Raw genomic sequence first — 111063 nt, forward strand, 5'->3', positions numbered from 1 at the left:
ATCGCCGACATCGACCGCGACCTCACCCTGACCTCCGCCGACCTGGTGGTGGAATTCGCCCCCGGCACGGTCGCCGACATCCAGATGTCCGACTTTGTGAACGATCCGTTCCGCCGCATTGTCGGGACGCCGCAGGACAATGTCTTCGTCGATACCGACGACAGCCACATTTATTACGGCGTCGACGGCAACGACACGATCAGCGGCAACGGTGGCAACGATCAACTGTTCGGCGGCGCAGGAAACGACCTGATCACCGGCGGGCAGGGCAACGACTATCTGAACGGGGGCGAAGGCGACGACGACCTGTCGGGCGGCGCGGGAACCGATACGCTGTACGGCGAAGGCGGCAATGACATCATCCGCGGCGGCGACGACGCCGACTCCATCTACGGCGGCCTGGGCAATGACGAATTGCGCGGCGAATTCGGCGCGGACTGGATCAACGGAGAAGCCGGCGACGACCGCATCTATGGCGGCGCAGACAATGACACGCTGAACGGCGACGCGGGCAACGACTATATCGACGGCGGCGACGGCAACGACACCGTTTACGGCGGCGGCGACGATGACGAGATCGTCGGTGGCGCGGGCGACGATAATCTGAACGGCGATGCCGGCGATGACATATTGCAGGGTGGTGAGGGCAACGACACGCTTACCGGCTCGGACGGGTATGACGTCGCCAGTTACGTCGGCGGCAACACTGCGATCAGCATCGATCTGAATGCAGCGTCCAACGTCTACACGCTGGGCGGCAATATGGGCACTGATACGCTGTTGACTATCGAAGGCGTTATAGGCACGGCCTATAATGACACGCTGCTGGGCACATCCGGCACCAACATCTTCGAAGGCGGTGCCGGCAACGACGTGATGGACGGTCGCGGCGGCGTCGACACATTGAGCTATGCGCGTGCGACAGCCGGGATCACCGTGTCGCTGGCGGTAACGGCGGCGCAGAATACCGGCGGAGCGGGTGTCGATACGATCAGCAATTTCGAAAATGTGACCGGGTCTGCTTATAATGACGCCATAACCGGATCGTCGGCGAACAACCTGCTGGTCGGCGGCCTGGGCAATGACAGCCTGTCCGGCGGCAATGGCGAGGATATATTGCGGGGCGGCGAGGGCGCTGACACGCTGAACGGCGATGGCGGCGACGACACGCTGTACGGCGACGCTGGTAATGACACGCTGAACGGCGGAGCGGGCATCGACATCCTCTATGGCGGCGCCGGCGCGGACAGCATCAGCGGCGGATCCGAAGACGATCGCGTCTATGGCGAGGCGGGCGACGACATTATCGATGGCGGCGACGGCAACGACATCATCCTGGGCGGCGAGGGCAACGATTATATCGACGGCGGCATCGGCGCGGACGACATGGCCGGCGGCCTGGGCGACGATGTCTACATTGTCACCAGCGTTAACGACATCGTCAGCGAAGCCGCTGATGAGGGCACTGACGAGGTGCGCACCAACCTGGTCACCTATGCGCTGGGCGTATATGTCGAAAAGCTGACCGGTATGCGGATTGCAGGGCAGACGCTGACCGGAAATGGCCTGGATAACGTCATTACCGGTGAGGCGGGCAATGATGTCATCAACGGCGGCGGCGGTGCCGACAGGATGATAGGTGGTGGGGGCGACGATCTCTACTATGTCAATGATGCCGGGGACCTGGTGGTCGAGCTTGGAAACGGCGGCACCGATACCGTCAACGCCTCCATCAGCTATGCAATTCTGGGCACCTATGTCGAGAATCTCACGCTGACGGGCACGGCCAACATCGACGGAACCGGCAACAGCCTGGCCAACATCGTTAAGGGTAACAACGGCAACAATGTGCTGACCGGCGGGGCAGGGGACGACACGCTGATCGGTGGTTTGGGCAACGACACGCTGGACGGCGGCGCAGGCGTCGACACCATGAACGGCGGCGCGGGCCATGACATCTATATCGTCGATAACATCAATGACGTGGTCGTCGAAGGCGCCAACCAGGGCACGGACGAGGTACGCACGTCGCTGAGCACCTATACACTGGGCAATAATCTGGAGAAGTTGACCGCGATCACCAACGCAGGGCAGGTGCTGATCGGCAACGGCGTCGCCAACCGCATGACCGGCGGCGACGGCAATGACACGCTGGACGGCAAGGCCGGTGCCGACGTCATGATTGGCGGTAAGGGCAACGATACCTACGTCGTAGATCATGTCAGCGAAACAGTGACGGAACTGGCCGGCGAAGGTATCGATACGGTTCAGACCGCACTCGCCAGCTATGTGCTCGCGGATAATGTCGAAAATCTGGTGGGAACCGGCAATGCAGGACAAGGCCTGACAGGTAACGGGCTGGCCAACGACATTAGCGGCGGCTCTGGCAATGACACGATCGACGGGGGTGCCGGCATCGACACGATGCGTGGTGGATTGGGCGATGATATTTACGTCATTGACGATAGCGCTGACATTATCATCGAAACCAATATCGGTGGCATCGATCTGGCACAGGCGTCCGTCAGTTATAGTCTTGCCGGTGTCTATGTCGAAAACCTTACGCTGACGGGTAGCGCGAACATCAACGGCACCGGCAACGGCCTGGCCAATATCCTGACCGGCAACAGCGGTAACAATGTTCTAAACGGGGGAAGCGGTGCGGACAATATGAGCGGCGGCGCCGGCGATGACCTCTACATCGTCGACAATGGCGGCGATGTGATCATTGAAACGGCCGGTAACGGCAACGATACCATCAACGCGTCGGTGACATATTCGTTGGGCGGCATCTATGTCGAAAACCTGACGCTGACCGGATCCGCGAATATCAACGGGACGGGCAACAGCCTCGACAATATCCTGATCGGCAATAACGGCGCCAACATGCTGAATGGCGGCACCGGCAACGACATCATCAGCGGCGGCGGCGGCAACGATACGTTGACCGGCGCCGCGGGGCAGGACATCTTCCGCTTCGACACGGCGACTGGCGCTGGCAATGTCGACACGATCACCGATTTCAAAGTGATCGACGACACGATCGAACTGGCTTCGTCGATCTTCACCGCGGCTGGTCCGGCAGGAACGCTGGCAGCCGGTGCGTTCCGGATCGGATCGGCGGCGTTGGATGCGGATGACCGGATCCTCTACAACAGCGCGACAGGCGACTTGTTTTATGATGCCAACGGCAACGCGGCGGGCGGATCGGTGCTGATCGCGCACATGGCCACCGGCCTTGCGCTGACCAACGCGGATTTCGTGATCGGGTGATCGCACAAAGGCCGGCGGATCACCATCCTCCGGACCATGACGCTGAGCCGGCCTGTCCCTTGTCAGGCCGGCTCTTTGTCGTTGTGACTCTTGCGCGGCGTCGACTTTCGGGGGGCCGGGGCGGAAAGGGGTGCGGATTGGCAGCGCTCGTTCGTCTAGCTGACCGGGAGCCCGTGACAACATGGCTCTTCTGACAGGATCCGCCGAAGAGAGGCATGGTTTAACGACATGGTCGACATCACTTCATCCACCGCCTTGACCATTCAGGGCGAAAGCAACAGCATGGCCGCCGGTCCGGCGCTGGAACGGGAGGCGCGCTAATGCACGGCGATGTCATGACCTGGCTTGTTCCACTCGTAGGGATGCTCTGCGCGGGCCTGTTCGCCGGCTTCGCCGCCGGCATCTTCGGCATCGGCGGCGGCTTTGTCGTCGTGCCGGCGCTGTTCGTCGTGCTGCCATTGCTGGGCGGCACGCATGAAGCCGTAGCGCATGTGGCCATCGGCACGTCGGCGGCAACCATCATCGTCACCTCCATCCGGTCGCTGCTGGCCCACGCCAAGCGCGGGGCGGTGGAGTTCGAGGTGCTCAAGGCCTGGGCGCCATGGATCATCCTGGGCGACGGGCTGGGCGTGCTGCTCGCCGGCCATGTCGACGGCCATATCCTCACCATGATCTTCGCCGTCGGCGTGTTCCTGATGTCGCTCAACTTCCTGCTGCCCAAGGTCGGCGGCAAGGTGATCAGCGACACCATGCCTTCGGGTATCGCCCGCGTCGGCATCGCCGGCGGGCTGGGCACCTTTTCCGCGTTGCTGGGTATCGGCGGCGGGACCATCGCCATCATGGTCATGACCCTGTGCGGCCGTTCGATCCACCGGGCGATCGCCACGGCGTCGGGCATCGGCACGCTGATCGCCATCCCGAGCGCCATCGGCTTCGCGATCATCGGCATCGGCGAAGCCGGCCTGCCATGGGGCTCGCTCGGCTATGTCAACGTGCCCGCCACGCTGGCGATCGCGTCCATGTCGATCCTGACCGCCCCGCTCGGCGTCGCAGTGGCCCACGCCATGCCGGCCGCGCCGCTCAAGAAGGTCTTCGGCGTTTATCTGGTCGTCATCGCCTTCGTGATGTTCCGCAACGCGATGAAGGTGTAACCGGCGCGGCCACCCCCCGTTCCATGACGGGCCGCCAGTGCGAGGCTTAACAGGCTTTGTCACTGGCGGCCTTTGCCATTATCGCTATGTCGGGGGGCAAGATGGCGCAGACTGACCGGATTTCCGTATTGCTCGTGGAAGACGATGTCGCAGCGCGCGCGACCATTCTGGAAATATTGGCCGGCGCCGGAATGGCGGTGGAGGATGTGGGCGACGGCGCGGCGGGTCTGCATCGCGCGGGCAGCGGGGACCACGACGTCATCATCCTGGACAGGATGCTGCCCCAATTGTCGGGCATTGAGATCGTCACCAAGATGCGCATGGCGGGCGTGGGTGCGCCGGTGCTGATGCTGTCGGCGCTGGGCCGTAGCGAACATCGGGTCGAGGGTCTGGAAAGCGGCGTCGACGATTATCTGGCCAAGCCGTTCGAACCTGAGGAACTGGTCGCGCGCGTTCGCGCGCTGTGGCGGCGCGCCAGCAGCCGCAGCCATGAGCCTGTCCTGTTGTTCGGCGACCTGGAATGCCATGTGAAGGCGCGCACCGCGTTTCGGCAGGGCCGGCATCTGGCGCTGTCGCCCAAGGAATTCGACCTGTTCCGCTATCTGATGGACCATGCCGGTGAAGTGGTCACGCGCGAGATGCTGCTGCGTCACGTGTGGAAGCTCAGCTTCGATCCGCAAACCAATGTGGTCGACGTCAATGTCGGCCGCCTGCGGCGCAAGCTGGAGGAAGGGTTCGACACGCCAGTCCTGGAAACCGTGTGGGGCACCGGTTACCGGCTGATCGCCCGGAATGCGCGGGGCGGTGGTTAAACCCGGCCTTTTACGGTCCGTCTTCGGTCGGGTAACGCTGTCGGCACTGCTGGTCAGCCTGCTGTCCACCCTGGCCCTGTTCCTGGTGGTGCGGCAGATCGTTGCCGAGGACGGGCGCGCCCGCCTCGCGCGGGAGGTCGACACCGACCTTGCCGGGTTGGCGGATATCTATGTAAGCGGCGGCGACCACGAGTTGCGTGCCCGCATAGCCGACCGCCTTGGCGTCGAGCGGGAGGATGGCGAGCGAAGCTGGTATATGCTTGTCGATGGGCAGGGACATGTCCTGGCGGGCAATCTGAAGCGGTGGCCCGCCGTATCGCCGCAACGGTCGGAAACCGGTTTCGTCGTCCTGCCGGGCGGTGAACGGATGTTCGCGCGGGCGACGCGGCTCGGTCCCGGCGCAAGACTGGTCGTGGGACGCAGCGACGATCGGGGACAGGCTTTGCTGGAACGGCTGGCCGCCGCATTCGCCGTGGCGGGCGCCGTCATCGCGCTGTTCAGCCTTGCCGCCGGTCATTTTGCCGCGCGGCGCCTGCGCGAACGGGTGGAGGCGGTCAACGCCACCTTCGCGACGGTGCGGGCCGGACAGATAGGCGCGCGCGCCGCCGGGGCGGGCCAGGGCGATGAACTGGCTGAACTGGCGGCCAATACCAACAGCATGCTCGATCAGGTCGAACGCCTGATCGAGGCGCAGCGGGCGATATCGGATCAGACGGCCCATGAAATCCGGACGCCGCTGATGCATCTGGACACGCGGTTGCTCAAGGCGATGGAAACGACCGGCGACGGCATGTTGCTGGCGATGCTCGGCCAGTCGCGCGCGGAACTGCGCGGCGTGGTGCGTCTGCTCGATTCGCTGCTCGACATCGCGGGTACGCAGGCCTTGCGCGGCGATCGCCGGGGGCTGGGCGAGATCGACCTGAGCGACATCGCCGAGAGGATGGCCGACCTTTACGGTGCCAGCGCCGAGGAACTGGGTATCGGCTTTCACGCCCGGATCGCCCCCCGCGTGATGTTGCGCGCCGATCCCATGCAGATGACCCGGCTGCTGACCAACCTGCTCGACAATGCCTTCAAATATGTGCCCAGCGGCGGGTCGGTGCTGCTGGAACTGTCGGCGGGTCCGCAGATCGTGGTGCAGGATGACGGAGCGGGCATTCCCCCGACCGACCGGAAGCGGGTTTTCGAGCGCTATGTGCGACTGGACAATGGCGCGGGAACGGGGCATGGACTGGGCCTTGCTCTTGCCATGGCCATCGCGCAGCGGCATGAGCTGTCGCTTCATGTCGAGGATGCCGCGCCCGGCGCGCGCTTCGTTATCCGGCCCGAGAGGGGATCATGATCGGTTCGATGCTGTCCGCTCTCATGCTCGCCGCGTCGCCGCCCGTTCCGGCCCGGAACGCCGTGCCGGCCGACCCGGTTTTGCGTACCCTGCTTCACGGGGACGTCGCGCAGGCCAGCGGCGATCATGCGGCCCTGCTCGACACCGCGCAACTGCTCGCTACATTGGGCGCGACACCGCTGGAGGGTCAGCCGGACCTGGCTGCGGTCTGGACGCAGGAGGCGAATGTCCATGGCGTGAAGCGGGCCGCGCTCGCATTCAGGGGGCGTGCCCTGGGGCCGGCCTACCGGCGCGGATCGCTCGTTCCGGGCGGAACCCTGTCCATGTTTCAACTCTTCCTGGGCGGCCAGCGCGCGCGCATCTCGATTGCGCCGGCGGGCGACAACAGCAAGCTGTCGATAAGGGTGCAGGGGCAAAGCGGTGAAACGCTGTGTGACAAGCCGGTCGAAACCGCGCAGGCGGATTGCGCCTGGATGCCGACATTTACGGATCGCTACACGATCACCATCGAAAATGGCGGCGAAGCGGCGGCAAGCTTCTTCCTTGTCCTTAGATGATCACAAGATACTGATTCTAAATAATAATATATAAAAATTGAGCGCAATCGCTGCTCGGTCCGTCGCTCTGCGCGCTCGTCCCATCCATTCTGCACATCCGTTCAGGCGAAAAAGCCATGGGTCGGTGCGTTGATGCGCCATGGTTCAGATCAGCAAAGAGGAGAAGAACCCATGTTTCATTCGAAGCTTTGTGTCGCCGCCCTTGTCGCCGGACTCACGCCTGTCGCGGCGTTCGCGCAAACTGATGCCGGGCCGGAAAGCTATGAAGAGCAACTGGCCCATGTCGAGGACCAGCTCGTCTATCAGGCTCCCATCGCCGGGGTCGAGAATGACTATTGGTTCAATTATCAGACCGACCTTGCCGAGGCCCGCAAGGAACTGACCAAGGACTTGCGCCGGTCGACCGACGCGGAGGATAATCGCGACGCGTGGGAGGAATATCGGTCCGAACTGGCCGATGCGCGGGGCGATTATGCCAAGGAGATGGCCGAAAAGGGCTATCCCATCGGCGAGGTTCGCGTGGTTGGTACCGGTCGCTGACATAATGCGGTGCGGGGACGACGTTCGCGACGTCCCCGTCAGTCGCTGTCGGGATCGCGGAAGTTGAGGCGCCGGGTCACAGTATAGTCCAGCACCCCGACCAGCAGGTAGCTGATCCATCGTTTCAGCAGGACCAGCGGTGTCCGTTCGGCATTATGGGCCTCCGGCGTCACGCGCCGGCTTTCCCGCGCCTCCCCGTCGATGAACTGCCGAACAGTGCGGGCCAGAGCGGCATCCTCGATACGCAGCATGACTTCCAGATTCAGAAACAGGCTGCGCATATCGAAATTGGCCGATCCGATGAAGACCGCATCGTCGATCACGAACAGCTTCATGTGCAGCTTGCAGGGCTGATATTCGTAAATTTCGACGCCGCGCCGCAGCAGCGGTCCATAAAGCAGGCGGGCGGCCGCGACGGTCGCGCCATTGTCCGACCTGACCGGCAGGATGATCCGCGCGCCATCGCGTCGAGCGGCCCGCGCGATGCGGCGAAGCATGCCGGCACCCGGAGAGAAATAGGCCGCGATCATGTCCAGCCGCTGCGCCCTTTCCAGATCATGCTTGACCACCTGCGCCCAGGGGCTCAGCCGCCTTGTCGGCCCGCCGATAAGCCAGCGAAACGGCCCGGCCGGTTCGTGGTGAAGCGAAGGGTTCCAGCTTCGCACCATGCGGCGCAGGGTCCGGAACCGCTGCCTTCTGGTCGACACCCAGCGCCATAGCTGCCCATACCAGCGGGTCATCGCCTCCACCTGATCGCCTTCGATCCACAGGCCGATGTCGCGCCAGCAATCTTCGGGTGGCACCCCGAAATAGCCGTCCTCCACATTGAACCCGCCCATCAGCATCCGATGGTCGTCGGCGATTGCCATCTTCTGGTGATTGCGGATCAGGTACCGGGTGGACCGCCGCGCGCCGAACCGGCCGAACTGGCCGCCGGCATCCACCAGGGGAGAGAAGAAATCGTCGGGCGTCCGGCTCGATCCGAAAGCGTCGATCATCAGCGTGACCGCGACGCCCCGCCGGCGTGCCGCGATCAGGGCGTCGCGCACCAACCGTCCGCTTTCGTCGGCGGCGAAGATATAATAATAGAGTTTCAGGCTGTTCCGCGCCTGTTCGATCAGGTCGATCAGCGCATTGCGCAGATCCACCCCCCGGGTGATCAGGCGCAGGCGATTGCCCGCCAGCGTCGTGCTGGCGCCATCGCTCCGTTCGATCGCCGCTGTTGTCGGCTCGCTGTCCGCCATCGGTCCTTCATGCCCGTTCCCGACCTGCCTGGCCACGACTTTGTGGCCTTTTCATTGACTCCGGGGGGCATCGCTGCTAGGCGGCCGGTTCACGATTATCCATTCGTACAGTCAGGAGGCCCTGTTGGCCCGCGTTACCGTCGAAGATTGCGTCGACAAGGTTACCAACCGCTTTGATCTCGTCCTTCTCGCCGCCCAGCGCGCGCGGGAGATTTCCGGCGGCGCCGAGCTGACCGTCGATCGCGACCGTGACAAGAATCCGGTCGTGGCGCTGCGCGAGATCGCCGACGAGACCGTTCTGCCTGACGAACTCCACGATTCGCTTGTCGGGTCGTTGCAGAAGGTGCAGGTTGACGACGACGATACGCCTGACGAAATCGGCTCGATCGCCCAGTCGGCGGAGGCGCTGCGCCTGACCGCCGCGGCACCGCCGCGTAACCAGAATATCGGCGGCGACTACGACGGCTGATTGCCGGATCAGTTTGGAGAGGGAATGAGGCCCGGCCTGCTCACGCAGGACCGGGCCTCGATATATTCGGCCGCTGCCTTCATTCGAGGGGCGGCAGCGCCCAGTCTATCGTGCCGCGCCCATTTTCCTCCAGAAAGGCGTTGGCGCGCGAGAAATGACGGCAGCCCAGAAAGCCGTTATGCGCCGACAGCGGCGAGGGATGAGCCGCCTTGAGCACCAGATGCCGGCCCTGTTCGACGAAACCCGCCTTTCGCCGCGCATGGGCGCCCCATAGCAGGAACACGACCGGATCCGTCTTTTGCGCGACCAGCCTGACGACGGCGTCGGTGAACGGTTCCCATCCCTTGCCCTGATGCGAAGCGGCGCGACCCATTTCCACCGTCAGGACGCTGTTGAGCAGCAGCACGCCCTGTCGTGCCCAATGGTCCAGAAAGCCGTGGCGCGGCCGCGCTATGCCCAGGTCGGCGTTCAGTTCCTTGAAGATATTGACGAGCGACGGCGGGGTGCGGACGCCGGGCTGCACCGAAAAGCACAGGCCATGCGCCTGCCCTTCGCCATGATAGGGGTCCTGCCCCAGAATCACGGCCCTGACCTGGTCCAGCGGCGTCAGGTCGAGCGCGCGGAAATATTCGCTGCCTTTGGGAAAGACGCGCTTGCCGGCCGCTTTCTCCGCCGCGAGAAAGGTCTTGAGCGCGCGCATGTGCGGCGCGGTAAACTGGTCGGCCAGGGGCCCGCGCCAGCTTTCGTGCAATGTGACGGTTCCGCTCATCCGGGCAGATGGCGCGTGTCGCCGCATGCTGTCAACGACGCTTGCCCGATGGGGGCAAACGGACTTGCCTCCGGCTGCGCGATCCGCGAAGACAGGTCATGCTCCTGATGCGTATTGTTCATGCCCTCGCCGCCGTCGGCCTGTTCCTCGCGCCCCTGCCCAGCGCCGATGCCTTCGGGCCGCCGCCCAGGAGCATGGTGCAGCAACATGCCGAAGACCGGTTGCTGGGCGAGTTCGCGCGTTTCGCGGCCTTGTCGGACGGCACCGTAGGCATTGCGGTGCGCGATCTTCAGACCGGAGAAACGCAATCGCTGAACGGCGACATGCTGTTCCCCATGGCGAGCGCCTACAAGGTCGCCGTTGCGGGCCGCATATTGTCTCTGGTCGACAAGGGGGAGTTGCGGCTGGACGAGGAACTGGTGCTGGACCCCGCGCTGGCGAGCGAGGGCGGCATCGCATGGATGTTCGCGCGACCGGGCGCCACCCTGCCGGTCGAACGACTGCTCGTCCTGATGCTGACGCGCAGCGACAATAACGCCACGGACGTGCTCGTGGCGCGGGCCGGCGGGCCGCAGGCGGTCAGCGCGTTCGTGGCGGGGCTGGGCGTCACCGGGATGCGGGTGGACAGCGATACCGCCCATCTTCTGTATCGCGCCATGGGGATCAGCCCGCTGTCGGGCAGTTTCCGCCAGAATGCCGAAGCGGCACGTCGCGCCGACCCGTCCATCCGTCTGCGCGACATGCGCGACCTGCCCAATGAAGACTTCGCGCTCGACCCGCGCGACACGTCGACGCCGGTAGCGATGCTGGATCTGCTGACGGCCTATGAGTCGGGCCGCGCGCTATCGGCGTCGAGCACCGAAAAGCTGTTCAGCATCATGATCGCGTGCGAGACCGGCAAGGCGCGACTGGCCGGCATGTTGCCGCCCGGCACGATCCTGGCGCACAAGACGGGGTCGCTCAACGGCATCGGCAACGATGTGGGCGTCGTGCGGCTTCCCGACGGCCGGATGTTCGCGATCAGCGTTTTCGTGATGAAAGACAGCAAGGGTCATGTGCAGCGCGATCGTATCATCGCCGAAGCCGCGCGTGCGGCCTATGATTATTTCCAGTTCGCGCCGCGCCGCGCGACGTCCTGACATAAGACGCTTAACTTATGTCAATTGTCGCGCTATTAAGCGCGACTGTGAGGTAGCCTGTGAAAGTCGTGACCCGATTTCGTGATTTCTGGCCCTATTATTTGCAGGAACATGCGCGCCCCGGCACGCGTGCGCTGCATTATGCGGGAACCAGCCTGGTCGTCGGCCTGCTGGCGCTCCTGCCGGCGGCGGGCCACTGGTGGCTGGCGATCGCGCTGCCGCTGGCCGGATATGGCTTCGCCTGGGCCGGACATGGGCTGATCGAACGGAACCGGCCGGCGACCTTTCGCTATCCCCTCTGGTCGCTGAGGGCCGATTTCGTGATGTGGCAGCGGTTTATGACAGGCCATATCGGGCGAGATCTGGCGCGTGCCGGCGTGCGCGGCGACGGCACCGTCGATCCCGCCAGACGCATTTCCATCTGACGCGATCGCTTGACCGCGCCCGGCGCTCTGCCACAAGGGGGCGCGATGGCCCTGACCGCGACCTTTTCCCTGCTGCCCGACCGCGCGTCGCTGGCACGCCGCTGGAAGGCGGTCGAATCGGCGGCGTATGCATCCTTTTTCCTGGGCTGGACCTGGACCGGTGCCTGGCTCGACAGCTACGGCGTTGCGCCCGAATTGCTGGCGGTCGTCGACGGGGAGGGCAGGGACGTCGCGCTTGCGCTGTTCGGCCGGGCGATGAAGCCGCGCCTGCTGGGCCGGGTCGCGACGCTCAGCCTGAACCAGTCGGGCGATCCGGTCGCCGACCGGCCCTATGTCGAATATAACGGCCTTTTGGCCGTCACCGGGCGGGAAGCGGAATGCGAAGCCGCGATGATCGCCGCGCTGGACCGTCGTCGCGACTGGCGCGCGCTGCGGCTGAGCGGTGTCCGTCCCGGCACGTCGATGACAGGCCTGCCGGCGCGCCGCCGCATACGCACCGACATCTCGCCCGTCTACCAGGCCGATCTGGATGCCGTCCGCGCGGCCAGGGGCGACTATCTGTCGCTGCTGAGCGCCAATACGCGCAGCCAGATCCGCCGTGCGATGAAGGATCATGGCGGCGCGTTGCCGGCCGTGGCGGTCGCCGGCCTGGACGATATCGACCCGTGGCTTGCCGAAATGGCGGCGCTCAATCAGGGGCGCCACGCCGACAATGCCTGGGATGACGAGGGGTTTCGCCGTTTCGTTGCGACGATCGCGGCGCGCGGCCTGCCCACGGGCGAGGTCGAACTGCTGCGCTTTGCCGACGAGGGCGGCGTGGCGGGTTTGCTCGTCAACTTCATCCATCGCGACGTGGCGATGAACTACCAGTCCGCCTTCGCCGATCCGCGCGGCGGCAAGGACAAGCCGGGCTTGCTGTGCCATGCGGCGGCGGTCGGTCATTATGCCGGACGGGGCCTGTCCCGCTATTCGCTGCTTGCGGGCAAGGACCGCTACAAGCAGAGCCTCGCCACCTGCGAGGAGGCGCTGGAATGGTGGCTGGTCGAACGGTTCGCGCCCCGGCTGGAACTGGAGGCGCTGGCCCGGCGCCTGCTCAGGCGCCCAGCTTCCGCATGACGCGATAGACGAAGCGGCGAACCCCCTGCGCTTCGGGCCGCTGTCCGACCGTGCCCACCGGCAGCCCACGCCGTCGCAGCAGCGCGTTGAAGCTGTGGAGTTCGCCTTCCGCCACGGATCGTTCCGATCGCCAGGTTACGGAAAGGCTGACCGAAACGGCCGGGCCGTTCTCCACGAAATGCGGCGCCTTGACCGGGACGTGGATGGCATCGCCCGGCGCCAGCGGCCAGGCTGTCCCGCGCGACTTGAACCCGTCCTGCCATGTCAGGTTGCGATGCCCGCCATTGTGGAAATCCTCGCTTTTGCGGGCGGGAACCAGATTCTCGTCGCGGGCAGGAAAGACGGTCATCGTCTTCGTTCCCATGATCTGGAGCAGGATATTATGCTCCGGGTCCATGTGGAACGGCGTCACGCTGCCGGGCGACGTCAGAAATATGAAGGCCTCGCGGTGCAGCATCGGGCCCGTCGCCTTCGCGACGATCGGTTCCAGCTCCGCGAGTGCCGCATCCAGCAGCGCGCCATAGGCGGCATCCCGCTCGACATTCTTCAGGACAGCCCAACTGCCGTTGATTTCGATCGTGCGGATGGTTTCGCCCAGCGTCAGCCCGTTGGAGGGCGTATCCTCCGGCCGCACTCCCAGCGGCAGCTTGCCCAGATTATATTCGACCGAGGATGACGGCATCCGTTCGGCCAGCGCGGCGAGCGCGTCCAGGCCCAGCAGCGGATGGCCGACAAGTTCGTGGGTCAGCCGCACCGGCTGGTCGGGATAGGCCGCGGCGAAAGTCGCGCGCGCGCTGTCCGGGAAAGTGGACGCCCCGGCGGGCGCTATGGGGCTATGGGCAGTCATCCCTGTCCTTTCAGCAGGCTGGCAAGCGCCTCGATTCCGTTGGCGGCGTGGAAGGCGGCGGCGCGGCGAAGTCGGACCATGCCCGATCCGCGCAGCGCGATACGATATTGGACGATGCTGCGCCGCTCGGCCCACAGGCTGTCGATCATCGGATGATCGGGGGCGGCGCAACTGTCCATCCAGCCGATCGCGGGATCGGATTGCACGGCGTGAAGATTGGCGATCTCTATCAGGACGCCAGGGGAAAATCGGCCCAGTTCCTCATCGATCGCGATCTTGAAGGAAAAGGCACCGTTGCCATGGCGGAAATTGACCAGCATGGCGATTGCCCGGCCGTCAAGATCGAGCCGCAGGAAGTGCAGCCGCCCATGGTCGAGCGCGGATGCGCAGGCGGCGCGGAAGAAGGCGGCGTCGGACGGCTTGCACGACAGGGCGGTGCCCTGCCGGCCTTTCCAGCCGGACGCTTCCAGCGCCAGGAAATCGCCGCACCAGCGCGCCAGTTCCGTCCGGTCGGCCAGCAATCGGGTTTCGACCGTCCCCATGTCGGCAAGCCGTTTCTGCAAGCGCCGCAATTCCTTGCGTTTCTTGGCGCGGACATGGGTTTCCCAATATTGGTCGGCGTCGAGGTCGGATCGCAGCATGGCGCGGTCGTAGCGATGGATTTCGCGCCAGCCGCGCCGCTGTTCCACGCACAGCGCCTCGATCGCGGCGGCATTGGCGCCGGCCGCGTCGATGCTTTCGAGGTGAAGAAAGCCCCGTGCCCACGGCGCTGCGTCCAGTTGCGCCAGGAAATCCCGCCAGGCTGCGATCTCCGAGCCCCGCTGCACGATCGGAGCGCCGAAAAAACAATGATCGTGCATCCAGTTTGCGGTGCAGGCCAGCGGCAGGCGTCCGTGACGCGGCTGAAGAATGATGGGCAGAACGCCGATCAGCGATCCGCCCGCGTGCGCCTCCACCATCCGGATGGTCGTGCCGTTCGCCAGATGATCGAGCGCCGCGCCCAGCATGTCGGGCGCGTAGAAGGCGTTGGCTTCGGCGGCATCCCGGGCCAGTTGCGCCCAGCGCGAACGGGCGGGCGCGCCGGGGGCCGGCGACGTCGGATGGGATGCCATGTCCATGCCGCCGATCTAACCGGTAAAGATTAGGGAAAGCCTAAGCATTGCCCGTCATGGGGACCGGGTCTTTACATCGGCCATGCTATCGTCACACAGGTGGGGCAGGGCAGCGCCGGCGCGGGAGAAGATGCGATGACGATTTTGGTTACCGGCGCAGCGGGATTTATCGGCATGCATGTTGCCGACCGACTGATGGCGCAGGGGCGCGCGGTGGTCGGGATCGACAATCTGAACGATTATTACCCCGTTTCGCTCAAGCAGGCGCGGCTCGACCGGCTGGCGCAGACGCATGGCCGGCTCTTCACCTTCCATCATCTCGATTTCGCCGACATGGACGCGCTTGGCGCCGCGCTCGACGATCAGGTGATCGAGGCGATCGTGCATCTGGGCGCGCAGGCAGGCGTGCGCTATTCGCTGATCAATCCGCACGCCTATGTCCGGTCCAATCTGGCAGGTCATGTCAACATGCTGGAACTGGCACGCGACCGCCGGGTCCGCCATCTGGTCTACGCCTCTTCTTCGTCGGTCTATGGCGGCAATGACAGCCTGCCCTTCCGTGTCGAGGACCGCGCCGACCATCCGGTGTCGCTCTATGCCGCGACCAAGCGCGCCGATGAACTGATGAGCGAGACCTACGCCCATCTGTTTCGCATACCGATGACCGGCCTGCGCTTCTTCACCGTATATGGCCCGTGGGGCAGGCCCGACATGGCGATGTGGATATTCACATCCAAGATCCTTGCCGGTCAGCCCATTCCCGTATTCAACCACGGCCGGATGCAGCGCGATTTCACCTATATCGACGACATCGTGACCGGCATAGTGGGCTGCCTCGACCATCCCCCTGCCGATGACGGCGCGCCCAAGGCCGGTGGCAGCCGTGCGCCGCACCGGCTCTACAATATCGGGAATAATCAGCCCGAGGAACTGATGCATCTCATCGCCGTTCTGGAAGAGGCGATCGGCATCAAGGCACAGGTGGATTTTCAGCCGATGCAGCCAGGCGACGTCCACGCGACCTATGCCGACATAAGCGCCATTGCGCATGATATCGGCTTTGCGCCCACGACGGGCATCGAGTCGGGCGTGCCGCGATTCGTGCAATGGTATCGCGATTACCACCGCAGCCGCTAACAGGCGCACGCACGAGAAGGAAAAAGGCTGCGCAGATCGTCGTGATTTATATGCGTTCTGTCGCGCGATTATCCTGATTTAATGACATGCGTCTCTGTGAAATCTCTTTCGCACCTGCAAAATAGATTGCCATAAGTGGCTGAAAGGGCGTAGACAGTTCATCCATACCGGATGCAAGGCCGGTCGGGGGTCGCTGAACGAGGAAGACTTTGCGTCGTTAAACGGCGATCGGTCGACGCTTGCGCGCACGGATCAAGGGCCGGCGCAAAAGCGTAGAAAAGGGTAAGCGCGTGTCGACAATTGCATCCAAGATCGTCCCCTTCGGTTCGGGCGGGCGCATCATCGATACCGCATGCCGCAGCCTGTCGGTTGCCGCCAGCGGTCTTGCTGCGCTGGAAGCCCGCTTCGCAGAACGGGATTTCTCCGCAAACTTCCTGCGTCTGGTGGGCGTGATGATGGGCGTTCGCGGACGCGTCATCGTGACCGGCATCGGCAAGAGCGGTATCGTCGCCCGCAAGATGACGGCGACACTGACATCGACCGGAACTCCGGCCATCTTTCTGCATCCCGCCGACGCCGGGCATGGCGACCTTGGCATGGTCACGCCCGACGACGTCGTGCTGATGCTGTCCCATTCGGGCGAATCCACCGAACTCGGCCCGATCATCCAATATTGCAAACGCTTCGCCATTCCCCTGCTTGCAATGACGGCGCGCGCGCACAGCACCGTGGCGCAGGCGGCCGACATCTGCATCCTGATGCCCGACGTGCAGGAAGCCTGCCCCAATGCGCTGGCGCCCACGACGTCGACGACCGTGCAAATGGCGTTCGGCGATTCGCTGGCCATCGCGCTGATGGAAATGCGGGGATTTTCGGCGGACGATTTTCACAAATTCCATCCCAACGGCCGGCTGGGCGCGCAACTGGTCAAGGTGCGCGAACTGATGGCGACCGGGCAGGACGTGCCCATGGTGCGCGAGGATGCGTCCTTGCTGGACGCCACTATCGAAATGACGCGCGCGCGGCTGGGCGGGACCGCCATCATCGACCATCATGGCCACCTGATCGGTGCGTTCACCGACGGTGACCTGCGCCGCACGGTGACGGGCAAGCAAAACCTGACAGAGTCCGTCGGCCGTTTCATGACGACGACGCCGCAGGCGGTCAGCCCGGACGAACTTGCATCCGAAGCGCTGCATCTGATGCATGAGCGTAACATCATGCTGCTGTTCGTATGCGACAAGCAGCGGCTGGTCGGGGCGCTGCACATGCATGACCTGCTGCACGCCGGCGTCGCCTGACCCTTCTCGTCGTCATTCCCGCACGGGCCGGGTCGACCCGGTTGCCGCGCAAGCCTCTTCGCCTTATCGCCGGGCGCAGCCTGCTCCATCGCACCATCGCCATGGCCCGCGCTGCCATCGGCACCCGTCCGGCAGTCGCCCTGACGGTCGCGACGGACGACGGCGAAATTGCAGACCATGCCCGCTCTGCCGGTTGCGACGCGGTGATGACCGACAGCGCGATCGGGACCGGGTCCGGCCGCGCGCTCGCCGCCGCCTTGGCGCAGGCCGAACCGCCGCGCCTGGTCGTCAATCTACAGGGCGATTCCCCATTCCAGCCCGAAGGCGCGCTTGCCGCGGTGATCGGCGCGCTGGAGCAGGGCGCCCAGGTCGCCACGCCGGTCATCGCCCTGGATTGGACGGCGCTGGACGCGCTGCGCGACCACAAGACACGGTCCCCCTTCAGCGGGACGAGCTGCGTGCGCGGACCGGACGGGCGGGCATATTGGTTTTCAAAGGCGATCATCCCCGCGATCCGCGATGAGGAGCTGTTGCGCGCCGCCGGTCCGATTTCGCCGATATGGCGCCATGTCGGCCTGTACGGCTATGCATTGGACGCGCTGCGCCGGTTCGAGGCCAGCGCGCCGACCGATCTGGAACGGCTGGAGGGGCTGGAGCAGCTTCGCCTGATCGAACTGGGCATTCCGATCGACACCGTCGCGGTGCCGTCGCCGCTGTTCGACAGTTCGGGCATCGACACCGAAGCCGACATTGCGCGCGTCGAACGCCTGATCGCCGCGCATGGCGATCCGACGCCGCCATTATAGCGCCGATGCGTCGCGCCTTCGTCATTCGCCACGGCAACACGTTCGCCAGCAGCGCGGAGGCACGCCGCGTCGGGGCACGCACCGACATCCCGCTGGTCGAAAGCGGCCATGCGCAGGCGCGGGCGCTGGCCGACTGGTTCGCCGTCCAGGCCCTGCCGGTGCGACGGCTGCTGGTCAGCCCGCTGTTGCGTGCGCGCCAGACGGCGGCGCCGGTCGCGGCGGCACTTGGCCTGCCGTCGCCGCGGGAGGCCGGGTGGCTGGCGGAGATTGATCATGGTCCGGACGAAAACCGCCCCGAGGCCGAAGTGCTGGCCCGGATCGGTGCGTTGGCGCTTGCGGACTGGGAGGAACGCGGGATCGCGCCCGACGGCTGGACCGTCGATGGCGACGCGCGGCTGGCGGCCTGGCGCGCCTTTTTCGCCGAGCCGGGGGAGGGGGTCGACCTGCTGTTCACAAGCAACGGCGCGGCGCGCTATGCGCTGATGGCGCTGGAGCGGCCGCCCGCCAAGCTGCGCACCGGCGCATTCGGTGAACTGACCATCGCCGACGGCAATGCCCGGGTCGAGCGCTGGGACGTGCGCCCTGAAAAACCCTAGCTGACAGCCGGTTCAAGCAGCCTGAGCGTGCCGGCCTGCGCGTCCATTTCCGCGCGGATGCCGATGGGCAGGCTGAACTGGCTGGCAACATGGCCGAACTGGGCGCCCTGAAATGCAGGGATGCCCAGCGGTTCGAGATGCTGTTGCAGCACTTCCGACAGGGTGAAGCCGCCATAGCTTTCCCCACCCGGCGCGCAGTCGGTACACTGGCCGAAAACCACGCCCGCCAACCGCGGCAATATACCGGCCTGGCCCAATTGGGTCAGCATCCGGTCGATCCGGTATGGCTGTTCTCCGATATCCTCGATGAACAGGATCGCGCCCGTGAAATCGGGCAGCCACGGTGTTCCCGCCAGGGCCGACAGCACGGTCAGGTTGCCGCCCAGCAGCCGTCCCGTCGCCTTGCCGGGATGGAAGCAGATGGTCCGTCCGATGCGCTGGACCAGCCGATCCTGCGTGCCCACGGGATTATGATATTCGGCCGCCTGCGCATCGAACGCGACGGCGCGGAAACTGTCCCGGGAAAAGCTGTCCCATCCACTCGACGCCACGGGACCGTGAATGGTGGTGAAGCCGGCCCGGGCGGCAAAGGCCATGTGGAGCGCGGTGATGTCGGAATAGCCGACCAGCAGCTTGGGGTTCGCGCGAATGATGCGGAAATCGAGATGCGGCAGGATGCGGGCGCATCCCCATCCGCCGCGCACGGCGAAAACGGCCTTCACTACGGGATCGGCGTACATCGCGGTTACATCGGCGGCGCGGTCGGCATCCTTGCCCGCCAGATATCCGTAACGGTCCAGCAGATGCGGCGCGCGCCGGGGCGTCAGGCCCATGGCGCGGACGGTATCTTCCACCAGCGCGATGTCGAACGCGTCGTCCGCGAATCCGGCCGGCTGGATCAGCCCGACCGTATCCCCGGCGCGCAGTCGCTGGGGCTTGATCCATGCAGGCGCGACGGCCTGCGCCGCCCGCGTCCTGCTTGCCGCCAGCATCGCACCGGCACCCGCGATCAGGGCGCGCCGATCGATCCGCATGTCAGAAATCGCTTCCATCCGTGCGTCGGTAGCTTCCCCCCGTCCAGACCATGTCGATGTCCGCATAATGGCAATCGCCCAACGGCGGCCGGCCGAACGCCAGGAACAGGCAGTCGGCGTCGCTTTCGTTGACCAGGTGGTGACCGTTGGGCTCTCCCTTGGGAAAGGCGGCCATGTCTCCCGGTCGCATGGCTGTGCGGCTCCCATCCTCCACCAGCACTGCCTCCCCCGCCAGCATCACGACGAATTCGTCCTCATCCTCGTGCCAGTGGCGCTGGGAGGATGCCGCGCCGGGTTTCAGCATCACCTGGCTGACGCCGAAGTCGCTCAGGCCGGCGGCCTGCCCCAGCCGCCGGACCCATCGCCCGCCGACCAGGGCGGCGTGGGCGGGCGGATAGCCTGTACTGTTGGTCTGGGCGATGGTGTTCGCTTCGATTCGGGGCATGGCCTTCTCCTGCTGTCGCTGGCCAACGGGCATGGCTTTCGCTAACGCGACGCGATGAGCAATGCCAGCCCCAATGACGATGTTGTGGACCTGACCCGGCGCCTGCTGGCCTGTCCATCCGTAACACCCGCTATTGGCGACGTTTTTACGGCGCTGGAAGCCATGCTAACCCCATTGGGCTTCACCGTCGACCGTTTCGTGGCGGGCGGGCCGCCCGACGGTCCGGTCGAAAATCTGCTGGCCTGGCGCACGACCGGCGCGGGTCCGCATTTCGCCTTCGCAGGCCATCTGGACGTGGTGCCTCCGGGACCGGGGTGGACCAGCGATCCTTTCGTGCCCGATGTGCGCGGCGACCTGCTCTACGGTCGCGGCGCGGTCGATATGAAGGGGGCCATCGCCGCGTTCGTTGCCGCGCTCGCCGATGTGCCGGCCGACCTGCCGGGCACGATAAGCCTGATCATCACCGGCGACGAGGAAGGACCGGCGGTGCACGGGACGCTGGCGCTGATGGAGCGGATGGCGGCGCGCGGTCTGCGTCCGGACCTGTGCCTGGTCGGCGAACCCACATCTGCGGCGCGACTGGGCGACGTCGTCAAGATCGGGCGTCGGGGGTCGGTCAATATGTGGATCCGCGTCGCGGGCGTGCAGGGCCACGTCGCCTACCCTCATCTGGCCGACAACCCGATTCCCCGGCTGGTGCGCATTCTTTCGGCGATCGAGGCGGAGGTGCTGGACGAGGGGACCGACTGGTTTCAGCCCAGCAACATCGAGATCACCGACCTGGATGTCGGCAATGCGGCCCATAATGTCATTCCCGGCGCGGCCACGGCGCGCATTTCCATCCGTTTCAACGACCGGCATAGCGGTGCGTCCCTGATCGATCGGATCGCGGCCATCGCGGCGCGGGATGGGGGCACGGTCGAAGCGAAGATCAGCGGCGAATCCTTCCTGACCCAGCCGGGTCCGCTGTCGGGCATGGTGCAGCAGGCAATCCATGAGGTGACGGGGCTCGACGCCGAATTGTCGACGACCGGCGGGACATCCGATGCCCGCTTCCTGTCGCGACTGTGCCCGGTGGTCGAATTCGGCCTCAACAATGCGACCATGCACAAGCTGGACGAGGCGGTGGCGCTGGCCGACCTGCACGATCTGCGGCGGATCTACCGCCTGATCGTGGAAAGGGCGCTGGCGGATTGATTTTGCCATGTGCATTCTCCGGCGGCTTGGATGGGTCCGCCAACGTCAAAATCGCAAAATCCACCGGAATCAGATATTTTCAGTGGTCCGAAGAGGCTCTGACATTCGGGGAGACTTGGCGTCGAACCGTATCGAATGTCAGCATCGGACCGTCCGTGCGCTGAACGCCGACCAGGTTCAGACGCTGCGCCGCTCGCGCTGGCCGGGTGCGGCAAAGCGGGCCAGATACTCCGCCTCGCGGGATGGCATGGCAAGATGATAGCCCTGGAACATCGTGCAACCGATCACGCGCAGCACATCGATCTGGGCGCCGCTTTCGATACCCTCGATCACCACCTCCATCCCCAGTCCCTGGATCAGGCCCACGACCGCGCTGCAAATGGTGCGCGCTTCCGCCGACGTCGCAATGTCGCGGACGAGGCTGCGGTCGATCTTGACCCGGTCTACCGGCAGTTCCTTCAGCCGGGCGAGGTTGGAATAGCCCGTGCCGAAATCGTCGATGGCGACGCTGACGCCGTCCCGGCGCAGCGCGCGCAATTGATCCAGAACGCGCGCGTCCATGTCCATGGCGAGCGATTCGGTGATTTCCAGCTCCAGCATCGTGGCGGGCGCATGATGGATGGCCATGGTGTGACGCAGGCGCAGGAAGAAATCCGGTTGCCCCAGTTCCCGCATCGAAATGTTCATGGCGATGCGCTGGTCGATACCCTCGCGCGTCCAACGCGCGGCGGTTTCGCAAACCTTGCCCATCACCCAGTCGCCCAGCGCCACGATCGCGCCGCTTTCCTCCGCGATCGGCACGAACGCGCCGGGCATGATCAGGTCGCGTCGGGGATGGGCCCATCGGACCAGCGCTTCCGCCGTGACGGAGCGGCCGGTTGCAATGTCGATCTGCGGCTGGAATTCCAGCAGAAATTCGTCCCGCTCCAGCGCCCGTGCCAGATCCTCTTCCAGTTCGGCGCGGTCGGACGCTTCCAGGGCCAGTTGCGCGGAATAGATTTCCGACCGTCCGCGTCCCTGGTGCTTAGCGTGATACATGGCGACGTCGGCGGCCCGCAACAGGGCGGGAAGCGTATCGCCATGGTCGGGATAGCAGGCGATGCCGATCGACGCGCCCAGTTCGATATGCTGGCTGCCAAGGTCAAATCGCTCGCCCAGCGCGAACTGGATCGCGCGGGCGATACGCGCGGCGGCATTTTCGCCGGACAATATCGGGAAGAACAGGGTGAATTCGTCGCCGGCCAGACGCCCGATGACCGCGTCGCCAACGCCGCCGCTCACCTGGGCCATCACCACTTCGCATAGGCGCCCGGCGACACGCGCCAGCAACTGGTCGCCGGCCGCGTGACCCAGCGTGTCGTTGACATGCTTGAACCCGTCGAGGTCGATGAAGAACAGCGCCGCCGATCCGCCTTCGATCCGCTGGTCCAGGTGGCGTTCCACCTGCCGGCAAAAGCTGGTGCGGTTGGCGAGACCCGTCACCTGATCGATCAGGGCCAGCGCCTGCACATGGTCCAGATTGGTGCGCACCTGGCTGAACAGGCTTTCCATCGCGACCGACAGGTCGGGCAGTTCGGCGGCGATTTCCCCCGGGACGGGCGATTGCAAATCGCCATGCGCGGCGCCCAGCAGCCGCTCCGTCGTCGCGTCGATCGCGCTGGCGGTGGCGGCCATCGATCGGCTGGCCGATGCCCAACTCATCGTGCCGCACAATATGGCGATGATGAGCGATCGGCCGATCTGGGTCAGGTCGTCGCCCTGGCCCTCCGAATAGCCCAGAACGAGGGACAGGGTGAATACCATTGCCCCGGCCGCGCAGGCGAACGCAGTGGCGCGGCTTTTCAACGTCACCCCCTGCATTGCTTCTCCACCCGATCAAACCGCCCCCGTCAGCGGAGCCCGATCAGCCGGATATGAAGGACGGTGGTTAAGAAAGGGTCAGCGAAGGCGTCCCGCGCCAGCTATTTTTTGCGTCGCAGGATCAGGTAGAGCGCCCCGTCTCCGCCATGTCGGGGATGGGCGACGCGCACGCTCGCAATCCGGTCGGCATGGGGGCTTGTTTCCAGCCAGTGGCCGATTTCGCGGCGAATGGCGCCGCGCCGGGCATCCGCGCCCATGCCACCCGTTTTCCGCGGTTTGCCAGTCACGACGAGCAGGACACGGGCGTCCCGCGACAGCGCCGCGCCCAAGACCTGGTTCAATCGCACATGGGCCGCCGAAAGCGTGTGGCCGTGCAGATCGACGCTCATGTCGGGAATGATATTGCCGCCGCGGATGTGCTTTTCCCAGCTGTTGTCGAGAACCGGCGTCGGCATGCGCGGGGCGGCCTCGACGGGGCGGGCAGGCTGCGCGGTCGTTAACCCTTTTTCCCGCGGAGCCTGCATCGGCGGCGACGCCAACGGAGGGGCGGATATGGGCTGCGCGCGCAATGGCCGGACCGACCGGGTCAGAGCGTTCCAGAGCGCCCGTTCCTCGTTCGACAGCAGCCTCCGGACCATCGCCCGCGTGCCGTCAGGGTCGGGTCAGGCGCGCCGCCGATCCGATCGGCAGCAGGATGAGGGCGCTGCCGCGCGCCGACATGCCGCCAGCTATGCCGCGCGCGCGGGCACCCGCGCCCCAGAAGCTGTCGAAGCGGTTGGCGCCCTTGATCGCGCCGCCGGTGTCCTGCGCGATCCATATGCCATTGGGCTCGGCGCGATCGAGCGACAGCAGCACCGGCGCACCGAGCGGGACGAATTTGGGGTCGGCCGCCACCGTCGCTTCGGGGGTCACGGCCACGCCCATGGCGCCGATCGGCCCCGCGCCGGTGAGTTCGCGGAAAAAGACGAAGCTCCTGTTCTCGTTCATGATCGCCGCGCCTTCGGCGGGATGGGACCGCAGATAGCCCATGATATCCTGCATTGATCCGGCCTTGATCAGCCCGCGATCCTTCATCAGCTTGCCGATGCCGGTATAGTCGCGGCCGTTCTGGCCGTCATAGCCGATACGCATGATGCCGCCGTCGGGCAGCGTCAGTCGGCCCGAACCCTGTACCTGAAGGAAGAAGAATTCGACCGGGTCCGCCGCCCAGGCCAGTTCAAGCCCGCGCCCGGCGAGCGAGCCGCCGACGATCTGGCCGCGGTCGTCGAAGGGCACCAGTTTCGTTCCGTCCACCTTGCCCCGGATCGTGCGGCCCTTCAGGCTGTCGCTGAACTGGCCCAGATCGACGTCGACCAGGTTGGGCGGGCGGCGATAGACAGGCACGTCATAGCCCGGCTGACGCACGCGGGAACCGGCGATTTCCGGTTCATAATAACCGGTGACGAAGGCAGCACCGTCGCCCACCTGAACCGCTTCGAAATAACGGGAGAAGAATTCGCTGGCGCTCGCTTCGGGCCAGCTCGACGCGGCGGCGCAGGCATTGTTCCAGTCCGACCCGCGCGTCAGGCCGCTCGGATCGGGTCGACGCATCAGGCTGGGGCAGGACAGGCGGAACGCCTGGAGCGCCAGCCGAGACCGCTCGCCCGACGGGATCAGGGCGCCAATGTCGGGGCCGGGTCGCACGCCCAGACCGGCGGCGGTGGTCACGTCCAGGGTCAGGTCGTCAGGATTGAGCACCGGCAAGGCGGGGCGCGGCGTCGCCGGGACGGGGCGGGTCGCGATCTCGCCGGACTGCGACGGCCCGCCCGATGCGGGTCTTGCGGGGGCAGGACCGCCCGCCGACGGCGGAATGACGCCCCCGGCGCAAGCCGACAGCAGCGCCAGCGCCGCCAGCAGCGCGCTGCCCGATGTCCAGCGGATCATGCCTCGTCGGTTTCGCTGAGCTTCCAGTTGGGGTCCGCGCTGCGGATGTCGCGGGTGAAAGTCCAGATGTCGCGCGTGCCGATCGCGTCGGTCATCGATCCGGCGACCACCGTGCCGTCCTTGTCGCGGGTGATGGCGGCGATGTCGGCTTCAAAGCGCAACGACAACTCGGCGATACGGCCGTTCAGCGCGGCTGAGACAATCTGCGCCTTCTCGATCCGCACCAGACGATTGTCCAGCACATGGCCCTCCGCCTCGCGCGCGGCGATCGCGTCTTCGAACGATGCAAGCACGTCGGTGTCGCACAACCATGCCAGTTCGTCCCGGTCGCCGCGCCAGAAGGCTTCGAGCACCATCTTGTAGGCGCTCTTGGCGCCTTCTACGAACTGCGGAACGTCGAAATTCCGATCCGCGCCGATCAGCGCCCTTACGCCCGCTTCGGCACCGGGGCCGACCAGGCCTTCGGACAGCCGCACCGAATCGCCGGCCGTTTCGACCGAGGTGCGGGGTTGCAGCACGGTCACCTTCGCGCGCTCCTCGGCCGGGCGCGGCGCGGGTTCCTGCTCGTGGCCGGTGCGCTTGCCGAGCACCGAATAGAGCCGCAGGGCCAGAAAGCCGGCGATCATGGCGAGGATCACGATAACGTACACGGGGGATAATACCCTTTGCTCAAACTCAGGTTCCATGGGCAACATAGGCATGTTTCCACACAACTTCAAATAGCGGCTTTGTCCCGGTGCCATTGCCCTGTGCGCCCGCCCCTGCTAAGCGCGCGGGTCATTGGTCGCGGGGGCGTGCCGCCGCCGGACAAAAGGGGTTTAAGGACAGAATATGGCCGAAGAAGGCGATCATATCACCACCATCAACACCGGCGCCAACGGTGTCGACACGTCGCCGCAGATCGCGTTGATCAGTCAGTATGTGAAGGATTTGTCGTTCGAGAACCCGAACGCCCCGGCCGTCTACCAGTGGCAGGACCAGCCGCAGATCGACGTGCAGTTCAACATCGGCGCGGACAAGGTGAGCGACGATGTGGTCGAGGTCGCGCTGAAGATAGAGGTCAAGGCGGTCGCGCCGCAGGGCACCGCCTTTGCCGTGGAACTGCTTTACGCGGCGCTGTTCGGCATGCGCAACGTTCCTGAGGATCAGGTCCAACCCTTCATGCTGGCCGAAGCGCCGCGCCTCATCTTTCCCTTCGCCCGCCGCGTGCTGGCCGATGCGATCCGCGACGGCGGCTTTCCGCCGCTGCTGCTGGACCCGATCGATTTCGGCACGCTGTACATGCAGCAGGCCGAAGCGATGCAGACCACGGCTGGCGAACCGGCAGGCCACGCCTGACGGCCATATGCGCCTGATCGCGGGTCGCCCGGGGGCAGCGATCGGCCCGGCCCGAACGGAACAGGGGGGCGTGCCATGAACCTTGCCAAGGCGCTGGGTTCCGTCGGCGGGCTGACGCTGGCCAGCCGCGTGCTGGCGCTGGTGCGCGATTCGCTGGCGGCGCGCTATGTCGGCGCGGGCTTCGCGTCGGACGCCTTCAACGGTGTCGCCTTCCGCCTGCCCAACATGTTTCGCGCGCTGTTCGCGGAAGGGGCCTTTTCCGCTGCCTTCATCCCGCTGTTCAACCGCAAGGCGGCGGGCGAGGGCGGATTGGCTGCGGCGCATGATTTCGCCGAGCGGGCGCTTGCGGTGCTGTTTCCCGTCCTTGTCCTCTTCACCCTGGCGCTCATCGTCGCGGCGTGGCCGGTGACATGGGCGCTGTCCGGGGGTTTCTCGCGACAGAATCCGACCGACGACCAGTTCGCCTTCGCCGTCACCCTGTCGCGCATCACCATCCCCTATCTGGCGCTCATTTCGCTGGCTTCGCTGCTGGGCGGCATCCTGAATTCGCTCGACCGCTTCTGGGTCAACGCGGCCGCGCCGATTCTGCTCAACCTGGCGATGATCCTGGGCCTGTGGCTGTTCCATGGCGCCGACGAATATGAAACCGCGCGGGTGCAGGCGATGTCGGTGACGGTCGGCGGCGCGCTGCAATTGCTGTGGCTGGTGCTGGCTTGCCGCGGAGCGGGGGTCAAGTTGCGCCTGCGCCGGCCGCGCTTCGACGGGGATGTGCGCGAACTGCTGCGGCTGATCATCCCGGCCGCCGCCGGAGCCGGCGCGCAGCAGGTCAACCTGCTGGTATCGACTGCCCTGTCGGGATGGTTGCTGACGTCGGGTTCCATCACCTACATCTATTATGCCGACCGGCTGAACCAGTTGCCGCTGGGCCTGATCGGCATCGGTCTTGGCACCATATTGCTGCCTACCATTTCACGCATGCTGTCCAGGGGCGAGGAACAGGCGGCGATGGAAACGCAGAACCGGGGTATCGAACTGGCGCTGTTCCTGACGCTGCCGGCAACGGTCGCCTTCCTGACGGTGGCCGAACCGATCGTGCGCGGCCTGTTCCAATATGGTCGTTTCACCGCGGAGGATGCGCAGCGGTGCGGCTGGGCGCTGTCCGCCTTCTCGATCGGGCTGCCCGCCTATGTGCTCGTGAAGGTGCTGACGCCCGGCTATTACGCCCGGGGCGATACGAAGACGCCGGTGCGCTATGCGATGCTGTCGATCCTGATCAACATTGCCGGCAACATCGCGCTGATCCCGACGCTGGGCCATGTCGGCCCGCCGCTGGCGACGGCCCTGTCCTCGACGGTCAATGTCGGCCTCTTGTACCTGACGCTGGTTCGGCGAGGCCATTTCGCCGCCGACGCGGGGCTGCGCGGGCGCCTGCCGCGCCTGGCCGTCGCCGCCCTGCTGATGGGCGCGGCGCTGTGGGCGGGGGAGGGGCTGCTGGACCCTTGGCTGTCGGGCGCGATGATCCAGCGTTATGTCGCGCTCGCGGTGCTTGTCGGCGCGGGTGTCGCGCTGTACGGGCTGGCCTGTTTCGTGACCGGCGCCTACCGGCTTTCCGACCTGCGGGCGCTGATGCGCCGGCGCGGCGCCCCCGCAACTGACAAGAATGGATAGAAGAATGCGCGTCCTTTCCGGCATCCAGCCTACCGGCAATCTGCACCTTGGCAACTACCTCGGTGCGATCCGCAACTGGGTGCGGATGCAGGACGACATGAGCGGCGATTCGCGCTGCTTCTTCTTTCTGGCCGACCTGCATTCGATCAGCGTGCACGAAGGGCGGGAACAGCGTCTGGCCAATGTCCGCGACATGACTGCCGCGCTGATCGCCTGCGGGATCGATCCGGACCGGTCGGTCCTGTTCAACCAGGCGCGCGTGCCCGCCCATGCCGAACTGTGCTGGCTGCTGAACGGCACCGCGCGGATCGGCTGGCTGAACCGCATGACCCAGTTCAAGGACAAGGCTGGCAAGAATCGCGAGAGCGCGAGCGTGGGCCTCTATGTCTATCCGGTGCTTCAGGCCGCCGACGTGCTGCTCTATCAGGCGACCCATGTGCCGGTGGGGGAGGACCAGAAGCAGCATCTGGAACTGACCCGCGATGTCGCGCTCAAGTTCAACACCGATTTCGGCGTCGACCTGTTCACCCTGCCCGAACCCTATATTCCCAAGGAATCGGCGCGGATCATGTCGTTGCGCGACGGATCGGCGAAAATGTCCAAGTCCGACCCCAGCGACATGAGCCGGATCAACCTGTCCGACGACGACGACATGCTGGCGCAAAAGATCCGCAAGGCCAAGACCGATCCCGAACCGCTGCCGGGCGAGGCGGCCGGCCTGGAAGGTCGGCCCGAGGCGCAGAATCTGATCGGCATCTACGCGACCCTGGCCGACATGACGCCCGATGCGGTCTGCGCGCAGTTCGGCGGGCAGGGTTTCGGCGCGTTCAAGCCCGCCATGGCCGATCTGGTGGTGGCGAAGATCGGGCCGATCCGCGACCGCTATGTGGCGTTGCGCGACGACCATGCCGCGCTCGACGCGATCCTGGAAAAGGGCGCGGCCAAGGCGGCGGAAGCGGCGGCACCAACCTTGCGCGGGGCCTATGATGCGATGGGCCTGATGCGCTGACCCCCAGCGTGCGTTGAACGTCATGACGGTTTGACGCGTCCGGCGGCGTCCTAGCGCTGACGGAACATGGTTTTTGCGCCCGTTCGGGCAGTTCGCGCGTTCAAACGATGTTCAGTTGCCATTTGCTATTGCAAGCGGCAAGATGAACCTAGGCGCAATGCCTGTCACAGGACGCAAAAAATGACCCGTTTCAACAAGATCGGCCTGATCGCGGCGCCAGCGCTGGCGTTGATGGCGCTGTCCGGCTGTGCCACGCCGTTCAAGGCCGATGTCGCCCGTTTCCAGCAATTGCCCGCCCCCGCCGGGCAGAGTTTCGCCGTCGTCGCCGACGATCCGAAGCTGGCAGGCGGGCTGGAGTTCTCCCATTATGCCGATCTTGTCGGCCAGCGCTTGTCGCAGACCGGCTACGTCGCCGCCACCGACCCGGCCAGCGCCGACCTGATCGTGCGCGTCGCCTATGATGTCGACAATGGCCGGGAAAAGGTGCGCTCGACCGGTTACGGCGGACCCGACCCCTTCTATAGCGGCTTTTACGGCGGCTGGGGCTGGCGCGGCCGCTGGGCGCGCCCCTGGGGCTATGGCTTCTACGATCCGTGGCTGTTCGGGCCGGGCGGCTACAGCGACGTGACCAGCTATACGGTCTACACCAGCGATCTCAGCATGAAGATTGACCGCGCGGCCGACAATCGCCGCCTGTTCGAGGGCAAGGCGAGCGCCCAGTCGCTGTCGAACAAGCTGACCTATCTGGTCCCGAATCTGATTGACGCGATGTTCACGAATTTTCCCGGCCAGAACGGGGAAAGCGTGAAGATCACCTTGCCGCCCGAAAAGAAGGGCTGATCAGGACAGGCTTCGGGTCGGCTTCCGGCACGACCCCGCCAGGCCCGGCCGTCCGCAGGGATGCGCCGGGCTTTCCTGTATGGACGCGGTGCATTTCGGCCCGTCCCGGCCCCGGTCAGTTGTTCCGTTGCGGCACGGTGAAGGTGCCCGACACGCGGCCGCTGGGGCTGGTGCCCGCGCCCGTTCCGCCGGAAGACCGTCCGTCGACCGTCGTGCGACCGCTGTTGAGATCCATGACCAGTCGCCCGCCGGTCAGCCGGTTCGAACCCTGGGTCAGCGCGACATTGCCGAGCATGGTGATAAGCTTGGCATTGAGGTCGTAGATGGCGACATTGCCGCGCGCGGTCTGGTCGGCCTTGGTGACGACGACGTTGCCCGACGCATCGATCCGGTCGATCTGGATACCGCTGGTGTCCGACCCGCCAGGCTGGTTGCGGTATGCGACCGTCATGCGGGCGGCGTTCAGTGTCATGCCCGCCTGCGTTACCACGACATTGCCGGACACGACGACTCGGTCGGCGCGGTCCTGCACCTCGATCCGGTCGGCGGTGAAGTTCACCGGGGCGTTGCTGTCATGATTGCGGAATACCTGGGCGTCCGCGCCGGCGATCATCACGCCGGCGGCGCCGGCGATTCCGGTGGTCAGCAGGATGAGGGTGCGTTTCATCAGTTCCGCCCTTTGAGGCCATTTTGTTCGATGCGCAAGCGGGCGCGACCATTGAGCGTCACCGTCCGCGCATTCATGTCCGCTTCCAGATGGTCGGCGCTGAACGTGCCGATCGGGATGCGCCCGTCGACACGGCCCGCGCTTCGCATTCGCCGGCTGGTGAGGTCAACGCCCACGTCGCGGGTCGTCAGGCGATAGCCGCCCGCCGCCTGGAACTGGACCGGTCCGTCGATCGCCACCTTCTCGCTGTCCATGTCATAGCGGCCCTTCTGCGCGGTCAGCACGGCTGGGCCGTCCGACATCAGGATGCGGGCGGACATGTCGTTAAGGTCGACGATCGGCTCACGCGAGCTTTTCTGCACCGCCGAACCCGCGCGCAGCGAAAAGGGCTGTCCCTTGCTGTCCTCGCCGCGATACAGCGCCTCGCTCACGCGCATCCGTTCCTTCGCCACCTCGACCTTGTTCTTGTCCAGCACGAAGCTGACCTTGTCGCCGTTAGTGAAGGGCGCCATCGCCAGCAACGCGCTGAGCACGCCGACCGCCACGGGCAGCCAGTTCTTGAGCAGCGCGACCAGCCGGTCATGGCTGCCCCCCGGCCGCGCCCAGTGGCGGCGCGCATGGCGTTGCTGATCGGCCTGGACGGACATGGCTGCTCGGTCGGTCCTCTACCTGCTCACATATGCGCGAAGATGTCGATCTCCGGCCATCCCGCCAGATCCAGTTCGGCGCGGTGCGGCAGGAAATCGAAACAGGCCTGTGCCAGTTCCATGCGACCTTCGCGCAGAAGGCGCTTGTCCAGTTCGGCCTTCAGCTGGTGCAGGAAGCGCACGTCCGACGCGGCGTAATCCTTCTGCGCGTCCGACAGGACAGGGCTGCCCCAGTCGCTCGATTGCTGCTGCTTGCTGATGTCCTGTCCCAACAATTCGCGCACCAGTTCCTTCAGGCCATGCCGGTCGGTATAGGTGCGCACCAGCCGGGAGGCGATCTTGGTGCAATATACGGGCGCGGCGACGACGCCCAGATAATGTTTGATAGCGGCAATGTCGAAACGGCCGAAATGATAGAGCTTCAGCCGTTCGGGATCGGCGAGCACGGCTTTCAGGTTCGGCGCGGCATAATCGCTGCCCGGACTGAAACGGACCAGATGCTCGTCGCCCTTGCCGTCGCTGATCTGGACGACGCACAGGCGGTCGCGGGGCGTGATCAACCCCATGGTTTCGGTATCGACGGCGATCGGACCTGGCGCAAGCACGCCGGCGGGCAGATCTTCTTCATGAAAATGGACGGTCATGATCCTCCCTCTATGGCCAAACGGCGTGCGCCGCAATCTGGCCTTTGCAGGCGCGCAAATAAGCGACGAACATCGCTGGAAATGCGTCGATCGGGGAAAAGGAACGGAACATGACCGTTGCCATGAAAATCATTCGCGCTGCCTTGAAAAGTTGTTATAGTGAGTCCCAAACCGCGGCTTTGGCGGTGGATTCTGCATGTCATTCGCCCGACATGTTTGTCCGACTCAAATTGGGGCGAAGCGAAAGTGACTAACAGGGCATGAGTTTTGACAGAGGGCGCCGCGGCGGGCGCGGCAAGGACAAGCGCGACAGTTTCGGCGACGAAGGTTTCTACGATCAGGGCGGCCGTGGTGGCTTTGGCGGTGGCTTCGAAGGCGGTGGCTTTGGAGGCGGTGATCGCGGCGGCTTCGGCGGTGGCGGCGGTGACCGCGGCGGCTTTGGCGGCGGCAACCGGGGCGGTGGCTTCGGCGGCGGCGGTGGTGGCGGCGGCTTTGGCGGCGGCAACCGGGGCGGCGGCTTTGGCGGCGGCGGTGGTGGCGGCGGCTTCGGCGGCGGTCGCGGCATGCCTGCGCAGGTCGTCGGCGAAGGCCAGGGCGTCGTCAAATTCTTCAATGGCCAGAAGGGTTTTGGCTTTATCGTCCGTGACGATGGCGGCGAAGACGTGTTCGTACACATCAGCGCGGTCGAGCAGGCCGGCCTGACCGGTCTTGCCGAAGGGCAGCCGCTCGGCTTCACCCTCGTGGATCGCGGCGGCAAGGTGTCGGCGACCGACCTCAAGATCGAGGGCGAACCGCTCCCCGTCACCGATCGCGCGCCCCCGCGCGAACCGCGCGGCGGCGGCTTCGGTGCTCCGGGCGGCGATCGCGGCCCGCAGCGCCAGCTGACCGGCGAGCGCGCCAGCGGCACGGTCAAGTTCTTCAACGCCATGAAGGGCTTCGGCTTCATTCAGCGCGATGACGGCCAGCCTGACGCGTTCGTGCACATCAGCGCGGTCGAGCGGGCGGGCATGGCGGCCCTGAACGAAGGCGACCGCCTTGACTTCGAACTGGAAGTCGATCGCCGCGGTAAATATGCGGCGGTCAATCTCCAGTCGAAAGCCGACTGACGCAAAGCCGGAATCATCCCTGTTCAGGGGAGAGGATGAAAAGGGTCGCCCCCACGGGGCGGCCCTTTTTGCTGGCCGCGATTCATGACCGGCTTTGTAAGTACACCCTCTCGCGACCGTACATTAGCCTGGGAAGCGTTCAGTTTTTTCCTTGGGGGGGCGAGCGTGAAATATGGGAAATTATTTTGCCTGATTATTTTTCTTCTCAACGCGGGCTGCGGACCTGTGCTGCGGGAAGTCAGATATAGCGGCGGGTATCCAGGCTATATTCTCGACAAGCGGACGTTCAACGCGTCCCGGTCCAAGAGCCTGACACTTCTTCGTGCGACGATCATCCTGGCCATGGCCGCCGACATGGGCCGATCCACCGTCAGCGGTCAGGATGGTGACGGTTTTGCCCGGCTGCTCGCCAGTGCAACGAAGGAAATCAATTATGCGGCCGCCGATATTTACGGGCCGGTGACGGAGGCTTGCCCGGTCGGCAATCCTGCGGCGCCGTATCCGGGCGACGCGGGTTGCAAGGGTTTCAAGGAGAATTTCGAAGCGAATATTCCCCTCATCGAAGCCCGGATCGTCAAGGTCATGCTCGCGGCCTTGCCCACCGACAAAGCGCGGAAATTTCTGGACGACGCGCTCAAGGGCGATGTCATGGGCGCCGCCTGGAATGCTCTGGGCGCGGTAGCGACGACCGTTGGCGGTCTCCATGTGGCGTTTGCGCGCTATCGGTCGGGGCTGGAGACGGTGGCGGGAAGTCTGCCGGCCTGTGCGGACGGAAAGACACAATATGATCCTGCCAAACATACCGTCCATCATGCGGCGAAATGCCTGGGTCTTTCGGAAAACGACCTGTTCTTAAATCCCGACGAAGCCAGGCCGGACCTGCTTGCATCGGCTACGGTAAGTCCGCGCGCCTTCTTCATGCTGATGCGGGGGATCGCCGCCGATTGCGTCAGCCTGGATTATGGCGGGAAGGGTGAAGATCTTGATGCGAGCAAAATCCTCAGGAAAAAGGCCTGCAACTCCATCGGATTCCAACCCGAGGTGCGGCCGTTCCGATTAGATAGCGGGCACGGCGAAACCGCGCCGATCGCAACGGATTCGGCGCCGGCCGATTGACGCGTAGTTGAACGGTCGCACGTCTGACAAGGCTATCAAACCCGCCTGAACGGAAAGGGCGCGGCGGTCCGTTCATAGCTGTGCATGTCCAGCGCCCGCGTGACGGGGGGCAGGGCGCGGTCGGCGCAGTCGCGGCGGTCGCACAGGGGGCAGGTCGGCCCCACGGCCGTTGCCTGCCCCTTGTCCGGGTCCAGGCCGTCGGCATGGACGATGCGCGGCGCGTGCTTCGCCTCGCACCCGATCGCGATCACCTGCCGCCCCCGCGCTCCGGGCACGCGCGGCAGGGCAAGGGCAAAGGTGACGAAGCGCCGTCCGTCCGGTGTCTCGATCAACTGGCTCGATACGGTATCGCCTTCGCGCGCGTCGCACGCGTCCCAGCGCGGGCACAGGCCGCCATAGCGGGCAAAGGGCCAGGCCTCGCCGTCGAACCGCTTGGACAGGATCCCCGCCCGGTCGATCTTCGCCATGAAAAAGGGGATGCCGCGCGCGCCCGTCCGTCCCAGGCTGGTGAGCCGGTGCGCCAGTTGTTCCGCCGACACGCCGAAGCGGCGCATCAGCAGCGGCAGGTCGTGGCGGCTCTGCTCGGTGGACCGGCGGAAGCGGTCATAGGGCATGATCAGCGCGGCGGCGGCATGGTTGGTCAGGGCGATGGTGGCCAGGCGCCGGCTGTCCTCGTCCGGCGGGGTAGCGCGGGCAACCTGCGCGGCGATGGCTTCGGCCAGTTCCTGCGTGCAGAGTTGATAGGCGGCGGCGAACAATCGTCCGGGCTCCGGCAGGCCCTCACTCAGCATCAGGCGGCGGCGATGCATGTCATAATGGCGCAGCGTCCCTGCCAGTATCTCCGCGCGCACCACCTGCACCGTCATGCCGTGCCGATCCTTCAGCCGCGTCCGCAGCGCTGTCTGGAGCAGGGCCGGGTCCTCGGGCAATTGTGCGGCAATCGCCTCGGCGCCCGCGTCGATCTCGGCGAAATGATTGCCCGCCCGCGCGACCGTCTCGCGCAGCCAGTCGAGGGGCGCGACCAGCGTCGTGCCGCTGCCCGCGCCGCCACGGCCAGTGGCCGCCATGTCGCCCGGCAACTGGCGCAGGTCGGTGAGCGCACGATAGAATCGCGCGACCGCTTCGCTGACACCGGGATAATTTTCCGCGACTTCCAATATCTCGTCGCGGGCGATGCCGATGTCGCGCACCAGCGCGTCGGACAGGATTTCCGCCAGCTGGCCGGGGCCGCCCTCGGCCGGCGTTGCGGTGAAATCGCGTATGTCGATGTCGTAGGTATTGGCCAGCCGCAGCAGCATCTGGGCGGTCAGCGGCCGCTGGTTGCGTTCCAGATGGTTGAGATAGCTTGGCGATACGCCAAGTTCTTCCGCCATCTGCGTCTGGTTCAATCCCAGTTCGCGCCGAAGCACCCGCAATTTGGGGCCGAGATAGAGTTTGCGGTCGGTCAATTCCGGCATAAGGTCATTATGTCATAAAATGACATAATGACAAATAGAAATCATGACTGGGCGTCATTCACCGTCCTTTCGCCGCGCGCACTTTCGCCCGATAAAGCCGTCATCGGCCGCCAGGCGGCCCCTCGAAAGGATCGACACATGACCACCGACACGATCGAACAGCCCCAGCCCGCCCGTTCGCGCGCGGTCTTCAGCCAGGAGGATTTCAGCCTCATCCGTACCGCCATCGCACATTATCTGCGGGAGGTTCAGGACCAGCCGGAATCGGTCAAATATGCCAATCTCTATCATCGCCTGGGCCGCGTGGCCTGAACGATCCGCGCATGGAGAGGGGGCGGGCGTGGCGGGAGCGATCCGGCCGCGCCCGTCCTGCGTTCAGAACAGCTGCGTCAGCCCGTAGAATAACGCACCGATGGCCGCGGCCGCAGGCAGGGTTACGACCCAGGCGACGATGATGCTCGACGCCACGTTCCAGCGCACGGCCGAAAGCCGCCGCGATGCCCCGACGCCGACGATGGAGCCGGTGATGGTGTGGGTGGTCGACACCGGCACGCCCAGATGGGTCGCCATGAACAAGGTGATGGCGCCGCCCGTTTCCGCGCAGAAACCCTGCGCCGGAGTCAGCCGGGTGATTTTCGATCCCATGGTGTGCACGATCTTCCACCCGCCCAGCAAAGTGCCCAGCCCCATTGCCGCCTGACAGGAAATGACCACCCAGAAAGGCACGTGAAAATCCCCTTCCAGCATATTTTGCGAATAGAGCAGGACGGCAATGATCCCCATTGTCTTCTGCGCGTCATTGCCGCCATGGCCAAGGGAGTAGAGCGATGCGGACACCAGCTGGAGCTTGCGAAAGACCCGGTCGGCGCCCTGCGGCGTGAACCGGCGGAATATCCAGCTGATGAGGAGGACCAGCAACAGCGCGAGGAGCAGCCCGACGGCGGGCGATATGACGATCGCCGCGCTGGTCTTGAACACGCCGCTCCATACCACCGCGCTCAGCCCCGCCTTGGATATGCCCGCGCCCAGCAGGCCGCCGATCAGCGCATGGCTGGATGAGGAAGGGATGCCGAGTCCCCAGGTGATCAGGTTCCAGGCGATCGCGCCCATCAGGGCGCCGAAGATGACCTGCGGGTCGATGATCCCCGCATCGACGATGCCCTTGCCCACCGTTGTCGCGACATGCAGACCGAAGAACAGGAAGGCGATGAAGTTGAAGAAAGCGGCCCAGGCTACCGCATATTGCGGTTTCAGCACGCGGGTCGACACGATGGTTGCGATGGAGTTGGCGGCGTCGTGCAGCCCGTTGAGAAAGTCGAAGGCCAGGGCGACGGCGATCAGCGCGATCAGCAGCGGAAGGGCGATGGGGTCCATGTGCGGTGACGATCAGGCGTGATCGATGACCAGGCCGGAAATCTCGTTGGCCACGTCCTCGAAACGGTCGGTCACCTTTTCGAGATGGCCGTAAATTTCCTTGCCGACGATGAAATCGATGGGGTTGCCGTGGCGCGATGCCTCGAACAACGCCTTCAGCCCCGCCTCGTGCAACAGGTCGGCATGTCCTTCCAGCGTGACCAGCCGCTCGGTAAGGTCGTGCAGGCGTGTGGCATTGAGGTTCAGTGAGCGCAACAACGGCATCGCTTCGGCCGTGATCCGGGCGCATTCGACGATCAGCGCGCTCATGTCCTGCATCTGCGGGGCGAACTGTCGGACTTCGTAAAGGGCGACGGCCTTGGCTGTCTGGTTCATCTGGTCGATCGCGTCGTCCATCACGCCGATCAGCCCGGTGATGGCGCTGCGATCGAACGGTGTCACGAAGATGCGGCGAACGTCGCGCAGCACGTCGCGGATGATGTCGTCGGCCTCATGTTCCTGGTCGGAAATGATCCGGATCTGCTCCGCCATGTCCGGCCCGCCCTTCAGCAGCCGCGCGAGCGCGTCGGCGCCGGCCACCAATGTCGTCGCGTGATCTTCGAACTGTTCGAAGAAACGCCCCTGCTTGGGCATCAAGGCGTGAAACCAGCGCAACATTCCAGTCCTTTCGCTTTGCCTGTCGCGGATCGCGAGCAACAGGCGGAAAAACCAGCCGGGATCGGCCGGCGGTTCCCGGAAGGCGGCGATCATCGACCGCAATTCGGGCTCGTCGACCGCGCGCGCGGCCTCTGCGACGGCGAACCAGCGCAGGTCGCGCTGGCCCTGTTCGGGCCATTGTGTCAGGTGGCCGGTAACGGCAAGAGGAAAGACCTCGACCGTGGCCTCGCGCGATCCGCCCTTGCGGCGGCGCTTGTCATAGCGGTAGCGGCCGATCGGCGCCGGGCAGGCAATGCCGTGAATGCCCGCTTCCTCATAGGCTTCCAGTTCGGCCGCACGGTGGCTGGCCAACCCCTTTATGCGATTGCCCTTGGGAATGACCCACCGACCTGTGTCGCGTGACGTGATCAGCAGAATCTGCATCGACCCGTCTGCGGCGGTGGAATAGGGAAGGGCGGCGATCTGGCGCATGGCGGCGGCGCCTTGTAACGAAATTGTCACAAAGCGCAATCGCCTGCTCTGCCTGCGACCGTCAGGCCCGGACCGGACCCGACGGCCGCCGCAGCCGCATCAGAGCGAGAATCGTGCCGTCAGGCGGATGTCGCGCCCGGCCAGCGGAGCGTAATCCTTTAGGAAGCTGGCATGGCGCCGCGCTTCCACGTCGAAGATATTGTTTGCCGACAGCATCAGCGTGGTACGGTCGTTGCCCGGCAGCGGCTTGAACGACAGGGATGCGTTGACCATCGTAAAGCCGTCGGTCGGCGTTTCGAAATCGCTCACCCGGTCCTGGTCGAACACATGCTCCACCTCGGCACGGGCGGTCAGCCGGTCGCCCTGCGCCTCGATGCCGCCCAGCAGGCGCAGCGGCGGGATGCGGGGCGCCGGCCCGTCGCCCTTGATCGTCGCGCGGACATAATCGGCCAGCCCGTCGAGGTTGACCTTGTACCCGCCCAGCTTTCCCAGCGTGACCGTGCCTTCCGCTTCGAAGCCATAATAGCGCGCGTCCGCCTGGGAAAAGGCATAGCAGGGAAATTCCAGGTCCACGCCGCCATTGGCCGCCTGGCACACGCTGTCGTCGACGATGCTTTCGTAGATATAGCCGCTGAACCAGTTGTGATAACCGGCCAGGCTGAAGCTGTATCCTTCGCCCGAACCGCGTAGCGTGGCTTCCACGCCCCAGCTTTTTTCCAGGCCGAAATCGGCATTGCCCAGTTCGAAGGCCTGCGTGCCCGCATGGTTGCCACGCGCGAACAGTTCCTCGGCTGACGGCGCGCGCTCGCTGCGGGACAGGTTGAGCCCGACGCGCCATCCCGGCAGGACCGCCTGGCTGATGCCCAGCGATCCCGATATCGCGTCGAAGCTGCGGCTGCGGCCCGCGAAATAGAGGCTGTCATCCGCATCCGCCTTCAGGTCGCTATGCTCGAAGCGCGCGCCGGCCTCGATCCGCGTGGCGCCCAGGTCGAGCGACTGGAGCGTGAAGATCCCGATCTGGTCGGTGATGTTCTTGGGCAGGAATTTCTCCTCGCCATCGACGGAAAAGCGGCGCGTGAAGAATTGCGCGCCGACCGCGCCGTCCCATCCGCCGCGCTTGGCCTGGACCAGTTCCAGCCGGCTTTCCATCGACTGATTGTAGAACGTCGTGCCGACCTCGCCCGTGTCCTCGATTTCCTGATGCTGGTAGTCGGCATAGCCGGCGCGCAGCCGGATGCTGTCGATCCAGCTTCCGTTGACGGCGATTTCGCCACGCAGGTCGGCGCGGTCCTGTTTCATGTGCAGCCGCACATCTTCGGCCGGGGCGTCGGGGTCGAGCGAATAGCGTACCGGCACGCCGTAGAAATTGTCGGTGTGGGCAACCGATATGCCCAGATTGCCGCCGTCGTCGATGAACGCGGCGCCGCCCGCGACCTCCCACATACGCCCGGCGCTGTTGGGCAACGTGCCCCGCAGCGTCGCCAGGTCCCGTATCTCGGCATCGCCGCTCGCGGCCGCCTGACGGCGCAGTGCCGGGGTCAGGATATAGCTGCCGGTGTCGAGATCGCCGGTCTTGGAATAGGTCCCGTCCAGATGGACGACGAACCGGTCGGACAGCGGCACTTCGACCTCGCCCGATCCGCTGCGCTCGTTCGCTGCGCTTCCATAAGTGGCGAGCGCATCGATATGCACCGGCTCATCGGGCACGCGGCGCGGGATCCGACTGTCGATCACGTTCACCACCCCGCCGATGGCCGACGATCCGTAGATCAGCGCGGACGGCCCGCGCAATATCTCGATCCGGTCGGCGGTCAGCGGATTGATGGCCACCGCATGATCGACCGATGTGTTGGATACGTCGAAACTGCCGATGCCGTCGGTCAGGATGCGCACGCGTTCGCCCTGGAAGCCACGCAGGATCGGCCGGGACGCATTGGGGCCGAAGGATGTCGACGAAACACCCGGCTGTCGCGCAAGCGTCTCGCCGATGCTGGGTCGCAATTCCCGCGTCAGCTGCTCTCCGGTGACGACCGACGTGCCGGCCAATATGTCGCCCTGCCGGCGCGGGATCAGCGCGGTGACGACGATATTGGCCTGGTTGTCGTGATAATCCGGCTTTGTCGGGGGTGTCTGCGGGCTTGTCTGGGCCAGCGCGGCGATGGGCGAAAGACACAGGACGGACAGGGCGGTGCCGGCCAGGAGCGGCGCGTGTCGAAGCATGGAAAATCCTTTTTGGGGCGACGATGAGACCCTGTATCTGTGGTGATACAACATATCAATAGCGGTTCATCGCGTTTCTGCTGCGATGCGTCATTTTGTCGCGCAAAGGTCAGAGGAACAGGAATTCCGACAAGGCGTCCACACCGGGCTTGCGGCTGGCTTGCGCGCTGACCGCCTGCCGGATCTCGATGGCCGGTAACGGCATGTCCAGCGCCAGCCGCCTGATGTCGGGCATGCGGCCCAGGTCGCGCGCCAGCGGACCGAAGGCGGCGAAGATGCCCTTACCGTTTCTCAGCGCCCCGATGATGGCGGTCATGTCGTCGGTTTCGACCGTCGGCGCACCCAGCGTCGCGCGGCCGCGCTCCAGTGCGCTTTCCAGCAAGGCGCGCATCGGATTGTCCCGGTCCAGCATCAGGGCGGGCGTGCGCGCCAGTGCCTCGCGCGACACGGATGCCTCCGTCGCCAGTGGATGATCGGTCCCGGCGTAAAGGTTGAGCTGTTCCGACCAGCCGTAACGCGACGGCAGGCCGGGCGATTCCCCCAGCGCGTAGAAATAGGCGATGTCGGCACGCCCGTCGCGTAGCGCGGCGGCGGCGTCCGCCGCAGACTGGACATGCAGGTCAAGCGCGATGGCGACATCGTCGTTCGCCGCTTCGAAGGTCGATAGCGCCTCCTGCAAATGGCCGAACACCGGTGCCGGGGCTGCCAGCAGGATGGTCGGACGGGGCGGCGCGGCGGGGGGTGGCGCGACGATGTCCGGGGCAGGGCGCGGCGCGGGGGCATCATGGGCCAGCAGCGCCATGGCCTGCGCCGTCTTGTGCCCGGCGGGCGTCAGCCGGGCGGCGCCCTCCAGATCCTCGAACAGGGGATAGCCCAGCCGCAATTCCAGTGCCGCAAGTTCGGCGGCGATGTCCGCAGCCGCCAGCCCCAGTTCGTTCGCGCAACGATCCAGGCTGCCTGCGGCGACCATCTGCGCGAAGAGATCAAGCTGGCGCAGGGAGGGGCGGTGCATCGCCGGACGATAGAGGAATTGACCGCGTGGGGTAAGGGTCATCTTGACGTATCCGGATCGAAATGGCAGGGCGCTCGTCTGCCGGGCGGGTATAGCTCAATGGTAGAGCACTAGCCTTCCAAGCTTGTGATGCGGGTTCGATCCCCGCTACCCGCTCCAGCATTCCCGTCGATCTTCGCCTTTGGACGCGCCGGGTTTGCCGCGGCCGGTTCGGCGCAGGAAACGCTGCGAAAATCCGGAGGCGCTTAGACCCGGTCCGCCTGCACCACGATGTCGAGCGCGCGGAGCGCCGACAATATGCGCATCAGATGCTGGGCGTCGGCGACTTCCAGGTCGATGACGTCGGTATGGAACGGGCCTTCGCGATTCACCAGTTGCAGGTTGAGGATGTTCGCCTTGGTCGCGCCGAAGACATTGGCGACGGCGGCGAGCGCGCCGGGCTGGTTTTTCACGATCACCTGAAGCCGGGCGGTGCCGCCCTTCGACCTGCTGTCCCAGTTGAGGTCGACCCAGTCCGCATCCTGGCCGGCTTCCAGCGTGCGGCAATCGATGGTGTGGACCTCGATCGGTTCGCCGGTGCGGCGCAGGCCGACGATGCGATCGCCGGGAACGGGGTGGCAGCATTCGCCCAGATTATAGGCGATGCCGGGGGTAAGACCGCGAATGGACACCGGCGCGTGTTGGCGCGGATGCGCTTCCTCCATGCCTTCGGCGCTGGTCGACCCGGGCACCAGCGCCTCCATCACCTCTGAATCGAGCACGCGATGGGTGGCGATGGCGGCCATCAGCGCGGCCCGGTCGTCCAGCTTCAGCCGCTTGAGCGCGGCGTTGAGCGCCTTGTCGCCCAGTTCGCTGGCGAGATCGGGCGGAAAGCGGCCGACGATTTCCTCGTACAGTTTCTCGCCCAGCTTCACTTCCTCGCCGCGCTGCTTCTGGCGAATGAAACGGCGGATGGCGGCGCGCGCCTTGCCGGTGATGGCGAAGGTCAGCCAGCCCGGTTGCGGTTCCTGTCCCTCGGACTTCAGGATTTCGACCTGGTCGCCATTGTCCAGGCTGGTGCGCAACGGCACGACGCGGCCGTTGACCTTTGCCCCCACGGTCTGGTTGCCGAGCGAGGTGTGCACCGCATAGGCGAAATCCACCGGTGTCGATCCCTTGGGCAACTGATGCAACTCGCCCTTGGGGCTGAAGGCGAAGATGCGGTCCTGATACATCGCCATGCGGGTATGTTCGAGCAGCTCGTCCGCGTCCTGACTCTGTTCCAGTATCTCCACCAGGTCGCGCAGCCATGGCGCCTTTTCCTCGCCGGCCGCGACGCTGCGTTGCTTGTAGGCCCAATGCGCGGCGACGCCCAGTTCGGCGTCATGATGCATTTCACGGCTGCGGATCTGGACTTCGATCCGGGCATTGTCCTGATGCACCACCGTCGTGTGGATGGACCGATAGCCGTTGCGCTTGGGGGTGGATATGTAATCCTTGAAACGGCCCGGCACCATCTTGAAGGTGCCGTGGATGACGCCCAGCGCGCGATAGCAATCCTCGACGCTGTCGGTGATGACGCGGAATGCCATGACGTCGGTCAGCTGCTCGAAGCTGATGTGCCGTTCCTGCATCTTCTTCCAGATGGAATAGGGATGTTTTTCACGGCCCGAAACGGTGACGGGCAGGTTGTTGCTTCCCAGCAACAGTTGCAGTTCCGCGCCGATCCGGTCGACCTTGTCATGGCCGCCTTCCTTCAATTGCTCCAGCCGCCGGGTGATGCTGCCATAGGCTTCCGGCTCGATCTCGCGAAAGGCGAGCAGCTGCATTTCGCGCATGAAATCATACATGCCGATCCGCTCCGCCAGCGGGGCATAGATGTCCATCGTCTCGCGGGCGATTCGCCGCCGCTTGCCCTCATTCTTGATGAAGTGCAGCGTGCGCATATTGTGCAGCCGGTCCGCCAGCTTCACCAGCAGCACCCGAATGTCGTCCGACATGGCGAGCAGGAATTTGCGCAGATTCTCTGCCGCCCGCTCATTTTCGGACATGGCCTCGATCTTGCTGAGTTTGGTCACGCCGTCGACCATGCGCGCGACATCGGGGCCGAATGCGCTCTCGATCTCGTCGTAGGTGACCAGCGTATCTTCGATCGTGTCATGCAGCAGGGCCGTCACGATGGTCTGGTCGTCCAGGTTGAAATCGGTCAAAATACCTGCGACTTCAATTGGATGACTGAAATAGGGGTCGCCACTGGCGCGCTTTTGCGACCCGTGCTTCTGGACCGAAAAGACATAGGCGCGGTTGATCATCGCTTCGTCCGCGTCCGGGTCGTAGCGTTTGACCCTTTCAACAAGTTCATACTGGCGTAGCATCGTTGCCCGATTGTGTTGGAACACCCTTGTCGTGCAACAAAAAAATCCCATCTGCGAAGATATGACGGCAATTTTGCAACAGCCGCTGCTTTAGGCTATGCATTCAGGCGATGACACATAATCTTGCCCAGGATCTGGAAAACTGCGCGCTGCCCAGCGCTCTGGAGATGATGGGCGAACGCTGGTCCTTCCTGCTTCTGCGGGGCGCCCTGTCGGGCATCCGCCATTTCGAGGAATTCCAGTCCACCCTCGGCATCGCCCGGAATATCCTGGCCAACCGCCTGGCCCGGCTGGTGGAAAACGGCATCATGGTGCGACAGCCGATGCAATGCGACCGGCGCAAGGTCGAATATCGCCTGACGGACAAGGGACTGGAACTGGCGCCGGCGATGATCGCGCTGCGGCAGTGGGGCGAAAAATGGGGCTGCGGCACGCCCCGGTGCCAGGTGCTTGCCGACAAGCGGGATCGCCAGCCGATCCGCCGGATCGCCATTCAGGCGCATGACGGGCGAACGTTGGACCTGGCCGATCTCATCTGGTTGTGCGTGGATGAAGTCACGCCCATGGCCCAGGAGCCCTCTCAGGCTGCCTGACCCGGCTTCACGGCCGACGCGAAACCCTCTACGCTGTGCCTAATGTCCCCGCATCGCATCCAGCCTGAACCCTTTTTCGCGGACAAGAACCGTGCCTTCTGGAACCTGCAGTCGCTGGGCTGGGCTGGCGCCTTCCTGCTGCGCGGGTCCTCGACCATCGCGAACGGTCAGCCCTTCTCCAGCCTGGTCCCGGTGCTGATTTCCACCGTCACCGGCTATTCCGTCACCTTGCTGATCGCGGTGATGTTCCGTTTCCTGCTGAAGCAGAGGCCGATCGTGACGTGGGGCGCGTCGATCGTGACGGTGGTCACGGCCGCCGCGCTGGTGGCGTTCATCGACGCCTGGGTCTTTTCCACGCAGAACCGGGCCAGCGAGACGGCAGGTCTGCAACTGTTCCTGGGGGCTTTCTACCTGTCGGTGACGCTGATCGGCGCCTGGTCGGCGCTCTATTACGCGATCAACTTCTACCTGACGGTGGAGGAGCAGGCCGACCAGTTGCTGCGGCTGGAAAATCAGGCGGCCAATGCCCAGCTCGCGATGCTGCGCTACCAGCTCAATCCGCATTTCCTGTTCAACACGCTCAACAGCATATCGACGCTGGTCCTGCTCAAGCAGACGGACCGGGCGAACGCGATGCTGTCGCGCCTGTCGTCCTTCCTGCGCTACACCTTGATCAACGAGCCGACCGCGCAGGTCACGATAGAACAGGAGGTCGAGACGCTGAAGCTCTATCTGGAAATCGAGAAGATGCGTTTCGAGGACCGGCTGCGTCCCGCCTTTTCGATCGATCCGGCGGTGGGGAAGGCGCGGCTGCCCTCGCTGCTGCTCCAGCCGCTGGTGGAAAATGCGATCAAATATGCCGTGACTCCCAAGGAGGAAGGGGCCGACATATCCGTCAGCGCGCAGCCTGCCGGTCAAAATGTCCGGATCATCGTATCGGACACCGGCCCGGGATTGAATGATGGCGCTATCAAGCCGCACATTCCGATGAGCGAGGGAACGGGCGTGGGCCTGCCGAATATCCGGGACCGATTGATTCAGGCCTTCGGGGAACGACAGAGCTTCGAAACGCGTTCCACGCCAGGCGGATTTTCGGTCGTCATCGAAATTCCGCTTAACCTGGATGAACCATCGAAAGTGGCCGCATGACCATCAGAACGATCCTCGTCGACGACGAAAGCCTGGCTATTCAAGGCCTTGCGCTCCGTCTCCAAGCGCATGAGGATGTCGAAATCGTCGAAACCTGTACCAATGGCCGCGAAGCGATCCGTGCCATCAAGACGCACAAACCCGATCTGGTGTTCCTTGATATCCAGATGCCCGGCTTCGACGGTTTTTCCGTCGTGCAGGGCATGATGGAAGTCGAACCGCCGCTGTTCATCTTTGTCACCGCCTATAGCGACCATGCCATCCGCGCGTTCGAGACTCAGGCGGTCGACTATCTGATGAAGCCGGTGGAGGAAGGGCGGCTGGCCGATGCGCTGGACCGCGTGCGCCAGCGGTTGAACGAGAAGCGGCAGGTGCAGGAAGCCGAAAAGCTGCGCGAGGTGCTGGCCGAAGTCGCGCCCGAGGCGATGAGCGGCCTGTCTTCGGACGAGGATGCGCCGGCATCCAATCGCTTCGAAAAGCTCATCAACATCAAGGATCGCGGGCAGATATTCCGCGTCGACGTCGACACGATCGAACGGATCGACGCGGCGGGCGACTATATGTGCATCTATACCGCCGACAACAGCCTGATCCTGCGCGAGACGATGAAGGATCTGGAAAAGCGCCTGGATCCGCGCAATTTCCAGCGTGTGCACCGCTCTACCATCGTTAATCTCAGCCAGGTGCGGCAGGTGAAGCCCCATACCAATGGCGAATGCTTCCTGGTGCTGGAAAGCGGCGCGCAGGTGAAGGTCAGCCGTTCCTATCGCGATGTGGTGGCCCGCTTCGTGCACTGACGTGCGGCGAACGGCGATGTGACGCAAGGACGGGATGCCGGCGGTCGCTGGCGTCCCGCTTTGCCGGGTCGTTCAATGCGCCGCGCCCCAGCTTGGCCCCGTGCCGATCTCCACGCCCAGCGGGACCGACAATTTCACGATCGGTTCTGCGGCGCTTTCCATTACCCGGCGGATAACCGCCCCGGCCGCGTCCGCATCGCCCTCGGGCACTTCGAACACCAGTTCGTCATGCACCTGGAGCAGCATCCGGACACCGGGCAATCCCGCCTCCGCCAGCGCCGGCTCCATGCGCGCCATCGCGCGCTTGATGATGTCGGCGCTGGTGCCCTGGATCGGGGCGTTGATCGCGGCGCGTTCGGCGCCTTGCCGTTCATGCTGGATCGCCGCCTTGATGCGCGGGAACCAGGTCTTGCGGCCGAACAGCGTCTCGGTATAGCCCCGCTCGCGCGCCTTCTCGATCGTCTCGTTGATGTAGATGCTGATGCCGGGGAAGCGCTCATAATAGCGGCTGATCATGTCCTGCGCCTCGTCGGCGCCGATCTCCAGCCGCCCGGCCAGCCCCCAGCGGGAAATGCCGTAGAGGATCGCGAAATTGATCGTCTTGGCCCGGCCGCGCGTGTCGCGATTGACCTCGCCGAACAATTGCATCGCGGTGGCGGCGTGAATATCCTCGCCGTTCGCGAACGCCTCCTTCAGCGCGGGGACGTCGGCCATGTGCGCGGCGAGGCGCAGTTCGATCTGGCTATAGTCCGCCGCCAGGATGACATGGCCCGGTTCGGCGACGAAGGCGTGGCGGATCTGGCGGCCGACTTCAGTGCGGATGGGGATATTCTGAAGGTTCGGATCGGTCGAGGACAGGCGGCCGGTCTGCGCGCCGGTCAGCGAATAGCTGGTATGGACGCGGCCCGTATCCTTGTTGATCTGTGCCTGGAGCGCGTCGGTATAGGTGGATTTGAGCTTCGAGAGCTGGCGCCAGTCCAGTATCTTTCCCGCAATCGGCGCACCCTGCGCCTTGAGCTGTTCCAAAATGGTGACGTCGGTGGAATAGGCGCCCGACTTGCCCTTCTTGCCGCCCTTATATCCCAATTTGTCGAACAGGATCGCGCCCAGTTGCTGGGTCGATCCGATGGCGAAGGGCTGACCGGCGATCTCGTGGATTTCGGTTTCCAGAGCGGCGATGCCGGCGGTGAATTCGGCCGACAGGCGGGACAGTGCCTCGCGGTCGACCTTGATGCCCTGATGCTCCATGCGGGCGATCACGCCGACCAGCGGGCGGTCGACCAGTTCATAGACGCGGTTGGCGCCTTCATTGGCGACGCGCGTCTTGAACCGCCTCCACAGGCGCAGCGTGACGTCGGCATCCTCGGCCGCATATTCCGTGGCGCGATCGAGCGGGACTTCGGCGAAGCTGATCTGGCTCTTGCCGGTGCCGACCACCTCCTTGAAGCTGATGCATTCATGGCCAAGATGGACCCGCGCAGCCTCATCCATGCCGTGACCCGCCAGGCTCTGGCCGGCGTCGAGGTCGAAACTCATGACGATCGTGTCGTCATAGGGCGCGATTTCGATCCCGTGGCGGCGCAGCACGGTCAGGTCATATTTGAGGTTCTGGCCAATCTTGAGGACGGAGTCGTCCTCCAGCAGAGGCTTCAGCTTCGCGAGCACCAGCGCCTTGTCGAGCTGCTGCGGGCGCTCGGCGAACATGTCGGTGCCGCCATGGCCGACCGGTATGTAGCAGGCCTTGTTCGGGCCGGTGGCCAGGCTGATGCCGACCAGCGCGCAGGACACGCAGTCGAGCATGTCGGTTTCGGTGTCGACCGCGACCAGCCCTTCTGCCTGCGCGGCGGCGATCCAGCGATCCAGCGCCTCTTGCGTCACCACCGTTTCATAAAGGCTGCGGTCGATCGCGGGCTCTTCCGCCGGGGCGGGCGGCGGGGGCGGGGCATTGTCCGTCGCGACCGCGGCGCCGGCGGCCACCGCCACGGCGACGGCGGGCGCGCCCAGGCGGTTGAGCAGCGTCTTGAAGCCGTGGTGCGACAGGAATTCTTGCAACGGATCCTTGGGAATGCCTTTCAGCGTCAGTTCGTCGAGCGGTTCAGGCAGGTCCATGCTGTCGTGGAGCGCCACCAGACGCCGAGAGAGCCGCGCCATGTCGGCATGGGCGATCAGATTTTCCTGCATCTTCGACTTCTTCATCGCGGGCGCAGCCTCCAGTGCCGCCTCCAGCCCGCCATATTCGGTGATGAGTTTCGCCGCCGTCTTGGGGCCGATGCCCGGCACGCCGGGGACGTTATCCACGCTGTCGCCCATCAGCGCCAGCACATCGCCCAGCTGTTCGGGCTGCACGCCGAACTTGCCGACCACATAATCTGCGCCGCGCCGCTCATTCTTCATCGTGTCGTACATGTCGACGCCGGGCTGTATCAGTTGCATCAGATCCTTGTCGGAACTGACGATGGTGACGTGCCAGCCCGCTGCGACCGCCGCCTTCGTGTAACTGGCGATGATGTCGTCCGCCTCGAATCCCTCCTCCTCGATGCAGGGCAGCGAAAAGGCGCGGGTCGCGTCGCGGATCATCGGAAACTGGGGCACCAGGTCCTCGGGCGCGGGCGGCCGGTTCGCCTTATACTGATCGTACATGTCGTTGCGGAAGGTGTGCGACCCCTTGTCCAGAATCACGGCCAGATGCGTCGGCCCTTCCGCCTTGCCCAGCTCCTCGGCCAGTTTCCACAGCATCGTCGTATAGCCATAGACCGCGCCGACCGGTTGCCCATGCTGGTTGGTAAGCGGCGGAAGCTGGTGATAGGCGCGGAAAATATAGCCCGAGCCGTCGACGAGATAGAGGTGATTCTGGGTCATGGCGCATGGGATAGCCGCTAACCGCCCGGCTTGGAAACAGCGTCCGACCTGCGATAGGGGGGAAACAGTTTCCGCCCGGTTCGTTCCGTTTCCGTTTACCCGATCAGGCAGACCGACATTTGCTGATAACCAGCTGGATCATGGTCGTGGGCGCTATCGTCGTCGCGGCCATCACCCTATCGCCCCGCCTGCTGCGCAACCGGTCGTGGCGGGCGACCGTCACGCCGCTGGCGTCCATCATCGGATCGGGCTTTCTGGTCGCGGCGCCGGTCCTGGGGCAATCGGCCGGGCGCTTCGCGCTGTTCGCGATGCTGGGGCTGTGCGCCATCGCCTGGCTGTTCGGATCGGCCATCCGCCACAATATCCGCGTCGCGGAACCGCTGATCGAACCGGACGGGTCGCCGCTCTGGCTGGAACGCATCGACAAGGCGTCCGACCTCAGCCTCGCGGTCGCCTACTTCATTTCCGTCGCCTATTATCTCAATCTGTTCGCGGCCTTCGCGCTGCGCAATTTCGGCATCACCGACCTCGCGTCGGTCCAGTGGCTTTCGGTGTCCGTCATCGCACTGATCGGCCTGATCGGCACGCTTCGGGGGCTGCGCTGGCTGGAAAATATCGAACTGCCCGCCGTCGGCCTGAAGCTGGCGCTGATCGCCGGCCTGATCCTGGCCCTGGGCTGGGCTGTGGGTGACATGACGCTGGGCGGCGACCTGGCCTTGCCGGTGATAGATCATCCTGCCGGCATGCGCGAACTGGGCATATTGCTGGGCCTGGTCATCATGGTGCAGGGGTTCGAAACGTCCCGTTATCTGGGACATGCCTATGATGCCGCCCTGCGCATCCGCACCATGCGCCGGGCGCAGATCATCGCCACGATCATCTATGGGGCGTTCATCGCGCTGATGACGCCGTTCTTCGGCGCGGGGGTCGGTGACGGGCCGATCGAGGAAACGGCGATCATCGACATGCTCAGGCCGCTGGGCTGGGCAGTGGTGCCGCTGGTCACGATCACGGCGCTGGCGTCGCAGCTGTCGGCGGCGGTCGCCGACATGAACGGCGCGGGCGGGCTCGTGCGGTCGGCCAGCAGCAACCGCGTTTCGGTCAAATGGGGCTATGCCGCGACCGCGGGCGTCGCGATCGCCATCACGCTGGCCGCCGACCTGTTCCAGATCATCGTCTACGCGTCCAAGGCGTTCGTGCTCTATTATGGCCTGCAAAGCGCGACGGCGGCGATCCTGTGCTTTACGCAGGATCGCCGGCAACCCGTGCGGGGGCTGGTCTACGGCGTGGGCGTCGCCATCGCGCTGGCCGTCATGCTGCTGGGCATCCCGGCCGAAGGCGCGGGCTGACGTTCAGCGCGGCAGGTGGTTCGCCGCCACGGTCCTCGCCACGCCCTGCATCAGCTCCCACCGCTGCGGGATCGGCACGGTGGTCGACCCGATCATGACCGCCACCGCATAGCTGGTGCCGTCCGGGGCCGTCATGATGCCGATATCGTTATAGCCGGTGGACCGCGGCGCCAGATCCTGCCCGGTCCCGGTCTTGTGCAGATAGGACCATCCCGGCGGCACGCCGCCCTTGATCCGCTGCGGCCCGGTCTTGGCTTCTTCCATGATCGACAGCAGCAGGCGGGACGATGTGGCCGACAGCATGGTGCCTTCCTTCAGCTTCGCGAGCGCCGCGACGATGGATGAAGGGGCCGCACCGTCCGGCGGGTTGGCCAGATAATTGTCCAGCGCCTTTTCCCGGACCGCCATGGGCAGCTTCGCGCGGGCGGCATAGAAATTCCGGCCGACCGAATAATCCTGTCGCCAGTCCAGCCCCGCCGTAGCCGATTGCAGCAGCCGCTCGCCCGGACCGAAGCGTATGTCCCGGATCATCCGCCGCGCCAGGAAGCCGCGCACCGCGTCCGGTCCGCCCACGGCGCGCAACAGCGTGTCGTTGGCAGTATTGTCGCTCTGGGTCATGGCCCGCCGCATCAGGTCGGAATAGCTGGTCGTCCATGCCCCGTTCTTCGCCACCATCGCCGCGCTGGGCTGGTGAAACAGGGTCAGGTCGTTGCGGGTGATGGTGGTCGTGTCGGTCAGGCGCAGCTTGCCGCGATCGACCGCATCGAGGAAGGTCATCGACACCCACAGCTTCGACACGCTCTGCTGGGGAAAGAGCGCGGTGCCGTTCCAGGCAACGGTCCAGTCTGCATCGATACGCCGCACCGCAATGCCGACCTTGCCCCGGAAATTCTGGCCCAGTGTCGCGATAGCGCTGACCAGCGCGGGCGGCGGCGCATCGTCGCGATCGACGGCGCGATAGGGCAGGGACGGCGTGGTGGCGTTGCGGATCGGCCAGGTGGGATTGGCGGACCGGGCGGGCGGCAGCGGTTGTACCTTGGCCCGGGCCGGCGGCGCACTGGCCGCCGCATGGGCTGCGCCCGGCGGTTCCGGTGCGCTGACGCAGGCCGACAATGCCGCCATCAGCAGGACGAAGCGTGCAGGCACGCTCCGGCGTTCTTTCAGATTCATTCATGACCCCGCATATTCTTCGCCCATAAGGCAGGGCGGGGGTGCCCATGGGCAAGGCGGATGCGACGAATGATTCAACAAATGCGATATAAGGATGGGGCGGACCGGAACTGTTTGATCCTGCGCAGAAAGGATCAGTTGAGGTTCATCGGCGGCGGGCGATAAGAACGGCCATGACGACCAGATTGATCGACAGGCGCGCGCTGCTCGGCGGCGCTGCCGCTGCCGCCGGCCTGTGCCGATGGCCGGGGGCCGCATTCGCCGCCACCCCGTTCGCGTCGCGGCGCATTGCCGTCACCGTGCGTGGGGAGGGGCGCGACCTGCTGCTCATTCCCGGTCTCGCCAGTGGTCCTGCCATCTGGAACGATGTGGTGACTGGCCTGCCGGGTTATCGCGTCCATCTGATCCATGTGCGCGGCTTTGCCGGACTGGCGGCGCAGGCCAATGCCGACGGACCGCTGCTGCGTCCGCTCGCCGATGAGATCGCGCGCTATGTTTCGGAGGCGCGGCTGGGCCGTCCGGCGGTGGTCGGGCATTCGATGGGCGGCATGCTGGCCATGATGCTGGGGCTGCGCGGCGTGCCCGGACGGGTCATGGTCGTGGACATGCTGCCCGCGGGCGCGGCCATGGTGGGCGGCACCGCCAGCGGTCTGGGCTTTCTGGCCGATCAGCTGAGCGGCTATCTGACCGGGACGGTGGCGGGGCGGCGCTATCTGGCGACCATGGTGGCGCAGGCACCGGGCGCGCGCGACAGCGACCCGGACGTCATCGCGCTGGCGCTGCGCGATCTTGCCAACATGGACCTCGGGCCGGACCTGCGGCGGCTGTCCGTGCCGCTGGAGGTCGTCTACGCGATCGGCCGGGATGCGGAACAGGCCAAGGCCATCGGGCAGCGGTTCCGTGCGGCCTATGCGGGCAAGGCCGATGCGCAGCTCGTTGCGATAGGGCCATCGGGCCATATGGTGATGCAGGATCAGCCGGCACGCTTTCGGGCGGCGCTCGCGACATTCCTGCGGCAGATTTGACCATGGTCAAAGGCGGGGCGGGGCAGGCGCGGTAAACCGTCTGTACGGACGCGCTTTCAGCGCCCCTCCTCCAACTGCAAGGCGCGGCGCCGACTGGCTGCCGCGCCATTTTTTACGGCGTCAGCACCGTGTCGACCGCCTGCGGCAGCGTGTCGGGATAGTCGAGCGTGTAGTGCAACCCCCGGCTTTCCTTGCGATGCAGCGCCGAACGGACCACCAGCCGCGCGACCTCCAGCAGGTTGCGCAGTTCGATCAGGTCGGGCGTCACCCGGAAATTGCCGTAATAATCGTCCACTTCCCGGGCCAGCAGGTCGATGCGGTGCTGCGCGCGCTCCAGCCGCTTGGTGGTGCGCACGATGCCGACATAGTCCCACATGAAGCGGCGGATTTCCTTCCAGTTGTGCTGGACGATGACTTCCTCGTCGCTGTTGGTGACGCGGCTTTCGTCCCACGGCCGGATCGGTGGCGGGGCGGGCAGTTCGTCCCAATGGGCGCGGATGTGCCGGGCGGCCGCCTCGCCGAACACGAAGCATTCCAGCAGCGAATTGGACGCCAGCCGATTGGCGCCGTGCAGGCCGCTCTCGGTGACTTCGCCCGCCGCATAGAGGCCGGGCAGGTCGGTGCGCCCGTCAAGGTCGATGATGACGCCGCCGCAGGTGTAATGCTGCGCCGGGACGACCGGGATCGGTTCCTTCGTGATGTCGATGTCCAGGTCCAGCAGGCGCGCATGGATGGTCGGGAAGTGATGTTTCACGAACTCGGGCGGCTTGTGGCTGATGTCGAGATGGACATAGTCGAGCCCCAGCCGCTTGATCTCGTGGTCGATGGCGCGTGCCACCACATCGCGCGGGGCCAGTTCCTCGCGCGGGTCGAAACGGGGCATGAAGCGCTCGCCGCCGCCCGGCACGCCGGGGGGCAGCTTCAGATGGCCGCCCTCGCCGCGCACGGCCTCGGTGATCAGGAAATTCTTGACCTCCAGATTATAGAGGCAGGTCGGGTGAAACTGGTTCATCTCCATGTTGGAGACGCGGCACCCCGCGCGCCAGGCCATGGCGATGCCGTCCCCGGTCGCGCCGCGCGGGGCGGTGGAAAAAAGGTAAGTGCGTCCCGCGCCGCCCGTACACAGGATCGTTGCCTTGGCCAGCAGCGCATCGACATGCTTCGTCTGCTTGTTGAAGGCGTAGACGCCCCAGACATGGCCGTCGCCCGAATAGCGCTCGCCATGGCGGGATGTGATGAGGTCGAGGGCGACCATATCCTCCATCAGGGTGATGTTGGGGTTGGCGCGCGCGGCCTTGAGCAGGGCGACCTGCACGGCGTGGCCGGTAGCGTCGTCGACATGCACGATGCGCCGGTGGCTATGCCCGCCCTCGCGGGTGAGGTGCCAGCGTTCCCCGAATTCCTCGCCCCCGTTGAACGGCACGCCCAGCGCGGCCAGCCGCTCGATCGCGGCGGGCGCTTCGGACACGACGAACTCGACCGTCTCCAGATTGTTGAGGCCCGCGCCCGCCACCATCGTGTCGTGGACATGCGCCTCGAAACTGTCACCCGCGTCGAGTACGGCGGCGATGCCGCCCTGCGCCCAGTTGGTCGACCCGCCATCGAGCGCGCCCTTGGCCAGCACCAGCACCTTGCGATCCTGCGCCAGGTTGATGGCGGCCGTCAGCCCCGCCGCGCCGGAGCCGATGATGATGACGTCATGGGTGGTGGGCATAATCGGGCCTTCTATATCCGCGCGTCCCGAGCGCAGCCGAAGCACGGGCGCGAACGAAGTGAGGTTTTGCCTTCGCTACGCTCTGGCATGGGCTTCGACAAGCTCTCCTGCGCGTGCCGAAGGGCCAGACGGGGTCGGATATTACGCCGCCGCCGTCAGGTTCAGGAACACATCCTCCAGGTCCGGGTCGCGGGTCACCACGTCGACGATGGCCAGGCCGCTGGCCTGCACCGCGCTCAACACCTGGCCGGCATTGGCGCGGTCCTTGCTGTAGGTGATGGTCAGCGTGCGCTCGCCCGACAGTTCGACCTTTTCGAAACAGGGGGCGTCAGGCGCCACGGTCAGGTCGCGGTCGACCGTCACCTGCACCACCTTTTCCTGCGCCATCGCGATCAGTTCGCGGGTCGGCTTGTCGGTGATCAGCTTGCCATGGTTGATGATGCCGATCCGGTCGCACAATTCCTCGGCTTCTTCCAGATAATGGGTGGTCAGCACGATGGTCACGCCCATGGCGTTGAGTTCCCGCACATATTCCCAGAGCTGCTGGCGCAATTGCACGTCGACCCCCGCCGTCGGTTCGTCCAGCACCAGGATCGGCGGGCTGTGCACCATCGCCTTGGCCACCAGCAGGCGGCGCTTCATCCCGCCCGACAGGGTTCGGGCATAGGCATGGGCCTTGTCGTCCAGATGGACGGCGCGCAGCAATTCCATCGACCGCCGCCGGTCGGTCGGCACGCCGTAGAAGCCGGCCTGGTTCTCCAGCGTTTCGAACGGCGTGAAAAAGGGATCGAACACGATTTCCTGCGGGACGATGCCGATCGAATTCTTGGCGTTGCGCGGATTTGCGTCGATGTCGAAGCCCCATATGCGCACGTCGCCTTCGGTCTTGTTCACCATCCCGGCCAGGATGTTGATGGTGGTCGACTTGCCCGCGCCGTTCGGCCCCAGCAGGCCGTATATCTGGCCACGCGGGATCGACAGGTCGATCCCGTCGAGCGCGCGCTTGCCGCCCTTGTAGACCTTGGTGAGGTTGCGGATCTCGATGGCGGGGGTAGGACTGTCGGTCATGCTTCCACTCTATGGGGATCGAAACGACGGAAAGAAAGGGCCTGTTGGCCGGCGACATGCCGCCAGCGAAAGCGGCGCCGGTCGGACGATCCGGCACGTTGGTGGAATATGGCCAGCACGGCGCTTGTGGCGGGGTGGCCCGGTCGGCTAGAGCGACGTTTACGCATCAACGGAGACCCCTGTGGCCTACGCGCTCTATCAGATCATCATCATCCTGCTCGACGTCCTGTGGTGGATCATCATCATCCAGGCGGTGATGAGCTGGCTGATCGCCTTCAACGTCGTCAACATGGGCAATGATTTCGTCCGCACCGTGATGGTTGCGCTCGACCGGATGACGGCGCCGATCTACAATCCGATCCGGCGGATCATGCCGGATCTGGGTGCGCTCGACCTGTCGCCGATGGTGGTGCTGCTCGCCATCCTCATCATCCGGCAGGCGATCCTGCCGCCGCTGTTCGGGCTGGTTTGACCGGCCTTGGCCGTGCCGGCGACGACCTGCTGCTTGCCGTCCGGCTGACGCCGGGCGCCGCCAGGGACGACATCGGCGGCGGCTGGACCGATGAAAAGGGCGCGCGCTGGCTGTCGGCGCGGGTCCGCGCCGTGCCGGAAAGGGGCAGGGCCAACGCCGCGCTGATCGCCCTGCTGGCGCAGCGTATCGGCTGGAGCAAAAGCGCGATTTTGCTGGAATCGGGTGACAGCAACCGGCTAAAGCGGCTGCGCATCCGCGGCGGCGCGCAGGATGAGGCGCGGATCGTCGCGCTTATCGAAACATGGATGGACGGAACATGACGATCGGCAAGATCATCGACGGTAAGGCTTTCGCGACGGGCCTGCGCGACCGGGTGGGCGATGGCGTGGCGGACTTCGTGGCCGCCGCCGGGCGCAAGCCGGGTCTGGCCGTCGTGCTGGTGGGTGAGGATCCGGCCAGCGCCGTCTATGTCCGCAACAAGGGCAGGATGACGGTCGCCGCCGGCATGGAAAGCTTCGAATTCAAGCGTCCCGCCTCGATCGAGGAGGACGACCTGCTCGACCTGATCGAGGAACTGAACCATGACGACCGGGTCGACGGCATTCTGGTCCAGTTGCCCCTGCCTGCCCATATCGACGAGACGGCGGTGATTGCCGCGATCGACCCGGCCAAGGATGTGGACGGGTTTCATGTCGTCAATTCCGGGCGGCTGGCGACCGGGCAGGATGCGCTGGTGCCATGCACGCCGCTGGGCTGCATCATGCTGCTGAAGGACGAACTGGGCGACCTGTCCGGTATGGAGGCGGTGGTGGTCGGCCGCTCGAACATCGTCGGCAAGCCGATGGCGCAATTGCTGCTCGCCGAAAACTGCACCGTCACCATCGCCCACAGCCGCACCCGCGATCTCGCCAGCGTCGTCCATCGCGCCGACATCGTGGTGGCGGCCGTGGGCCGGCCGGAAATGGTGAAGGGCGAATGGATCAGGCCCGGCGCCACGGTCATCGACGTCGGCATAAACCGAGTCGCCGACGACGATGACGACGGGCGGACCCGGCTGGTCGGCGATGTCGCCACGGCAGAGGCACTGGCCCATGCGCGCGCCATCACCCCCGTGCCCGGCGGCGTCGGCCCGATGACCATCGCCGTCCTGCTCCGCAACACGCTGGTGGCGGCCCATGCGCGTGCCGGGCTGGCGGCGCCGGAGGGGTTGTGACGCCGACGCGCGGCATCTCGCTGGCGCTCGCCGCGCTGGCGCTGGTCGCCGCGCGGCCGCCCATGCGGTTCCAGCCCGATCCCAGTTCGGTGATCGCGGCGGAAATCGCCTTCAACCGGCTGGCGCAGGACAAGGGCCAATGGACGGCATTTCGCGCCACCGCCGCCGATGACGCGGTGATGTTCGTGCCGCGCAAGGTGCTGGCGAAGGACTGGCTGAAAAAGCAGGCGGATCCGCCCGCCTCGGTCAGCTGGACGCCCTCCGTCGTCTATGTGTCCTGCGACGGGCGGCTCGCCGCGAGCACGGGCAACTGGACCCGCCCTGACGGGTCGGTCGGCTATTTCACCACCATCTGGCGCCGCGACAAGAAAGGCACCTGGCGGTGGGTGCTGGACCATGGCGACCGGCTCGCGACGCCCCGTCCGGCGCCCGATTATCTGACCGGAAAGGTCGCGACCTGCAAACGTGGCGCCACCTCGGCAGGCGGCCCGCCGCCGCCGGCCGCTCCCGATAAGGACGGCCCGCCTCCCGCCGACCGGAGCCTGCTCTGGACCGCCGATGTCGCGCCGGACGGCGCCCGCCGCGTGACGGTGCGGATGTGGACGGGCGAGGGCTATGAAACGGTGATCGACGACCAGGTCGGGGCGGCGGTGCCATGATCGAACTGTTCCTGTCCGCTTTCGTCACCCTGTTCGTGGTGATCGATCCGCCCGGCTGCGCGCCCATCTATGCCAGCCTGACTACCGGCGCGAGCACGGCCCAGCGCCGGGCGATGGCCATTCGCGCGGTCGGCATCGCCGCGGCGATCCTGCTTGTCTTCGCCCTGTGGGGCAAGCAGCTGCTGCACGTGCTGGGGATCGAACTGGACAGCTTCCGGATCGCCGGCGGCATCATGCTGTTCATGATCGCGATGGACATGGTGTTCGAAAAGCGCACCCAGCGGCGCGAGGACCGGGCGCAAAAGATCGCCGACACCCCGGAAATAGAGGATGTGTCCGTCTTTCCCATGGCGATGCCGATGATCGCCGGGCCGGGATCGATCGCCACCGTCATGCTGCTGATGTCGCGGGCCAGCGGCCTGCCCGAACGCATGGTGGTGCTGGGCGCGGTCGTCGCGACGCTGGCGCTGATGCTGGCGTCCCTGATGGCGGCCGGGCCGTTGATGGCACTGCTCGGGCGCAAGATAGAGGCGGTCATCACCCGCCTGCTCGGCGTGCTGCTCGCCGCGCTCGCCGCGCAGTTCGTGATCGACGGGCTGAAGGCCAGCTTCTAGCCCGCTTCCGATCCCCGCCTCAGCTCTGCGGCATCGTGCCTGGACGCAGGAAAGGGAACATGTGGGCGACATAATCCGCCTTGCCCAGTTCCACGCCCTCCCGCCGCAGGATGGCGTAGGCGGTCATGATGTGGAAGTAGAATTGCGGCATCGCCCAGTCGCGCGCGAACTGTTCCGCCGTCAGGTCGAAGACCAGCCCCATGGGCAGGTCATGGGCGATCATCCTGTCGGGGTCGCCGTCGGCGATCTGTGCGGCCAGCGCTTCCACCAGCGCCAGCGTCTGGGCGATCCGGGCCTGCGCGTCGGCGATGGTGCCGGGCCGTTCGCCGGCATCGCGGCCCTCGTCCAGCAATTGCGTCAGCGCGGGCGGGAAAGCCTCGCCCTTCAGCCGATAGAGACCCTCCTGCGCCTGGACGCAGGCGAAGCGGACCTGCGTGGACAGAGGGAACATGTCGGGCGCCAGCCGGGCGGACATCAGCGCATCCGCCGTGTCGCCGGGCATCTGTGCCTGCGCCTTGGTCAGCCAGGCGGACAGGGCCTTGAGCATCTGCACATAGGTCGGGGCCAGAAGGTCGGTGAGCGTCATGCCAGTCCTTTCGCGCGTGGGGCCGCACCGCCATCGGGCCGGCATGGGCGGGATAGGCCCGGTCGTGCCGGGATGCCAGCTTCGAACGCTCCGACCGTCGACAAAAAAGCGGCGCTCCCCGCAGGGAGCGCCGCCTTCATGCCGGACAGGAGAATCAGCGGGCGACGTCGCTTTCGGTCACCGGCGCGATCTTGATTTCGACGCGGCGATTTGCCGCCTTGCCTTCCTCGGTCGCGTTGGATGCGATGGGCTGGGTCTCGCCATAGCCGCGCGTGCCGATGCGCGCCGACTGTACCCCGCGGCTCACCAGATAATTGGCGACCGCCTGCGCCCGGCGTTCGGACAGGCCCTGGTTATAGGCGTCCGACCCGTCGCTGTCGGTGTGGCCGAGCACGTCGATATAGGTCTTGGGATATTGTGCCAGCACCGACGCCACGTCGTTCAGCGTGGGCTGGAACTGCGGTTGCACCGTCGCGCTGTCATAACCGAAGGTGATGCCGGAGGGCATGCGAAGCAGCAGGTTGTCGCCGTCGCGGATGACGTCAACCCCGCTGCCGGCCGTTTCCTCGCGCAGCTTGCGCTCCTGCGCGTCCATATAGGCGCCGATGCCCGCGCCCGCGATGGCACCGATGCCCGCGCCCACGATCTTTTCGGTGCGGTCGCGCTTGCCGCCGACCAGGTCGCCCAGCAGATAGCCGCCCAGCGCGCCGCCGATACCGCCGATCGCGGCCTTCGACACGCGACGTTCGCCGGTCGCAGGATCGGTCGTGCAAGCGGTGGTGGCGAGCATCGCGGCCAGTCCGGCAGCGCCGATGATGCGGTGGGAAATCCTCATGATCCTGTTTCCTTTTGTTGTTCAACCCGGAACGATGCCCCCCAAAAGCGTCGATGTAGCCGTTTGTTCCACAGCCGAACTGAACGGGACGTGATGGCGCGGTTGTGAAAGGGAAAGAATACAGGTTATAGGGCGTAGCTGACCGCCATGGCCACGACCCTTCCTTCCAGCCCGACGCCCTTTCCCTGGGTCGACCTCGTCATCATTCTGGCGCTGGTGGCGCTCAACGGCCTATTCGCCATGTCGGAACTGGCCATTGTGTCGGCCCGCCGTCCCCGATTGCAGGCGATGGAAAAGGCCGGGCGATCGGGCGCCCGCGTCGCGCTGGCGCTCGCCGCGGATCCGGGCAAGTTCCTGTCCACGGTCCAGATCGGCATCACGCTGATCGGAATCGTCGCGGGCGCTTATTCTGGCGCCAGCCTGGGCGGGCCGGTGGGCGAACGCCTGCAAGGCCTGGGCCTGTCGCCCAACATTTCGGGAAATGCGGGTTTCGCGCTGGTGATCGGCCTGACCACCTATGCCTCGCTGATCGTCGGGGAACTGGTGCCCAAGCAGTTTGCCCTTCGCGCGCCCGAATCGATTGCGCTGCTCGTCGCGATCCCGATGCTGTGGCTGGCGAAGCTGACGGCGCCGGTCGTCTGGCTGCTCGACGGGTCGAGTGCGCTGATCTTCCGCCTGCTCGGGCTGACGCGCGAATCGGAAAGCCAGGTGACGGCGGAGGAACTGCATCTGATCGTTGCCGAAGCCAGCCGGTCCGGCGTGATCGAGGAAAGCGAGCGGGCGATCATTTCCGGCGTGGTGCGGCTGGCGGACCGACCCGTGCGCGAGGTGATGACGCAGCGCATGGACGTTGACTGGATCGATATCGACGCCGACGAAGCGACGGTGCGCGCGCGCTTGCTGCAAACGCCGCATACCCGCCTGCCGGTTGGGCGCGGATCGGTAGAGGACATTATCGGCATTGTGCAGGCGCGCGACATCATGACCGCCCTGTTCCGCGGCGAGGCGCTGAGGATCGATTCGCTGCTGCGCAAGGCGGAGGTGGTGCCCGATCAGGTCGACGCGATGGATGCGCTGGAAGTGCTGCGCCGCGCCGACGTGCCGATGGTGATGGTGCATGACGAATATGGTCATTTCGAAGGGATCGTGACCCCGGCCGACCTGCTGTCGGCGATCGCCGGCCATTTCGCGTCCGACCGCGACGTCTATGACGAACCCGACCTGGTCGAACGCGAGGATGGCAGCCTGCTCGTGTCGGGGCAGATGCCGATCGACCAGCTGGCCGACCGGATCGGCCTGACGCTGCCGGAGGATCGCGATTATGCGACCGTCGCGGGCCATGCGCTGTGGCTGATGAAGCGTCTGCCCGAAGTGGGCGACCATGCCGACGACCAGGGTTGGCGGTTCGAGGTCGTCGATATGGACGGGCGCAAGATCGACAAGCTGCTGGTGCAGAAACGCTGAGCGACGCCCCCGGGCGCAACGCTGCGGCTGGCGCGCTCGGCGACGGGGAAGGCCGGTTGCGCGTGCCGGGCATCGCCGGGGCGCAGGGCAGCGGCAATTCCACGCTGGCGGCCGGGTGTGCCAGCCTGTTCGCGCGGATCGATCGGCAGCTTTTCCTTCAGGCGCCATCGTCGCAACAGCAGCATGCGCTGCGTGCGTGGCGGCCCCGGGCGCCATATCCCCGGCGCAGGTCGCGCGCTTCGTGCAATATTACGAACGGATCGCCCGCCTTAGGCTGGCCGACCTGCTGCTGTCGCCGGACGCGGCGCGCCGCATCGGTGCGGTGACGGAGCGATGATGGCCCGCCCGGATCGGCGCGCTCAAAATGCCTTCACCCAAAATTGCATCCGGTGGTCGACTGCCGCGCCGCCGTCCGTTTCGGCCCAGGCGAATTGTGCGACCAGCCCGTCGACGGGCGCGTAACCGCGTCGACGCCAGAAAAGGTCGAGCGGGCTGTAATCGGCCGGGCGTGCGGGGTGGTCGGCCGGCCGGATGACGGCGCAGAAGCACGTCATGGCATAGCCCAGCTCCCGCGCCCGGGCCTCGCGCCGGTCGAAAAAGGCGTGGCCGATGCCCTGGCCGCGCCATTCCGGCAGCAGCACCGATTCGCCGAAATAGAAAATGCGGCCTATGTCCATGCCTTGCGCCGCGAAAGGGGCGGCGAACGCGGCCGCGTGATCGGCCATCGGCGCGGCGGTGGCTGCGCCTACCAGCCGCGTGCCCGCAAACGCGCCTGTGACCAGTGCGCCGGGACTGCGTGCATAAGTGGCCAGATAGTCGCGCTCATAGGCGCGGCTGCCGGCGTAGAGATAGGGAAAGTCGCGAAAGACCGCGATGCGCAGCCCGGCCAGTGCGTCGAGCGATGCGATCAGCGCCGCGCCCGTCAGGTCCGCGATGCGGACGGGCGCGGCATCGGACATTTATTCGCTGGCGTTTGCGGCATTCTCCGCCGGCGCGGCAGCATTCGCCGCATTGCCGGCTTCAGCCTGATTGTCGCCTTCGGCCGCCGGTGCCGCATCGGCGGCGGGCAGGGGCAGGTTCGAACCCTGGGTGTTCATCCAGGCGATCAGGTTGGCGCGGTCGGCCGGATTGCCCAGGCCCGCGAACGTCATCTTGGTGCCGGGGGCGAATTCGCGCGGGCTGGTCAGCCAGTGGTCGAGATTCTCGAAGCTCCACGCGCCGCCCTTGCTCTTGAGCGCGTCGGAGAAGGCGAAGCCGCCCTTGCCCTGGCCGATCGGCTCGCCGACCGTCGCCCACAGATTGGGCCCGATGCCGTTGGCGCCGCCCTGATTTACGGTGTGGCATGCGGCGCACTTGGCAAACACCTTCTCGCCGGCCGCGACGTCGGCGCTGGCAAGCAGGGTGTTCAGGCTGGGGCCGCTCGCGGCGCCCTCGCCCTCGGCCTCGACGCCCTCGATCGCATAGCCCATGGTTTCGGGCCGCTCGGAATCGAAATATTTGGAACTGACGATCGCGCCACCCAGCGCAATGATCCCGCCAAACAGCGCCCAGCCCGCCACGGTATTGAAACGATCGCCCATTTCGCTCGACTTCCCTTGCGTTTCTGTTCTGGCGGCCGTCCTGCGCGCCCCCTCTTGTGCGCTGCCATAATGGCGGACACGCGAACGCGCAAGCCGGGTTGAAGCCGGATTTTGCCGCCATACCGGCCCCGGCGTCCGGGAGTGCTTGCGCAACTGCGGTCGAAACCCTAACGCGCACGCGCCCATGGAAAATTATCCCGCCCCCGCCCGCGCACTCGTTGCCGACCTGGCCGCCAAGGCTGCCGCAGACCCCACGCGCGCCGTCGCCTATCAGGGCGCGCCTGGTGCCAATTCGCATCTCGCGGCGCTCGGATACGCGCCCGATTGCGTGCCCTTGCCCTGTTTTTCGTTCGAGGACGCGATCGATGCCGTGCGCGGCGGCCAGGCCGCGCGCGCCGTCATCCCGATTGAAAACAGCCTGCACGGCCGCGTCGCGGACATGCATTTCCTGCTGCCCGAATCGGGGCTCGCGATCATCGACGAATATTTCCTGCGCATTCGCCACTGCCTGATGGCGCCGGACACGACGCCGGTCACCAGCGCGATCAGCCATGTGCAGGCGCTGGGCCAGTGCCGCCATTATCTGCGCGAACGGGGCATCCGGCCGGTGACCTATGCCGACACCGCCGGCGCGGCCGCCCTGGTCGCGGAACGGCGTACGGCGGGCGAAGGCGCGATCGCACCCTATCTCGCGGCCGAACTTTACGGGCTGCGCCTGATCGCCGAGAATATCGAGGACAGCGACGACAATATGACGCGCTTCCTGGTGCTCGCGCGGGAAGGGCAGGCGCCGGTGGCGGGCGTGGGACCGGTGATGACGACCTTCCTGTTCGAGGTGAAGAACGTGCCGGCCGCCCTCTACAAGGCGATGGGGGGCTTTGCCACGAACGGCGTCAACATGACCAAGCTGGAAAGCTATCAGCGCGGCGCCAGCTTCGCCGCGACGGAATTTTATTGCGATATCGAAGGGATGCCGGGCGACCCCGCCGTGGATCGGGCGCTTGCCGAGCTGGAATTCCATACCAAATGGGTTCGTGTGCTGGGCAGCTACCGGCAGGCGCGGCCGCGGACCTGAAAGGTGACGGCACGCCGCCGCTGGGCTATGGGCATCGGCTGATGATCGCCGCTGTCCTCCTGTCCGCGCTTGCCATGACGCTGATCGTCGCCGTCCGCTACCTGCTGACGAGCGGCGGCTTCGCGCTGGCGACCCGAATCAGGCAGCCGGGCCTCTATCGCGGGCTGGAGCGGCAGGTGCGCCGTGAGATCGGCTGGTCGCTGCTGTCGGCGCTGATCTACGGCATTCCGGCCGGCGTGGTTGCCTGGGGGTGGCAGGCCCATGGGTGGACGCGCATCTATACCGATCCGCACGCGCTGCCGCTCTGGTATCTGCCGGTGTCCGTCCTGCTCTATCTCGCGGCGCACGATAGCTGGTTCTACTGGACGCATCGCTGGATGCACCGTCCGCGCCTGTTCCGGATCGCCCACGCCGTCCATCACGCCAGCCGCCCGCCCACCGCCTGGGCCGCCATGAGCTTTCACCCTTGGGAGGCGCTGACCGGCGCGGTGGTGATTCCGGCGCTTGTCTTCCTGATCCCGATCCATGTCGGCGCGCTGGGCGCGGTGCTGACGATCATGACGGTCATGGGCGTCAGCAATCATATGGGGTGGGAGATGTTTCCACGCTGGATCGTGCGCGGCCCGGCCGGACGCTGGCTGATCACGGCCAGCCATCATCAGCGGCACCATGACCTCTATGCCTGCAATTACGGCCTCTATTTCCGGTTCTGGGATCGCATGTGCGCGACCGACGGCGGGCTGGGGGAATTTCGGAAGGATCGCGCATGAAGTGCGCCCTTGCCCTGCTGGCCCTTGCCGGGCTGACGGCGGCGGCATCCCCCGACGCGTCGCAGCACGTCGCCCTGGGGCTGACGGGCCTGCGCTCGACCAAGGGCCAGATCCTGATCTGCGTCACGCGTTCACCGGCCTATTTCCCCGATTGCAGCAAGGACCCGGACAAGCGGCACATGGCGGTTGCGACGACCGACGGGCCGCTGGACCTGGGGCGGCTGGCGCCGGGCGCCTACGCCATCGCGATCATTCATGACGAAAACGGCAACGGCAAGCTGGATACGTTCATGGGCATACCGCGCGAAGGCGTCGGCTTTTCCCGCAATCCGGTGCTGCGCTTCGGCGCGCCCAGCTTCCGCGCGGCCAGCTTCCCCGTCGCCGGTGCCCCGGTCGAACAGGACATCCGCGTCAAATATTTCCTCTGAAGGCGCGAAGGGGAACCTGTAACCCCTTCGAAACATTCTAGTCCGGTCAACAGGGATCAGGACCGAAAACCACCATGCATCATCCGCGCCACGCCCTGGCCGCGACCGTCGTCGCGACCTTGTCCCTCGCCACTCCCGCCCTGGCGCAGGAAGTGGACGAAAGCAGCCTCACCATCGGCGCGGGGATCGCGGCGGTTCCCAGCTACGAAGGATCGGACGATTATCGCGTCGTACCCGTCCCGCAGATGCGCGGGCGGGTGAAAGGGCACAGCTTCTGGACGCGCGGCACGTCGCTCTATGTCGACGCGATCGCCGATCCGCAGGGCGAAGGATGGAATTTCGAACTCGGCCCGATGGCGACCGTGCGGCTCGACCGCACCAGCATCAAGGCGATCAAGGACAATGCCGTCCGCGCGCTGGGCAAGCGGGACGTGGCCGTGGAACTGGGTGCGTTCGTCGGCGTCGGCAAGACCGGCGTGATCACCAGCGCCTACGACATGCTGTCGGCGCGGGTCGCGGTCGCAAAGGACGTGGCGGGCGCGCATGACAGCTATGTCATCACCCCGCAGATCGAATATTTCACCCCGCTTTCGCGCACTGCCTTCGTGGGCTTGGGCGTATCGGCCGATTATGTCGGCAAGAAATATGGCCGCACCTATTTCGACGTCACCCCGCAGGAATCGGTGGCCAGCGGGCTTCCGGCCTATGCCGGCGCGGGCGACGGTTCGGGCTTCAAGCGCGTGTCGTTCAGCCTGGCGGGCGGCAAGTCGCTGTCGGGCGACCTGCGCAAGGGCTGGGCGATTTTCGCGGCGGGCAGCTATGCGCGGATGCTCGGCGACTATGCCGACTCGCCGGTGGTGTCCATCGCCGGGTCCAGGAACCAGTGGCTCGGCGCCATCGGGATAGGCTATACCTTCTGACCAGTGTCCGTTCCGACTTGTCCCATGGGGGTGACGCCCTACATGAGGCGCGGTATGACGGTAGCGGCAAGGACCGCATTGGCAGGAGAATAGAGCGTGGCGACCCTGGGACTGAGCGACACCGAAAAGGCGGCGGTGGAGGCATTTCGCCGCGATGTGGTGGAGCCGTCGCGCGACAGTCTGGTGATCGTCGACTTCTGGGCCGAATGGTGCGGCCCGTGCAAGCAACTCGCCCCCGTGATCGAGAAGGTCTGCGCGGAATATGAAAGCAAGGGCGTCAAGCTGGTCAAGGTCAATGTCGACGAAAACGGCTTTATCGCCAGCCAGTTTCGGGTCCAGTCGATCCCGACCGTCTATGCGGTGTTCCAGGGGCAGCCGGTCGCGGACCTGAGCCAGGCCCGCACCGAGGGCCAGCTCAAGCAGTATCTCGACCAGTTATTGGGCCAGTTGCCGATCGAATCCGATGAAAAGGCGCAGTTGCAGGAAATTGCGCCGTTGATCGCCATGGGCGAGGAACTGCTGGCCGGCGGGGAGGCGGATCGGGCGCTGTCGGTCTTTGCCCAGATCGCTGAAATGGCGCCCGACAATGCGGAGGTTGCCGCCGGGCAGGCGCGGGCGCTCGTCGCGCTGGGCCGGCTGGAGGATGCGGACGCCGTGCTGGCCGCCCTGCCGGAAGAGGCCGCGCGCAACAGCCATGTCGATCAGGCGCGCGCCGCGATCGCGCTGGCCCGCGACGCGCGGCCGGTATCGGACCTGTCGGGCGTGGAAGCGCGCGTTGCTGCCGATCCAGACGATCATGAAGCCCGGTTCGAACTGGCCGGCGGCCTGATGGCCAATGGCGATCGCGATGCCGCCGCCGACGCGCTGCTGGAAATCGTGCGCCGCGACAGGCAGTGGAACGACGGCGCGGCGCGCGCGCAATTGCTCAAGATTTTCGAGGCAGTAGGGCTGGAAGACCCGTGGGTCGCCGGCCAGCGTCGGAAATTGTCACAGATTCTCTTCTCCTGACGCCATGCCGGCGACGCGCGTCTCGATCTTTCCGCTGGCAGGCGCGCTGCTGCTGCCGGGCATGCAATTGCCGCTCCATATCTTCGAGCCGCGCTACCGGGCGCTGATCCACGACGCCATGGCGCGCGACCGGCGCATCGGCATGATCCAGCCGCGCGACGCGGGCCCTGTGCCGACCCTGTATGACGTCGGTTGCCTGGGCCATGTCAGCGACATAGAGGCGCTGGAGGACGGGCGGTTCAACATCATCCTGACCGGGCTGGCCCGGTTCCGGGTCGTGCGCGAACTGCCGGTGTCGACGCAGTTCCGGCAGGTGGAGGCCGATGTCGAGCAGGTGCCGCAGGAGGATGAGGTGCTTGCCGCCGTCGAACGGGCCGGGCTGGAGAAGGAATCGCGACGCTTTGCCGAGATATTGGGCTATGTCGTCGACTGGACGGCGGTGTCGCGGCTGGACGACACGGCGCTGGTGAACGGCATCGCCCAGATCGCCCCCTTCGACCCGGCGGCCAAGCAGACGCTGCTGGAGGCTGAAACCCTGTCCGACCGCGCGGAATGCCTGATCCAGCTGATGCAGATCGTCGGCCGGATCGAGCGCGACGGCGGGGCGACCATGCAATGACCGGGGCCGCGGGCGGGGCAATGGACGACGCGGCGCCGATCGATCGCTGGCTGCTCGAAAAGCTGGTCTGCCCGGTAACGCGCACGCCGCTGCGCTGGGACGCGGCCCGGCAGGCGCTGGTGTCGGATGCGGCAGGCCTGGCCTTCCCGGTACGCGACGGCGTGCCGGTGCTGGTCGTGCGCGAGGCCTTGCCGCTCTGAGCTTCGGGTCCGGAAACGACCCTTTCCGACATTGCTGCCCGTCAGCCCGGGCTTGACCCGGCTACCCGCTCACTTGAACGCGGCGATGCATTCCACTTCCAGGGGTGCGCCGAGCGCCAGGCCGGCGGCGCCGAAGGCGCTGCGGGCGGGCAGGCGGCCGCCGTCGAAATAGGGCACATAGGCAGCGTTGAAACGCGGCCAGTCGGCCATGTCGCCTAGCATCACCGTGCATTTGACCACGTCGTGATAGGTCAGGCCATTGTCCTTCAATATCTTGCCGATCGAATCCATTGCGCCCTTGACCGCCGCGTCGAACCCTTCCTTGTGGGGGTCCATGCCTTCGGGCACCTGGCCGATCTGGCCCGACATGTAGAGCGTGTCGCCGACCCGCACCGAAGGCGAGAAGGGCAGTTTCGCAGGCAGCGGCTGGGGCGCGGGCGCGCCCTGGGCCTGGGCGGGCGCGGCGGCCGCCGTCAGCATCAGCGCGGTCAAGGATGCGGCAAGGGTCTTCATCATCGTCTCCATCGGACAGGTCTGGGGCGGGTCAGGCGCGGGGCAGGGCGCCCAGCAGGCGGTCGACATCGGCCATGTCGTTGAACACGGATGGCGCGATGCGGAAATGATGGTCGTGCAGCGACAGGCGCACGCCGGCTTTCGCGAAGGGTTCGGCCAGATGTGCCTTTGCCTGCGGATGCAAGGCGCTTAGCAGCGAAGACCGCGTGCCTTCGGGCGTGATGATGCGATAGCCTTTGGCCTTCAGCCCGTCGCGCAGCGCCCCGATCAACTGCTGCGCGTGGGCCTGGATCGCCGGCACGGTCAGGCCGCCGATATAGTCCAGGCTGTGGTCAAGCGCCGCGATAACCGATTGCGCATAGGTGCCGGTGCCGAAATGGCCGACAGCGCCCGGCCGCAGGACGTAGCTGGTCGGCGCGTCGCCGGGCGGGTCCATCGGATAGACATGGGTTTCCGGCGGCGACAGGCCGATGCCGGGCGCCGCGTCCGGCGCGGCATAGCCATAATAGCCGTAATCCGCCTGCGGCACGCCATCCAGCACGCCCTTGCGCGCATAGAGGAAGCCGAGGCCGAAATCCCCCATCAGCCATTTGTAGGTGGCGCAGGCGGCAAAATCGACGCCGCTGCCGTGCAGGTCCACCGGAATGGCGCCGGCGGCGTGGATGATGTCGGCATAGACCAGTGCGCCCGCTGCATGGGCCATGTCGCACACGGCCTTCAGGTCATGCGCGAAACCATTATAGGTGGACACCAGCGACAGGCTGACCAGTTTCGTGCCGGGCGTGATCGCCCGTGCCATGTCTTCCATGTCGATGCGCCCGTCGCGTGCCTGCACCCAGGCGACGTCGACGCCCTGCCCGGCCATCTGCTGATACATGGGAAAGGCGGCGTAGAAATGCAGCGTGTCGGTGACGATGCGGCCGCCGCCATGGGGAAAGCCCAGCGCGCGCAGCACGGCCATCTCGCCCATGGTGGTGGACTGGACCCAGGTGATCTCCTGCGGATCGGCCCGCACCAGCGCGGCGAAGCGGGCGATGACGCTCGCGCGGTCGACCGGCGCGGGCGCGGCGGGATCGAAGCTGCGCGTGCCGACATAGGCGTCCATCGCGCGGCGTGCGCCCAGGCTGATCGGATGGGTCGACGCATTGTCGAAATAGGCGACCGGCATCTGCGCGAAACTGCCCTTGTCGGGCAGCATCGACGGACCCGACGCCGCGCCGCGTGCCGCCTGCGCGGCGATTGGCAGCGCCAGTGCCGCGCCCAGCGCCTGCCGCCGCGAAAGCGTCACGCCAGGACCTTGAGGAACGCCGCCTTGAACGCCTGCATTTCCTGCGGCGTGCCGAAGGACACGCGCACCCAGTCGTCCATATGCTTGCGCGGCCCGCCGATGAGGATGTTTTCCTTGGCCAGCGCGGCGGTCACGTCCGCGCCGGGACGGCCGACATGGATCATCGCGAAACTGCCCTGGGACGGAAGATAGCGCATGTCGCGGGCATCGAGCCACGCGAACAGGTCGTCGCGCACCGCCTTGTTATAGGCCTTGCGGTCGGAGAGCAGCGTGGGGTCCAGCAGGCTGGCCTCGGCCGCTATGATGGCGGGCATCGGGGTGATGTTGATACCGTAATTGGCCATGCCGTCCAGCAGGTCCTTGCGCGCCGCGATCAGCCCGCAGCGCAGGCCGGCCAGGCCATAGGCCTTCGAAAAGGTCTGCGTAACCAGCACGTCCGCGCCCTTCGCCACCAGGTCCAGGCAGCTTTGCGCGTCGGAAAAATGGATATAGGCCTCGTCGATCAGCAGCACCGACCCGGCAGGCTTGTTGGCCAGCAGCCATTCGATGTCGGCGCGCGCGGTAACGAGGCCGGTCGGATTGTTGGGATTGCAAAGATAATAGACGCCCGCGTCCGGGGCGGCGGCCAGCAGCTTTCTGACATCGACCGTGAAGTCTCCCGCCAGCGGCACCGCGACCGCGCGGGTCACCGTCTGGTCGGCCTTCCCCATGAAGCCGCTGTCGAACGTCGGCTCGAAATAGGCGATCGGCCGCTCCCTGGACGAATAGGTCAGCGCGACCGAACGCAGCGGCATGTAGGATCCGGGATGCACCTGCACCTGTTCGGGCAGCAGGCCGTTCTGCCGCGCGAACAGGCTTTCCAGCTTGGTAGCGAAGGCCATGCCGTAGCGGCCCGACAGCGGCTCCAGCCCGTCGAGCGCCTTGACCGCAGCCGCGCAGGGGCCAAGCGGATTTTCGTTGCTGTTGATATATACCGCGTCCGTCAGCGTCGCGATCATGCCCTGCGGGTCGTCGGGCAGCACCACCTTGCGCCCGCGCTGGGCCATGGCCGGCGCCGCCCCGATCGCGGCGGACGCGGCGACGACGCCGCGCATCAGCGCGCGGCGGGAAAGGGGGCCAGGCTCCTGGCTGTCTGTCATGACCTGCTCCGTCATTTGGCCGCCTTCACATCCGCCTCGGTAACGGGTTTGGGATAATTGTTGCCGAAACTGGTCCGCACGAACGTCAGCACGGCTGCGATCTGCGCCGGCTTCAATATCTCGCTCATCGCCGGCATCGCGCCCTTGCCCTTCGTCAGCACGCCGATGGGATAGGCCGGGTTGGCCAGCTTCTTGTTCTTCGCCAGCGCGGGAATGACCCCGCCGCCGCTGCCCATGGCATTGGGCATGTGGCAGGCGGCGCAGATCTGCTTGTACACCTTGGCGCCGTCGGCCGTGTTGTTCCGCGCCTGCACGCTGCCGGGCGTGTCCGCGCTGGCGGGTGCGGCGGCGAGCGCCAGGACTGTCAGGACAAACCGGACGCGCATGGTCATGCCTCCAGCGACCGTTTGTGGATGCGGCTGATGGCGTCCAGCCCCGACAGCATCGAGCCTTCCATCCAGCCACCATAATAGCTGGCATGTTCGCCCGCCATCGCGATCCGGCCGTCGATGGCGACCAGATCCTGGTAATGTTCGGCGCGGCCTTCCTCGCTCCAGTGCGACACGCAGCCCAGTATCCACGGCACGCGGGTCCAGGGGACGGACACGCCGTTCAGGAATTCCTTGCGATATTGGGGATGGAATATCTCGCCCTGCGTCAGTGCGGCCTCGATCCGCTCCTGCGGCGTCATCCCCGCCAGTTCGAACGCGCCCGCGCCGCTGGTGAAGGCGCCCAGCAGGACCGCCGGGCCTTGCGAGAACATCCGGTCGTTGGGATAGGAAAGCTGGCCGATCGCCTGATCGGTGAAGCTGTGCCCGCCATAGATATTGTCGTCCTCTTCCCAGAAGCGGCGCTTGAATTCCATGCCCATCTTGATGTGGCCGCTATAGGGCACCGCTTTCAATGCTGCCGCCATCTTCGGGCTCACCTGCATCTCGACCTGGCTGATGATCGACAGCGGGATCGTGCACACGCACCAGTCGGCGCTGACGCTGCTCGTCTTGCCGCTGGGCACGTCCTTGTAGCTGACGGTGACGCCCTTGCCGTTCTGTGCGACCTTGGTGACCTTGGCATTGTAGGTGATCGACTTGCCCACGCGGCTGGCGAACGCCTTGCCGATCATGTCCATGCCGCCGACCGGCTGGAACATGGTCGTCTGCATGACATAGTTGAAATAGAAGCTCATCGCGGTCCAAACCTGCGGTGCCAGCACGTCGGACAGGCTGGCGATCTGCGACGGGGTGGGCGCCCCGTCCACGCCGCCGCCGGGCGCGCGGTCATATCCGCGCTGGGACGAGACACGGACGCTGCTGGTATAGGCCATCTTGTCGTCCAGCACGCCCCAACCGCGCAGCGCCTCCAGCAACCTTTCCTTGTCCTCGCCGGTGACGCTCTGGTCCAGCGATCCGCTGTTCAGCGCCTTGGCCAGCAATTCGGACGTATGGCCCTTGAAATCGACCGCCGCCTCCTTGTAGCGGACCGGCTTGCCGCCGAACGCGTCCGACGCATGGATGAAGCCATTGTGATTGAGCTGGATGAAGGGTTCCAGCGCCACGCCGAACTGGCGGCAATAATGCAGCACGCATTTATGGTGGTGCGGGATGCGCCACGGGCCGGGGTTGATGTAATTGCCCGGCGCGAACTGCACCTTCTGCACCGTGCCGTCGCTTTCGGTGAATGTGTCGCCGCCGCGCAGCGAATAGTTGCGGCCGCCCGGACGATCCTGAAATTCCAGGATCTTGACCGCATAGCCGGCCTTTTCCAGCTCATAGGCGGCGACCATCCCGGCCAGCCCCGCGCCCAGCACGACGACCGACGCGCCGGGCTTCGCCCCCGACAGGACCGGCGGGCCGTCAAACTGGGTCTCGGCCGCGTGCCCCAGCGCGGTCATCGCCTGATACATGGCGGCGGCACCCCCCATCCTGCCTATCAGGGTCAGGAGCTGGCGGCGACTGGGCGTAGCGATCTCGGACATGCATGTTCCCGTCATCACGAACGGGCGATCGGATCGCGCGCCGGAGCATCGCCCCCCTTGGGCTCCGGCGCGGAAGAAACCGGGTCAGGGCGCCTTGGCGGCGATTACCTCGATCTCGACCAGTTGTTGCGGCCGTGCCAGCGCGGCGATCTGGAATGCCGACCGGGTCGGCTTGTTGGGCTGATCGGCGGTGCCGAAGAATTTGAGATAGGCGCGCATCATGCCGTCGCGGTCCATCTTGCCGCCCAGCTTCGGGTCGCCCACCAGAAAGACGGTCATCTTGACGACATCGCCCATGGTCAGGCCCAGGTCGGCGAGCTGCGCCTTCATCTTGGTGAGGACGGACATGGTCTGCGCCTCGGTGTCGCCATAGGCATCGGGCGTGTCGGTGACCTTGGGGTCGATCGGCGATCCGGTCGATCCGGACAGAAAATAGAGGGTGGCGCCGGGCGGCACCGTCGCGCTGCCGGCGATGGGCGAGGCGTCAGACTGCTTGCGCGTCACCTGGGCCTGTGCGGGGATGGACAGGCCGGCCAGGGCCAGCGCGGCGAGCATGGCAATCGAATATCTCATCGGGCAGTTCTCCCCGGAAAGGAAGAGGGCCGGTCCGTTTCCGGACCGGCCCTCCTGGCGACGTGGATCAGAACTTGAAGTCGATACGGGCGTAATAATAGCCGCCCGACGTGCCGTATGGGCCGTGATTATAGTAGCTGTTATATGCGCCGGCACCGCTGACATAGGGTGACGTGCCTGCGGGCACGACGACCGCCGGGTCCAGCAGGTCAGGCACTTCCGGCCGCTTGTTGAAGAGATTGTTGGCGCCCACCGAGAATGTCACGGCATCCGTGAAGGCGTAACTGGCTTCTAGATCGGTGATTGCCGCCGCGCCGACAACACCGTCATACTGGTTGGGCACACCCGCGGCAGCCAATGCGCTGGCGGACACGCTTGGAGTGACGGTGATGCTCGTCTTGCCGTAGAAGGTTTCACGCGCATTGAGCGTGAAGGCACCGCTCTTGAACAGCAGGTTGGCGACCACCTTATAGTCCGGGGACGCATCTTCGATGTAGGTCTCGGAAATGTTGTTGAAGACGTCAGGGATGTTGTTCTGCGTGATTTTGGTCTTGTTGTAGTTGGCTGTCAGCGACAGGTTGAGCGTGCCGAAGTCCAGCGCGACGGGATAGGAAGCGGAGAAGTCGATGCCCCATGTCCTGGTGTCGATACCGTTGGTGAAGCTTTGCGCGCCGATATTGTCCAGGCTGGCGTCAAATACCACGCCGGCTGCCTGCAGGGCCGAGATGATCGCCGCCGCATCAGCCGTCGGCGTGCCGCCGCGAACCGCGTAGCGCGGCGCCGTGCCGGCGATACGATCCTTGATCTTGATGTAATAGCCGTCGACGGTGACCGCCAGTTTGGGCACGGGGCGCAGCACGATACCAGCGGAGAAGTTGGTCGACTTTTCAGGCCGCAAGGCGGAGAAGCCCAGCAAGGCCGCCGCAGTCGTACCCGGACGGATCTGTGCGATAGCACTGGTCGGCCCGACGTTCACGCTGGAATAGGACTGCTCTGCCAACGTCGGCGCGCGAAAGCCGGTGCTGGCCGTGCCACGAATGGCGAAGGCGTCGCTGAAGTCATATCGCGTCGTGATCTTGCCGATGGTGGTATCACCAAAATCGGTATAATCTTCATAGCGGCCGGCGAGGTCGACCGTCCACTGTTCAACCGGTTTCAGGATCAGGTTGACATATCCGGCCTTGGCGCTTCGACGGAATGAGCCTGCATCGCTTTCCTTGTAGCCGGGAAATGATTGAACGCCCGTCAAATAGGTGGACACTGCATCGCCTGCGACGATTTCATAGGTGTCACGCCGATATTCTCCGCCGAACGCGAAGGTCACCGGGTCTGCCATGCCGAAATCGAATTCCTTCTTGATGTCGGCGTTGATCGTGGTCTGACCCAGGCGGAAGCCGCCATCATATGCGCTGCTCGGCGTGGTGGGAGCGGCGGCCGTGCCGGCCAGGAAGCTGGCATAGCTTTCCCGCCACAGTTCGCGATGTGCTGACCGCTCTGTCCAGATATCGATCTTGTCATCGCCGTAACTGACGGACAGATCGTAGTTCCAGCTCGATCCGATCTCGCCTTTGGCGCCGATCGTGAAGCTGTATTCATCTTCTACCACATGCTGGAGAGGCACCATGCCATATATGCCGGTGTCGCTGTAGCAGATGGAAGGATCGTAGGCCGCTGGCGTAATTCCGCCTGAAGCGTTGCCGTCTTCGTAGCAGATGCGCTTGGGATGGCGATAACCCTGCTTGGCGTAGCCGATCCGATGCGAATAATCACCAAAGCTGTATAATTCGACCCCGCCGAAGTCATAGCCCATATTGTAGAAGCCCAGCGTCAGGCGCGTCCGTGGCTGACCGCCATTGATATGCGCGAGCGCATCGCCGGCAAGATTCGCCCACTGTTCCGGACGATTGGGTTGCAGAGACCCGTCGGGCCGGGTGATCTGGACCTGGCCGGTGCCGACGGTGGTATAATCCTGCCGGCGATGAAATAGGCTGAGGTCCAAAAAGCCGTCTTCTCCGAGCTTGAATCCGACATTCCCGGAAACGCTGAACAGTTCGCCTTCGCTGTTATAGTTCTGGCCGCCGGTAATTTTGAACGTGCCGCCTTCATCCTGATCCTTGAGGATGAAATTGAGCACGCCCGCGATGGCGTCCGTGCCGTAAACGGCGGCGGCACCTTCCTGCAACACCTCGATACGCTCGACCGCATCAGGTGGAATCAGGTCGATGCTCGGCGCCGCCGATCCGTTGAAGGGACCGGAAATCACCTGCAAAATAGCCGATCCATGGCGGCGTTTGCCGTTGACCATGATGAGCGTGTGGTTGGGCGACAGGCCACGAAGGCGCGCCGACAGCGAGAAGCTGGACAGGTCGACACCCTGTGTCTGGGCTGTGAAGCTGGGTACGATCTGCGTCAGCACCTGGTTCAGGTTGGGCTGGCCGACATGGCTGATCGCTTCTTGGCTCAGCACCTGCACCGGGGCGGCCGCCTCGGCCGCTGAAATGCCGACCGCGCGGGTGCCGGTCACGATGATCGCGGTACCTTCGTCGGCCTGCGGTTCCTGCGGCGCTTCCTGCGCCATGGCGCATGCGGACCAGGACGACGCCAGAATGAGTGAAAGTTTCAGTGCGGAAAATCGTGTCATGCTTGCCCCCATTTTTGACTTTATCGATGACATTATGGGGAACGAAGCATCCGCGGCGAGCCGCTACCGCGTTGCACAAAAATTATGCTTTTGTGACTTTATCCTTTCTAATTATGGCTGAAATTCTGGGTATTTTTAACAAAGGCGGCCTGTTGCGCCGCACCGTCTTGGGCGATCAGGACGCCAGCGCCGCGTCGATCAGCGCGCGTCCGTCGGCGCTTTCCCAATCCATCGCGCCGATCACCCGGACCATTTCCTTGCCCTGCGCGTCATAGATGACGGTGGTGGGCAGCAGGCCGGTCGCATAGTCGAAGCCGAACTGGTTTTCGGGGTCGGCCCAGGCCTTGAGGTGCGGCAGGTCATGCTTCTCGAAAAAGGGTTTCGCCGCCTTCAGCCCCTGATTGTCCTGCGAGATGGTCAGCACGGCAAGTCCCTTGGAGTCATAGGCCGCAGCGATCCGGTCCAGCGTCGGCATTTCCGCGACGCAGGGCGCGCACCATGTCGCCCAAAGGTTGACCAGCATGGGGCGACCGGCGAAATCCTGCAACCTCTTGTCGCCGCCGTCCGGGTCCAGGAAAGAGAAGCCGGGCGCCGCCGTGCCCGCCTTGCTGCGGTCCAGCCGATAGTCGAAGGCACCGTCCTTGCTGCCATCCGCCTCCTCGGTCGCCGCCGCGTTGCCGCTGGTCGGGGGAACCTCCTGGCTCATGCTCGGACCGGCTTGCTCCCCGGACGGGGATTGCCTATCGCAGGCCGCCAGAGCGGCAGGCAGGAGCAGTATCATTAGCGCGCGCAACGACGATAGCATGGGGGCAGGCTCCAACAGCATGTGGGGCGGGCGGTTCGCCGCCGGCCCGGCATCGATCATGCGCGAGATAAATGCCTCGATCCCCTTCGACAAGCGTCTGTGGAAACAGGACATCGCCGGATCGAAGGCGCATGTCGCGATGCTGGCTGCGCGGGGCATCGTCGATGGCGAGGATGCGCAGGCCATCACCGAGGGGCTGAACCGCATCGCCGCGGAATATGAAGCCGACGGCGTACCGGTGAATCTGGACCTGGAAGATATCCATATGGTCACGGAATCGCGGCTGGCCGAACTGATCGGTCCGGCGGCGGGGCGGCTGCATACCGCGCGCAGCCGCAACGACCAGGTGGCGACCGATTTCCGTCTCTGGGTCCGCGATGCGATCGACGAGGTGGAGGCGGGCCTGCTGGCGCTCCAGCGCGCGCTCGTCACCCGGGCGCACGATCATGCCGACGCGGTGATGCCCGGCTTCACCCATCTGCAATCGGCGCAGCCGGTGACGCTCGGCCACCATCTCATGGCCTATTATGAAATGGTCCGCCGCGACCGCAGCCGTTTCGCCGATGCGCGCGCACGCCTCAACGAATGCCCGCTCGGCGCGGCGGCGCTGGCCGGGACGGGTTTCCCGACCGACCGGCACATGACGGCGGCGGCGCTGGGCTTCGCGAAGCCGACCGACAACAGCCTCGACAGCGTATCCGACCGCGACTTCGCGCTCGATTATCTGATGGCGGCAACGCAGGCGTCGCTCCACCTGTCGCGACTGGCGGAGGAGTTCGTCATCTGGGCCAGCCAGCCCTTCGGCTTCGTCAAGCTGCCCGATGCCTATTCGACAGGCAGCTCGATCATGCCGCAAAAGCGCAATCCCGACGCGGCCGAGCTGGTGCGCGGCCATGCCGGCCGCATCATGGGGTGCATGAACGCGCTCTGCGTCACCATGAAGGGCCTGCCGCTCGCCTATTCCAAGGACATGCAGGATGACAAGCCGCCGGTGTTCGAGGCGCACGACCTGCTCGGCCTGTCGATCGCGGCGATGACCGGGATGGTCGAAACCGTCACCTTCCGTACCGACCGGATGCGGGGCCTTGCCGAAAGCGGTTTCGCGACCGCGACCGATCTTGCCGACTGGCTGGTGCGCGAAGGCAATATCCCCTTCCGCGAGGCGCATCATATCACCGGCCGCGCCGTCGCGGCCGCGGAGGCTGCGGGCGTGCCGCTCGACCGGCTGCCGGTCGGGACGCTGAAGGATATTGACGCGCGGATCGACGAACGCGTCTATGCGGTGCTGACGGTCGACGCATCGGTCGCCAGCCGCAAAAGCCATGGCGGCACCGCGCCGGACCAGGTGCGCGCGCGGATAGCGCAGGCGAAACAGGAGCTGGGCCTATGACGAAGGCGATGATCGCGGGACTGGCGCTGGCGACGCTGGCGCTGTCCGGCTGCGGCGGACGCCAGCCGCTCAAACCGGTGGAGGGGCAGAAACTGCCCGCCGTGCCGGTCGGTGCCGCGACCGCGCCCACCGCGGCCGAACTGATCGATCCGTCGACGCAGGCCCGGCCCGAACGCAATGTGGAATTGCTGACCCAGTCGCGCGAACGCGGGGACGATCCTTTCGACCTGCCGCCCGAACAGCAGCCCAACTAAGCTACAGGACTTCCGACTTGGATCATTTTACCTATGTCGACGGCGCCATGCATGTGGAGCAGGTGCCGATGGATGCCATCGCGCAGGCGGTCGGCACCCCCGTCTATGTCTATTCGACCGCCACGCTGGAACGCCATGTCGGCGTGTTCCGCGACGGCCTGTCGCAACTGGACGATCCGCTGATCGCCTTCGCCGTAAAGGCCAATCCGAACGCCGCCGTGCTCGCGACGCTGGCGAAGCTTGGGCTGGGCGCGGACGTGGTGTCGGGCGGCGAACTGCTGCGCGCGATGGCGGCGGGCATCCCTGCCGATCGCATCGTCTTTTCGGGCGTCGGCAAGACCGCCGATGAAATGCGCCTGGCGCTGGAACGGGGCATCTACCAGTTCAATCTGGAAAGCGAGCCGGAAGCGGAGATGCTGTCGGACGTCGCGCTGTCGATGGGCAGGACGGCGCCGGTCGCCTATCGCATCAACCCGGATGTCGACGCGGGCACCCATGCCAAGATTTCCACCGGCAAGTCGGAAAACAAGTTCGGCATTCCCTATGACCGGGCAATGGAAAGCTATGCCGCCGCGCGCGCCCTTCCCGGCCTCGACGTGCAGGGGGTCGCCGTCCATATCGGTAGCCAGCTGACCGATCTCGCCCCGCTGGAGGCCGCCTTCGTCAAGGTCGGGGCGCTGGTCGAACGGTTGGCTGCGGCGGGGCATGACATCCGCACGGCCGACCTGGGCGGCGGCCTGGGCGTGCCCTACGATCCTTCCCGGCCGGTGCCGCCCAGTCCCGCCGACTATGGCGCGATGGTGACGCGGGTCACGCGCGGCTGGCCCGTCCGGCTGATGTTCGAACCCGGCCGGGTGATCGTGGGCAACGCCGGCGCGCTGCTGTCGCGGGTGGTGCGGGTGAAGCAGGGCGCGCAGGCGCCGTTCGTTATCGTCGACGCGGCGATGAACGACCTGATGCGCCCCAGCCTCTATGATGCGTGGCACGACATCCGCGCGGTGAAGCCGGACGGCACGCGCGAAACCGCCAACGTGGTCGGGCCTGTCTGTGAAACGGGCGACACATTCGCCATGCATCGCGACATGGACAGAGTCGCGGCGGGCGATCTGGTCGCCTTCATGACCGCGGGCGCCTATGGCGCGACCATGGCAGGCACCTACAACAGCCGGCCGCTGACGCCGGAAGTGCTGGTGGCGGGCGACAAATGGGCGGTGGTGCGCGAACGCCCGCCGGTGCAGGCGCTGATCGACGGAGACATCATCCCCGACTGGCTGGCGGCCTGATGCACAGCCTGCCCGTCTTCCTGCGGCTGGAGGGGCGGGCGGTCATCGTGACCGGACAGGGCGAGGCGGCCGAGGCGAAGCGCCGCCTGCTGGAACGCGCGGGCGCCCGCGTGGTGGGGGAGGCGGACGGCGACGCGCGGATCGCCATCGTGTCGGATGGCGACGCCGACGTGGCGGCCCGCCTGCGCGCGCGCGGCGTGCTGGTCAATGCGACCGACAATCCCGACCTGTGCGATTTCACCCTGCCCGCGATCGTGGATCGCGATCCGGTGCTGGTCGCCATCGGCACCGGCGGCGCGTCCGCCGGACTGGCGGCGGCGCTGCGCCAGCGCCTCGAAGCGTTGCTGCCCGTGCATCTGGGCGACCTTGCCCGCGCCCTGTTCGCGGCCCGGGCCGAACTGCGCCGCCTGTGGCCCGATGCGGGCACGCGCCGGCGCGCGCTCGCGCGGGCGCTGGCGCCCGGCGGCGCGATCGATCCGCTCGGCTTCGATCCGGATGTTGATTTCTGGCTTGCGGACAGTCCCGATGCGCCGGTGAGCGAACTCCATGTCCTGCACTTGCGCTCGGCCGACCCGGACGACCTCACCCTGCGTGACGCGCGAATGCTGGCGCAGGCGGATCGCCTCTATCATCGCCCCGATGTGCCTGACGCCATCCTCGACCGCGCGCGCGCCGACGCGGTGCGCATCATCGCGGACGCGCTGCCCGAAGCGCGGGTCGAGGGGGTGTCGCTCTGGCTGACGCTGGGCGGTGCGGACGATTTACCGGACTGACTGGATGGGGGAGACGGGGAGGTTTACGATCCTTCCCGTTCTTGTCACCCCGCATTTGATCCGGGGCCTCGCTCCCTCTCACAATTTAGCGTTCAAGCAAAAGGCGGGATTCCGGGCCAAGCCCGGGATGACTGGGAAGGGATGTCCGCGACCGGTCGCCCACCGCCTGACCCGATCGCTATTGCGCGGCCAGGCGCTCCAGCTCGTCGTGCAGCGCCTGGATGGATGAGACGAGCCGCGCCCGGTCGGCCTGCAATTCGCGCAGAGCCTCACGCGTTTCGCCCAGTTCCACGGCGCGGCGGGCGATGCGCGCGTCCAGTTCGGCATTGTTACGGGCCAGCATGTCCATCTGTTCGGCGCGCTGGTGCAGGTGGCGCAGCCGGGCATCCAGCACATCGAAATCGAACGGTTTGGTGACATGATCGTCCGCGCCCGCGTCCAGCGCCTCGACCGCGGACTGTGCGTCCAGCCGCCCGGTCAGCATCACGAAACAGGCCTTCCCGGCGAGCTTGGCGGACCGGATCTTCTTCATGGTGGCGATGGCCGGCAACAGCACCAGCCCCATGTCGATCAGGATGATGTCGGCCGGGCGCGTCAGCAACTGGCCGAGTGCGACATGGCCGTTTTCCGCCAACATCACGTCATGGTCGAGATGCGAAAGCCGGCGCGCCGCCACGGTGCGGGCGGTCGGATTCTCGTCGATCAAAAGGAGGCGAAGGCGCCGCAGCGGCTGCCCCGGCCGGTCGGTCCCGGCTGTCTCGCGCCGATGAAGGGGCGCCCGCTTCATGAACTGCATGATGAACCTCCTGCCAGACGCCGGAGCCTAGGATTGTCGCCCGAATAAATGGTTAACGCCGCGGTACGACATTAAATTCATTTAACTGGCTGCGACCGGTGGTGCGCCATAGCCTTGCCCCGTCATCACCGACAGGGAGAACATCATGCACGGCGTCATTCCCCAACTTGCCATCGAAGACATCGCCGACCTGCCCGATGGTCCCGCTCTGCTCGGCCAGGTCGGGGCCGACGCGCTGGACATCAGCCTGATGGACGTGGTGATTGCGGTCATCGACCAGCCGTGATTCCGGCGGCACTGGCGCGGGCGGTCGACGATGCCGGCCGCGCCCCGCTCGAAGACGCCGTCGCGATGATCAGGCCGTATCTGCGGCATATTGGCTGGTTTCACGCGCTGCTCGCAGACGGCCTCATGGCCATGCGCGCCGACCCGCTGCATCTGCCCCCGCTGCGCGCCAGCCGCAACGACGCGGCGCGCCATCTGGTGCTGGCCCGGACCGAACGCATCTGGGTGACCGCGACCGTGGTCGACCGGTCGAAGGCAAGGGGCGACGGCGTGCATTTCTCTGGTCGAGTGTCCCTGTGCCGCCCGCTGGCGCATGACCTGCGCGGGACAATGTACCGGCTGGAAAACGGGCGGGCGATCGCCGTCGGGGAACGGCGGGTGCGGGTGGGCGATCTGCTGGAACTGGACGAACGGTGCGAAGCCTTGCGCCTGATGCCCGAAGCGGACGCGGCGCTGCTGCTGCGGGCGCAGGTCGCGCCGGACGGCCCGGTCCGGTCGCATGTCGCCGATCTTTCCAGCGGCACGGTGGTGGCGTCCGCCCAGGCGGACGAGCGCCATGCGCGCACGCTGATGCTGCTGTCGCTGTTGCGCCTCACCGGCTGGCGCGACGCCGCCCGCCATTTCGTCGATGCGCTCGACGCCCCCCTGCCGGGCCAGCGCTGGGCGGTGATGCGCGAATATCTCGCGCTCGACACCGCCGCCGCGCTGCCGTGCCTGGCCGACATGGCGCGGACCGAGCCGGACGCTGCGGTGCGCGCGCTCGCCCGGCGGACCTTTGAAGGGATCGGGCCGTGCCGCGCCTGATCGCCCCGGATGATGACGGGGCTGCCGTCACGCTCGACGATCTGGTGGACTGGTGCGAAAGCAGCGCCTTTGATCCGTCGTGCGAGGACGGGCTGGCCGCCGCCGCGCCGATGTTGCGCGCATTGTCGCGCAATCGTGACTTCCTCGCGACCTGTGCCATGGAGGAACTCAAGACCCGCTGCGCCGGGCAAAGACGCTTCAATCCTTATTCGGCGCAAGTGATGCTGCTGCGCCCGCCGACGGGCAAATATGTGCTGCGCGCCGCTTTCTGGCCGGCGATGCACGATCATGTCGTGCGGATGAACGGCGCGGCCTCCTTTCTCTACAATGTGCCCCATGATCATGGCTTCGACTTCCTGACGATCGGCTATCTCGGTCCGGGCTACATGTCCGACTATTATGACTATGACCCGGCAAGGGTGGCGGGCGTCGACGGCGAGCGGGTGGCACTGCGCTTCCTGGAGCGCGGCCAGCTTACCCAGGGGCGGATGCTGCTCTATCGTGCGAATCGCGACATTCATGCGCAATTGCCGCCGCCGGCGCTGTCCGTGTCGCTCAACATCCTCGCCAGCGTGCCGGGGCAAGGGTGGCGGCGCCAGTTCCGGTTCGATACCGCACAGCAGCGGATCGACGCGTGCATGACCGTCGCCAGCGCGCAATTGCTGCTGGAACTGGCGGTCGCATCGGGGCATGCCGACGCCCGCGACCTGGCCGAGGATTTCGCCGATCGTCACCCGGTTGACGCGATGCGCGCGACCGCCTGGCGCGCCATTGATGCGGGGCTGTCCGGCGCGGAGCGGCTGGCCCATCGCGAACGGGGGGCGCGGTCCTGTAGTCCGCTGGTCAGCCGCGCAGCCGCGACCTTGCTCGGAAACATCCATTACGGATATGAAATGGCTTGTTTTCCCCCTGACCAATCAGTGGGATGAGCCGCGTCGGCGGATGACGGGTCGGATGTGGGCGGACGGGTCGAATGTCACGGCATGGGAAGCGATTTCGCACCGGTCGCCCGGGCATTGAGTGCACGCGGGTATGATCTGGCGATCGAACGGCATGGGGGGCGTCCGCATGTCCGCGCCGGCGGCGCGACCATCCTGTGGCAGCATGTCGACGATCCCGCCGAACGCGCCCGCGCGCTGGAGGGCGGGGCGCACGATGTGGTCGGCCCGTGGATGCACGAAGCGGAAACGGTGGCCCGGATCGTCCGCCTGGCGCAAGCGTCCGGCCCCCGTCTCTGCATCGGCGACCTCCAGATCCATCTCGTCGATCGCAGTGTCACGCGCGGCGGACGGACGGTGGCCCTGCTGGCGCGGGAATATGCCCTGCTGCTGCATCTGGCTCGCCATGCCGGGCAGGTCGTGAGTCGCACCGACCTGCTGCGCGCGGTCTGGCGACTGGATTTCGATCCCGGAACCAACAGCGTGGAGGTGCATATGTCCCGCCTGCGCGGCAAGATAGACAGGGGCTTTGCCCGTCCCATGCTGCGTACGGTGAAGAGATGCGGCTACATGCTCGACGGCGCGGAGCGGCACGGTTGATCGGGATATGGCCCGTCGGCGGCATAGGCGCGCATGAACGTGTCCACCGCCAGCCCCGAATCATATTCGATTTGCCGCTCGTCGGCATGATCGGTCTGTCCCATCAGCAATTGGTGGTGGCATCCCGCCATGCACAACGCCATCAATATCCGGGCCGTCTCCTCCGGGTCGGCGGTGCGCAACCGCCCGCGCTCCATCGCGCCGGACAGGAATTTCGCGATCAGGGCGCGCGTGTTGCGCGGCGCAAGATCGAAAAAGGTCCGGCTCAACTCGGGGAAGCGCCCGCCTTCCGCGATAATCAGGCGGTGCAGCGCAATCGCCTCGGGCGATGTGACTTTCCGGATGATACTGATGCAGGCACGCCGCAACGTCATCGCCAGATCGTCATCATGCGTCAATATCTGCGACAATTGCGCGCGATAGGCGCGCGCAACCCGGTCGATCACCGCGGCGAACAATTCTTGCTTGGAAGGGAAATGATTCCACAATGTCCCCTTGGAACCGCCCAGTGCCGCGGCTATGCCGGACATCGTCGTTCCGGCATAACCATGGTCCATGAAATAGCCTTGCGCGACCGTCAGGATCATATCCTGCCGATCTCTTCGGCGCGTCTCTCTGCGGCCGCCCGCGGGCTGCTTTTCCGTCTCCATGATTTTCCGTACCATATAGTACGATAAGTCGGTTGACAAGGTCCGGCAACAGGCGCAAGGGCGAATTGCATACTATATGGTACGGTTTGTTATGACGGTGAGTCGTATGGCTTTTTCTTCCCGCACAGTGATGGCCGCAGCATCGGTGCTGTTGCTGCCGGCGTGCGCGGCGGTGCCCGATCTTGGCCCGGAACCGGCGGTCCGGGCGCCGGCGACGGTGGCTGCCGGCCAGAGTCTCGCCGCGCCGCAGGCGGCCTGGCCCGATGACCGGTGGTGGGCCGCCTATGGCGATCAGCAACTGACGACCCTGATCGAGGAGGGGCTGCGCAACGCGCCGGACATGGCGATGGCGGCAGCCCGGTTCCGGCAGGCGCAGGCGATGGCCCGTCAGGCAGGGGCGGCCCTGCTGCCCTCGGTCGACCTAGACGCGAACGCGGCGGCGACCAAGCAAAGCTATAATATGGGCATGCCCAAGGATTTCGTGCCGCAGGGTTGGCTCGGGACCGGACGGGTCGCGCTCGATCTCGGCTTCGACCTCGACCTTTGGGGCAAGAACAAGGCTACGCTCGCGGCCGCGACCTCCGAAGCGCGGGCGGCCGAAATCGACGCGCGTCAGGCGCGGCTGGCGCTCACCACCGGCATCGCCGACGCCTATGCCGATCTCGCCCGTCTCTATGATGAGGCGGATCTTCAACGGCAGACGCTGGACATTCGCCTGGCCAGCCAGAAATTGGTGGCACAGCGGCGCAGCAACGGGCTGGAAACCCGGGGCGGCGTGCGCCAGGCCGATGCCACTGTGTCCTCCGCCAAGGCGCGGCTGGCGGGCGCGCAGATGGCGATCGAACTGCGCCAGCACCAGATCGCCGCGCTGATCGGCGCCGGTCCGGATCGGGGTTTGTCGATCGCCCGGCCCAAGCCCGGCACCCTGTCGCCGCTCGGCCTTCCGGCCGACGTGACCACCAATCTGGTGGCGCGCAGGCCCGACATCGCCGCCGCCCTCGCCCGGACCGAGGCCGCCGCCAAGCGTATCAAGGTCGCCCGCGCGGACTTCTATCCCGCCGTGCGCCTGGGCGCCCTGATCGGCGTGCAGTCGCTGGGCTATAACACCATTTTCACGGGTGCCGGTGCGGCGGGCGGCCCGACGCCCTTCCTGGACACGTTGTTCAAGGAGGATTCGATCTTCGGCAATGCCGGTCCCGCCATCAGCCTGCCCATCTTTCACGGGGGCGCGCTGCGGGCGCAATATCGCGGGGCGCGGGCGACCTACGACCAGGCGGTGGCGACCTACGACAAGACCGTGCTCGGCGCCTATCGGGAAGTGGCCGACGCGGTCACCAGTCGCCGTACCGTGGAGCAGCGCCTGGTCGACGCGCGTGCGGCCGTGACGGCGTCGCAGGATGCCTACACCGTCGCGCGGAAGCGTTACGAGGGTGGGCTGTCGACCTATCTCGACGTCCTGACCTCCGAAGATCAGTTGCTTTCCGCGCGACGCGCGGTTTCCGAACTGGAAGCCAGCGCCTTCTCGCTCGACATTGCCCTTATCCGCGCTCTGGGCGGCGGTTTCGCCGCCAGCGCTTCCATGTCCAAGGACGATATGCATGGCTGACGCCGTTTCCGAACAGTCTGTCGACACCGAAGCCGATACCGAAAAGCGGCAGGCCACGCGCAAGAAATGGCTTTCCCGGCTGGCGCTGGCGGTGATCGTGCTGGGCCTGATCTACGGCGCCTGGTACCTGCTGGTCGGGCGCAACCATGTCGGCACCGACAATGCCTATGTGAACGCCGAAATGGCGCAGGTGACGCCCCTGCTTTCGGCCCAGGCGATCGAGGTGCTGGTCAGCGACACGCAGGCGGTCAAGAAGGGCGACATCCTCGTGAAGCTCGATCCGACCAATGCGCGGATCGCGGTCGCCCAGGCGGAAGCGGACCTGGCCGAGGCACGGCGCCGGTTCCGCCAGACGGCGGCGACCAGCAATGCCCTGGCCGCGCAGGTGGATGCGCGCGGCGCCGATATCGTGCAGGCCCGCGCACAGCTGGCGACCGCGCGTGCCGAATATGAAAAGGCGCGGGTCGATCTGCAACGGCGCCAGGCGCTGGTGGACGACGGCGCGGTATCGGGCGACGAGGTGACGGCCGCCCGCCAGGCCTTCTCCGCCGCGCGTGCCGCGCTGGATATGGCCGATGCCGGTGTGAAGACGGCGCAGGCGACGCGCAGCGCGGCCTCGGGCCAACTTGCGGCCAATGACGCGCTGGTCCGGGGGTCGACCGTCGAAACCGACCCGGCCGTCATGGCGGCCAAGGCCAGGCTCGAATCCGCCCGGCTCGACGTCGAACGCACCGTCATTCGCGCGCCCATCGACGGGATCGTCAGCAAGCGGCAGGTGCAGGTGGGCCAGCGTGTCGCCCAGGGCAATCCGATCATGAACATCGTCCCTGTGGCGCAACTCTATGTCGATGCCAATTTCAAGGAGCGCCAGCTGCGCCGGGTGAAAATCGGCATGCCGGCGAAGGTGACGTCCGACCTGTACGGTGGCGATGTCGTCTATCATGGCAAGGTGGTCGGATTTTCCGGCGGCACCGGGTCTTCGATGGCGCTCATTCCTGCGCAGAACGCCACCGGCAACTGGATAAAGGTGGTGCAGCGCCTGCCCCTGCGCATCGAACTGGACCCGAAGGAACTGGCTGCCCATCCCTTGCGCGTGGGCCTGTCGATGGACGTCGATATCGACCTTTCGGGCGAATAGGAACAGCCGGGCGATGAGCGAAGAGGAAGAGATTTTCGGGCGGCTCTCGCCCCGGACGCGGACGCTGGCCGGCGTCATATTGGCCATGAGCAATTTCATGGTGGTGCTCGACCTGACCATCGCCAACGTGTCGGTGCCCCATATCGCCGGGAACCTGGGTATATCGCCCGATCAGGGGACGTGGATCATCACATCCTATGCGGTGGCGGAGGCGATCTGCGTGCCGCTGACCGGCTGGCTGGCCCAGCGGTTCGGCGTGGTGCGCATGTTCACCCTCGCGATGATGGGTTTCGGCCTGTTTTCCGTCATGTGCGGCATGTCCATGTCGCTGGGCATGATCGTCGCCGCGCGCATCGGCCAGGGCCTGTGCGGCGGGCCGATCATGCCGATGTCGCAGACCCTCCTGATGCGCATCTTCCCCCCCGAAATGCGGCCGCGCGCCATGGGCCTGTGGGCGATGACGACGCTGCTGGGGCCGGCCATGGGGCCTATCATCGGCGGCTATATCAGCGACAATTGGAGCTGGCACTGGATCTTCTTCATCAACGTGCCGATCGCGGTGCTCTGCATCGTCTTCACCCAGGCGCTGTTGCGCGTGGTGGAAACCGAAACCGCCCGGGTGCCGATCGACAAGGTCGGGCTCGCGCTGCTGGTCTTCTGGATCGGCTGTCTTCAGATCATGCTGGATATCGGCCGCGATCATGACTGGTTCGCCGACCCGCTGGTCGCCACGCTTGCCGTGCTGGCGGCGATCGGTTTCCTGGTGTTCATCATCTGGGAACTGACCGAGGAGCACCCGGTGGTGGACCTGCGCGTGTTCCGCCATGTGGGCTTTTCGTCCGGCGTGTTTACGCTCGCGCTCACCTTCGGCGCCTATTTCTCCAGCATCGTCGTCATTCCGCAATGGTTGCAGACGTCGATGGGCTATACCGCGACATGGGCGGGCATCGTGACTGCCTTTACCGCCTCGGCGGCGCTTTTCACGGCGCCCATCGCCGCCCGGCTGATGACCCGGGTGGATGCGCGAATCCTGATTTCAAGCGCGGTGTTCTGGCTTGCCTGCATGACGCTGTGGCGTGCCCACTGGACCAGCGGCGCCGATTTCGGTGCCCTGGCCCTGCCGCAGTTCATCCAGGGATTCGCGATGCCCTTCTTCATCATTCCGCTGACCACCCTGACCCTGGGGTCCGTGCTGCCCAGCGAGACCGCGTCGGCGGCGGGCCTCCAGAATTTTCTGCGCACGATGGCCATCGCCATCGCGACGTCGCTTGTCCTGACCGGATGGGGCGATGCCCAGCGCGTGGCGCGCAACGAAATCGTCGGTGCGCTGCAACCCGACGATGCGCAGCGCACGCTGCAATCCATGGGCATGGGTGCGGGCCAGGTACGACAGGTGATTTCCAACATCGTGGAAGGCGAAAGCACGGCGGTCGCGGTGGATTATGTGTTCTTCATTTCCGCTATCGTGATGTTCGTCGCCGCCATGCTGGTCTGGCTGGCGCCCCGTCCCAGGGCCGATGTCGATACATCGGCGGCGCATTGACCGGGGTCATCGCGGCAACGCCACGCGCCGGTCGATGCCGATCGCGTCCAGGAATGCCGCATCGTGGCTGACCACGATCATCGCGCCGTCATAGGCGGCCAGCGCCCGTTCGACGGCATCGATGGACTCCAGGTCCAGATGGTTGGTCGGCTCGTCCAGCAGCAATAGCGGCGGCAGTACCTCGCCGCCCAGCACGCAGGCCAGCGCCGCGCGCATCTTCTGCCCGCCGCTCAGCGCGGCGACCCGTTGCAGCGCCAGATCGGCGCGGAACCGGAACCGGGCCAGTGCGGCATGCACCGCATTGCGGGTCGAACCGGGTTGCAGCCGGGCGAAATTTTCGGCGATGCTCGCATCCCCGTCCAGCACCCCGGCATCCTGATCCAGCAGGGCGCAGCCCACCGGTCGGTGGGCGCGGCCGGCCAGCGGCTCGATGCGTCCGGCGATCAGATGCAGCAGCGTCGACTTGCCCGCCCCGTTCGCGCCGGTGATCGCGATCCGCTCCGGCCCGGTGACGGTCAGGTTCAGGTCGCGCAGCACCGGCGCTGCGGGATCGTGGCCCGCCGTCACATGCTCCAGCGCCAGCAGCCTGCGGTTCGACGGCACCTGCGCGGACGGCAGCGTCACTGTCAGCGGCGCCAGTATCTCCACCTTCGAACGGGCTTCCGCCACGGCGTCCTGCGCCTGCGCCCGTTGCTGGTCGGCGCGCCGCGCGGCATCGCCGCCCGATCGCTCGGCTTGCTCGCGCCGCTTGCCGATCAGGATGCGCGGCATCCCGCCGCGTCCCGCTTGCCGGGCGCCGGCCCCGTCGCGCCGCTGCTTGCGCTCCGTCGCCGTCTGCATCCTGCGGGTCAGGTCCGCCACCTCCCGCTCGGCATGGTCGATCTGGTGCCGCGCGGCGGCCAGTTCCACATCCTTGCGCGCGCGATAGGCGGACCAATTGCCGCCATAACGGGCAAGGCCCGGCGTGGTCAGCTCGGCTATCGCATCCATGGTTTCCAGCAGGTCGCGGTCGTGGCTCACGACGATGGCGCCACCGCGCCAGCGGGCCAGCAGCGCGACCAGCGCCGCCCGGCCTTCGGCGTCCAGATGGTTGGTCGGCTCGTCCAGCAACAGCCAGTCCGGTTCGGCGAAGACGGCGGCGGCGAGCGCCGCGCGGGTGCGCTCGCCGCCCGACAGGGCGCGCAGCGGTGTCGCCGCATCCTGCGCCAGCCCGACCTCCGCCAGCGCGTCGGCGATGCGCTGCGGCAGCGTCCAGTCGCACCGGTCCAGCTCGTCCATCGACGCCGCGCCCGACTCGGCCTTGTCGATCAGCGCCAGCGCGTCGCCCGCGTTGAACAGGTCGGCGATGCTGCCGTCGATGTCGGGCGTCTGCCGCAGCGTGGCGAAGGACCCGCCGACATGGACAGACCCCGCGGACGGGCGCCGTTCGCCGGCGATCAGCGCGATCAGGGTCGACTTTCCGACGCCGTTGCCGCCGATCAGGCCGACGCGCTCGGACGTGAAGCGGAAATCCAGGCCGGTAAGGACGGGCTTGCCGTCAGGCGTGGACCAGCACAGGTTGGACAGGGAAATTGCGGACATAAACAGGGACTTTCGTGAAGGCAGAGCGAAGGGGCTGTGCGATCATCATCTTGTCCATGTCGGTTGTCCTTTCGGTTGGGCGCGCCGTTCATCCGGTGGTCCGGTTCTAACATTCGATACCGTTCGAGGCCAGGTCTCGCCCGAATGCCGGAATCTCCTCGGACCACTGGAAATATGGGATCCCAGTGGATTTCACGATTTTGACATTGGCGGACCCATGCGTGCCGACAGGGGACGCAAATGTCAAAATCAGTCTACTAGAGCGCGGGGACAAATTAGCTACCGTTGTTGGATGACCGGGATGGGTGGGGAGCCGACGTCTGCATCTGGGACTTTGCGGTCATTCCAGCGCCCGTCAGCGAATGACGGGTTTCGAATAAACCGGTCGTTTGCGAGCGATCGGATGGCGACAAATGCACGACGACGGCTGATCGCCTGTTCGTTCCACAGATTCCTGAAGTGCTCGCCCGGGATCAACCGCCCAAGGCACTCCACCTTCAGGACGACGCAAGACGGTGCCGGCTAGGGAGTGTCCGAGTCTTTCGGGAGATGGCGCGGGGTCGGGCCGTCGCGAAGGGGGTGGACGTCCGGCCGCTAGCAAATGAGCATGCCAAAGGGCGCGATAGCGTGTAGGCTTCTGCTCATGGCGGTCGGTTGAGATCAACAGGGGGACAATATGCAGGTGAGCTTGGCGGAGGCTATTAAGCAGCTCCGAGACGAACTTCGCGAATCAGTTCTCGAAGCCCAGGGCCAGGACATCTTGTTCACCCCCAAGGAAATAGAGGTCGAACTCGCGATCACCTTCGGAGCGGAGGTTAAAGCGGGCGGCAGCGTAAAACTCTTCGCCTTTCTGGATGTGTCCTCCGAAATCAAAGCGAGTGATTCCCACCAGCATAAAATCAAGCTTAAACTTGATGTGACGGATGGAGCCGGTAATCCCATCAAGGTCAGTTCATTGGTGTTGCCAAAGGGCGTATGACACAGATGCCGTTGACGTCAGGTGCGTTCGTCGCCGATGTGGCGGCGATCTACTTTGATGATGGGCAAACAAGCGCCTTTGGAAGCGGCAGGCTGATAGCGCCCGGTCTGATTCTCACCGCGGCCCATGTTGTGGAGGCGCCAAGTGGAGCGCCTAGGGCGGCCGGATGGAAAGTACGAATCGTCGGCGATCGGTCGTCAAATGGCGCATGGTCGGGTCCTCCTACGGATGCGGTCGTGGTGTGGCGAACGCCGGAAGGAGCGGTCGGGCCCGATATCGCCCTGCTCAAGCTGGAGACCGCTACAAGGCAACCCCTGTTGAGCCCATATTTCTGTGATTATGATCTTCTTGCGCCCCTGGAAGCGGTGCCTGCGACAGGTTTTCCTCAAGCCCGTTGGGACAGCGGTGGAACGCTGAAAGACTATACGATCCATGGGGGACTGACGCTCTCAGAGCAGGGCGGTTCGTTCGATTGGGCCATCTCTGCGGCGAACAAGCCCGATGATCGCAAACTGTGGAAGGGGATGTCCGGCGCTGTCCTGGCGTATCCCCGTGTCGAAGGTAATGCCCTGAGCGTTCTCGGCGTAGTCGAGGAAATACCGGCGCATTTCTCCGATGGCCTGCTGCGCGTCGCGCCCATCGGCGCTGCCTTTCGCGACGAGCGTTTCAGCGCCCTCGTCGGCGCTGCCCTTGGATATGCGCCAAAACTCCATGATTCAGCCTTTGTACGTGGCGCTTTCAGCGTTGATCGCGAACGGGAAGCGCCATCATTCGATGCGCCTGTTTCGTTCGAGCCGCGCGTTCCCGGGCATTACAAGGACCGCGTGGACGAACTGGAACAGGCCTATTCCAAAGTGACATCGCTCCGATGGTGTGGGATCTACGGAGTGAGCGGCTCCGGAAAAAGCTCAACCGCAGCCAGACTGGCCCAGAGGCTGCGCAGCGAGCGACTGCAGAGGGTGTTCTGGATCCCGGTGGGCGCCGGTGCCGAAGCCAGCGTCATCCTCGAATATATTGCGGCAACAGGCGGGAGCACGGTTCGGGCGATCAGCGATCCTAGCGCGAAAGCCGCCCGGCTGCGCGGCGTGACGCATGAGTTGGGCGCCGTTTTCATCTTCGACGATGTGCAGTCAGCGGACCTGCTGGAAATGCTTCTCTCGGCAATCGGCGAAGGCAATGCCGTGGTCGTGACGGCGCAGCAGGAATGGGGGGCTATTTCCGTAAGGTATGGGGTACATCCCATATTCCTGGACGGATTGCCGACAGATGCCGCCGTCGAGATGCTGGACGAAATCCTCGCCTCGTCGGACACAGCTCCTGATTTTGGCGATCTTGAGCTCCTGACGCGAGAACTGGGAAATCATCCGCTCGCTATCGAGATCATCGCAGCGGAACTGAGCTACGACTGGACGGGAACACTGACGGAGTTCATCGAGGCGATGGGCCAGGCAAGCACGGACGATCAGGACCCGTTCGAGCGCCTGCGGATGTCGATCATTGCCGGCGTCGAGAGAATTGGTCCCAAGAGCCTCGATGGCTTCGGGGTGTTCGGGCTTTTCACAAGTGCCTCTGTCGACCGCCGGGCTGTCGTCCGCATCTGCGACGTCGCGTTAGGTACGGATAGCCAGAGGTTTCTGAAGGAACTGCGAAGACGGGGAATGGTCAAGACCATGCCGAACGATCGGCTGGCTCTCCATCCGTTCATCGTAAATGTCGCCCGATATCTGCTCAGACGCGATCTGAATCGCTCCGACTCCCGATATTTCGACCTCGTCACCTCCTACCTCAATCATTATCGGCAGCGGCTGCGCGAGGACGGGGGGTATGAATGGAACCTCGCCCGTTATCACCACCTGCTAGGCGAGGAGAGCGAGGTCATCGCGGCGATCGACGTTGCGTTCGGACTCTGGGTCGAGCGGGACGACGATCAGTTTGGCGCCGTCTGCGTAGAAATGACGTTCCTCATCTCCTGGTATCTGAACTGGCGAGGGTTGTGGGACGCCAGAATAAGGCTGTGCCGACAGATCACCGATCTCGCGGAACAGGGCCGCAAGGCGCGCTTCTTCTCCGCACGCAGGGGCGAGGTCGGCAATCTCTATGTTGATCGCGGATGGATGCACCTGCGCCGAAACGAACTCGCACTCGCCGGCGAGTGCGTGGCGGGCGGACTCGCCTGGCTTGAAGGTAATGGGGATATTATTTTCGCGAAGGAGCTGTCCGGCCAAGTCAGCTTTCTCACCGGTGAATATAATGAGGCCGAACGGGTATTTTCGCAGCTTGTCCATTCGGTGCGCAAGCATACCCGGTCCTGGTTCGTCTTCTCCTACCGGCTTTTCGACGTTTGCATGAGCCAGGGACGAGAGCAAGACGCAGATGCCATCCTAGATAACCTGATTACCAATCAGGATAACCCGAAGCTCGTTCGCAACGAAATTTTCTCAGATATCAGAGGGCGAATTCTCTTCCGCAAAGGCATGCGCGAGGTCGCCACGCGGAGAACGACGGAGGCGCTTCAGTCGTTCGAGGAGGCTGACCGGAATTTCAGCGAGTCCCGGATTGTTACGCCTGAACGGGTTTCCGCCCTGATTCAAATGGCCGGAATCCTGCTTGCCCGGGGCGATCGGATTGCTTCCTCCACGGCTCTCGAAGCTGCGCACGACATTGCTGTCGCGATCGGCGATGCGGAGATGCTGATAGCCATCGGCAATCTGTCATCCGGAATAACGGAGATGGGCGGCATCCCAACAGGCACCGGGAAAAGATATAGCGTGTGAGGGCCCTTTCTACTCAGCACATGGCAGTTTCCGCTAAAAACTGACGTTCACGGCGCCCGGAGTGAACGACCGGCATTGGTCGATTTCGGATGGCCTGAATTTGTCCACGCGGCCTGGGGACGGCGGCGCGCGCTGGCAAGTCAGGCGCGCCCGTCGAACCGCGCCAGGTCGTCGGGCCGGTTGATATTGGGCAGGTCCAGGCCCGCCATCGTCACGGTCCTTGCCCCGACCCGCTCCAGCCAGCCCCGGATCGACCGATTATTGTCTTCCGCCAGATGCGCGTCCAGTTCCCCTGCCAGCGGTGCCGGCCACCATCCGAGCAGGGGCTGCCCGTCCAGCACCGCCGCACCGTCTCCCGCCAGCGCGGCCGGCAATCCGGCGGGATAGACCGGCATGTCGCATCCCGTGCTCAGCACGCCGGCAAAGCCGTGGTGCAGCGCATGGTGCAGCGCCGCGTTGAGCCCGCCCAGCGGTCCCATGCCGGCGCGGGGACGGTCCGCCAGCCCGCCCTGCCTGCCGCACACGACCACGCGCGCGACGTGGGGCGCCAGAGCCGCGATGGCATGGTCGATCAGGGTGCGGCCGTCGGCCATTGGCGCGATCGCCTTGTCGCTGCCGAAGCGGGTGGACCGTCCGCCCGCCAGCACCGCGCCCAAAATCCCCGCATCGGCCATGGCTTGATAGCTCCTTTCTATAAGGCCTATAGCAAAGGCGATGCAGACCCGCCTTGTCGAATATTTTCTGGCGCTGGAACGCGAAGGCCATTTCGCGCGGGCGGCGATGCGCTGCCATGTCTCCCAGCCCACCCTGTCGGCGGGCATCGCCGCGCTGGAGGCGCAACTGGGAAAGCGGCTGATCCGGCGCGACCGCACTTATGCGGGGCTGACGGCGGAGGGAGAGGCGATATTGCCCTGGGCGCGGCAACTGGTCGCGGCGGCCGACGCGCTGGGCCAGGCGGCGGAAACGGCGCGCGGGCCGCTGAAGGGCGAATTGCGACTGGGCGCGATCCCCGCCGCGATGCCGGCCATCGGCTTCGTCGCCGAAGCCATGCTGGACCGTCATCCCGGCCTCAATATTTCGGTGCGGGCGCTCACCTCCCGCCAGATCGAGCGGGACCTGGCCGCGTTCGAACTGGACGCGGGCCTCACCTATCTGGATTTCGAACCGCCCGCCCACGCGCTTTCCGTGCCGCTCTATGTGGAACGGACGATGCTGGTCAGCGCGGCGGACGGCGTCCCGGTCCCCGATCCGCTCGACTGGGCCGACCTGGCCCGGCTGCCGCTGTGCCTGCTGCATCAGGGGATGCAGAACCGGCGGATTCTCGATGCGCGGCTGGCGGACCGGGGACTGGCGCTGCGGCCGCTGGTGACGGCCGACTCCTATGTCGCGTTGCTGGGGCTGGTGCAGCAGGGACGGCTGTGCTCGATCATTCCGGACAGTCATGCGACGCTGCTCGACGGGTTGAGTTGGGCGCGCACGCGGCCCTTGCCCGACATGGGCGAGGGCAGCCGGGTTGGCGTGATCGTATCCGACAGCGCGCCGATGGGGCCGTTGGCGCAGGCGGTGCTGGGCGTCGCGCGATCCCTGCGCCTGCCACCGGGCTTTCGCACGGTCTGATAGAATTATTCTATCAAAGATGCCCGGCTTCGATTTGACCCTTCGCCCCGGCGGGCGCAGGATCATCGCCAAAATCGGCCGGAAAGGCTCGCCAAGAGGCAGGGTTAGAGATGGAAGAATTTATCGCCGGCTGGACGGCACGCCACGGCACCGGGCGCGATGGTCTGCTGCCGCTGCTTCACGCGATACAGGCGGAGGCGGGTCATATCGACGACGCGCTGGTCCCTGCGATCGCCCGGGCGCTGAACCTCAGCCGTGCCGACGTGCATGGCGTCATCACTTTCTACCATGATTTCCGCCGCACCGCGCCCGGCCGCCATGTCGTGAAACTGTGCCGGGCGGAAAGCTGCCAGGCGCGCGGCGGCGCGGCGATGGAGGCGGCTGCCGCGCGGCGGCTGGGCGTGGCGATGGGCGAAACGCGCGCCGACGGACAAGTGGCGCTGGAGCCGGTCTATTGCCTCGGCCTGTGCGCGATCGGCCCGAATGCGCTGGTCGACGGTCGGCCGGTGGCGCGGATCGATGCCGCCGCGCTGGATCGGATCGCGGCGGAGGTGGCGGCATGAAGGTCTATGTCAGCCGGGATATGGCTTCGGTCGCGCTCGGTGCGGACGATGTCGCGCGCGCCTTTGCCGATGCCGGCTGCGACGTGGTGCGCACCGGGTCGCGCGGCCTGTTCAGCATCGAACCGCTGGTGGAAGTGGAAACCGACGAAGGGCGCATCGGCTACGGGCCGGTGACTCCGGTCGATGCGGCGGCGGTGCTCGCCCGCACGCACCCCGCGCGCCTCGGACCAGTTGAGCAATTGCCCTTTTTCGCCGCGCAACAGCGTTTTACCTTCGCCCGTTGCGGCATCATCGATCCGTTGAGCCTCGCTGAATATGGGGCGCATGGCGGTTGGCAGGGGCTGGAAACCGCCCGCGCCCAAAGCCCGCAGGCGGTGGTCGATGCCGTCAAGGCGTCGGGCCTGCGCGGCCGTGGCGGGGCGGGCTTCCCGACCGGGATCAAATGGCAGACGGTGCTGGATGCGTCCGCGAGTCCCAAATATATCGTCTGCAACGCCGACGAGGGCGACAGCGGCACCTTCGCCGACCGGATGCTGATGGAGGGCGATCCGTTCTGCCTGATCGAGGGCATGGCGATCGCCGCCCATGCGGTCGGCGCGGCGCACGGCTATATCTATATTCGCAGCGAATATCCCTTCGCTATCCGCACCATGCGCGCGGCGATCGAGGCGTCGGCGCATCTGGTCGCACCCTTCACGCTGGAAGTGCGCGAAGGGGCGGGGGCCTATGTCTGCGGCGAGGAGACGGCGCTGCTCGACAGTATCGAGGGCAAGCGCGGGCAGGTGCGCGCCAAGCCGCCGCTTCCGGCGCTGAAAGGGCTGTTCGGCCAGCCCACCGTCATCAACAATGTGCTCAGCCTTGCCGCAGTGCCCTTCATCCTTGCGGACGGGGCGGACGCCTATGCGGCGGTCGGCTTCGGCCGGTCGCGCGGTACCATGCCGGTGCAGTTGGCGGGCAATGTCAAGCATGGCGGCCTCTACGAAATCGGCTTCGGCATCACGCTGGGCGAACTGGTGAACGACATAGGGGGCGGCACGGCCAGCGGCCGTCCGGTGCGCGCGGTGCAGGTCGGCGGGCCGCTGGGCGCCTATTTCCCGCCATCCATGTTCCATCTGCCGTTCGACTATGAAGCGTTCGCACAAGCCGGCGGCCTGATCGGTCATGCCGGCATCACCGTGTTCGACGACAGCGTCGACATGGCGCACATGGCCCGCTTCGCCATGGAATTCTGCGCGGTGGAAAGCTGCGGCAAATGCACACCCTGCCGCATCGGATCGACACGGGGTGTGGAGATCATGGACCGGATCATCGACGCGCGAGACGGTGCGCCGGTCAGGGCGAAGGCGGCGGATGGCGGCTATCTTGGCAAGGCCCTCTATTCCCGCGCGCCCGACCGGGTCGATGTATCGCCGGACGCGCAGACCGCGCTCCTGCGCGACCTGGCAGACACGATGAAATATGGCTCGCTCTGCGCGCTGGGGGGCTTCACCCCCTATCCGGTGCTGAGCGCGCTCGATCATTTCCCAGAGGATTTCGGCGCTTCGGCGCCCGTAAAGGAGGCCGCGGAATGAGCTTTGCCCGCGAAACCGACCATGGCACGCCGCCTGCTGTCGCGACCGGCAAGACCGTCACCCTGACCATAGACGGCCAGAGCGTCACCCTGCCCGAAGGCACCAGCATCATGCGGGCGGCATCGCTGCTGGGCGGCTCCATCCCCAAGCTCTGCGCCACCGACAGCGTGGAAAGTTTCGGCTCCTGCCGCCTCTGCCTGGTCGAGGTGGAGGGGCGCAACGGCTACCCCGCCTCCTGCACCACCCCGGTCGCCGAGGGCATGGTCGTGCGCACCCAGACGGATCGCCTCAAGCAATTGCGGCGCGGGGTGATGGAACTCTATATTTCCGATCATCCGCTCGACTGCCTGACCTGCGCCGCCAACGGCGATTGCGAATTGCAGGATCAGGCCGGCGCGGTCGGCCTGCGCGACGTGCGCTACGGCTATGACGGCGCGACCAACATGGGTCAGGCGAAGGACCAGTCGAACCCCTATTTTGATTTCGATCCCAGCAAGTGCATCGTCTGTTCCCGCTGCGTGCGGGCGTGCGAGGAAGTGCAGGGCACCTTCGCGCTGACGATCGAGAACAAGGGCTTCGAATCGAAGGTTTCGCCGAGCCAGGGCGAGGATTTCCTCGGTTCCGAATGCGTGTCCTGCGGCGCCTGCGTTCAGGCCTGCCCGACGGCCAGCCTGATCGAGAAGGCGGTGGTGGAAACGGGCACCCCGGACCGCGCGGTCGTCACCACCTGCGCCTATTGCGGCGTCGGCTGCACCTTCCGCGCGGAAATGCGGGGCGAGGAACTGGTGCGCATGGTGCCGTGGAAGGACGGCAAGGCCAATCGCGGCCATAGCTGCGTCAAGGGCCGCTTCGCCTGGGGCTATGCGCGGCATCGGGACCGTATCCTCAACCCCATGATCCGCGCCTCGGTGGACGATCCGTGGCGGGAGGTGTCCTGGGAAGAGGCGATCGCCCACACCGCGTCCGAATTCCGCCGGATCCAGGCAAAATATGGCACGCGCGCCATCGGTGGCATTACCTCCAGCCGCTGCACCAATGAGGAAACCTTCCTCGTGCAGAAGCTGATCCGGCAGGGTTTCGGCAACAATAATGTCGATACCTGCGCGCGCGTCTGTCACTCGCCCACGGGCTACGGGCTCAAGACCACCTTCGGCACGTCGGCGGGCACGCAGGATTTCGACAGCGTCATGCAGTCCGACGTCATCCTCGTCATCGGCGCCAACCCGACCGACGGGCATCCGGTTTTCGCCAGCCGCATGAAACGCCGGTTGAGGCAGGGCGCAAAGCTGATCGTCATCGACCCGCGCCGCACCGATCTGGTGAAATCGCCCCATGTCGAGGCGGAACATCATCTCCCCTTACGCCCTGGCACCAATGTCGCGATGCTGACGGCGATGGCCCATGTCATCGTCACCGAAAAACTCTGTGACGAAGCGTTCATCCGGGAACGCTGCGACTGGGACGAGTTTGCCGACTGGGCCGATTTCGTGTCTCAGCCCGCGCGCTCGCCCGAGGCGATCGAACCGCTGACCGGCGTCGACCCGCGCGAGGTGCGCGCCGCCGCCCGGCTCTACGCCACCGGTGGAAACGGCGCGATCTACTATGGCCTTGGCGTCACCGAACATAGCCAGGGCAGTTCCACCGTCATGGCGATCGCCAACCTTGCCATGGCTACCGGCAATATCGGGCGTGAGGGCGTGGGCGTTAACCCGCTGCGGGGACAGAATAATGTGCAGGGCGCCTGCGACATGGGCAGCTTCCCGCATGAATTTTCCGGCTATCGCCATGTGTCCGACGACACGGCGCGTGGCGCGTTCGAACGGGCCTGGGGCGTCACGCTCGATGCCGAACCGGGGCTGCGCATTCCCAACATGCTGGATGCGGCGACCGACGGAACGTTCAAGGGGCTGTTTGTGCAGGGCGAGGACATTCTCCAGTCCGATCCCAATACCCATCATGTCGCGGCTGGACTCGCGGCGATGGAATGTGTCGTGGTGCAGGATCTGTTCCTCAACGAAACCGCCAATTACGCCCATGTCTTCCTGCCGGGCTCCACCTTCCTCGAAAAGGACGGCACCTTCACCAACGCCGAACGCCGCATCCAGCGCGTGCGCAAGGTCATGGCGCCGCTCAACGGCCATGCCGACTGGGAGATCGTGCAGCTGGTGGCCAACGCCATGGGGCTGAACTGGACCTATGGCCATCCGTCGGAAATCATGGACGAGATCGCGGCGCTTACCCCGACCTTCGCGGGCGTTCATTACGACCGGCTGGACGCGGAAGGATCGCTGCAATGGCCCGCGAATGATGCCGCCCCCGACGGCACGCCGACCATGCATGTCGACGGTTTCGTGCGGGGCAGGGGCAAGTTCGTGGTCACCGACTATGTCCCGACCGACGAAAGGACAGGGCCGCGCTTCCCGCTGCTGCTGACCACCGGCCGTATCCTGAGCCATTATAATGTCGGCGCGCAGACCCGGCGCACCGCCAATACCGCCTGGCATCCGGAGGACCGGCTGGAAATCCACCCCAGCGATGCCGAAAACCGGGGTCTCAAGGATGGCGACTGGGTGACGCTGCGCAGCCGGGCGGGGGAAACGACCCTGCGTGCGCTCATCACCGAACGGGTGGCGCCCGGCGTGGTCTATACGACCTTCCACCATCCCGAAACGCAGGCGAACGTCATCACCACCGACTATTCGGACTGGGCCACCAACTGCCCCGAATATAAGGTGACGGCGGTACAGGTCATGGCCAGCAACGGGCCCAGCGACTGGCAGCAGGATTATGCGGAGCAGGCCCGCCACAGCCGCCGCATTGCGCCGCTGGAAGCCGCCGAATAGGATCGGGCGCATGAGCGATGAAAATCAGGTCATGTCGACCGGCGACCGGCTGATCTACATGGCGAACCAGATTGCCCGCAATCTGGCGACGCAACCGGACGCGGAAGCGGCGACCGCCGAACATATCCGCGCCTTCTGGAGCGGGGACATGCGCGCGCGGCTCGTGGCGCTGGCGGCGGATCGGCCCGATGCGCTGTCGCCGGTCGCGGCGGCGGCGCTGCGCCGGATCGCGGGATGACAGCCATGCTGGACGAGGCCGTGGCGGCACTGGCGTTCGACCGGCTGGCTCCGGACGGCGCGACCGGGTCGGTGGTGCGCCCGCTGGCGGAAGAAGTCCCGATTGCCATCGAATATAACGGGGCGGGCTATGCTGTGCTGATGGCGACCCCGGCGGACATTGCCGATCTGGTGCAGGGCTTCAGCCTGGCGGAACGGCTGGTGACCCGCGACGACGCGCTGCTCGACGTCGACATGCACGCCGCCGCGCGCGGCATCGTCGCGCGCGCGACGCTGCCGCCGCACCGCACCGAAGGCCTGCTCGACCGCGTGCGCCATCGCGCGTCGGATTCCGCCTGCGGCCTGTGCGGCATCGAAAATCTGGACCAGGCGATCCGCCCGCTGCCCCGCGTCACCGCCATGTCGCGGGCGGACCGCGCCGCGATCTTCCGCGCGCTGGCGGCGCTCGGCGATCATCAGCCGCTCAACGCCGCCACCGGCGCGGCCCACGCCGCCGCGCTGGCGGGGCCTGACGGCACGATCCGGTTGGTGCGGGAGGATGTCGGGCGGCACAACGCCTTCGACAAGCTGATCGGCGCGATGGCACGAACCGGTGCCGGCTGGGACGGCGGCTTCGCGCTGCTCTCGTCGCGCTGCTCCTACGAACTGGTGGAAAAGGCGGCGTTGGCCGGTTGCCCGCTGCTGGTCACCATCTCCGCCCCGACCCGTCTCGCCGCAGACCGCGCCGACGAAGCGGGCCTGCCGCTGGTCGTGCTGGCCCGTGCCGATGCGGTGCTGGCGCGCGGCACCGCGCTCTAATGGTCCGTTTCTGACAGTTGCAGACCCATCCAGGCCGCGACGGGATGCACATGGCAAAATCATCCACTAGCGGAACACCCACTGGCGGTTCAGAACGAACACAACCGCCGGCGTTATGAACACCATGGCGGGAATCGGCGACCATTCGGGCCAGCCCATATGGGTGACGCACAGCCACACCCACAGTGCGTTGAGCGCATAGCTGATCAGGGACACGGCGACGAATTTCGCGCCGCGTGCCGCATGGCCCCCGGCACGGCCTTCTTCGCGGCCCTCCTCGCGAAACGTGAAGCTGTTATGCGCGACATAGCCGATGCACACCGCGGCGACATAGCCGATCAGGTTGGCGACCTGCACATGCATTCCGGCAACCGCCGCCAGCGTCCAGTAGATCGCCGCCTGGCAGGCGGTGACGAACAGGCCGGTCAGGCCATAGCGGACGATCTGCCAGAACAGCGCCCGCTGCCGGGGCGTGAACCGTTCGGCGAATTTCATGATGGCCCCCGTTGCGCTTTGACGCGCAGCCTCTAATCCACGCGCATGAACTTGCAAAGCGGCGAAACCCTGCGCGCCCGCGCCCGTTACTGGGCGTCCATCCTGGCGGCCTACGGCGCGCGGCACTGGAAATGGCTGACCGTCCTGCTGTGGATTGTCGTCACCGTCGCCTTCATCGTTACCCGCTGGCCCGCCATTCACTGGCTGGTGCTGGGCGATACCGACGACAATATCCGCTATGTGCAGGTCAAGGACTGGCTGGCGGGGCAGAAATGGTACGACCTGCGCCAGTACCGGCTCGATCCGCCCGGCGGCGCCAATATCCACTGGTCGCGCCTTGTCGACCTGCCGCTGGCGGGCCTGATGCTTTTCTTCCGGGCCTTTGTCGGGCAGGGGCTGGCCGACCGGCTGGCCTGCGGCCTGGCGCCGCTGCTGCCGCTGCTGCTCCTGATGCTCAGCCTTGGCTTCATCGGGCGGCGGCTGGCCGGTCCCAACGGCTGGCTGCTCGCCGCGCTCGCCCCGCTCGCCGCGCAGATGGGGCTGGGCATGTATATGCCGATGCGGATCGACCATCATGGCTGGCAACTGGCGCTGGCGCTCACGATGCTGGGCGGCGTGATCGACAGCAACCGCGTGCGCGGCGGAATATTGGCGGGGGTCAGCAGCGCATTGTCGATCGCCATCGGCATGGAAATGATCGTCTATCTGGCGGCGGGCGGCGCGCTGATCGCGTTGCGCTGGGTGTTCCGGCCCGGCGCGGAGCGGCGGATGCTGCCCTATGGCATCAGCCTCGCGGGATCGACCTCGCTCCTGTATCTGCTTTTTGCCAGCTACGCCAACCGCGCCATGGTGTGCGACGCGCTTTCGCCGGTCTGGGTCGCGGTGTTCGGCGCGGCGGGCGCGGGCATGGTGCTGCTGTCGCTGCTGAAGCTGCGCCACTGGCCCGTCCGGCTGGGCGCGGGACTGGTGGTCGGCGGTGCCGTCGCGCTCTTCTTCTGGCTCAACTGGCCGCAATGCCTGACCCCCTACCAGATATCGCCGGAACTGCAGCGGCTCTGGCTGGCCAATATCCGTGAGGCAAAGCCGATCACGGTGCAGGCGCAAAGCCTTGTCGTGCCGCTGCTGGCGATCCCGGCCGCCGGGCTGGCCGGCCTGCTCTGGGCGCTGTGGGACTCCCGGCGCGACGGGGAAAGATTATGGGCCTGGCTGACGGTCGGTCTGATGATGCTCTTTTCGACCGCGCTGCTGTTCTGGCAGTTGCGGGCGGCGCCGGCGGCGCAGTTGCTGGCGATCCCGCCCGCCGCCTGGGCGGCCCATCGGCTGGTGGCGGCCGTCTTTACCGGCACCCGCCGGGTGCGGATCGCGGCCGGATTGGGCACGGCGCTGCTTGCGGCGATCGCCTTCGCCTATCCACTCTATCCCCAGGCGGTCAGCGTCTTTCAGGAAGCGACCGGGCGCAAACCCAAGCCTTGGCGTCCGTCCGCCATCGCCCGCAACGACGCGATAAAGAAGGCCAATGGCCGCTGCCGCACGTTGCCGGCGCTGGAGGTGCTGAACCAGCTTCCCCCGGCCACGATCTTCACCATGGTCGATCTTGGCCCGCGCCTGCTCGCCACCACGCATCACAGCGCCGTCGCCGGTCCCTATCATCGCAACGGTGCGGCGATCCTCGACATTCACCATGCCTTCGACGGGCCTGCGGACGGCTTCCGGGCCATCGCCGGGCGCCATCATGCGACCTATTTGCTGGTCTGTCCGAATTTCCCCGAAGGCACCATCTACCAGTCGCGCAGCCCGCGCGGTTTCTATGCCGATCTGATGCGCGGCGTCGTGCCCGGCTGGCTGACGCCCGTGCCGTTGCGCACCGGCCTGACGCTTCCTTACCGGCTCTACCGGATCGCCTATTCAGCGCCGGTCGGCGAAAAAGGACCGCAGCAGCGCTGACGCCTCCGCCTCGGCCAGGCCGCCATAGACGTCCGGCCGGTGCAGGCATTGCGGCTGGGTAAAAAGGCGCGGCCCCTGTTCCACGGCGCCGCCCTTGGGATCGGCGGCGCCATAATATAGCCGGGCTATCCGGGCATGGGAAATGGCGCCCGCGCACATGGGGCACGGTTCCAGCGTGACCCAAAGGTCGCACCCGGTCAGCCGGAAATCGCCCAGATGGCGGGCGGCCGCGCGCATGGCCACCATCTCGGCATGGGCGGTGGGGTCATTGTCGCGGCGATTGCGATTCTCCCCTTCGCCGATGATCGTGCCCGCGCGCGTCACGACCGCGCCGACCGGCACCTCGCCGGCTGACGCGGCGGCGTGCGCCAGGGCAAGCGCGCGGCGCATCGGGGCGGGCAGGGGAAAGGGCGGGGACATGCCCCGCCGTTACAGGATGATGCGTCTGGACGGAAGGATCAGGGCTTTTTCACGTCGACCGTGGGCACGTCCACGGTTTCCTGCCGCGTGCCGACTTCGACCTTCGCCACGTCGGCATTATATTTCGGCAGTTGTCCGCCCTTCACCGCTACTTCGGGCAGGCGTCCGTCCTGCGTCTTTTGCAGGTCGATGAAACCGGTGGCGATGCCGCCGGCCAGAACCAGCAGGATGATGATAAGCAGTCCACCAATGAGTCGCATTTTCGTCTCCTCTCGGATATTGCCCCTCAACGCACAGCCGGGCCAAAGGGTTGCGGTCGCCCATCAGGGCGGTTGACGGCCCCGGGGAATCCGGCTATCGGCGCGGCTTTCCGAACGAACCCGAATTACAAGGTTGATTGACTATGTCGCGTATCTGCGAGCTGACCGGCAAGAGCCGCCAGGTGGGTCACAACGTGTCCCACGCCAATAACAAGACGAAGCGGGTGTTCCTGCCCAACCTCCAGAACGTGTCGCTGATGTCGGAAGCGCTGGAAACCAGCGTGAAGCTGCGCGTGTCGACCCACGGTCTGCGCTCGGTCGAACATAATGGCGGTCTGGACAACTGGTTGCTCAAGACCAGCGACGACAAGCTGTCGCTCAAGGCGCGTCGCCTGAAGCGCGATATCGCCAAGAAGAAGGCCGCCGTCGCGGCCTGATTCGCTTCGGACGGTTTCGGCATGAAGGGCGGCCCGGCGACGGGCCGCCTTTTTGCGTGTGCCGCACGGCGCCGGACACCCTCGGGCAGGGCAGGGTTATGGCAGGGCGAATTTCAGCAGCAATGTGCGCTGGAAGAATTCGTGATTGTCGTCGGATATGATCCAGATGACCGGTCGCCCCGCTTCCCGCGTCACCGCCATCCCCTCGAAATTGTCGGCCAGCATCGGCGGCGCCAGCCGGACGAGCGTCCGTGCCTGGAGCAGGTCACCCTCTTCCATCCGCTCGGGCAGCGCGACGATGGCGATCGTGGCGGTGAACAGTTCCTGCAAGGTCAGCCGCCGGTTCAGCACCAGCATGTGCCGTGCGTCCAGCGCCACGGCATCGGTCGGCCGATATCCCTGCGGCGGCGCATAGCGCAGGTGGATCGGGTCGGGCGTGGCGGGATCGGCGGGATCGCCCGCAAACAGCAGGCTGTCATGCCGCCCGTCCGCCGTCATGCCCATCTCCGCGATCGCCAGGAAGCGTCCGTCGGGCAGGCGGGTAAGCGATTCGATCGACCCCGTTTCCGGCCAGGCCCGTATCTGCGGCCAGGTGCGGCACGCCTCCACCCGCGCGAAGCCGGGCGCATAGCGACAGATCATCTGCTGCAATTCGAACCCGATCCAATAGCGGTCTGTGGCCGGATCGTGCGTCAGCGATTCCGAATCCCACGCCCACCAGGGCAGGCCGCGATCCTGCGGCCGCACGGGCAGCGGCGCGATGAAGGGCCGACGGCGGCCCGTCCCGTTACCGGCGTGAAAGCCCATCAATATACCTGAATCGCTCAGCGCCAGCATGTCGCCGTCCGGCGACGCCAGCAGCGACGATACGCCGCCGAACCCGGGATCGCGGCTGGTGAGTTCCCACCCGCCCAGATAGGTCAGCACCCCGGCACGGGCAGGCGCGGGCACGCCCTCGCTCAGCGGCAGGGCGCGCGCGGCGACCAGCAGGGGGCCGGGCCGCACGCTTTCCGGTTTGCCGACATGGGGGGCGGGCAGCAACAGCACGGCCAGCGCCAGCACGATCAGGATTCGCGTCATCGCGTGCCGCCATAGGACAATATCAGGCAGGGCGCAGCACCCGCGTGACGGACCGAATCCATGTGAACGCCCGATGACAGGCCCATTCAGGACCTGCTCAAGCCGAATCATCCATAAGGACATCAATCGATGGCAAATCCCGTCCACGGGCCGCGCCACAGGGAAGATCTTGTTCGAGGAGCAACGCCATGAAGATGAAGTTTCTTGTAAATATGGGAGCGGCTCTGGCGATGGGTGCCGCTTCCATGGCCGTCACCGCCACGCCCGCCGCGGCACGCGATCATCATTATCGCAACTATGATCGCGGCGATTATTATCGCGGTTACAACAACCGTGGCTATCGCGGCGATTACTACCGGGGCGACCGCTATAATCGCGGTGACCGCTATTATCGGAACAATTATTATCGCGGCTATCGGGGCGGCTATCGCTGCCGGGACAACGGCACGGGCGGCACGATTATCGGTGCGATCGCCGGTGGCCTGCTGGGTAACGAAATCGGTCGCAGCTCGGGCAGCTACGGTCGCCGGGGCGATGGCACCACGGGTGCGATCATCGGCGCGGGCGTAGGCGCTCTTGCCGGCCGGGCAATCGACCGCAACTGTTAAGCTTGCCTGATAGGAAAACAGGCCGCTCCCTGCCGGGGGCGGCCTTTTTCATGGCGCCTTGCCCGGCTGCTCGGGCGGCCGCCGTCCCCGGTCCGCCCTGGCTGCCGCCTCGGCCGCCGGGTTCAGGCCCGGCCCGTCGGGCTGCGCCATCCCGGTTTGCCGGTCGATCCGCGCGGCCGCCTCGTTCAGGGCATCCGCCTCGCTGGCACTGACGCCGCCGACGCCGTCGGCCGAACCTGGCCCGCAGGCAGCCAGGGTCAGCGGGGGAAGCAATGCGATAAGGCGGACGATCATGCGCATGACGGGGCAACCGGCAAAAGAAAGGGCCGCGCCGTTGCCGGTGCGACCCCCTCGGAAAATCTGGATAAGACCCGAACGGGACTTACATCGCGTTGGCGACGTTGTTGGTCGCGTTCGATGCGGCGTTCGCGGCGTTGTCGGCGGCGTTCATCGCAGCGTTCATGGCGTTGTCGGCAGCGTTCGACGCGTTCTCGGCAGCATTCGCGGCGTTGTTGGCGGCTTCTTCGTGACCACCGGTGCAGGCGGCCAGGCCGAGCGAAGCAGCGAGAACGAGCGAAAGAGCAATCGACTTGGTCATGGGCAAAACCCCTCTCTGAGAAATAAAAGTTGCAGACCACTCTCGGAGAAAAGCTCACCCCCCATTGCGCCTGCGCGACGATTCGTAATGCTTCGGGCAGATCAAGGCAATCCCATTCATGCAATAGCAAGGAACGAACCGGTCCCCGGACCACGCTATGTCGCGAAAATCAGCAGCATTGACGTATATAAAGATATCTTTATATGACCCTTTCATGGTCTCTGCACTAGACATTTTCCGGGCTCTGGGTGATCCGACGCGGCTGCGTGTCGTGCATTTGCTGCGGGCGATGGAACTGGCCGTGGGCGAAATCGCGCAGGTCGTGGGGCAGAGCCAGCCGCGCGTGTCCCGCCATGTCCGCATCCTGGCGGAGGCGGGGCTGGTGGAACGCCGTAAGGAAGGGAACTGGGTTTTTCTGCGTTTGGCGCGCGATCCCGCCATATTGCCTTTCCTGACCCTGTTCGACCGGATCGAACCGCGCGATTCAGAGGCGCTGTGGCAGGCGGCGGACCTTGCCCGGCTGGCGGCCGTGCGCGCCGACCGGGCGCGCGCCGCCGAAGCCTATTTTGCCGAACATGCGGACGAATGGGACGCGATCCGGTCGCTCCATGTGGCGGAGGCGGAAGTGGAAGCGGCGATGTCCGCGCTGCTGGCGCAGGCGCCGGTCGGCCATCTGCTCGACATCGGCACCGGCACCGGCCGCATGATCGAACTGTTCGGCGCCGCCGCTGCGCAGGTGACCGCGCTGGACCGCAGCCCGGACATGCTGCGCCTGGCCCGTGCCAAGCTGCCGCAGGACGCTGGCGACAAATATGCCCTTTTGCTGGGCGATTTCCTGGATTTGCCGCTGGCGGCAGGCAGTGCCGATACGGTGCTGCTGCATCAGGTTCTCCATTATGCGCAGGCGCCCGAGGCGGTGATCGGGGAAGCGGCGCGCGTCATGGCGGCAAGGGGGCGGATCATGATCGTCGATTTCGCGCCGCATCAGCATGAGGAACTGCGCGTGCGCGACCAGCATGCGCGGCTGGGCTTTTCCGATGCGCAGGTCGAAGGCTGGTTCGCGCAGGCCGGGTTGCTGCTGGACCGGGCGCAAAGCCTGCCTGGCGACCAGTTGACGGTAAAGATATGGCTGGGCCGGCGCGGCGATGCGCCGGCGCCGCGAGATGAAGGACGGATGACCGCATGACCCTGAAAGACGACGCCGCGCCGCTCTATGCGGATCTGGCCGGCGATGCCCGCGTCAGTTTCGAATTTTTCCCGCCCCGGACGGAAAAGATGGAAACCCAGCTCTGGTCGGCGATCCAGACGCTGGCGCCGCTGGCCCCCCGGTTCGTCTCCGTCACCTATGGCGCGGGCGGCTCGACGCGCGAACGCACCCATAATACCGTCGCCCGGATCGCCCGGGAAACCGCGCTTTCCGCGGCCGCACACCTGACCTGCGTCGCTGCGAGCAAGGCGGAAATCGGCGATGTCGCCGACGCCTATTGGGACGCGGGCGTGCGCCATATCGTCGCGCTGCGCGGCGATCCGCCGGAAATGGGTGGGCGGTTCGAACCGCATCCGGACGGCTACAGCGGCGCGGCCGAACTGGTCGAAGGGCTGATGAAGCGCCATCCGTTCGAAATTTCGGTATCGGCCTATCCCGAAGTCCATCCCGAAGCGGCGAGCGCGCAGGCCGATCTCGACAATCTCAAGCGCAAGCTGGATGCCGGCGCGTCCCGCGCGATCACGCAATTCTTCTTCGCGCCCGAAACCTATTTCCGCTTCATGGACAAGGTGCTGGCCGCCGGCATCGACGCCGACATCGTGCCGGGTATCATGCCGGTCAGCAATTTCGCGGCGGTCCAGCGCATGTCGGCCATGTGCAATACCGACGTGCCCGACTGGATGGGCCGCCTGTTCGACGGGCTGGATGACCTGCCCGCCGCGCGACAACTCGTGTCGGCCACCGTGGCGGCCGAACTGTGCCGCAAACTCTATGAAGGCGGCGCGCGCGACTTTCATTTCTACACGCTCAACCGGGCGGAACTCAGCTATGCGATCTGTCATCTGCTTGGCCTCAGGGCGGGCAGGACGGTCGACCGACAGGAGGATGCGGCATGACCGCCGAACAAAGATTGCGCGCGCTGGCTGCGGAAAAAATCCTGATCTTCGACGGTGGCTATGGCACGTCGATCCAGAAGCACGGCCTGACCGAAGCCGACTATCGCGGCTCGCTCGACCTGGCGAAGGACCAGAAGGGCAATAACGACCTTCTGTGCCTCACCCGCCCCGACATCGTCGAGGGCATTCATGCTGCCTATCTGGAGGCTGGGGCGGACATGGTGGAGACCAACACCTTCTCCTCCACCAAGATCGCGATGGCCGATTATGGCTGCGAACATCTGGTGTGGGACATCAACATCGCCGCCGCGAAGCTCGCCCGCTCGGCCTGCGAGAAGGCGACCGCGCAGGACGGCAAGCCGCGCTTCGTCGCCGGGTCGATCGGGCCGACGAACAAGACCCTGTCCATCTCCCCGGATGTGAACGACCCCGCCTATCGCGAGGTCGATTATGATACGCTGAAGGCCGACTATCGCGAGCAGTGCGACGCGCTGATCGCGGGCGGGGTCGATTTCCTGCTGGTCGAAACCTGCTTCGATACGCTCAACGCCAAGGCGGCGGGGATGGCCGCGCGCGAGGCCGAGACGGCGGCGGGTCGGGATGTGCCGCTGATGCTCAGCTTCACCATCACCGACATGTCGGGCCGCAACCTGTCGGGCCACACGATCAACGCCTTCTGGTATTCACTGCGGCACCTGAAGCCGCTCACGATCGGCGTGAACTGCGCCTTCGGCGCGGATCTGCTGCGGCCCTATCTCAGCGAGTTGTCGAAGAATGCCGACACGCTGATCCTGGCCTATCCCAACGCCGGGCTGCCCAATGAACTGGGGCAATATGACGAACTGCCCGAAACCACCGCGAAGCTGATCCGCGACTGGGTGGACGAGGGGCTGGTCAACATGGTCGGCGGCTGCTGCGGCACCACGCCCGCCCATATCGGCGCGGTGGCGAAGGCGCTGGCGGGGCATAAACCGCGCGTCGTGCCCGAACTGCCCGTCGTGACGCGGCTCGCGGGGCTGGAGCCGATGCATATCGCGGCTTAAGGTATAACCGTCATCCCAGCGAAGGCTGGGATCTCGTGCCTCTCGGGGCGCGCTCTAGATCGGGAGACCCCAGCCTTCGCTGGGGTGACGAACAAAAATGACCACGACCTCCACCGCCACCTTCGTCAACATCGGCGAGCGCACCAACGTCACGGGCTCGGCCAAGTTCAAGAAGCTGATCATGGCCGGCGACTATGCCGCGGCCATCGACATCGCGCGCGAGCAGGTCGAAAACGGCGCGCAGATCGTCGACGTCAACATGGACGAAGGCCTGCT

At 65.7% G+C, this 111063-nt stretch carries 112 protein-coding genes and 1 tRNA gene (1 of these 113 only partly in view); 68 read left to right on the top strand and 45 right to left on the bottom strand.

The features are described from left to right. The 6 genes from J3E64_RS00010 to J3E64_RS00035 form a co-directional block, all read left to right on the top strand. A partial coding sequence (locus J3E64_RS00010) for a hypothetical protein (protein WP_301286785.1) occupies nt 1-3273 on the top strand: 3273 nt, incomplete at its 5' end. A 320-nt stretch (nt 3274-3593) separates the two neighbouring features. Further along, nucleotides 3594-4424 carry a sulfite exporter TauE/SafE family protein gene (locus J3E64_RS00015; protein WP_253338311.1) on the top strand — a complete coding sequence of 277 codons (831 nt, stop codon included), beginning with the start codon at nt 3594-3596 and terminating at the stop codon, nt 4422-4424. Between the two features lie 101 nt (nt 4425-4525). Then, complete coding sequence (locus tag J3E64_RS00020) at nt 4526-5236, top strand: response regulator transcription factor (protein WP_253338313.1); 711 nt, start codon at nt 4526-4528, stop codon at nt 5234-5236. Beyond that, nucleotides 5229-6578, top strand: coding sequence for a HAMP domain-containing sensor histidine kinase (locus J3E64_RS00025; RefSeq protein WP_253338315.1), 1350 nt, complete (start codon nt 5229-5231; stop codon nt 6576-6578). Before J3E64_RS00020 ends, J3E64_RS00025 begins: the two co-directional genes overlap by 8 nt. Then, nucleotides 6575-7135, top strand: coding sequence for a hypothetical protein (locus J3E64_RS00030; RefSeq protein ID WP_253338317.1), 561 nt, complete (start codon nt 6575-6577; stop codon nt 7133-7135). The genes J3E64_RS00025 and J3E64_RS00030 overlap by 4 nt, the downstream gene beginning before the upstream one ends. Nucleotides 7136-7306: 171 nt before the next feature. Then, a complete protein-coding gene (locus tag J3E64_RS00035; RefSeq protein ID WP_253338319.1) occupies nt 7307-7675 on the top strand; it encodes a hypothetical protein in 369 nt (122 codons plus the stop codon). Between the two features lie 38 nt (nt 7676-7713). On the opposite strand, the gene J3E64_RS00040 is transcribed toward J3E64_RS00035, so the two are convergent. Next, nucleotides 7714-8919 (bottom strand): phosphatidylserine/phosphatidylglycerophosphate/cardiolipin synthase family protein, encoded by a 1206-nt coding sequence (locus tag J3E64_RS00040; protein ID WP_253339342.1) that lies wholly within the window; start codon nt 8917-8919, stop codon nt 7714-7716. Between the two features lie 124 nt (nt 8920-9043). Between J3E64_RS00040 and rpoZ the strand changes: the two genes are divergently transcribed. Beyond that, complete coding sequence (gene rpoZ, locus J3E64_RS00045; protein WP_253338320.1) at nt 9044-9388, top strand: DNA-directed RNA polymerase subunit omega; 345 nt, start codon at nt 9044-9046, stop codon at nt 9386-9388. 79 nt (nt 9389-9467) lie between these two features. Here the strand turns inward: rpoZ and ung are convergent, their stop codons facing one another. Beyond that, nucleotides 9468-10157 carry a uracil-DNA glycosylase gene (gene ung / locus J3E64_RS00050; protein WP_253338322.1) on the bottom strand — a complete coding sequence of 230 codons (690 nt, stop codon included), beginning with the start codon at nt 10155-10157 and terminating at the stop codon, nt 9468-9470. Between the two features lie 98 nt (nt 10158-10255). Here ung and bla point away from each other — a divergent pair, with 98 nt between their 5' ends. The 3 genes from bla to J3E64_RS00065 are packed head-to-tail and all read left to right on the top strand — an operon-like array spanning nt 10256 to nt 12837. After that, nucleotides 10256-11296: a class A beta-lactamase gene (gene bla / locus J3E64_RS00055; RefSeq protein ID WP_253338324.1), complete on the top strand. Its 1041-nt coding sequence runs from the start codon at nt 10256-10258 to the stop codon at nt 11294-11296. Nucleotides 11297-11355: 59 nt separating this feature from the next. Further along, entirely contained in the window at nt 11356-11721 is a 366-nt protein-coding gene (locus J3E64_RS00060; RefSeq protein ID WP_253338326.1) for a DUF962 domain-containing protein, read from the top strand. A gap of 45 nt (nt 11722-11766) precedes the next feature. Then, nucleotides 11767-12837: a GNAT family N-acetyltransferase gene (locus J3E64_RS00065; RefSeq protein ID WP_253338328.1), complete on the top strand. Its 1071-nt coding sequence runs from the start codon at nt 11767-11769 to the stop codon at nt 12835-12837. Here J3E64_RS00065 and J3E64_RS00070 read toward each other — a convergent pair. Together J3E64_RS00070 and J3E64_RS00075 are read right to left on the bottom strand one after the other, a co-directional pair. Then, on the bottom strand, nt 12815-13684 hold the full coding sequence (locus J3E64_RS00070) for a cupin-like domain-containing protein (protein WP_253338330.1): 870 nt from the start codon (nt 13682-13684) through the stop codon (nt 12815-12817). The two genes, J3E64_RS00065 and J3E64_RS00070, sit on opposite strands and share 23 nt — an antisense overlap. Continuing rightward, the gene (locus tag J3E64_RS00075; RefSeq protein WP_253338332.1) at nt 13681-14802 is read right to left on the bottom strand and encodes a GNAT family N-acetyltransferase; all 1122 of its coding nucleotides are present in this window, start codon (nt 14800-14802) and stop codon (nt 13681-13683) included. Before J3E64_RS00075 ends, J3E64_RS00070 begins: the two co-directional genes overlap by 4 nt. A 129-nt stretch (nt 14803-14931) precedes the next feature. Between J3E64_RS00075 and J3E64_RS00080 the strand changes: the two genes are divergently transcribed. The 4 genes from J3E64_RS00080 (at nt 14932) to J3E64_RS00095 (ending at nt 18636) form a co-directional block, all read left to right on the top strand. Further along, nucleotides 14932-15933 carry an NAD-dependent epimerase/dehydratase family protein gene (locus J3E64_RS00080; protein ID WP_253338334.1) on the top strand — a complete coding sequence of 334 codons (1002 nt, stop codon included), beginning with the start codon at nt 14932-14934 and terminating at the stop codon, nt 15931-15933. 290 nt (nt 15934-16223) lie between these two features. After that, nucleotides 16224-17234, top strand: a complete 1011-nt coding sequence (locus J3E64_RS00085; RefSeq protein ID WP_253338336.1) for a KpsF/GutQ family sugar-phosphate isomerase — start codon at nt 16224-16226, stop codon at nt 17232-17234. Beyond that, a complete protein-coding gene (gene kdsB / locus J3E64_RS00090) occupies nt 17231-18040 on the top strand; it encodes a 3-deoxy-manno-octulosonate cytidylyltransferase (RefSeq protein WP_301286923.1) in 810 nt (269 codons plus the stop codon). The genes J3E64_RS00085 and kdsB overlap by 4 nt, the downstream gene beginning before the upstream one ends. Nucleotides 18041-18045: 5 nt before the next feature. After that, entirely contained in the window at nt 18046-18636 is a 591-nt protein-coding gene (locus tag J3E64_RS00095; RefSeq protein ID WP_253338340.1) for a histidine phosphatase family protein, read from the top strand. Here J3E64_RS00095 and J3E64_RS00100 read toward each other — a convergent pair. Together J3E64_RS00100 and J3E64_RS00105 are read right to left on the bottom strand one after the other, a co-directional pair. Beyond that, on the bottom strand, nt 18633-19670 hold the full coding sequence (locus tag J3E64_RS00100; RefSeq protein ID WP_253338342.1) for an LD-carboxypeptidase: 1038 nt from the start codon (nt 19668-19670) through the stop codon (nt 18633-18635). The genes J3E64_RS00095 and J3E64_RS00100 overlap by 4 nt on opposite strands. A 1-nt stretch (nt 19671) precedes the next feature. Then, nucleotides 19672-20115, bottom strand: coding sequence for a cupin domain-containing protein (locus J3E64_RS00105; protein ID WP_253338344.1), 444 nt, complete (start codon nt 20113-20115; stop codon nt 19672-19674). A 54-nt stretch (nt 20116-20169) separates the two neighbouring features. Here J3E64_RS00105 and dapE point away from each other — a divergent pair, with 54 nt between their 5' ends. Continuing rightward, nucleotides 20170-21312, top strand: coding sequence for a succinyl-diaminopimelate desuccinylase (gene dapE / locus J3E64_RS00110; RefSeq protein ID WP_253338347.1), 1143 nt, complete (start codon nt 20170-20172; stop codon nt 21310-21312). 177 nt (nt 21313-21489) lie between these two features. On the opposite strand, the gene J3E64_RS00115 is transcribed toward dapE, so the two are convergent. The 4 genes from J3E64_RS00115 to J3E64_RS00130 form a co-directional block, all read right to left on the bottom strand. After that, a complete protein-coding gene (locus tag J3E64_RS00115; protein ID WP_253338349.1) occupies nt 21490-23172 on the bottom strand; it encodes a bifunctional diguanylate cyclase/phosphodiesterase in 1683 nt (560 codons plus the stop codon). Nucleotides 23173-23273: 101 nt separating this feature from the next. Continuing rightward, on the bottom strand, nt 23274-23810 hold the full coding sequence (locus J3E64_RS00120; RefSeq protein ID WP_253338351.1) for a Smr/MutS family protein: 537 nt from the start codon (nt 23808-23810) through the stop codon (nt 23274-23276). A gap of 13 nt (nt 23811-23823) precedes the next feature. Further along, a complete protein-coding gene (locus J3E64_RS00125) occupies nt 23824-25095 on the bottom strand; it encodes a murein transglycosylase A (RefSeq protein ID WP_253338353.1) in 1272 nt (423 codons plus the stop codon). Further along, the gene (locus J3E64_RS00130; RefSeq protein WP_253338355.1) at nt 25092-25745 is read right to left on the bottom strand and encodes a Tim44/TimA family putative adaptor protein; all 654 of its coding nucleotides are present in this window, start codon (nt 25743-25745) and stop codon (nt 25092-25094) included. Before J3E64_RS00130 ends, J3E64_RS00125 begins: the two co-directional genes overlap by 4 nt. Nucleotides 25746-25926: 181 nt before the next feature. On the opposite strand from J3E64_RS00130, the gene secB reads away from it, so the two are divergent. From secB to J3E64_RS00150, 4 genes are all read left to right on the top strand, one after another. Then, entirely contained in the window at nt 25927-26433 is a 507-nt protein-coding gene (gene secB / locus J3E64_RS00135) for a protein-export chaperone SecB (protein ID WP_253338357.1), read from the top strand. A 75-nt stretch (nt 26434-26508) separates the two neighbouring features. Next, nucleotides 26509-28101, top strand: coding sequence for a murein biosynthesis integral membrane protein MurJ (gene murJ / locus J3E64_RS00140; RefSeq protein WP_253338359.1), 1593 nt, complete (start codon nt 26509-26511; stop codon nt 28099-28101). Nucleotides 28102-28105: 4 nt separating this feature from the next. Then, nucleotides 28106-29110 carry a tryptophan--tRNA ligase gene (trpS, locus tag J3E64_RS00145; protein ID WP_253338362.1) on the top strand — a complete coding sequence of 335 codons (1005 nt, stop codon included), beginning with the start codon at nt 28106-28108 and terminating at the stop codon, nt 29108-29110. A 180-nt stretch (nt 29111-29290) separates the two neighbouring features. Continuing rightward, entirely contained in the window at nt 29291-29950 is a 660-nt protein-coding gene (locus tag J3E64_RS00150; protein WP_253338364.1) for a DUF4136 domain-containing protein, read from the top strand. Between the two features lie 115 nt (nt 29951-30065). Here the strand turns inward: J3E64_RS00150 and J3E64_RS00155 are convergent, their stop codons facing one another. The 3 genes from J3E64_RS00155 to J3E64_RS00165 are packed head-to-tail and all read right to left on the bottom strand — an operon-like array spanning nt 30066 to nt 31908. Beyond that, nucleotides 30066-30617, bottom strand: coding sequence for an LptA/OstA family protein (locus tag J3E64_RS00155; RefSeq protein WP_253338366.1), 552 nt, complete (start codon nt 30615-30617; stop codon nt 30066-30068). After that, nucleotides 30617-31264 carry an LPS export ABC transporter periplasmic protein LptC gene (locus J3E64_RS00160; protein WP_253338368.1) on the bottom strand — a complete coding sequence of 216 codons (648 nt, stop codon included), beginning with the start codon at nt 31262-31264 and terminating at the stop codon, nt 30617-30619. Before J3E64_RS00160 ends, J3E64_RS00155 begins: the two co-directional genes overlap by 1 nt. Before the next feature lie 26 nt (nt 31265-31290). Then, complete coding sequence (locus tag J3E64_RS00165; protein WP_253338370.1) at nt 31291-31908, bottom strand: ribonuclease D; 618 nt, start codon at nt 31906-31908, stop codon at nt 31291-31293. 260 nt (nt 31909-32168) lie between these two features. On the opposite strand from J3E64_RS00165, the gene J3E64_RS20600 reads away from it, so the two are divergent. Further along, nucleotides 32169-33014, top strand: a complete 846-nt coding sequence (locus tag J3E64_RS20600) for a cold-shock protein (RefSeq protein ID WP_301286796.1) — start codon at nt 32169-32171, stop codon at nt 33012-33014. A gap of 225 nt (nt 33015-33239) precedes the next feature. Continuing rightward, nucleotides 33240-34130, top strand: coding sequence for a hypothetical protein (locus J3E64_RS00180; RefSeq protein WP_253338372.1), 891 nt, complete (start codon nt 33240-33242; stop codon nt 34128-34130). Nucleotides 34131-34165: 35 nt separating this feature from the next. On the opposite strand, the gene J3E64_RS00185 is transcribed toward J3E64_RS00180, so the two are convergent. Beyond that, nucleotides 34166-35587 (bottom strand): short-chain fatty acyl-CoA regulator family protein, encoded by a 1422-nt coding sequence (locus J3E64_RS00185; RefSeq protein WP_253338374.1) that lies wholly within the window; start codon nt 35585-35587, stop codon nt 34166-34168. Nucleotides 35588-35725: 138 nt separating this feature from the next. On the opposite strand from J3E64_RS00185, the gene J3E64_RS00190 reads away from it, so the two are divergent. Continuing rightward, nucleotides 35726-35899 (top strand): hypothetical protein, encoded by a 174-nt coding sequence (locus J3E64_RS00190; protein ID WP_253338376.1) that lies wholly within the window; start codon nt 35726-35728, stop codon nt 35897-35899. A gap of 63 nt (nt 35900-35962) precedes the next feature. Here the strand turns inward: J3E64_RS00190 and J3E64_RS00195 are convergent, their stop codons facing one another. The 4 genes from J3E64_RS00195 to J3E64_RS00210 all read right to left on the bottom strand — a co-directional run bounded on the left by J3E64_RS00195 (nt 35963) and on the right by J3E64_RS00210 (nt 41321). Continuing rightward, nucleotides 35963-36961: an inorganic phosphate transporter gene (locus J3E64_RS00195; RefSeq protein ID WP_253338378.1), complete on the bottom strand. Its 999-nt coding sequence runs from the start codon at nt 36959-36961 to the stop codon at nt 35963-35965. A gap of 12 nt (nt 36962-36973) precedes the next feature. Next, complete coding sequence (locus tag J3E64_RS00200) at nt 36974-38089, bottom strand: DUF47 family protein (RefSeq protein ID WP_253338380.1); 1116 nt, start codon at nt 38087-38089, stop codon at nt 36974-36976. A 99-nt stretch (nt 38090-38188) separates the two neighbouring features. Continuing rightward, a complete protein-coding gene (locus J3E64_RS00205) occupies nt 38189-40309 on the bottom strand; it encodes a TonB-dependent receptor (RefSeq protein WP_253338382.1) in 2121 nt (706 codons plus the stop codon). Between the two features lie 109 nt (nt 40310-40418). Beyond that, nucleotides 40419-41321 (bottom strand): substrate-binding domain-containing protein, encoded by a 903-nt coding sequence (locus J3E64_RS00210; RefSeq protein ID WP_253339344.1) that lies wholly within the window; start codon nt 41319-41321, stop codon nt 40419-40421. 85 nt (nt 41322-41406) lie between these two features. Between J3E64_RS00210 and J3E64_RS00215 the strand changes: the two genes are divergently transcribed. Then, a tRNA-Gly gene (locus tag J3E64_RS00215) sits at nt 41407-41480 on the top strand. Between the two features lie 86 nt (nt 41481-41566). Here the strand turns inward: J3E64_RS00215 and J3E64_RS00220 are convergent. Further along, nucleotides 41567-43675 (bottom strand): bifunctional (p)ppGpp synthetase/guanosine-3',5'-bis(diphosphate) 3'-pyrophosphohydrolase, encoded by a 2109-nt coding sequence (locus J3E64_RS00220; RefSeq protein ID WP_253338384.1) that lies wholly within the window; start codon nt 43673-43675, stop codon nt 41567-41569. 110 nt (nt 43676-43785) lie between these two features. On the opposite strand from J3E64_RS00220, the gene J3E64_RS00225 reads away from it, so the two are divergent. From J3E64_RS00225 to J3E64_RS00235, 3 genes are read left to right on the top strand one after another with little or no spacing between them, the layout of a single operon-like run. Further along, nucleotides 43786-44268: a helix-turn-helix domain-containing protein gene (locus J3E64_RS00225; RefSeq protein WP_253338386.1), complete on the top strand. Its 483-nt coding sequence runs from the start codon at nt 43786-43788 to the stop codon at nt 44266-44268. 42 nt (nt 44269-44310) lie between these two features. Then, nucleotides 44311-45417 carry a sensor histidine kinase gene (locus J3E64_RS00230; protein WP_253338388.1) on the top strand — a complete coding sequence of 369 codons (1107 nt, stop codon included), beginning with the start codon at nt 44311-44313 and terminating at the stop codon, nt 45415-45417. Next, complete coding sequence (locus J3E64_RS00235; protein ID WP_253338390.1) at nt 45414-46214, top strand: LytTR family DNA-binding domain-containing protein; 801 nt, start codon at nt 45414-45416, stop codon at nt 46212-46214. The genes J3E64_RS00230 and J3E64_RS00235 overlap by 4 nt, the downstream gene beginning before the upstream one ends. A 72-nt stretch (nt 46215-46286) precedes the next feature. On the opposite strand, the gene polA is transcribed toward J3E64_RS00235, so the two are convergent. After that, complete coding sequence (polA, locus tag J3E64_RS00240; protein WP_253338392.1) at nt 46287-49073, bottom strand: DNA polymerase I; 2787 nt, start codon at nt 49071-49073, stop codon at nt 46287-46289. Between the two features lie 119 nt (nt 49074-49192). Here polA and J3E64_RS00245 point away from each other — a divergent pair, with 119 nt between their 5' ends. Further along, nucleotides 49193-50422: a hypothetical protein gene (locus tag J3E64_RS00245; RefSeq protein ID WP_253338394.1), complete on the top strand. Its 1230-nt coding sequence runs from the start codon at nt 49193-49195 to the stop codon at nt 50420-50422. Nucleotides 50423-50425: 3 nt separating this feature from the next. On the opposite strand, the gene J3E64_RS00250 is transcribed toward J3E64_RS00245, so the two are convergent. Then, nucleotides 50426-51592, bottom strand: coding sequence for a serine hydrolase (locus tag J3E64_RS00250; protein WP_253338396.1), 1167 nt, complete (start codon nt 51590-51592; stop codon nt 50426-50428). A gap of 173 nt (nt 51593-51765) precedes the next feature. Between J3E64_RS00250 and J3E64_RS00255 the strand changes: the two genes are divergently transcribed. Further along, the gene (locus tag J3E64_RS00255; RefSeq protein ID WP_253338398.1) at nt 51766-52617 is read left to right on the top strand and encodes an alpha/beta fold hydrolase; all 852 of its coding nucleotides are present in this window, start codon (nt 51766-51768) and stop codon (nt 52615-52617) included. 112 nt (nt 52618-52729) lie between these two features. Here the strand turns inward: J3E64_RS00255 and nadB are convergent, their stop codons facing one another. Further along, a complete protein-coding gene (gene nadB / locus J3E64_RS00260; RefSeq protein ID WP_253338400.1) occupies nt 52730-54331 on the bottom strand; it encodes an L-aspartate oxidase in 1602 nt (533 codons plus the stop codon). A 141-nt stretch (nt 54332-54472) separates the two neighbouring features. Beyond that, the gene (locus J3E64_RS00265) at nt 54473-55399 is read right to left on the bottom strand and encodes an ABC transporter ATP-binding protein (protein ID WP_253338402.1); all 927 of its coding nucleotides are present in this window, start codon (nt 55397-55399) and stop codon (nt 54473-54475) included. A gap of 181 nt (nt 55400-55580) precedes the next feature. Here J3E64_RS00265 and J3E64_RS00270 point away from each other — a divergent pair, with 181 nt between their 5' ends. The 5 genes from J3E64_RS00270 to J3E64_RS00290 all read left to right on the top strand — a co-directional run bounded on the left by J3E64_RS00270 (nt 55581) and on the right by J3E64_RS00290 (nt 58357). Then, on the top strand, nt 55581-55871 hold the full coding sequence (locus J3E64_RS00270; protein ID WP_253338405.1) for a YggT family protein: 291 nt from the start codon (nt 55581-55583) through the stop codon (nt 55869-55871). Next, nucleotides 55868-56191 (top strand): DUF167 family protein, encoded by a 324-nt coding sequence (locus J3E64_RS00275; RefSeq protein ID WP_253338407.1) that lies wholly within the window; start codon nt 55868-55870, stop codon nt 56189-56191. The genes J3E64_RS00270 and J3E64_RS00275 overlap by 4 nt, the downstream gene beginning before the upstream one ends. After that, the gene (gene folD / locus J3E64_RS00280) at nt 56188-57084 is read left to right on the top strand and encodes a bifunctional methylenetetrahydrofolate dehydrogenase/methenyltetrahydrofolate cyclohydrolase FolD (RefSeq protein WP_253338409.1); all 897 of its coding nucleotides are present in this window, start codon (nt 56188-56190) and stop codon (nt 57082-57084) included. The genes J3E64_RS00275 and folD overlap by 4 nt, the downstream gene beginning before the upstream one ends. A gap of 62 nt (nt 57085-57146) precedes the next feature. After that, nucleotides 57147-57743: a DUF4440 domain-containing protein gene (locus J3E64_RS00285; protein WP_253339346.1), complete on the top strand. Its 597-nt coding sequence runs from the start codon at nt 57147-57149 to the stop codon at nt 57741-57743. After that, on the top strand, nt 57740-58357 hold the full coding sequence (locus J3E64_RS00290; protein WP_253338411.1) for a MarC family protein: 618 nt from the start codon (nt 57740-57742) through the stop codon (nt 58355-58357). The genes J3E64_RS00285 and J3E64_RS00290 overlap by 4 nt, the downstream gene beginning before the upstream one ends. Nucleotides 58358-58376: 19 nt before the next feature. On the opposite strand, the gene J3E64_RS00295 is transcribed toward J3E64_RS00290, so the two are convergent. Both J3E64_RS00295 and J3E64_RS00300 read right to left on the bottom strand, forming a co-directional pair. Then, a complete protein-coding gene (locus J3E64_RS00295) occupies nt 58377-58943 on the bottom strand; it encodes a DUF1993 family protein (protein ID WP_253338413.1) in 567 nt (188 codons plus the stop codon). Nucleotides 58944-59097: 154 nt separating this feature from the next. Next, the gene (locus tag J3E64_RS00300) at nt 59098-59778 is read right to left on the bottom strand and encodes an OmpA family protein (protein ID WP_253338415.1); all 681 of its coding nucleotides are present in this window, start codon (nt 59776-59778) and stop codon (nt 59098-59100) included. Between the two features lie 147 nt (nt 59779-59925). Between J3E64_RS00300 and J3E64_RS00305 the strand changes: the two genes are divergently transcribed. Together J3E64_RS00305 and J3E64_RS00310 are read left to right on the top strand one after the other, a co-directional pair. Further along, complete coding sequence (locus J3E64_RS00305; protein ID WP_253338417.1) at nt 59926-61242, top strand: hemolysin family protein; 1317 nt, start codon at nt 59926-59928, stop codon at nt 61240-61242. Between the two features lie 196 nt (nt 61243-61438). Further along, on the top strand, nt 61439-61579 hold the full coding sequence (locus J3E64_RS00310) for a hypothetical protein (RefSeq protein WP_253338419.1): 141 nt from the start codon (nt 61439-61441) through the stop codon (nt 61577-61579). 22 nt (nt 61580-61601) lie between these two features. On the opposite strand, the gene J3E64_RS00315 is transcribed toward J3E64_RS00310, so the two are convergent. Together J3E64_RS00315 and J3E64_RS00320 are read right to left on the bottom strand one after the other, a co-directional pair. Then, nucleotides 61602-62201, bottom strand: coding sequence for a GNAT family N-acetyltransferase (locus J3E64_RS00315; protein WP_253338422.1), 600 nt, complete (start codon nt 62199-62201; stop codon nt 61602-61604). After that, entirely contained in the window at nt 62202-62822 is a 621-nt protein-coding gene (locus tag J3E64_RS00320; RefSeq protein ID WP_253338424.1) for a cytochrome c family protein, read from the bottom strand. Nucleotides 62823-63006: 184 nt separating this feature from the next. Here J3E64_RS00320 and J3E64_RS00325 point away from each other — a divergent pair, with 184 nt between their 5' ends. The 7 genes from J3E64_RS00325 to J3E64_RS00355 all read left to right on the top strand — a co-directional run bounded on the left by J3E64_RS00325 (nt 63007) and on the right by J3E64_RS00355 (nt 67842). After that, nucleotides 63007-63897: a prephenate dehydratase gene (locus J3E64_RS00325; RefSeq protein ID WP_253338426.1), complete on the top strand. Its 891-nt coding sequence runs from the start codon at nt 63007-63009 to the stop codon at nt 63895-63897. Nucleotides 63898-63938: 41 nt separating this feature from the next. Beyond that, a complete protein-coding gene (locus J3E64_RS00330; protein WP_253339348.1) occupies nt 63939-64667 on the top strand; it encodes a sterol desaturase family protein in 729 nt (242 codons plus the stop codon). Beyond that, nucleotides 64664-65095, top strand: a complete 432-nt coding sequence (locus J3E64_RS00335) for a DUF2141 domain-containing protein (protein WP_253338428.1) — start codon at nt 64664-64666, stop codon at nt 65093-65095. Before J3E64_RS00330 ends, J3E64_RS00335 begins: the two co-directional genes overlap by 4 nt. Before the next feature lie 74 nt (nt 65096-65169). Next, nucleotides 65170-66015, top strand: coding sequence for a MipA/OmpV family protein (locus tag J3E64_RS00340; RefSeq protein ID WP_253338430.1), 846 nt, complete (start codon nt 65170-65172; stop codon nt 66013-66015). Between the two features lie 96 nt (nt 66016-66111). Then, the gene (locus tag J3E64_RS00345; RefSeq protein WP_253338432.1) at nt 66112-67023 is read left to right on the top strand and encodes a tetratricopeptide repeat protein; all 912 of its coding nucleotides are present in this window, start codon (nt 66112-66114) and stop codon (nt 67021-67023) included. Between the two features lie 4 nt (nt 67024-67027). Then, nucleotides 67028-67642 carry an LON peptidase substrate-binding domain-containing protein gene (locus tag J3E64_RS00350; protein ID WP_253338434.1) on the top strand — a complete coding sequence of 205 codons (615 nt, stop codon included), beginning with the start codon at nt 67028-67030 and terminating at the stop codon, nt 67640-67642. After that, a complete protein-coding gene (locus J3E64_RS00355) occupies nt 67639-67842 on the top strand; it encodes a Trm112 family protein (protein ID WP_253338436.1) in 204 nt (67 codons plus the stop codon). The genes J3E64_RS00350 and J3E64_RS00355 overlap by 4 nt, the downstream gene beginning before the upstream one ends. A 69-nt stretch (nt 67843-67911) precedes the next feature. On the opposite strand, the gene J3E64_RS00360 is transcribed toward J3E64_RS00355, so the two are convergent. The 8 genes from J3E64_RS00360 to J3E64_RS00395 all read right to left on the bottom strand — a co-directional run bounded on the left by J3E64_RS00360 (nt 67912) and on the right by J3E64_RS00395 (nt 76752). After that, nucleotides 67912-68355, bottom strand: a complete 444-nt coding sequence (locus J3E64_RS00360) for a RidA family protein (RefSeq protein ID WP_253339350.1) — start codon at nt 68353-68355, stop codon at nt 67912-67914. 31 nt (nt 68356-68386) lie between these two features. After that, a complete protein-coding gene (locus J3E64_RS00365; protein WP_253338438.1) occupies nt 68387-69643 on the bottom strand; it encodes an aminotransferase class V-fold PLP-dependent enzyme in 1257 nt (418 codons plus the stop codon). Then, nucleotides 69640-70782, bottom strand: a complete 1143-nt coding sequence (locus tag J3E64_RS00370) for an aminotransferase class I/II-fold pyridoxal phosphate-dependent enzyme (RefSeq protein ID WP_253338440.1) — start codon at nt 70780-70782, stop codon at nt 69640-69642. The genes J3E64_RS00365 and J3E64_RS00370 overlap by 4 nt, the downstream gene beginning before the upstream one ends. An 11-nt stretch (nt 70783-70793) precedes the next feature. Continuing rightward, nucleotides 70794-71174, bottom strand: coding sequence for a cytochrome c (locus J3E64_RS00375; RefSeq protein WP_253338442.1), 381 nt, complete (start codon nt 71172-71174; stop codon nt 70794-70796). Continuing rightward, nucleotides 71171-72757, bottom strand: coding sequence for an NAD(P)/FAD-dependent oxidoreductase (locus tag J3E64_RS00380; protein ID WP_253338444.1), 1587 nt, complete (start codon nt 72755-72757; stop codon nt 71171-71173). Before J3E64_RS00380 ends, J3E64_RS00375 begins: the two co-directional genes overlap by 4 nt. An 84-nt stretch (nt 72758-72841) precedes the next feature. After that, on the bottom strand, nt 72842-73330 hold the full coding sequence (locus J3E64_RS00385; protein WP_253338446.1) for a RidA family protein: 489 nt from the start codon (nt 73328-73330) through the stop codon (nt 72842-72844). A gap of 67 nt (nt 73331-73397) precedes the next feature. Then, nucleotides 73398-75971: a TonB-dependent siderophore receptor gene (locus tag J3E64_RS00390; RefSeq protein ID WP_253338448.1), complete on the bottom strand. Its 2574-nt coding sequence runs from the start codon at nt 75969-75971 to the stop codon at nt 73398-73400. Nucleotides 75972-76146: 175 nt separating this feature from the next. After that, on the bottom strand, nt 76147-76752 hold the full coding sequence (locus J3E64_RS00395) for a TlpA disulfide reductase family protein (protein WP_253339352.1): 606 nt from the start codon (nt 76750-76752) through the stop codon (nt 76147-76149). A 43-nt stretch (nt 76753-76795) separates the two neighbouring features. On the opposite strand from J3E64_RS00395, the gene argH reads away from it, so the two are divergent. Genes argH through J3E64_RS00415 form a run of 4 tightly spaced genes read left to right on the top strand, consistent with a single transcriptional unit; the run spans nt 76796 to nt 80476 of the window. Further along, nucleotides 76796-78166, top strand: coding sequence for an argininosuccinate lyase (gene argH / locus J3E64_RS00400; RefSeq protein WP_253339354.1), 1371 nt, complete (start codon nt 76796-76798; stop codon nt 78164-78166). Beyond that, a complete protein-coding gene (locus tag J3E64_RS00405; protein WP_253338450.1) occupies nt 78163-78420 on the top strand; it encodes a hypothetical protein in 258 nt (85 codons plus the stop codon). The genes argH and J3E64_RS00405 overlap by 4 nt, the downstream gene beginning before the upstream one ends. A gap of 17 nt (nt 78421-78437) precedes the next feature. Beyond that, nucleotides 78438-79703 (top strand): diaminopimelate decarboxylase, encoded by a 1266-nt coding sequence (lysA, locus tag J3E64_RS00410; protein ID WP_253338452.1) that lies wholly within the window; start codon nt 78438-78440, stop codon nt 79701-79703. Continuing rightward, entirely contained in the window at nt 79703-80476 is a 774-nt protein-coding gene (locus J3E64_RS00415; protein ID WP_253338454.1) for a bifunctional precorrin-2 dehydrogenase/sirohydrochlorin ferrochelatase, read from the top strand. Before lysA ends, J3E64_RS00415 begins: the two co-directional genes overlap by 1 nt. A gap of 178 nt (nt 80477-80654) precedes the next feature. Here the strand turns inward: J3E64_RS00415 and J3E64_RS00420 are convergent, their stop codons facing one another. Continuing rightward, nucleotides 80655-81263 (bottom strand): response regulator transcription factor, encoded by a 609-nt coding sequence (locus J3E64_RS00420; protein ID WP_253339356.1) that lies wholly within the window; start codon nt 81261-81263, stop codon nt 80655-80657. A gap of 154 nt (nt 81264-81417) precedes the next feature. On the opposite strand from J3E64_RS00420, the gene J3E64_RS00425 reads away from it, so the two are divergent. From J3E64_RS00425 to J3E64_RS00440, 4 genes are all read left to right on the top strand, one after another. After that, complete coding sequence (locus J3E64_RS00425) at nt 81418-81558, top strand: hypothetical protein (protein ID WP_253338456.1); 141 nt, start codon at nt 81418-81420, stop codon at nt 81556-81558. A 65-nt stretch (nt 81559-81623) separates the two neighbouring features. After that, a complete protein-coding gene (locus tag J3E64_RS00430; RefSeq protein WP_253338458.1) occupies nt 81624-82361 on the top strand; it encodes a hypothetical protein in 738 nt (245 codons plus the stop codon). Beyond that, nucleotides 82349-83290, top strand: a complete 942-nt coding sequence (locus J3E64_RS00435; protein WP_253338460.1) for a transposase — start codon at nt 82349-82351, stop codon at nt 83288-83290. Before J3E64_RS00430 ends, J3E64_RS00435 begins: the two co-directional genes overlap by 13 nt. Before the next feature lie 54 nt (nt 83291-83344). Beyond that, nucleotides 83345-83899, top strand: a complete 555-nt coding sequence (locus J3E64_RS00440; RefSeq protein ID WP_253338462.1) for a response regulator transcription factor — start codon at nt 83345-83347, stop codon at nt 83897-83899. Here the strand turns inward: J3E64_RS00440 and J3E64_RS00445 are convergent. After that, nucleotides 83866-84486, bottom strand: a complete 621-nt coding sequence (locus tag J3E64_RS00445; protein WP_253338464.1) for a TetR/AcrR family transcriptional regulator — start codon at nt 84484-84486, stop codon at nt 83866-83868. The genes J3E64_RS00440 and J3E64_RS00445 overlap by 34 nt on opposite strands. 154 nt (nt 84487-84640) lie before the next feature. Between J3E64_RS00445 and J3E64_RS00450 the strand changes: the two genes are divergently transcribed. Genes J3E64_RS00450 through J3E64_RS00460 form a run of 3 tightly spaced genes read left to right on the top strand, consistent with a single transcriptional unit; the run spans nt 84641 to nt 88836 of the window. Next, the gene (locus J3E64_RS00450) at nt 84641-86155 is read left to right on the top strand and encodes an efflux transporter outer membrane subunit (RefSeq protein WP_253338466.1); all 1515 of its coding nucleotides are present in this window, start codon (nt 84641-84643) and stop codon (nt 86153-86155) included. Continuing rightward, nucleotides 86148-87293, top strand: coding sequence for an EmrA/EmrK family multidrug efflux transporter periplasmic adaptor subunit (locus J3E64_RS00455; protein WP_253338468.1), 1146 nt, complete (start codon nt 86148-86150; stop codon nt 87291-87293). Before J3E64_RS00450 ends, J3E64_RS00455 begins: the two co-directional genes overlap by 8 nt. Before the next feature lie 13 nt (nt 87294-87306). Next, complete coding sequence (locus tag J3E64_RS00460; RefSeq protein ID WP_253338470.1) at nt 87307-88836, top strand: DHA2 family efflux MFS transporter permease subunit; 1530 nt, start codon at nt 87307-87309, stop codon at nt 88834-88836. Nucleotides 88837-88842: 6 nt separating this feature from the next. Here the strand turns inward: J3E64_RS00460 and J3E64_RS00465 are convergent, their stop codons facing one another. Beyond that, nucleotides 88843-90417: an ABC-F family ATP-binding cassette domain-containing protein gene (locus tag J3E64_RS00465; RefSeq protein WP_253338472.1), complete on the bottom strand. Its 1575-nt coding sequence runs from the start codon at nt 90415-90417 to the stop codon at nt 88843-88845. Nucleotides 90418-91093: 676 nt separating this feature from the next. Between J3E64_RS00465 and J3E64_RS00470 the strand changes: the two genes are divergently transcribed. Both J3E64_RS00470 and J3E64_RS00475 read left to right on the top strand, forming a co-directional pair. Continuing rightward, entirely contained in the window at nt 91094-91396 is a 303-nt protein-coding gene (locus tag J3E64_RS00470; RefSeq protein WP_253338474.1) for a trypco2 family protein, read from the top strand. Further along, on the top strand, nt 91393-94170 hold the full coding sequence (locus J3E64_RS00475; RefSeq protein WP_253338476.1) for an NB-ARC domain-containing protein: 2778 nt from the start codon (nt 91393-91395) through the stop codon (nt 94168-94170). The genes J3E64_RS00470 and J3E64_RS00475 overlap by 4 nt, the downstream gene beginning before the upstream one ends. A gap of 140 nt (nt 94171-94310) precedes the next feature. Here the strand turns inward: J3E64_RS00475 and J3E64_RS00480 are convergent, their stop codons facing one another. Then, nucleotides 94311-94844, bottom strand: coding sequence for a molybdenum cofactor guanylyltransferase (locus J3E64_RS00480; protein WP_253338478.1), 534 nt, complete (start codon nt 94842-94844; stop codon nt 94311-94313). Between the two features lie 40 nt (nt 94845-94884). Between J3E64_RS00480 and J3E64_RS00485 the strand changes: the two genes are divergently transcribed. From J3E64_RS00485 to fdhD, 6 genes are all read left to right on the top strand, one after another. Then, nucleotides 94885-95787 (top strand): LysR family transcriptional regulator, encoded by a 903-nt coding sequence (locus tag J3E64_RS00485; protein WP_253338480.1) that lies wholly within the window; start codon nt 94885-94887, stop codon nt 95785-95787. Between the two features lie 110 nt (nt 95788-95897). Then, nucleotides 95898-96350 carry an NAD(P)H-dependent oxidoreductase subunit E gene (locus J3E64_RS00490; protein ID WP_253338486.1) on the top strand — a complete coding sequence of 151 codons (453 nt, stop codon included), beginning with the start codon at nt 95898-95900 and terminating at the stop codon, nt 96348-96350. Further along, the gene (locus tag J3E64_RS00495) at nt 96347-97921 is read left to right on the top strand and encodes an NADH-quinone oxidoreductase subunit NuoF (protein ID WP_253338488.1); all 1575 of its coding nucleotides are present in this window, start codon (nt 96347-96349) and stop codon (nt 97919-97921) included. The genes J3E64_RS00490 and J3E64_RS00495 overlap by 4 nt, the downstream gene beginning before the upstream one ends. Continuing rightward, nucleotides 97918-100764, top strand: coding sequence for a formate dehydrogenase subunit alpha (fdhF, locus tag J3E64_RS00500; protein WP_253338490.1), 2847 nt, complete (start codon nt 97918-97920; stop codon nt 100762-100764). The genes J3E64_RS00495 and fdhF overlap by 4 nt, the downstream gene beginning before the upstream one ends. A 10-nt stretch (nt 100765-100774) precedes the next feature. Beyond that, nucleotides 100775-101002 (top strand): formate dehydrogenase subunit delta, encoded by a 228-nt coding sequence (locus J3E64_RS00505; RefSeq protein WP_253338492.1) that lies wholly within the window; start codon nt 100775-100777, stop codon nt 101000-101002. Further along, the gene (fdhD, locus tag J3E64_RS00510) at nt 100999-101799 is read left to right on the top strand and encodes a formate dehydrogenase accessory sulfurtransferase FdhD (protein ID WP_253338500.1); all 801 of its coding nucleotides are present in this window, start codon (nt 100999-101001) and stop codon (nt 101797-101799) included. Before J3E64_RS00505 ends, fdhD begins: the two co-directional genes overlap by 4 nt. A 66-nt stretch (nt 101800-101865) precedes the next feature. Here fdhD and J3E64_RS00515 read toward each other — a convergent pair whose 3' ends face one another. Continuing rightward, nucleotides 101866-102294, bottom strand: coding sequence for a GtrA family protein (locus tag J3E64_RS00515; protein WP_253338502.1), 429 nt, complete (start codon nt 102292-102294; stop codon nt 101866-101868). Nucleotides 102295-102339: 45 nt separating this feature from the next. On the opposite strand from J3E64_RS00515, the gene J3E64_RS00520 reads away from it, so the two are divergent. After that, on the top strand, nt 102340-104238 hold the full coding sequence (locus J3E64_RS00520) for a hypothetical protein (RefSeq protein ID WP_253338504.1): 1899 nt from the start codon (nt 102340-102342) through the stop codon (nt 104236-104238). Here J3E64_RS00520 and J3E64_RS00525 read toward each other — a convergent pair. Both J3E64_RS00525 and J3E64_RS00530 read right to left on the bottom strand, forming a co-directional pair. After that, nucleotides 104200-104658, bottom strand: coding sequence for a nucleoside deaminase (locus tag J3E64_RS00525; protein ID WP_253338506.1), 459 nt, complete (start codon nt 104656-104658; stop codon nt 104200-104202). The genes J3E64_RS00520 and J3E64_RS00525 overlap by 39 nt on opposite strands. A gap of 38 nt (nt 104659-104696) precedes the next feature. After that, nucleotides 104697-104918 carry a hypothetical protein gene (locus J3E64_RS00530; RefSeq protein ID WP_253338508.1) on the bottom strand — a complete coding sequence of 74 codons (222 nt, stop codon included), beginning with the start codon at nt 104916-104918 and terminating at the stop codon, nt 104697-104699. 143 nt (nt 104919-105061) lie between these two features. On the opposite strand from J3E64_RS00530, the gene rpmB reads away from it, so the two are divergent. Beyond that, nucleotides 105062-105355 (top strand): 50S ribosomal protein L28, encoded by a 294-nt coding sequence (rpmB, locus tag J3E64_RS00535; protein ID WP_253338510.1) that lies wholly within the window; start codon nt 105062-105064, stop codon nt 105353-105355. A 96-nt stretch (nt 105356-105451) separates the two neighbouring features. Here rpmB and J3E64_RS00540 read toward each other — a convergent pair whose 3' ends face one another. Next, nucleotides 105452-106435 carry an esterase-like activity of phytase family protein gene (locus J3E64_RS00540; protein ID WP_253338512.1) on the bottom strand — a complete coding sequence of 328 codons (984 nt, stop codon included), beginning with the start codon at nt 106433-106435 and terminating at the stop codon, nt 105452-105454. A gap of 188 nt (nt 106436-106623) precedes the next feature. Here J3E64_RS00540 and J3E64_RS00545 point away from each other — a divergent pair, with 188 nt between their 5' ends. Next, entirely contained in the window at nt 106624-107043 is a 420-nt protein-coding gene (locus J3E64_RS00545; RefSeq protein ID WP_253338514.1) for a glycine zipper 2TM domain-containing protein, read from the top strand. A gap of 48 nt (nt 107044-107091) precedes the next feature. On the opposite strand, the gene J3E64_RS00550 is transcribed toward J3E64_RS00545, so the two are convergent. Next, nucleotides 107092-107343, bottom strand: coding sequence for a hypothetical protein (locus J3E64_RS00550; RefSeq protein ID WP_253338515.1), 252 nt, complete (start codon nt 107341-107343; stop codon nt 107092-107094). 82 nt (nt 107344-107425) lie between these two features. After that, nucleotides 107426-107641, bottom strand: a complete 216-nt coding sequence (locus J3E64_RS00555; RefSeq protein WP_253338517.1) for a circumsporozoite protein — start codon at nt 107639-107641, stop codon at nt 107426-107428. A 214-nt stretch (nt 107642-107855) separates the two neighbouring features. Between J3E64_RS00555 and J3E64_RS00560 the strand changes: the two genes are divergently transcribed. The 4 genes from J3E64_RS00560 to metH all read left to right on the top strand — a co-directional run. Then, entirely contained in the window at nt 107856-108827 is a 972-nt protein-coding gene (locus tag J3E64_RS00560) for a metalloregulator ArsR/SmtB family transcription factor (RefSeq protein ID WP_253338519.1), read from the top strand. Further along, nucleotides 108824-109744: a methylenetetrahydrofolate reductase gene (metF, locus tag J3E64_RS00565; RefSeq protein WP_253338521.1), complete on the top strand. Its 921-nt coding sequence runs from the start codon at nt 108824-108826 to the stop codon at nt 109742-109744. The genes J3E64_RS00560 and metF overlap by 4 nt, the downstream gene beginning before the upstream one ends. Beyond that, entirely contained in the window at nt 109741-110787 is a 1047-nt protein-coding gene (locus J3E64_RS00570; RefSeq protein WP_253338523.1) for a homocysteine S-methyltransferase family protein, read from the top strand. The genes metF and J3E64_RS00570 overlap by 4 nt, the downstream gene beginning before the upstream one ends. A gap of 97 nt (nt 110788-110884) precedes the next feature. Beyond that, on the top strand, nt 110885-111063 hold the 5' end (the start) of the coding sequence (gene metH, locus J3E64_RS00575; RefSeq protein WP_253338525.1) for a methionine synthase. Its footprint extends 2422 nt past the window's final position; the window shows 179 of its 2601 coding nt (coding positions 1-179); it begins with the start codon at nt 110885-110887; the stop codon falls past the right edge of the window.

The sequence above is a fragment of the Sphingobium sp. OAS761 genome (genome assembly GCF_024168485.1).
In the GTDB taxonomy this organism is placed as follows: domain Bacteria; phylum Pseudomonadota; class Alphaproteobacteria; order Sphingomonadales; family Sphingomonadaceae; genus Sphingobium.

Excerpts from the sequence above, each read along its gene's own strand:
- J3E64_RS00015 (WP_253338311.1), top strand. The coding sequence starts at position 3,594 with ATGCACGGCGATGTCATGACCTGGCTTGTTCCACTCGTAGGGATGCTC.
- J3E64_RS00020 (WP_253338313.1), top strand. The coding sequence starts at position 4,526 with ATGGCGCAGACTGACCGGATTTCCGTATTGCTCGTGGAAGACGATGTC.
- J3E64_RS00030 (WP_253338317.1), top strand. The coding sequence starts at position 6,575 with ATGATCGGTTCGATGCTGTCCGCTCTCATGCTCGCCGCGTCGCCGCCC.
- J3E64_RS00035 (WP_253338319.1), top strand. The coding sequence starts at position 7,307 with ATGTTTCATTCGAAGCTTTGTGTCGCCGCCCTTGTCGCCGGACTCACG.
- J3E64_RS00040 (WP_253339342.1), bottom strand. The coding sequence starts at position 8,919 with ATGGCGGACAGCGAGCCGACAACAGCGGCGATCGAACGGAGCGATGGC.
- ung (WP_253338322.1), bottom strand. The coding sequence starts at position 10,157 with ATGAGCGGAACCGTCACATTGCACGAAAGCTGGCGCGGGCCCCTGGCC.
- bla (WP_253338324.1), top strand. The coding sequence starts at position 10,256 with ATGCTCCTGATGCGTATTGTTCATGCCCTCGCCGCCGTCGGCCTGTTC.
- J3E64_RS00065 (WP_253338328.1), top strand. The coding sequence starts at position 11,767 with ATGGCCCTGACCGCGACCTTTTCCCTGCTGCCCGACCGCGCGTCGCTG.
- J3E64_RS00070 (WP_253338330.1), bottom strand. The coding sequence starts at position 13,684 with ATGACTGCCCATAGCCCCATAGCGCCCGCCGGGGCGTCCACTTTCCCG.
- J3E64_RS00075 (WP_253338332.1), bottom strand. The coding sequence starts at position 14,802 with ATGGACATGGCATCCCATCCGACGTCGCCGGCCCCCGGCGCGCCCGCC.
- J3E64_RS00080 (WP_253338334.1), top strand. The coding sequence starts at position 14,932 with ATGACGATTTTGGTTACCGGCGCAGCGGGATTTATCGGCATGCATGTT.
- J3E64_RS00095 (WP_253338340.1), top strand. The coding sequence starts at position 18,046 with ATGCGTCGCGCCTTCGTCATTCGCCACGGCAACACGTTCGCCAGCAGC.
- J3E64_RS00100 (WP_253338342.1), bottom strand. The coding sequence starts at position 19,670 with ATGCGGATCGATCGGCGCGCCCTGATCGCGGGTGCCGGTGCGATGCTG.
- J3E64_RS00105 (WP_253338344.1), bottom strand. The coding sequence starts at position 20,115 with ATGCCCCGAATCGAAGCGAACACCATCGCCCAGACCAACAGTACAGGC.
- dapE (WP_253338347.1), top strand. The coding sequence starts at position 20,170 with ATGAGCAATGCCAGCCCCAATGACGATGTTGTGGACCTGACCCGGCGC.
- J3E64_RS00115 (WP_253338349.1), bottom strand. The coding sequence starts at position 23,172 with ATGCAGGGGGTGACGTTGAAAAGCCGCGCCACTGCGTTCGCCTGCGCG.
- J3E64_RS00120 (WP_253338351.1), bottom strand. The coding sequence starts at position 23,810 with ATGGTCCGGAGGCTGCTGTCGAACGAGGAACGGGCGCTCTGGAACGCT.
- J3E64_RS00125 (WP_253338353.1), bottom strand. The coding sequence starts at position 25,095 with ATGATCCGCTGGACATCGGGCAGCGCGCTGCTGGCGGCGCTGGCGCTG.
- secB (WP_253338357.1), top strand. The coding sequence starts at position 25,927 with ATGGCCGAAGAAGGCGATCATATCACCACCATCAACACCGGCGCCAAC.
- murJ (WP_253338359.1), top strand. The coding sequence starts at position 26,509 with ATGAACCTTGCCAAGGCGCTGGGTTCCGTCGGCGGGCTGACGCTGGCC.
- trpS (WP_253338362.1), top strand. The coding sequence starts at position 28,106 with ATGCGCGTCCTTTCCGGCATCCAGCCTACCGGCAATCTGCACCTTGGC.
- J3E64_RS00150 (WP_253338364.1), top strand. The coding sequence starts at position 29,291 with ATGACCCGTTTCAACAAGATCGGCCTGATCGCGGCGCCAGCGCTGGCG.
- J3E64_RS00155 (WP_253338366.1), bottom strand. The coding sequence starts at position 30,617 with ATGAAACGCACCCTCATCCTGCTGACCACCGGAATCGCCGGCGCCGCC.
- J3E64_RS00160 (WP_253338368.1), bottom strand. The coding sequence starts at position 31,264 with ATGTCCGTCCAGGCCGATCAGCAACGCCATGCGCGCCGCCACTGGGCG.
- J3E64_RS00165 (WP_253338370.1), bottom strand. The coding sequence starts at position 31,908 with ATGACCGTCCATTTTCATGAAGAAGATCTGCCCGCCGGCGTGCTTGCG.
- J3E64_RS20600 (WP_301286796.1), top strand. The coding sequence starts at position 32,169 with ATGAGTTTTGACAGAGGGCGCCGCGGCGGGCGCGGCAAGGACAAGCGC.
- J3E64_RS00185 (WP_253338374.1), bottom strand. The coding sequence starts at position 35,587 with ATGCCGGAATTGACCGACCGCAAACTCTATCTCGGCCCCAAATTGCGG.
- J3E64_RS00190 (WP_253338376.1), top strand. The coding sequence starts at position 35,726 with ATGACCACCGACACGATCGAACAGCCCCAGCCCGCCCGTTCGCGCGCG.
- J3E64_RS00195 (WP_253338378.1), bottom strand. The coding sequence starts at position 36,961 with ATGGACCCCATCGCCCTTCCGCTGCTGATCGCGCTGATCGCCGTCGCC.
- J3E64_RS00200 (WP_253338380.1), bottom strand. The coding sequence starts at position 38,089 with ATGCGCCAGATCGCCGCCCTTCCCTATTCCACCGCCGCAGACGGGTCG.
- J3E64_RS00205 (WP_253338382.1), bottom strand. The coding sequence starts at position 40,309 with ATGCTTCGACACGCGCCGCTCCTGGCCGGCACCGCCCTGTCCGTCCTG.
- J3E64_RS00210 (WP_253339344.1), bottom strand. The coding sequence starts at position 41,321 with ATGCACCGCCCCTCCCTGCGCCAGCTTGATCTCTTCGCGCAGATGGTC.
- J3E64_RS00220 (WP_253338384.1), bottom strand. The coding sequence starts at position 43,675 with ATGCTACGCCAGTATGAACTTGTTGAAAGGGTCAAACGCTACGACCCG.
- J3E64_RS00225 (WP_253338386.1), top strand. The coding sequence starts at position 43,786 with ATGACACATAATCTTGCCCAGGATCTGGAAAACTGCGCGCTGCCCAGC.
- J3E64_RS00230 (WP_253338388.1), top strand. The coding sequence starts at position 44,311 with ATGTCCCCGCATCGCATCCAGCCTGAACCCTTTTTCGCGGACAAGAAC.
- J3E64_RS00235 (WP_253338390.1), top strand. The coding sequence starts at position 45,414 with ATGACCATCAGAACGATCCTCGTCGACGACGAAAGCCTGGCTATTCAA.
- polA (WP_253338392.1), bottom strand. The coding sequence starts at position 49,073 with ATGACCCAGAATCACCTCTATCTCGTCGACGGCTCGGGCTATATTTTC.
- J3E64_RS00250 (WP_253338396.1), bottom strand. The coding sequence starts at position 51,592 with ATGAATCTGAAAGAACGCCGGAGCGTGCCTGCACGCTTCGTCCTGCTG.
- J3E64_RS00255 (WP_253338398.1), top strand. The coding sequence starts at position 51,766 with ATGACGACCAGATTGATCGACAGGCGCGCGCTGCTCGGCGGCGCTGCC.
- nadB (WP_253338400.1), bottom strand. The coding sequence starts at position 54,331 with ATGCCCACCACCCATGACGTCATCATCATCGGCTCCGGCGCGGCGGGG.
- J3E64_RS00265 (WP_253338402.1), bottom strand. The coding sequence starts at position 55,399 with ATGACCGACAGTCCTACCCCCGCCATCGAGATCCGCAACCTCACCAAG.
- folD (WP_253338409.1), top strand. The coding sequence starts at position 56,188 with ATGACGATCGGCAAGATCATCGACGGTAAGGCTTTCGCGACGGGCCTG.
- J3E64_RS00285 (WP_253339346.1), top strand. The coding sequence starts at position 57,147 with ATGCGGTTCCAGCCCGATCCCAGTTCGGTGATCGCGGCGGAAATCGCC.
- J3E64_RS00290 (WP_253338411.1), top strand. The coding sequence starts at position 57,740 with ATGATCGAACTGTTCCTGTCCGCTTTCGTCACCCTGTTCGTGGTGATC.
- J3E64_RS00295 (WP_253338413.1), bottom strand. The coding sequence starts at position 58,943 with ATGACGCTCACCGACCTTCTGGCCCCGACCTATGTGCAGATGCTCAAG.
- J3E64_RS00300 (WP_253338415.1), bottom strand. The coding sequence starts at position 59,778 with ATGAGGATTTCCCACCGCATCATCGGCGCTGCCGGACTGGCCGCGATG.
- J3E64_RS00305 (WP_253338417.1), top strand. The coding sequence starts at position 59,926 with ATGGCCACGACCCTTCCTTCCAGCCCGACGCCCTTTCCCTGGGTCGAC.
- J3E64_RS00315 (WP_253338422.1), bottom strand. The coding sequence starts at position 62,201 with ATGTCCGATGCCGCGCCCGTCCGCATCGCGGACCTGACGGGCGCGGCG.
- J3E64_RS00320 (WP_253338424.1), bottom strand. The coding sequence starts at position 62,822 with ATGGGCGATCGTTTCAATACCGTGGCGGGCTGGGCGCTGTTTGGCGGG.
- J3E64_RS00325 (WP_253338426.1), top strand. The coding sequence starts at position 63,007 with ATGGAAAATTATCCCGCCCCCGCCCGCGCACTCGTTGCCGACCTGGCC.
- J3E64_RS00330 (WP_253339348.1), top strand. The coding sequence starts at position 63,939 with ATGATCGCCGCTGTCCTCCTGTCCGCGCTTGCCATGACGCTGATCGTC.
- J3E64_RS00335 (WP_253338428.1), top strand. The coding sequence starts at position 64,664 with ATGAAGTGCGCCCTTGCCCTGCTGGCCCTTGCCGGGCTGACGGCGGCG.
- J3E64_RS00340 (WP_253338430.1), top strand. The coding sequence starts at position 65,170 with ATGCATCATCCGCGCCACGCCCTGGCCGCGACCGTCGTCGCGACCTTG.
- J3E64_RS00350 (WP_253338434.1), top strand. The coding sequence starts at position 67,028 with ATGCCGGCGACGCGCGTCTCGATCTTTCCGCTGGCAGGCGCGCTGCTG.
- J3E64_RS00355 (WP_253338436.1), top strand. The coding sequence starts at position 67,639 with ATGACCGGGGCCGCGGGCGGGGCAATGGACGACGCGGCGCCGATCGAT.
- J3E64_RS00360 (WP_253339350.1), bottom strand. The coding sequence starts at position 68,355 with ATGAAGACCCTTGCCGCATCCTTGACCGCGCTGATGCTGACGGCGGCC.
- J3E64_RS00370 (WP_253338440.1), bottom strand. The coding sequence starts at position 70,782 with ATGACAGACAGCCAGGAGCCTGGCCCCCTTTCCCGCCGCGCGCTGATG.
- J3E64_RS00375 (WP_253338442.1), bottom strand. The coding sequence starts at position 71,174 with ATGACCATGCGCGTCCGGTTTGTCCTGACAGTCCTGGCGCTCGCCGCC.
- J3E64_RS00380 (WP_253338444.1), bottom strand. The coding sequence starts at position 72,757 with ATGTCCGAGATCGCTACGCCCAGTCGCCGCCAGCTCCTGACCCTGATA.
- J3E64_RS00385 (WP_253338446.1), bottom strand. The coding sequence starts at position 73,330 with ATGAGATATTCGATTGCCATGCTCGCCGCGCTGGCCCTGGCCGGCCTG.
- J3E64_RS00390 (WP_253338448.1), bottom strand. The coding sequence starts at position 75,971 with ATGACACGATTTTCCGCACTGAAACTTTCACTCATTCTGGCGTCGTCC.
- J3E64_RS00395 (WP_253339352.1), bottom strand. The coding sequence starts at position 76,752 with ATGATACTGCTCCTGCCTGCCGCTCTGGCGGCCTGCGATAGGCAATCC.
- argH (WP_253339354.1), top strand. The coding sequence starts at position 76,796 with ATGTGGGGCGGGCGGTTCGCCGCCGGCCCGGCATCGATCATGCGCGAG.
- J3E64_RS00405 (WP_253338450.1), top strand. The coding sequence starts at position 78,163 with ATGACGAAGGCGATGATCGCGGGACTGGCGCTGGCGACGCTGGCGCTG.
- J3E64_RS00415 (WP_253338454.1), top strand. The coding sequence starts at position 79,703 with ATGCACAGCCTGCCCGTCTTCCTGCGGCTGGAGGGGCGGGCGGTCATC.
- J3E64_RS00420 (WP_253339356.1), bottom strand. The coding sequence starts at position 81,263 with ATGAAGCGGGCGCCCCTTCATCGGCGCGAGACAGCCGGGACCGACCGG.
- J3E64_RS00425 (WP_253338456.1), top strand. The coding sequence starts at position 81,418 with ATGCACGGCGTCATTCCCCAACTTGCCATCGAAGACATCGCCGACCTG.
- J3E64_RS00430 (WP_253338458.1), top strand. The coding sequence starts at position 81,624 with ATGATCAGGCCGTATCTGCGGCATATTGGCTGGTTTCACGCGCTGCTC.
- J3E64_RS00440 (WP_253338462.1), top strand. The coding sequence starts at position 83,345 with ATGGGAAGCGATTTCGCACCGGTCGCCCGGGCATTGAGTGCACGCGGG.
- J3E64_RS00445 (WP_253338464.1), bottom strand. The coding sequence starts at position 84,486 with ATGATCCTGACGGTCGCGCAAGGCTATTTCATGGACCATGGTTATGCC.
- J3E64_RS00450 (WP_253338466.1), top strand. The coding sequence starts at position 84,641 with ATGACGGTGAGTCGTATGGCTTTTTCTTCCCGCACAGTGATGGCCGCA.
- J3E64_RS00455 (WP_253338468.1), top strand. The coding sequence starts at position 86,148 with ATGGCTGACGCCGTTTCCGAACAGTCTGTCGACACCGAAGCCGATACC.
- J3E64_RS00460 (WP_253338470.1), top strand. The coding sequence starts at position 87,307 with ATGAGCGAAGAGGAAGAGATTTTCGGGCGGCTCTCGCCCCGGACGCGG.
- J3E64_RS00465 (WP_253338472.1), bottom strand. The coding sequence starts at position 90,417 with ATGTCCGCAATTTCCCTGTCCAACCTGTGCTGGTCCACGCCTGACGGC.
- J3E64_RS00470 (WP_253338474.1), top strand. The coding sequence starts at position 91,094 with ATGCAGGTGAGCTTGGCGGAGGCTATTAAGCAGCTCCGAGACGAACTT.
- J3E64_RS00475 (WP_253338476.1), top strand. The coding sequence starts at position 91,393 with ATGACACAGATGCCGTTGACGTCAGGTGCGTTCGTCGCCGATGTGGCG.
- J3E64_RS00480 (WP_253338478.1), bottom strand. The coding sequence starts at position 94,844 with ATGGCCGATGCGGGGATTTTGGGCGCGGTGCTGGCGGGCGGACGGTCC.
- J3E64_RS00485 (WP_253338480.1), top strand. The coding sequence starts at position 94,885 with ATGCAGACCCGCCTTGTCGAATATTTTCTGGCGCTGGAACGCGAAGGC.
- J3E64_RS00490 (WP_253338486.1), top strand. The coding sequence starts at position 95,898 with ATGGAAGAATTTATCGCCGGCTGGACGGCACGCCACGGCACCGGGCGC.
- J3E64_RS00495 (WP_253338488.1), top strand. The coding sequence starts at position 96,347 with ATGAAGGTCTATGTCAGCCGGGATATGGCTTCGGTCGCGCTCGGTGCG.
- fdhF (WP_253338490.1), top strand. The coding sequence starts at position 97,918 with ATGAGCTTTGCCCGCGAAACCGACCATGGCACGCCGCCTGCTGTCGCG.
- J3E64_RS00505 (WP_253338492.1), top strand. The coding sequence starts at position 100,775 with ATGAGCGATGAAAATCAGGTCATGTCGACCGGCGACCGGCTGATCTAC.
- fdhD (WP_253338500.1), top strand. The coding sequence starts at position 100,999 with ATGACAGCCATGCTGGACGAGGCCGTGGCGGCACTGGCGTTCGACCGG.
- J3E64_RS00515 (WP_253338502.1), bottom strand. The coding sequence starts at position 102,294 with ATGAAATTCGCCGAACGGTTCACGCCCCGGCAGCGGGCGCTGTTCTGG.
- J3E64_RS00520 (WP_253338504.1), top strand. The coding sequence starts at position 102,340 with ATGAACTTGCAAAGCGGCGAAACCCTGCGCGCCCGCGCCCGTTACTGG.
- J3E64_RS00525 (WP_253338506.1), bottom strand. The coding sequence starts at position 104,658 with ATGTCCCCGCCCTTTCCCCTGCCCGCCCCGATGCGCCGCGCGCTTGCC.
- J3E64_RS00530 (WP_253338508.1), bottom strand. The coding sequence starts at position 104,918 with ATGCGACTCATTGGTGGACTGCTTATCATCATCCTGCTGGTTCTGGCC.
- rpmB (WP_253338510.1), top strand. The coding sequence starts at position 105,062 with ATGTCGCGTATCTGCGAGCTGACCGGCAAGAGCCGCCAGGTGGGTCAC.
- J3E64_RS00540 (WP_253338512.1), bottom strand. The coding sequence starts at position 106,435 with ATGACGCGAATCCTGATCGTGCTGGCGCTGGCCGTGCTGTTGCTGCCC.
- J3E64_RS00545 (WP_253338514.1), top strand. The coding sequence starts at position 106,624 with ATGAAGATGAAGTTTCTTGTAAATATGGGAGCGGCTCTGGCGATGGGT.
- J3E64_RS00550 (WP_253338515.1), bottom strand. The coding sequence starts at position 107,343 with ATGCGCATGATCGTCCGCCTTATCGCATTGCTTCCCCCGCTGACCCTG.
- J3E64_RS00555 (WP_253338517.1), bottom strand. The coding sequence starts at position 107,641 with ATGACCAAGTCGATTGCTCTTTCGCTCGTTCTCGCTGCTTCGCTCGGC.
- J3E64_RS00560 (WP_253338519.1), top strand. The coding sequence starts at position 107,856 with ATGGTCTCTGCACTAGACATTTTCCGGGCTCTGGGTGATCCGACGCGG.
- metF (WP_253338521.1), top strand. The coding sequence starts at position 108,824 with ATGACCCTGAAAGACGACGCCGCGCCGCTCTATGCGGATCTGGCCGGC.
- J3E64_RS00570 (WP_253338523.1), top strand. The coding sequence starts at position 109,741 with ATGACCGCCGAACAAAGATTGCGCGCGCTGGCTGCGGAAAAAATCCTG.